A 110,272-nucleotide genomic window follows, 5' to 3' on the forward strand; every position below is an offset into this window, starting at 1 on the left:
CCGGGTCGGCTCTGAACGCATCTAGCTCTTTGTCGGTCCAACGATCCTTTTCGTAGATAGCGGATGCCGGGTTCTCTATGCCGTTGCGACGGATGCCCGGCTTCGAGCAGATGATCTGAATTTTCGACATGTCAGGTTCCTAGTTTTCGACGGGTTTCAGGAAAGCGGCGACCGCGCCGTTTTCCGAAAACCCGCCAGCAGCCGTTAGGAGAGAAGCTGCTGGCGGCATCAGTGGAGCGATGTGGAACGCTCGACCGATCAGGTTATGCCAGGTGCGGGATGACGACGACGGTTGCGGTCTTTGCCCAGACGTTGGTGTCACCGCCATTGATCAGGGCTGCTTCCACGATCTTGCGAGCGGTTGCCTCCAGTGCGGGCGGCACGAGCAGTTTCGTTGGACGGATCGCGTTGATCTGGCCGTCGCGCTTGCGGATCGACTGCATGGTGGTGCGGGCCGCGTCGTAGTTTGCCTGTGTCAGCTCCAGCTTGGACTTGAATGCCAGCTGCCAGAGACCAAAACCGGCGTTGCCGCGTGTGTCGGCACCCCAGACATACTCATCCCGCCAGAACACGTTCGGGTCGGTTTCCGCAAACATCTGAGTAAGCTTGATCGCTTTGCGGCTCTGCCAGATCATCGGCTTGATGACCTGCGTGTCATCGATCAGGTACCAGGCTGGCTGTGCACCGGCTGCATAGTTCGAAACCGAGATCTGGTTGCCCTGCTCGTTATAGCCGGGGTGATCGGTGTCAAAATAATACTGACCGTCATAGCAGATCGTTGTTTCGCCCTTCTTGAACAGCGGCCACACCAGCGTGTCTGGGAACGACGCGCCGTCCTGACCATACTGCGCTGCAATCGGCGTGAAGATGCCGATCTGATCATCCTCGATCTGACGTTTCTTGATGGCGATGGTCTTTTCGAACGCACGGTTCGTGATCGAATAAAGCGATGCGCCAACGTCATGAGCAACGCGATCGCCGATCCATTCACGGAAGCCGGGCAGATCGTCCAGGCGCGGGTACTCGTTGGCAAAGGTCGTGGAACCAACCGTCATGGCGATGGTGTTGTAGAAGGTCGGCGTGGCGGCAAGAGACTGATTGAACAGGGTCGAAAGACCCGTGTAGATGCCGCGCAGGTTAGCAATATTGATGTCCATTTCGGCCCCTTAAAGCGTCTTGAGCCAGACGCCGTCCGCGTCGATGGCATCGATGGTGCCAGCCTTGAGCAAAGAGCCCGCAGTCAGCGTGAATGTGTCGTCGGCCGAGGCATAGACAATCGCGCCGATATTGGCGGGCGTTGCACCGGCAAGCGGAATGTTGGTGACACCCTTGCGGGCGTTGATGAGGCGGTCGCCTGTTGCGCCGTCACGGTTATCGACGGCCTCTTCGGCGAAACCGATCAGCGCCACGCAGTTGGGGTGAGCGGCAGGCACAGCGGCAAGGGCTGCGGTGACGCCGATCATGGTGCCGCCGAAGATGCGGACACCGCCAAGAACCGGATACCCGTAGGCATCGCCCTTGCGCCACTTGCGGCGAATATCAGAGGTTGCCGTCATCTTACGCTCCCTTTGCGAACAGCGATTTGTGCTGCGTCTTGAATGCCTCGGGATCCACGCCCATCATGGACGCGATTTTGAGTTCTTCTTCGGTTGCGGTTTCGCCGGTCACTGGCGGCTGGCGATTACCAAGTCCACCGGCGTTGATCGATGGCATCAGCTTGATCTCTGCATCCACCTCGGCCGGGTTCTTGGAATGGCGGCTGATCATGTGGTCACGAAGGGCGGGTACGATCTTGCCAGCTGCAATTGCCGCATCGACGGTAGATACGGCACGTTCCTGGGCGTTCGTCGTGATGAACGTTTCGAGGCGGGAGTTGAGAGACGTGACCTGTGCCTTCAACTCGGAATTCTCGGCCTCGACCGTAGTGACGGGCTTCAGCTTTGCATTCAGCGCCGTGACGAGGGCTTCGCCTTCGACCGTGGCATCGACGCCAATCGCCTGGGCAACGCGGCTCATAAGCGCTGCCTGACTTGTGCTGGCGGAGTGAGATGCAGTGATGGCCGCAAGGATCGCGGCCTCATCTGCGGTTTCCGGCAGGCCGAAAGCCTTCCGGAGCGCTTCGAGGTCCATTGAATTCTCCATGGAGGTTGAATGAAGGGAAGTGAGAGTGAGGTTCGGATCGTTGGTCAGAGCCACACGCAAAAGCCGGGCAATGTTGTACGGCGGCTTTGGAGGGTGCTGCAAAACCGGCGAAACGTAGCCGTAGGCTTTGCCCTGCATCAGAGACAAACCTTCTGGCGTCCACTCGACCTTCGCCCAGATACCGTCTTCGCGAGATTGCAGCTCAACGATCCAGCCGCGAGCGGGAGCCGAAAAGCCCTTCTTGCCTGCCAGATCGGTCGAGTGATTTTCGTCGATTGGAAGCTTACGGCCTTCAGTCGTGAAAGCCGCGATGACCGAGGCGGCATCGTTCAGGAAGTAGGGGCCGCGTCCATCGACTCCGGTGAAGCGACCGGCAGGGATGACGTGCATCCATTCCGGCGCGCCAGCGGTTGCCGACTGAAGAGCAATAATGAGGGTCGAAATCGTGTTGTGCATGACCGGGATATGCCACGGTCGCAAAATGCAAATCATGCCTGCCGATGCGGGCGGCAATGATTAGGGGGGGCTTCTAACCGCGAGAGTAGCGTTCCACGAAACCAAAGACGGTTTCGGCAATCATCGCTTCGTCGTCGGATGATATACCGAGGAAGGGGCGTGCGGGCAAGGTAACACTGTCAGCTTTAATTAGGTTCCCGCCCATGCGAAAGCGAAGATAGGGAGCAGACACCGGCTTGATGACAGCGCCGAACTGGTGAGGTGCCGCATAGATCAGGTTGGAGCCGACCAGAACCTCGTCATTGCTCGCCCTGGCATTGATGCTGTTTCGCAGACGGCCGCTTTCGGTCAGGATGCGGGCGTTGCGTTTATCCTGGGCGTAAAGCGGGTTCAGTGCTGCCCAGGCATTACCTTCCGGGTCCATCTGGGTGACGAAGCGCATATGGGTCGATCCAACAAGGCCAACGCCGATCGCTCGCATCACCGGCGTCGTGTCGCGCATCACGCCTTCGAGCTGGCGAAAGCCGCGACTGACTTCCGAATCGAGAACCTGCATGGTGATGGAAAGGCCCGCGCCACTCATATTTGCTTTCCTCGCTGTTCGGGGTTATGTTTAAGGCTGACGCGCCGAGCAGAACGCGGGCTCCTATCGAGAGCTTCGGGATCAGCATATTCGGCCCCCCGGCGCGTCATTCATTCCCTAAAATCTTCGCGAGTTGTTTTGGATTGGTCCGGCGCAAAGACGTCAGATAGATTTCCTGATGGCCGTCTGCCTTTCTCACAATCTTGATGGCAGCGTAATATGGCTGGCCATCGTAGTCGCCTGCCATCCCCCACCTGCCTTTGCTATCGCGCACCAGCTGTCCTTTTTTCACCAGCAATCCCGGCAAAACGCCATAAGCGTCTGGTGTTGCAACCTCATGCTTGACATGGCTGCGGACGGTATCAGCTGACAGACGGATCTCGGTTCCTACCTTCACCTCAAGCGTTGCAGCAAGATCCTTTCGGGCCGTCGCGACCGGTGTCCAGCTTCCGTCCGGCCATTTGCCGTTGAGTGCGGACCGAACAAAAGCCGCGACCTGCGCTTCACTCGCGCTTACGGCCTGTGGACCAGGTGCTGTCTGTGTCAGCCATGCCGCACCGGGATTATAGGCGAAGGATGGATCGACACCACGGGGCTGGTCGGTCCCGAGCTGGTCAAGGTTTGGCGCTTCGTCGGGCTTGGACTTGCCCAGGCGGCGAAGACCTGGTCGTGACACCGGCGTTACGAAGCAGCCGCAGCGGTACCCGTTCGGTGGGTAGTTGGTGTTCCAGAACGGATCGTCAGCGGCAAAGACCATACCGTCCCAAGCCTTGTGGTTGACGCGCGGGTGCAGCGCGCCGGAATGATTGTATTGCCAGAACGGGAATGCTTCGAGCGTATCAGGTTCGCTCATCTGGGCGTAGCGACCTGCGGCATAGGCCGATGCAAGGTTGGTTTCGAAGATCAGACTGGAGCGCCAGCCCCGCGTCCCATTGTACTGCCAGCCGTGGCGCTTCACGATATCATCGAAGTCGGCTCTGAAATCTTCAAGCGTCAGGCCCTGTTCCGCTGCCTTGACGACAGCGGCCTTGAAATCATCGACAAGCGCCTGAGAGTTCGCGCCTGCCACCATGAACATCTTCGAATGGGCAGCGTCCCAGACGTCGCGGTAGCTTTTGGTTGGGATGGCGGTTTTCTGGCGAAGGAATGCCACCGCCTCGTCAAATGGCAGACTGAGTGCGTCCAGCGTCCCTGCCATCAGAGCAATGACGGACGCCTTCAAATTTGAGGATATTTGAAAGGCCGTAGAAGCGGTTTTAGAGCTTGGTGCGGGGATTGCCGCAAATAACCCCTTGAAGCGCGCCAGCGGGCTTCCTGTCATGCCCGTCCCGCAATGTCATCAATGAGGGCCGCTTGCCCGGCCAGGTGCGCGAGCGTCATGCCACGCGCCATCGCTTCTGCAAGATCATCGGCCGACAAGTTGAGTTCCGCCATTCGCTTCGCAGCGTCTGCCAGATCGGTTGCCTGCATCAGAACTTTGCGGACTTCCTCGATCATTCCGTCCATCGCATCGGCCGCTTCCTGCTCTAGCCGGTCGCTCAATGTCTGGATGATATCGCCATTCCCGGCAGCGTGGGCAGAAGCAAACAGGCGATCAAGGCTCTGCTTCGCTGTCTGTGGTTTTTCAGGAAAGATCGGCGCTGCGGTTGGCGCACGTCCGCCGACGATTTCCGAATCCTTGTCAGGCTTTGGAATGCCCAGGCGATCACGCATCCATCCGGCATCCGCCGTCAGACCAAGAGGGCCGAGCTTCTCGAATGCCGACGAGAATATCTCGATCGGAACTTCATCCGGTCGACCGATGGCGATTGTCGGGTAGTGATCCTGCGGCCCGAAATTGAATGCCACCATGTTCGGGATGAGTTGAGCATTCAGGCTACCCGATGTTTCGAGCGCGTCGGAGCGTTCAATATCTTCCTGGACAAGTCTGTGTTCCTTGGCGACTGCATGGCCACCTGAGACGGCGTCGGTGGTTGTCGTCTGACCAAGCACCAGCTTGGAGACTTCGCGGTTATGCCAGTCTGTGCGGCGCTCATACATGTCCGTTGAGCTGCTCTTCGATCCGACCTCGTGAAACTCGACAAGCATCTCGCGTGGCATGATGGCCGCGCAGTCACCTGCGATGCCCGACACGGCCCGCCACAGAACATCCTTCTCGGCCTCTGTTGCACCTCGGCCATACTTGCCGATGCGGATCGGCTGGCCGTAGTTCTGGCAGAAGATAGCCCAGTCCTTCACGGTGAAGCTTTTGAACATCCAGTACCAGACGGCGACACGGGCAATGCCGGAACGGATGGTCAGGCCAGATTTTACCTTGGAGCGATGGACGATGAACTTGTGTGGCGCATAGGGCTTGTCACCGCCCACGTCGCGCAGCAGTGGCGTGTCGCCGTCCATCCTGTCGAAGGTAAACCAACGCTGCGTTTGCCATGTCAGCTTCGCAGGGCACAGATGACCATGGCGGACCTGCCAGTCGATTTCCATGAAAGAAATGGCCTTGCCGATCGCATCGAGCATGTCGAACAGACTGGAGCGCAAAATGCCCTGGTCAACCCACGCTCTGACGAAAGCCGCGTGCTGTTCATGCTCGGCGCTGTCACTGGCGGCTTTGACCGTGATCGGCAATTGCGAGACGGACCTTTTGCGGGTGGCAAGCTGCGCGACATAGTGCGGGTCAAGCTCCTCGATCTGCTCGGCCAGTTCGAAGAAGGCTTCCGGGTCGCCATTGTCGGCTGCACGCAGAATCGAGGCGAGCTTGACCGGCGTCATTCCGATGGTCTGCTGATTTGAGGTATGCTGCCTGACGCCACCGATCTGTGCGCCCGCCTGTTCGTCGCTCAGATCGCGGCCAGCAATGATGTTGCCGAGCCAGTCGCGAAAACTACCCATTACAATGATCCTCTCAGGTAAACGTCCACCGTGCGGCCGCGCCGGTCATCCTCGATTGGCGGCCCGCCGTTGTGGCCGCGCATGGATGTGCCGGCACTCTTGCGTCCGGTCTCATATTCGTAGGCAATGGCCTCCTGAAGGGAGGCGAAGAATGCAAGGGCACCGGCAATCGACGTGTCGCCGTGGCGGTCGTAGCCATCGACACCCTTGGTCGAATGGCCATCGGGCACCTTGATGATGCCATTGACATAGGCCAGCCCCTGATGATCGGCGATGACATCGATGTCGTAGGGAAACAGCACCGACTTCTCGCCAAAGGCTTCGATGTAGCCGGGCATGTTCGCAGCGTACCATTTGGGCGACAGCATGATTTCGTGGATGCACTCGCCCCAGCGCTGGCGGGCTTTTTCGGCAAGATACTGGCCGTTGCCTCGCGCATCGAGCGCGCCGCCGACCATGCGGGGCAAACCGTCTCCGATGTAAAACAGGATATCGCGTTGCTGGTCGAACGGAATGTTCTTCAGTTCAACGACCAGGCGTGCGCGACGGACAGCGTCGGGCGAGATCTCAAAGACGACGATGGCGGTTTTGTCGCCGGAACGCGCAAAGTCTTCACCGAAGCAATGTTCCCGCTCTTTGTCGAGCTGGTCTAAAAGCGGCTTTAAGACACCTTCACAGAACTCATCTGCCTGTTCTTCGCGCTCATAGTCGTCAAGGTTCTTGAAGTCGTCAGGGCGGTCCCAGCGCGCAACGGCGGGCAGATCGCGGCTCATACAGCGTTCGATAATGACGCGTGTCAGCGCCGAGCCCTCGGCCTCGGCTGGTATCGCGTCCAGCTCCTGTTTCATCTTGGCGGTACGCGTGCCGTAGGCCGAGCGGATCTTCGCTTCCCACTCTTCCTCTTTCTCCGGCGTCCACTCGTCACCTTTGATCAAGCAAACGCGCTTGAACAGGCCGTTCTTGACCGCGTCGCCGAAGGTGAATGTGTGGAAGTTAAAGCCGTTCTTACCGGCCTCGGCTTCCTTGATCAGTTCGTTGAACGGGTTGCTGACGCCGTTGTGCGACGAAATGATACGGACCTTGCCGCCCCAGATGAGGAGGGCGGCAACCGAATCGATGACCTCGCGGACATCACGGTGGAAGGCCGCTTCGTCGATGCAGACCGTGCCCTGCAAACCGCGAATGTTTTCGGGGCGGGATGACAGCGCTTCAATACGGAAACCCGACTTAAAACGGATGATGTAGCTGGAGATCGCATTGGTGGTGCCGTCCGCACGCTGATCGAAGAATATGCCGTCCTCGATCGTCAGCAGCTCTTTTGCTACGGACTTGGCAAAGTGCGCGGCATAGCCGATGAACTCCCGGCCTTTCGGCTTGGTGTCAGGAATATAGAAATAGTTTTGACCACCAGCGGATCGTTGCGCAGCTGCGATCAGCGTGGCATCCAGCGCCTCGGCAAAGGTAATGCCTGTTCGGCGTCCCTTGGCGCAGCCTTTCAACAGACTGTCATCTGCGAGCCATTCGGCCTGGTGCTCCATAAGAACGCCATCGGCCAACGGATCGAAGTCGTCGGGAATATCACCGCCACGAGGCAATTCGACCGGCAACTGTGCCGGATCGGTCGGTAGTACCGGCGGGTCAATCCACTTGCCTTGTGGCAAGCCGGGCAGCGGTTCAGCCACGGCTCACCTCCATGCAGGCAAGGCCAGTCCCTTTGCACGGTCGGCAGTCGCTTTTGAGGTCATAGACGATGCTGGATGTGCTGCCGTCACGACGCCGGTTGATGCGCTTTACGGCTTGTCCGATGCCACCGCACCGGCTGCACGGTTCGCTCCGGACAGCTTCGGTCATTTGCCTGCATCCTCAGTTTTGGGTTTTGGTCGAACGCCAAGGAATTCGCGACGGGCGCGGGCAATGGCTTCCTTGGTAATGCCGGGTTCGTTCGACAGTATGTCGAAAGCCTTTTCCGCTTTATCGTTCATGTCTGCGATGGCCTTGCGGGCTTTCTCTTCAGCTTCGAGCTTCATGCGTCGGTTTGATGATGTCACCTGAGCAGATGATGCAGCGCGCAGCGCGTTCGCCAGTTCCATCGCACCCTTTGGCGACAGGCCCGCATCGCCGGACGATTGCAGGATTTCAAAGATCAGGGTCTTGATCGCCTCGGCCGCGATCAATGTGAGGTCATCGGAACCGGCCGCGTCCATTCGCTCGGATATCGTCGCGGCGATTTCGCGGGTCTGTTCGAGACGGCGGGTCATCTGCGACAGACGGATGGCATGGCGATTAAAAGCTGAGAATGATGGAATATCAAAACCAAGGCCGGTCTCGCCCTGGAGAGCGATCAGCTTGGTTTTCCACTCGCCGTATATTTCGACCTGTGTCCGGTCGCGGTTCGCCAGTTCCTGCGAAGCCCACGAAATAATGTCGGAGCATTCCTCAGGAAGCCGGTCGATAGCTGAGAGATGACCGCGTGCTTTGGCCATATCACGCGCTCACGCGTGATGGACGTTTCACGCCCTCGATGGCGGTATGTCGATCGACATGGCGACGACCCAAATCAGTCAGCGAGGCGATCTTTACGCTGCTAGCATCGAGCACAAGAACAGCGCCCATGACTTGCAGATAGTCGATCTGCTGGTGGACCCAGGCCCGCTCCTGATGAATGCCGAAATTGGCAAGAACGGGTTCGAGCATGGAGCTGCTCAAACTCTCATTTACCTGCTCTGCCAAGGCGCGCAGAATGATCAACCGCGCTTCTTCACGCATGATCCTCATGTAATCAAAGCCGATGCTCATTTGTTACCTGCCGTTTCAACCAGAAGCTGGTTCATTCTTTCATTGGTGGCCATGATGGGCTTGAGCGTCTCGTTAAGGGTGTCGAGACGGCCATTGACCTTTTCAAGCGCAAGCTCCAATCGGTGCTGGCTTTCTCTGTCAGGCAGATGGCGCAGCTCGCCTTCGATCGCTTGGATGCGCCGATCGTGCTCAATGAGCTTGCGCTTGTGCTCCTCGGCCTCGGCCTTACGCGCTGCAACATCGGCAGCATGATCCGTCTTGATCCCTGCAACCTCTTTGGTCAGTTCTTTTTCACCAGAGTTCATCCAACCTTTGATGTGGCCAAAGATTGCGATGGCTGACAGTGCGAGGCCGCAGTAGACGGCCACTTCAGAAACCTGCATCAGCGCAGCCTCCGTTCAAGACGGGTCTGGCAAATGATGCAGCGAGTTGCCGAGGGCAGGGCGAGGCGACGTTCGCGGGGAATGTCGTTCGGACAATCTTCGCAAACAGTGGTGCCTGGGCCGCGCAACGCGGCCGACGCGGCGGCAATCTTCGCCTCGCGTTCCTGCTCTGCACGTTCCGCCGCAAGGTCTAGAGCGGCATTGCCACCGAAGTTCATTGTATCGTCTCCTGTGCCGGTATGGTGTCGATCGAGGCAACCGCAGCGGCACGCCGGGCATCGCAGACAAGTATGGCAGCGCGATCCGCGCCCCAGTTGGTTGTGACTTCCTGGGCAGAAAGTGCGCGGTCAGGCAAAGGTGTGACGGGGCAAGGAATGCGCGAGGACGGCGGCACTTCGGGCCCCACGTATTTGACGACGACTGGCGGGGCTGGTTTGTCGTCAGTGTGGGAGCAGGCGGACGCGATCACGGCCGAGGCCGCAAGCATCACCATTCGGCAGGGCCGCATTCACTTTCTCCAGATTAGCTTGCTGTTGGGTGACGGCGGCCAGTCGATCGGTCGCCTCTTTTTCAATGCGAAGGACTTCGCGGACTTGGCTCGCGTCAGCCGCAGCGGCCAGCCCGTTTGCCTTTTCGATGCGGCCAGTCCAGTAGGCATCGCGTTCTGCCGCTGTTTCTTTCCTGCCGGTTTCAACCATGGAATTGACGGTTGAGAGTGTCAGCCAGCCGAGAAAGGCCGCGGCGGTCAGCATGGCGGCAGCGATGATCAGGGGCGTGAGCGCCTTCGAAGCCCAGGCCGCGATCATCGTTGCGCCTCCGGGATTGGAGGATCATCCTGCGCATTGTAGGACGAGGTCGAAGGCGGAGTAGTTTCGGCGCTGGCTGTGGCTTCAAAGTCCTTGCTGCCATAGTGGCGATGAACGCCGAGCATGGTGGCGATCAGAGTTAGCAAGGAGGGAACGGCTAAAGTCGCCATGCCTACAGCTTCGGTGGAGCCAGCAAGAGCGCCGATGATGAGAAGATAAACTCCGCCCCACGACGCCCAGAAAGAGCCCCATAAGTATCGCTTGGAGGTTCCGTAAGATGGCTTCAAGGATCAGGCCTCACTCTTTGAGATAGGCGCGCCGTTGGTCGAGAGTTGAACCGCGCCACCGATCGGAGCTTCACCAGTCTTTGGCCACCGCTTGGCGACACAGCGTTTTTTCTCGATGCGGGTGATGGAGACAGAGTTGTTCTGGTTGGCGCCCAAGACATGATAGTGGGTGCGGTCTTCACCGACATAAAGCCCCACATGCCCGCCACCAGTCCGCTCGAAAACAAGGATTGCGCCGCGAGCAGCGACACCTTCAACGCCGAACTTCTTCCAGTTCAAAGCAGCAAGCGGATTTGCCAAAAGTGGTTCTCTGGGCAACGTATTGGCGATGATGTTGCCGATAAACAGCCCGCACCAGGGAACGTCGTCGTTGGTGTACCAGGACGCGATCCAGCCACCGAGGTTCTTTGCCCAAGACATGATTGTCGGGTTGGATTTTGGTCCGGGGATCTCCGTCAAGCCAATAAAGCGACGTGCGTCGCGCATCCATACGGGCTCGATCAACGCGGGGATGGCATCGAACTTCACGAGATTGCTGGCAGGGTTTTTGCTAATAACGCCACGAAGTGCGGTAACGGTCAGCGCATCTGCTTTACCGGTAACTGGAATATTGAAGGCACCCTGAAAACGTTCCAGGGCGGCAATCACTTCGCGACCATGAGTGCCATCGAGCTTGCCGCCATACGCGCCAGTTATGCGCAACCGGTCAATCAACCATTCATCAAAGGTCTGGGTTGTCATTCATTGCCCCGTCAAGTGGCAACGAAGGGTTGCCGGATAGGGGCAAAATAGATCGCGGGCTCAAACGAAATCAGGCCCGCCGTTGCGGGCGGGCCTTCAAAACATTTCGATCTGGCGGGGATCTATCTTTCGCCTGGACTTGAGCGGCTCCCGTTTTCGGGCGCGCTTCAATAGTCTTTCAACACCGCTCTCTGTCAAGCCCAACCGTTTTGCAATATCGCGGTTGCTCATCTCAGCATCGACATAGCGGCGGGCTCGAAACTCGCGAGCCAGAGGCACCCTTATATATCCGCCCGGATAGGCTTTGGCTAGACGGTATGCAGCATCAACGCCGATCATCGAAGGAAGTTCGCTTCTATCAGGATCGGCCGGAATATAAAGCCGCACGCCAGCGTGGGCTTCGACCAGCGAGAAGAAGCCGTCTTCACCAAGCGTCGATATCAGATCAAGGGTTAGATCTTCGGCCACGGGATATCCTGTTCGAATGGAAGAGGTGCTCTTCGCTCATCAGATTGATGTCTTTTTCTCGGCGGCCTTCTCGCGACGGATATGGGTGCCGAAATAGTTCATGACGGTGATCCACTCCGCGTCGCTGAAATTCCGATGGGTGGCATCCTCGTTGACAAGGTCGGTGACAACAGCCCAAAAATCACGCGATGCTTTTGGTGAGAGGATTGCCCATTGTGCGCGGGCGATCCTGTAACCGTTGCTTTTCTCATAATCTGGTCGTTGGCTGGCATCCGCCCAAATGACGCCGAACCGCGACAGCATTCCCTTCAAGGCCTCAATCACGCTGGCAGCATCTTCCGACCTGTGGACGAAGCGCATATCCGAGATGGCGGGCAACTGGCGACCCATGGCGAAGGCTTCAAGCGCGCTGTCGCGGCGATCGTCGATGATGCTGAGATTGTAGCAGGCAATCCACAAGGCGCGCATCTTCGGCAGGTACTTCCCGGAAAGCTTGTGCTTGCCATCGCGGCCGTCTTGGCGAAGCGGCGCAAGTTTTGGCCGGTTATCCCGCAGGCTGACGAGAACCTTCTGACGCTCGGCCTCGGTCATTTGCGTCGTTGATGTTTTGCCGGTCAGGTTCATCAGCTTGGCGCGGTACGTGTCGTCGTCTAGGCCAGCCTTCTTCTGTTCGATCTTGATGGCTGCAATCGTCTTGCTCATAGCGAAAGCCTCTGTGCGATTTTGGCGGCAAGGCTGGTCAGGCAGATATCGACTGCGCTTGCGGTTGGGAGATCACCGTCTTGTTTTTCGGCGGTGATCAGTCTGTCAAACGTCCTCGACATCATGAACCTCGCTGATTTCTGTGGTGGAATAGGTTGTCTTGAAAACCGGGATAAAGACGCGGACATAAACGAATTGGACGCTCCAACCCTTCGCCTGCGCCTTCTGCCAGGCGGCCTCTCGGGTCTTTTTCACGCGGTGCTTCGCCGCGATCGCATCGTCTCTGGTGCTGCGCAATGTTGACGGGACAAGTCTTCCTGCCGGATTGCACAGCACATGACCTCTGGTGAAGGCGGCGGGAATCTGACGCTTGCTGGTCATTAACAGCCCACCATCAGTTCTTGCCATCATCCAGAATTGCGCCGACCAGGTCGTCGGTCACCGCGTTCTCGATGATCATCTGCACGAGGTTATCGACCGACATGTCCCGCCGCGCCGCATATGGCCTCAGACGGCGATAAGCTTCGTTGCTCAATTGAACGGCGCGATGACCTTCGATCCCGAAGCTTTCGGCTCTGCGGGTTTCTTTACGGGTGTTGGAAGCCTCCAACGCCGACACGGCTGACGAGGTGATGGAGAGCCTTTCGGCAATGTTGGAGATCGAAAGGCCTTTGCCCCGCATGTCGATGACGGCTGCGGTGCGCGACGGATAGCCAAGGATAGGTTTTCTCGCACCCATCAGGCACCTGCCTTTCTGGTGCTTCCAGACTCGGTAGAAAAGTGAGACACGTTGATAAGCAGTGGGCGGGGGAATCTATGTCGGAAAGACAACAACGGGTTTTGATGGGGCTTCTCATCTTTGTGATTTTGGCTGCATTTATTCCGGCCGTAATCCTTGGTGCGCCTAGAATAGCTCACGGTCAGACGGACGGAGATTGGTGGAGAAAAATCATCTTCGATTTCCAGACGCTGATTTCTGGAATCGCGGCTGTGCTTGCAGCTGCTTTCACCGTTCGTCAGATGAGGCTTTCCGACGATAACAGCGAGAGGCGCCACCGTGACCTTGTGCGCGAAAGCAAAGCGACCGAGGGCGCCCAAGAAACTAGGCACCAGCAGCTTTTCGAGCTTTCTCTTCGGAAAGACCGACTGCTCGTTGAGAGGGCGACCTCTCCACATCTTGAGAGGTTGAGGGAGGCCCAGAAAGAGATGCAAGCCGTTCAGGCTAGTCTCGATGACTTCAAAAATCATATTGACCAAATCGACTACATGGAGCGGAACATCGGAACTATCTCTTGGCCGTGGCAGCGTATAAATCGCGTTTTGAATAATTTGCAGTTCGTTAACGCGCAGCAGTTGTTCGGCGGGAAGCTCTCGGCTGATGTGACGCGCCTGGAGGAAATGGATGATCATGTTCAGTCGGTGATTAATCGGGTAAAACTTCAGAATACGCCTCAAGGTATGAGCGTCGCTTACGAGAGCTGGATCATAGAAAACAGCGGCAGGTTTGTAGCGTATCAAAAGGAAGCAATTGTCTGCTTGGATAGAATCTGCAACGAATTGACTGCGCTCTCCGCGCAATATGTCTTCGATTGGGATTCCATCACTTTCGTTAAGCAATCGGAAGAGGTCGCCAAATAACGATTTCATGGTGCCCTCACGCTCTAGCTAGGTCGATGGTCACGGCATGCCAACTGTCAGTAACTGCCGCCCGCTTATAAAATCGCACATACTCCTTGCTGCCTGTAATCCGCATCGCTTCGCGGATCGCCCGCATAGCCTCCTGCCAACGCTCGTCCTGGATATCGAGACGAAGCAGCATGAAGATTTCTGAACGGTTCACCGTGCCTTCTTTTTCGGTGTTGAAAGCTTTCGTGATGACGGCGCGGATTTCCGGACGGCTGTCAGCCGACCATTCGTTGAGGCAATCATCGAGCAACTTTTTTGCGATTTGTAGCTGCGGACCAAAGTCGATGAAATCAGATACAGCGACCTGCACTTTCATCAGGCCGTCGAACGTCTGATAGGTGCGGTTGCCCTTCTGACCTCCTTTTTTGGCATTGTATTCTTGCTCTAGCAGGGCATCGAATTCGCCAAGGTTAGTCATGGTGTGCCCGCGAAAGCGGCTGATCTGCGCGTTAAGCTCATCGGCGAAGGCCATGATCTTGCGCACGGTTTCGTCTTCGAGTTTGTCGGCTGGCTTCACCAGTTCGAGCGGTACCAGCGAACCCTTGGCATCGAGCATGTAATCCTTGCCGTTAACAGGGACGATACCGGGCTTGTTGGTTTCTTCTATAATTACGGACTGCATTTTCAGAACCTCAGAATTTTATGTGAATGGGGGAGTTAAGCAGCGTCGCCACCAGGCGGCACGGATGGACCGTGCGCGTGTCTCGGCTTGGGGCGGAACTGGACGATCTTGTCGTCGTCCCGATCGTCCCGCATCAGCTCAAGGACTTTGGCTGTGGTGGCGGTCATGTTTGCGATGAGCTGCTCGCGATCTGCGAAGGCGCGACGGTTCAACTCGGTCAGCGACAAGTGACTTTCGAGATTGCGGGCGTGGTCAGCCAGCTTGCCCATGGTAGTAACAAGCGTTGCGGATCTCGCACCGTCGAGGCGGATACAGCCTTCATCGACCAGGACGGAGTTCAACTTGCGCTGCAAGTCCGAAATCAGATCGGACAGATACAATGGCTTATTGGTCATCTTTCTTTCCTCCAAAATCGTAACGGATTACGTTGCTGTCGGCTGCATCGAGCATGCCTGCCAGTTCGCCGGTGGCCAGTTGTTCGGCGGTGTCGGCAACCAGCTTGCCCGCCTCACTGTCTCGAAGGATGGACACCTCTAGCTCAAGATGTCCGGCCTGCTGTGTGAGAACCTTCAGCGTCTTCAAGACCGTCCTGGCTGAAACAGCGTCGAGGATCAGCGTCTCGTCGGGCCTCAAGGTTTCGGCGCGCTTGAACACGTTTGTGAGCTTCTCAAGGTGGACTTTGAGGGGGGAGGTTTCCGTGTTCATCGGACATCCTCCATGTTGCGGGACTTCCACGCAGCCTGGAGGTGGGCGACCGTCACATTCTCTTCGCCATCGATCAAAGCCGTCATGCTGGCCGCTTTCATAGTGCGGTCGATCAGACGCAAATGGCCGGGCTTGCTAGCAAGGCCGAGCAGGAACCGCTCGCAATCGGGATCACTGACGCCCCAGGCCGAAATGAGAAGCTTGGCATCGCCGACGGGATCGCGTTCACGGCGTAGCAGCTTGTCGAAGCGAGACAGCACCTGTGCACGGCTGGCGACAGATCGGCCCTGATCTTTGACGAAAGCCGTCGCAGTCTCTTCGTTGCCGATCAGGGCAACGCCGCAACCGTACATGTCAACGAAGTGGCGCAACTGGTTGATGGCGTCCGGTACCGCGTTCTGGGCTTCGTCGATGATGAGGATCGTACCTTCACCAACGCGCTGGAGCTTGGAGCCAATGGCGCGGACGAACCGGGCAGGATTGTGCTCCTGCACGTCAAGCGCCGTGCACAACTCGACCAGCATACCGTGGACGGTCTTTGTGTTTGGGCTCAGCGTCGCCATGAAGGAATGAGGGCGGGTTGCGCAGAAGTATTTTGCCGCAGCCGACTTGCCCGAGCCAGAGGCAAGCGTAATCGCGGTGAAGCCTGCCGTTACCTGTGTAAACAGCAAGGTGTTATAGACATCCATGCCCACGGCTGTGCGCTGGAAGGGTGGAGATACAGGCACAGCTGATGCGATGTTCTGGCTTTCCTCAATCGCATTCAGCCAGTTGGCAACCTGTTGATTGACGTTGGCCAGGACACCGGCGTACTTGCCAGCGAACCATGGCGACATGGTGCCTTCAGGCACACCGGAACGGCGCGACACTTCAGCCTTGCTCCATGTGCTGGCCATGGCGATCTCGACCACGCGGGCCGTCAGTTTACGCCACACATCAACTTCGGCGGGCGGGTGCTTGGCAAGAAACTCGGGCGTGGGATTTGTCTGGTCCCAGACCGTGTTTGTGCTGGTTGTCTTTTTCATCTAAGGTTCCTTTTGTTCAAGTATTGGGCGGGCTCTTTGGCTCGCTCTTTTTTTTCGCCCTGTTTTTGGACTGGAACCGTACGCACTACTTTTCGGCTCTGCTTTTACGGGCTGGTCTTTTGCCAGCCTCGTTGTTCCCCGAGGGGAATTGGAGGATCGCGCTCTCCCCACCCGGAATCCGGGAGAGGGCACGCGCAAAACTGTTTTCGAACTGATCTTCGCTGATGGCCTCGACCGAAACCGCACGGGCGAGATTGCCCGTGACCAAGCGTGTGACCACCGGGCGAACCGGCTGGCTGGTTGGCTGGCGCGAAGCGGCCTTGCGGCCCTTATCCATGATCTCGCCAAGCTGCATCGGTGTCAGCGCTGCATTGCTCTTGGCGACCGCTGCCAGATTTTTCTGGTGTGTCTTGCGGGCCTTCTCATGGGTGCGGGCGGCATCTGTGTCGTTAAAGCCAGTCATGCCCAGGCACTCGGCTTCACACAGGAACCGGCCCTGTGGATCGTAGATCATGATCGGCTTGTGCAGATCGGCGGGATCGAAGCGCACTGTGAGCTTCTTGCCAATCCACTGATTGAGGGCCGCATTCCAGTAGCGGTTGCCGTGCATGTGGATTGCGCCGTCCGGCTTGCGGGCAGTGATAGCGACGGCAGAGAGCATCCAAAGCGACCGCTGCGACGAACTGGCGTAGCGAACAATGGTCGAAGGATCAGCAAGACTTGCGTCGAAAGTCTGTGCGAAGCTGCGACCTTTCGCCGTTTCGGTCTTGCGGCCGAGGCGCGCGTTATGTTCGTCGATGCAAGAAGCGACATGCCGTTGCAGGACATCGAGCGGCACGGCGCTGTTGCCGTAGTTTTCCGGCTTCGCGTCTGGCTTGTTGCCGGTGTAGCAACCGGACATCAAAGGATGCTTGGCGATCTCTTCCGCCAGATCGCGCCATGCGCGTTCGATCGGCTTTGACTGACCGGAGTAGGGCTTCACGAAATGCGGCTCGATGTCGAGCGTCTTCAGAAGGCCAGCAACTTCGTCTTCAGTGATCTTGAAGCGGTTACGGCTCTTTGCGCCACCGGAAATCATCTTCCCGGCAAAGGCGCGGCCGTTGTCCATGTAAATGTGATAGGGGATCGCGTTGTCGTGGTTCTCGATCATCGCGCCGATGCAGCTGCGCACGGCTTCCCACGTTTCCGACTCGGAAATCGTCCAGGACAGCACCTTGCGTGAATACACATCCTGAATGCCGATGAGGGTCACGCGAACCGGCGTTGCCGACCACGGAACGCGCACAAAAAGATCGAGCTTGTGACCATCGGTGTTGACGATCTGCATGGCATGTAGGCCAGCGACCGAGCGCTGCTGTGCCGGGAAAAGCTGCTTTGCCTTGTCCTTGCCGTCGCGGGCCATTACCTGGGCGGCCCTTGGCACTTCGACCTCAAGGCGACGACGCAGGGAACGTTCGGAAGGGATTGGCTCTAGTTTTTGCTCATGGGCGACCATCATCATGCGGCGGAAGCACGAGCTGAAGGACGGACGCTCCGGGCGCAGGTAATCGGATTTCAGAATGTCCCAGGCGTGCGGGTGGCAAAGCTTAGTTTCTGCGACTTCACCGGTGCCGCTGAAAGCGAATGATGGTGCCAAAGCCGCAAGCCAATCCTGACGCGACTGGCCCTCGACGCATTCCATCCAATTATAGATGGTTCTCGCGGAGATATCTGCTTTGCGGGCGCAGTGATCGATGGCCTTTACAGCTGGTAGGCCTGCCGCTTTCAGATCCTCGACTTCGACGAGAACGTCCAGGCGGGCTTTGCAGGTCGCTTTATGAACGTCCGAGAGCGCCTCAAACCGCTGCCAAAGTAGCTTTGAGGATTTTGAACGGCGGGTATCGACAGGCACTTCCGTATTGAGAAACACGAGCTTTGCCTGGGCGACCTTCGGTAAAAACGAATAATGGTACTCATACCCGCCACCAAGGCCGACACGCTGGCGAGTTTTCGTCGTCGAGCGGACGCCCGACTGTGCGATGAAATACTCAATACCTTTGCGCGACTTTGCGAGGCCGGGGAGGTTGGCGTCTGCCAGCTCAGCGGATGTGAACCATTCTTTTTTCATTTGCGGCCCCGACGAATGTGAACCGGTGTCGCCTGAAGCAGCTTCAGTTCTTCGGCGAGCTTGCGTTGCTCTTGGCGAACACGGGCGATCTCTGCGAGGCGGGCTTCGTCGCCTTCGAGCAGCAACAGGCCATCGTCCGCCACAACGATGTCCCAAAGCCAGTTGGCATCGGTAGCGCGCACGAAGGCCTTAAACCTCGGCATGCTGATATCGTGGGTTGTCTTGCTCTCGGCGGTATAGGCATCCAGTGCCGCCTTCGACACCTTCTCCAAGCCGAGGAAATAGGCCATTTTTGCTGCAATGGTTTCGCGGTCGTGCTTGCACTCGCGGATAGCGCGGGCCATCTCGCGCTTCAGGGTGGACCGGAAGCGCTCGATGTCGAGCTTCTCCGATGCGATGCGGGTTGGAAATACCGCCTCCCTGAAGAAGTCCATTTGTTTGGGGTCGCGTTTCATGCTGCCTCCTCGCGGATCGCAGCCATAAGCGCATCGGGCGTGCCTGACATGCCGATATGCTCAAGGAAGCTGTCGCGTGTTTCCTCGCTGGCCTCGTCCCAGGCTGCGATAAGTTTGGTGAGAATGGATGATTGCGACGGTGCCGTTACCAAAGCCGGGGGCTTAGTGAATGACAGCGCCATTTTGACATCTGGGTGAGCTCTGAGCGCTCCGGCTACCTTGATCTGCTCATCACGGCTCAGCTTCGCCAGCTTCAAGAGCTGTGACTGATCGTTCTCGGCGGTGGTGCCACGCACAGCCAGACGCAATACCGGATCAATGTTCCGGCCGATGCTGAGAGCCCGCTTATAGGTATCGTGCCCTATACCAAGCCGCTCTTGAACTTGCTCTGAAAGCGCTCTGCCTTTGGAAAACAGCAAAGGTGCATCGTGCGCCTTTGCACTGTGGTCACCGCCGCGAGTGATTTTACCGTGTTTCTCTTCCCACAATTCGCGGTACTTCATGACAAAGATGGCGCGATCGAGCGGGTTGAGCTCGTTGCGATAAAGGTTTTCGGAGATTTCGAGCAACTGCGCCTCAACACCATCAGCCTTGACGATGATGGCGTCGATCTCGGCCCAACCGAGCAGATTGGCGGCGGTGGTGCGGTAGCCACCGGCGACCAGTGTGTAAGGTGTGCCCTTCTTGGCTGGAGTGCGTCGGATCATGATCGGGCTGATCTGCCCGTGCTCCGACATCGAGGCGGCAATTGCCTCAGCATAATCCAAGTCTATCGGGCGCAAGCGCTCGCCAACGTGAATTTCAGAAATAGTGGCGCGAACGAACTCAGCCATAGGACGCGTCCTGTCCTACAGCTTGGTGCAACGCGGTCGTGAAGTTGTCTTTTGCACGGGCAGAAATGCGCTCATACGCCCGGTCGAACAGCGCTTCAAACCGACGCTGTTCAACGGTGCGAACCGCCTGCATAACGGTCCAGCGAGCGACACCAAGCACAGACACAAGACGACGGCGCGGCACGTCGAAATCGATATGCAGGACGTAGATTGCCATCTGTCTGGCAAGCTTCGCATCGAACATATCGACAGGCGGATTGATGATGTGGCGCAGGGGCAGGTGATTGAAGTGAGAGCGGCTAGCGGTATAGCAAGCCGAAATCATGGCCTGTAGGCGTTCTTCTTCGGAATACGGATTGATCATGAAAATCTCTGCAAGCTGCTAAGGGCAAAGTTCGATGCCGGGGCGGTGGGACAGGGGGAGTTGGCCGCCCCGGCATCTGGCATCGCTCCCTGGGGGAACGGTGCGATGATCTGAAATCAGCGAGGCTGCGGGGGAGGACGCTTGACCAGTTCTCGGCAAAGTTCCTGCTGCATATCCATGGTCAGGAGATCGAGCAGCTTATCCTGCTGTTCATCTGTGCCGCGCTGAAGGAAGGATAGAGCGCTGTCGAGAGCGTTGGACGTAGCGTCGGCAAAAAGACCTTCGCCGTCTGCCTGCAGCAGCTCGCGCAATGCCTCAGCAACGATCGTGTCTTCGATCGAAACCGATAATGGGCTGTGACCGGCAGCAATTTTTGCCTCAAACAGATGGTGAGCAGCTTCTACGATGCCTCGGGCCTGTTTCAGGCTATCATAATCGGCAGCCTGGCTGGCAGCATGGCAAGCGATCACAAGCGGCTGCTTTACAATCTCGCGCTCGATGACGGTTTTGATCGTTGGATGGTATGGCGTGATTGCGACTATCGCCTCAGACGGATGAGGTCGCTCGATTAGGCCGTTCTTGACCCGCGCATACCAGTCCTCGAATTCGGGCCAGGTAGGACCCACGATCCCTCTGCCGCGCAAAGTACTGTTGAAGAACGTATAGGCTTCTTTGAGTGTCCAGGACCGCTCAACTATGTGGTCAAAAACGGAGATTACAGCTTCTTTGCCGCGAGAAGGAACGCGATCAAAGAACGGAATAGCTGTGTGGTTGAGAACTGCATTCATTGTTAGGCTCCAATGTGCTTGACGATGAGGAAGAGGGCGGCCGAAACGCCTGCGAACGCAGGTACAAAAATCAGCAGGGTTTCGGCCCACCGGCACAGCTGGCACTGCGCCGGAATGAAAATCTTGGTGTCGAAATTGGCATGTGGTTTCGTCATTGTGGGATGCCCGCTGATCAGGGATTGTCTGGGTGTGGCGCGGATCGGAGATTGGGTCTGACAGCCGGGGCGATCGAACAGCCTTGCACTCAGGTGCGGCAGGCTAGAGCAGCGATCACGAACCGCGCCACGCATCAGGCAGCCACACGAGAGGCTTCGGGCTCACTACGGCGACCGTTGCGATAATTTGCTGATGGCTGCGGAGAAAGGCGCTCACCATTTGAGTGGTAGCGAGAAAACCAAAGGAGATGAGGACGGGTGTTAAGGGCTGCTGCAATTGCACGCTCGCCAGCCACATGCGGCTCATAAACTGCGTTCCCAGCCGTGCCAGCTGGCAGGCTGTATTTCTTGTCGATCTCGGCAAGCTTGAGCCGGGCAACAATTAGCTTGCCCTTAATACGGGCAATTTCTTCCAGCCGCTTGCGATCGGCACGGCTTTGCTTGCCGCCGTCAGAGACACGGTGCATAAAGGTTTCCTTCGAGAATGGAGGCCCTGACCGGCCTCTTTTTTTAGGGTGATGAATTCTGCGAACACAGAAAGGAATAACTATAAAACTGGTTATTAGCAACCAGAAAAATGGTTATTTGTGAAAAATCGATATGAGCGATCTAAATACGCTTGGGGGTCGAGCCCTCGCTGTGCGCAAAGAGGTCAAGAAGACCCAGATAGAGATGGCGAAATTTCTCGGCGTAGCGACTGCTACTTGGCAGAAGATTGAGCGCGACGAGGGTATTCCGAGCGGTGAAACGCTATTGAATTTTGGAAAGCTCGGTATCAACCCCGGTTGGGTACTCACCGGGATCGGTCCCAAATATTCGGAACAAAGCGATGATGAAAGAGAAGGCTCAGAGCAACTTCTCAAGCGCGCCGTCGAAGAGATGAAATCTGTGGCATCGAGCGCTGCAGAGTTGGTCCGTGAAACCTTCGAATCACCCGTAGCGCCGACGATTAAATTCGTCCCGCTAAAAGTCTCCGCTGGCGGCGGGGCGGCGGTCTTGTACGAATCGCAGGGCATTGATCTTGATATGGATGGGCTGGCCGATACCATTTTGAGAAGCAGGCGAAAAAACATCAGCCTCTTCGAGATTAAAGGCGACAGCATGCTTCCCACGTTGGCGCATGGCGATTTCGTTGTGGTTGATAAGAGCCAGCCACGACAAGGTGACGAGCCTGAAGATGACAAAATCTACCTGATCTCGATCGACAACGATCTTTACGCCAAAAGATCGCGCTGGATGGACAATGGAGAGCAACAATGGCGATCAGACAACGACTTGCCTGAATACGCTCCGATCCCTGTGCGTGGTGAAGACTTCAACCGCGTGAAAGTGATCGGCCGGGTGATCTGGGCGTGGAAGCCTGTGTAAAACGATCTGAGTTTCAATGACTGGTTGACTCGTGACAGACAAAGAGAACAAAAGAGGAACGCATGCCGCTAAGAAAAGGAGAATGTTCTCATGCCTGTCATTAAGAAATTCATTGTCACGCCCTATCGCCGGGGCAACCGCAACAAGTTGGTCGCCGCTGAAGTTCGAGAGGCACGATCGTCTGAGGCTGCGATGCGTCTTGCTGAAAATATGTCAGCTCGGTTCGTTGGAACGATTGCGCATGAAATGGAAATCGACGACGAAACCGGTGAGATTTGCCAAGCCGCGATGATAGCCCGGCACGGAGAGGTCATCAATTTCCTTGATGACGTTCATTAATGATTGCATGCAAGTGCTGATCGAAGATCGCGCGTTGAATATGCTACGATGTGTTCACAACCAAGCCAGTTGCTGGCGCTTCCGAAGGGGTACAAAATGGATCTTAAAGAATTTGTAAGCTCCGCCCTGGTCGATATTATCGAAGGGGTGAAAGACGCCCGGGAGAAGGGCGGAAAGGATGCGGAGGGGATTGCCAGTAATCTGCGCGTAAAAATAGACAAACTACCGCAAGGCTTAATGCAAGACGGCAACGGAGCTGTGTACTCTGTGATAGACTTCGATGTCGCGGTTACAGCCTCCAGCAAAACTGACGGAAGCGTCGGCATCAAGGTCGCGGTTTTTAGCCTTGGGGGTTCCGCTGGAGGTGAAGACGTAACATCATCCCGGATAAAATTCACCGTTCCTATGCGGTTCAACGTCTACTGACGTCATCCTGCGGGGTGGCGATCGGCAGAGTCGAAATAAAAAAGCAAAAAGCCGCCTGCCAAGTTGAAGCAGGTGGCTTTTTTGCCGATATCATTGATTTATATGTATTTTTAGCCATTTCTCTTCGAGATGGCAGCTTGTTCCATCTTCAAATTAGCTTTTGGTCCGCCGTGCTTTCCCTACAGGGCTTCGTCTGTCCGTCCTAGCAGTTTCAGGAGTCCATGTATTACGGGCTTTGAGCGGTCCTTAAGGGCCAAGTAGGTGTTTCTTGAACGCTCTTTGAAGGCTGGCCGGTTTTTGCTAGGAATTTGACACGATGGCTCGAAATCTCGAATTTTGCTCTGTCAAAAACGGTTTGGCTGGTTCTCGCTGCTTCCCACCGATGCCCTTGATTTATAAGGCCTTCGCATCAAATCCCGGCTTTTCTCAGATATTCCCATAATTTGCAGTAACTGGTGTCAGACTACACTTGTAGCGCCGCTTTGCACCAAGTTTTGTCGAACTCTCTTCAAGCCCTTCTTAACGTCTCTTCGAAGTACGCATCCTTCTCAAGCGATCTGTAGAACTATTTTCACAGGATTGGACGTTGATGCCAATATTCCAAATGAACTCCAGGTGGGGCGCCGAAATCGAAGGCGACGCTGACGATGTTGAAAATTTGGCGTACAAGATCAACCGGTCGATCAAGTCCGAGAGTGACATCTTCTGTGATACAAGTTGGGGCGCATGCGTGCTTCGGAGCAGCGGATGGGACGATTTGGATGACCCGGCAATAGTAGAAGAGTATACAACCCAAGCCATTGGTGTGCTTGTTGGCGCGATGAGTATCCTCGATGTTTGCGCCGACCTCACTGTCGGGACGATCTACGAGTTCAAAGATGGGTTCAGCCCGACTATGACCCGCAGAACGACGTTCAAGGTCGTTACACGACAAACACCAGAAGGACGAGCTTCCCCTGCCGATTTTGAACGGCTGAAGCGAGCAGCGGACCACAACATATTTATTTCAAACTGCTTTTCTCTTCTCAAGCCGGGCTACACATGGTTCTCGGTGTATATGGCAATCGAAGAACTTGAGAACTTCTTTGGCGGCGAGGCAAAGTTTCGCGAACAGCAGCTCCTTCCGTCAACGCGGCTAAGAAATATCAAGCGGATGGCGAACTCTTTCCGCCATGCTGGCAAAGTACACCAACCTCCAAGCCCACCGATCCCGTTAGGAGTATGCCATAAAGAGGTCTCGGCAGTTTTGAGAGAAACTGTTCGCCGGCACTTTTAATGGCGTACAACGAATGGCTCATATGAATCCTTCTGCGTCCTGAGACGCTGCTTATGCGGTAGGTCCGTTGACAGTGGAGATAGTCATCGGCCCAGCGATCGAGGTGAATTGGGGGGGCGAAAAGGGGAAGATGAAGTGTTTTGTTGGCAGTGCGCCACACGCCTTCATCAGCAACCAAATATTCGTTCAGAGACTTGCCGCGCTTCCCGAAGCCAGTTGGATGTCCTCTTGGATTGGATCATCTTCATCACAAATCGATCGTTGGCCAATTGCAATTCGATCTTGTTGCAACAGACAGACTTTGTCGGCGCGGGTCACAGTGAAGAGGCGGCGCTGCACGACACGCTCCAACGGCACGCACCCCTCAATTCGTCCCTCCCTCAGTCCTCCCGCTCCAAGGACTGTGCCAGTGCACGGGACGGCTGCATGCCGAAGCGGCGGAGGTAGAGCTGGGAGAAGTGGCTGGGGTTGCTGTAGCCCACGGCGCTGGCTGCCTGGGTGATGTTCATCTTGCCTTGCTGAAGCAGGTCGCGCGCTTTCAAGAGCCGCTGTTCTTTTAGGAAGGCATAGACTGGAAAGCCGTGCATGGTCTTGAAGCCGGATTTGAGCCGCTTCTGGGAAAGGCCGATTTCGCGGGCGAGGTCGTCGAGCGTCCAGGGGTGGGAAAGGTCTTCGAGGAGCAGATCGCGGGCGCGCTGGAGGGGGCGGCGGTCGCGTGGCGGGGTGTTTGAGGTGGGCTGTGTGCGGCGCATGGCAGTGATAGAGGCGTTGATGATATCCAGCGCGCGTGCCTCGATGGCAAGGTCGTCGCTCTCCACCATCGCGCTATCGAAAAGCGCGCGGGCGACAGCGACCATATCCGGTGGCACCGGTAGCACACCGACCCATATGTCGCTGCTCGACGCCATGTGCAGGGCGTGATGTTCATCAAGGTTCGCCACGACATCGCCAGCGCCGAGCTTTTGCCACAGAGCGGTATCGACGCGGATATCCATGCCCTTGAACCGGCTGCCGACCGGCACGTCATATATGCCGATGGCACCTGCTGGCGCGACCATGATGTAAATGCGTCCCGGCCGGTAGGGGATAGACGACAGCTTCTGATCCGCATCTCTGTCCAGTAGCCAACCCTGGCCGGATGCCTCGAACAGAAAATCGATGGCCACGCAGGGCTCGGTTGCAAACCGGCCAACGAAATCAGGCCCAACAATCATGTCGAAGACCGAAATGGTCAGGCCCGGTCTGACGCCGAGGATCTTGTAGGCACCCTCTGTCGACCTATCGGAAAAGGTCGGATCTGCCGGGGTTGGGCCCAGCACAACGATATTTTCCTGATCCGACTGCGCAAGCGCGCGCTGTTCCACGCGAAGATTCATATCTGCACCAAAATAATGGACCCGATCGCAATATCCATGAACCTGACTACAGTAGTCAAGTTATATGCGAAAGCCTACTGAGGTCACAAATCTCGGTGCGAGGGGCAATGTCGACTGTTTTTACACATATGGCCAGACGGTCCACGTCATGGACCGTGCTGGGCCTGTTGGCTGGCCTTTACGCCGCCCAGTCGGTTACGGGCAGCATGGTGCAGACGGCGCTTCCCGTTGTGCTGCGCGATGCAGGCATGCCGCTTGACCAGATCGGCTATCTGGCCGTCTTATTCTTCCCCTGGGCGCTGAAATTCCTCTGGGCACCGCTCATAGACCGGTTTCTGACCGAGCGAAGCTGGATTCTTCTTTGCCAGCTCGGCATCATCCTGTGCTTTCTGGCCGCAATGGCGCTGCCGCCGCAGACCCATATGGGTTGGCTTGCCGGTGTTCTTCTCGTGATGGGCATCTTTGCCGCGACACAGGATGTGGCAACGGATTCGCTTGCCGTCCGGGCCTCCGATGCAGGCAGCCGCGGGCTTGCCAGCGGCGCATCGACAGCTGGTGCCTATCTCGGTTTTCTGATCGGCGGCGGGCTTTGGCTCGTGGTCTACCAGCATGCGGGCTGGGCGGTTTCCATGGCGTCCATGGCAGGCTTCGTCGCCATGCTCACCATCCCCGCCTTTCTGTCCGGCGGGCTTGCGGCACCGCGTGCGAAAAAGCCTGTTGGCTCGCATGGCATCGGCCTCAAGGCCACCTTCGCTAACCGGGCGCTGACACACGGTTTGATCTTTCTCGTGGTCTATCAGGTGGGGCTTCGCATGGGTTCCTCGCTGACCGGACCTTACCTGGTGGACAAGGGCGTGCCACTGGACATGATTGGTCTTCTGCGCGGTGCAGGCGGGGCCGTCATCGGCTTCATCACTGCCTCGCTCGGCGCATTCGTCGTGCAAACGGCTGGCATCATGCGCTCTGTCATCATTGCTGCTTTCCTCAATGCCGCGCTGCTTTTCGCTCTCTTCGTCGTTGAATTGTTCGGCTCATTCTCGGTGGTGTTTGCCGTCGGCATTCTTCTGTTGCAGGTGGGGGCGATCGCCTTTTCCTTCGTTGCGCTCTACGCGGCGCTCATGAACTGGTGCAACCCGGACCAGACGGCAACGGATTTCGCCACTCTCCAGAGCATCGACGCGATCATCGCCATCGCCGCCTCCTCGGTTGCGGGCCTGCTTGCCAAGTCCTTCGGCTATGGCTGGCTGTTTGCCGCCTCGGCGGTTTTCATTCTCATCGCCACTCTTCTCGCGCCTCGTGCCTTTGCCGCTACAATGCGGCTGGGCGGGCGCCTTTCAGTCCCAGAAAAGGTATCGGAACCATGATGCGTCACCGTTTGTCCGGCGTTTCCCTTCTTGCCCTCGCTGTCAGCCTCTCGCCGCAGAGCGTGTTTGCGCAGGACAGCGATGAAGCAACGGTGCTCAAACCGATCATCATTACCGCGACCAAGCGCAGCCAGGACTATTTCCTGCTGCCATCAGCCACGGATATTGCCAGGGCCGAGGAGTTGAAGACGCGCGACATCGATACGGTGGCCGATCTCGACCGCATTTTTCCTGACGTCAACATCCGCTCGCGCTCCAGCCGCGCCTATGCCAACTTCACGATCCGTGGTCAGGCCTCGCTCGACTTCTATAATCCAAGCACGCAGGTCTATGTTGACGGTATGCCGCAGGACAGCTTCAACCTGACGCGCTCGCTGCCCGGCGGGGTCGAGAGTGTTGAGCTTCTTTACGGTCCGCAGGGCACGCTTTACGGTCGCGGTGCGATTGGCGGCGTCATCAACATCGTGACCCGCAAGCCGGACAACGAGGCGCGCGCCGGCTTTGACGCCAATGTCAGCAATCAGGGCGCAGGCGGCACCTTCCATGCCAGCGCGCCGATCATCAACGACGTTCTCTACGGCGACGCCAACTTTTCCTTCCTTGATGGCAATGACACCCTGACGACCATGACCGGCGAAGACGTGGGCGGGACGAGAGACATTAACGGCCAGATGCGGTTGCGCTATGCCCCATCGGACAGCCCTCTGGATGTGATGGTGAGCGCGGGCCACGGCAGGGTGACCTCCAAAGAAGAATATTTTACGCTGGAATCGATGCTGGAGGACCGCATCGTTTTTCCTGCACCGTCGAAATACGAACTCGACACCTGGAATTTTGGCGTGACGACGGCCTATGACCTCGGTGCCGCCACCATCACCGCGCTGACTGGCTACCAGAAGAGCGATCTCGACCGCACGATCTTCGGCAGCTATACGCCTGAAAAACAATGGACGCTGAGCCAGGAACTGCGCATCGCTTCCAACCCGGACCAGGGCAACGCGATCGATTACGTGGCCGGGATGTACTATCAGCATCTCGATTTCACCAGAAACGTGCCGGCTTCCGCGCAGATTTCGAACCAGAAGATCGATTCCTACGCGCTCTTCGGTGATGTGACATGGCATGTGACGGACCGGCTCGACATTTCGCCCGGCCTGCGGCTGGACTACGAGCGTGCAGCAGCGGAAGCGACGGGCGGTATCACGCTGAACGATAGTGATTCATCCACGGCGCTATCGCCGAAGCTCGGCGCAAGTTATGGGCTCAGCGACGAGTGGCGGGTCTATGGCTTGTTCAGCACGGGCTTCAAGGCTGGTGGCTTTACCCGTAACGTGGCGCCCGCCAACATTGCCTTCACCTATGATCCGCAGAACACCTATAATGGTGAAACCGGGCTCAAGTACCGCAACGAGACGGGCACGCTGGAAGCGCAGCTTTCGGCCTATTACAACATCACCAAGGACTACCAGATGTTCGTCGGCACGCAGCCGTTCCAGTATCTGCAGAATGTCGGTGAGGTGACTGCCAAGGGTATCGACCTCAAGGTCCGTGCAAAACCGACAGATGAAATCGGCGTCACGGCGGGGCTTGCCTACAACCATACGCGATTTACCGACTACAAAAATCCTGTCACACCCGGCGCTGACCTGACGGGCAACACGGTGCCCTATGCGCCGGAATTTACCGCCAACCTCATGGTGGATTATCGCTTTGAACTGGAAAGCGGGCGCGGAGCGCTCATTCCCTATGCAGGCGTCACCTATGTCGGCGAGCATTATTTCGACGAGACCAACACAATCGGCCAGGAGGGTTATGCACTTGTCGATCTCGGCGTCAAATGGGAGCTTGAGGAGACGATAACGGCTGAAGCCTTCGTGACGAATGTGTTCGACAAGACCTACACGACCTATGGCTTCCAGTATCCCGGCCTTGGCAACCTCTACCAGCTTGGTCAGGACCGCACCATTGGCGGCCGTATCAGCATGACGTTCTGAGGAGGTTTTGATGCGTATCCTCATCGTTGGTGGCGGGCCTGCGGGCCTGACGTTTGCCGCCTGCCTGCTACAGCGGGGCATGCAGCCGGTTGTGGTGGAACGGGCTGCCCGTGGCCGCACCGGCGGCTATTCCATCGGCCTGCATATCAATGGCTGGCAGGTCGCGGAGAAGTTGGGGCTGGTGGAAGCGTTCCAGGCGAAGGCCATGCCGCTCGGCCTTTCTCATCATCTCGACCGGCGCGGACGAAAGCTTTTTTCCTATGACTACCGCGTTCTGGCAAAGGCTGCCGAGGGACGGCTTCTGGCCCTCATGCGAAGCGATTTCCAGGACATTCTGACCGATGCCGTGGAGGGAAAGTGCCCGATCCGATACGAGACGACCGTCGTGGCGCTCGAGGACGATGGATCCGGCGTGGACGTCACCTTCTCCGATGGCAGCCGCGACCGTTTCGACCTCGTCGTGGGTGCTGATGGTTACCGTAGCAGTGTGCGGGCGCTGGCTTTTGGCCCGCACGAAGACTATCTGCGGCCGCTTGGCTACCGCGCCAGCGCCTGGCGCGTGCCGCTGAAACAACCGCTTGATGCGAGTTTCGTCGGGATGATGGATGTGGATCATCAGGGCGGCCTCTACGCCGTGGGCGATGGTACGGCGGCGACCCTTTTCTGCTGGCGCGATGAGCGTACGGACCGGCTCAATCCCGATGAGCGCCGTGCAGTGCTGCAACAGACGTTTGGCCACTGGCCGGAGCCTGTCGCATCCGCCCTCAAGAGTGCAATCGACTGGGACCGGTCTTTTTTCGACACCGTGTCCCAGATCGAAATGCCGAAATGGTCTGAGGGCCGCATCGCACTTCTGGGCGATTCCGCCTGGTGTCTCACCTTTCTGGCGGGGCAGGGTACGTCCACCGCCATGGCTGGAGCCTACATTCTTGCTGCGGAACTTGCCGAGAAGGGGCATGTTGATGCACTCAATAGCTATGAAGCCCGAATGAGGCCGCTGGTAACGCGGATGCAGGCGGTGTCGCGCAAGATCGGCGGCCACTATGTGCCTCGCAGCCGTTTCGGCATTTTCATGCAGTCATTGCTTCTGCCGATCATGCTATCGCGGCCGTTCATCAGGTTTACCTCCAAGCGGCTCGCAGCGCCCGCATTGGCGATAGACTGACACGTCCGGCTGGCATTCGAGCCCGAAACCCGGAGAGGGCTGCGTCAATACGACAAGTTGTTGAAGCAGCCACTTTGATGTAACGCTGCGCATGACAGATCATGTCGTGTAATGTTTTGAAAGTATTCAGATGTCGGATTCGAGTTGGGTTGATTGGTTCCCCATAGTCCTTTTGCCTCTTAAGCTTCTCGTCCTTGGTATAGGCATGTTCTATGCCATCAAGTGGCACCATGATCAGGCAAAAAAAGACAAGGAAAACAGCGGTCAGTAAGCTGCTGGCATTCAGCATTATCCTCCCCGCAAAACGATAGAACCGTCCTCATCCGCTCTGGATACGCCGGCCACCCCTATGAGGCAGCTTTTTCGCAGCGTCCTTCGCCAGAGACACCCACTTCATCGATCTCTCTGGCCTCACTGGGAAACCACCCTCGCGTAAATCCGTGGCCCATGGCGGCGGCGGCGAGGGCGAGTTGGTGGCGCAGATGCTTGATATCATCCAGCAGCGTCTTGATCGCTTCGCGCTCATCCCCGTCGTGCCATGCTATGACGTGTTCGACCGGGTCAGCTTCCGGTGTTTCAAATTGTGGGCGCATGTTCTCGATCTCCATGTTTCAGAGCCTTCTTGCCGCAATGTCTTTTCGGAAAGCACGCGCCCCCGTGCCAGCTGTGTTCTTATTATGTTCTCATTGCTAATGGAGTCAAGGCGCAGTTGAGATGATTTTTGTGGAGCAGGATTGAGCGGTCGTGTCACTCAGGGTGTGACACGACCAAAGGTGGGGCTGGAGCCTTGAATACTTATTCCGCAGCACTGCGTGATAGTGGTGCAAGATATTGCAGCGCCTTTGCCAAAGGTGCGTGGGCAGTGCGCTTCCCATTCTCAAAGCTGGTTTCCAGCAGGCCGTTCTCGCAAGGACGGTCATCATCCCAGCCGGGGTGGTTGAGGATGGGATAGAGACATATTCCCTCAACGGGCACGCCTTTTTCCATGGCGGCGGTCACTTCCTGGTGGATGTAGGTGATCCAGCTTGCACGCCTGTTACCCTCAATGCCGGTTTCCGCGACGAAGATGGGTTTGCCGTAGCGGGCGTAGGTATCCACCAGAATGGTTCTGAAGGGCTTGTAAAGTGGATGGTCCATATCGATGGGTGGGCCGCCGTGGATCCATTGGTTGTTGTGGTAATAGTTGACGCCGACAATATCGAGATACTTGTCCGCACCGCCGATCTGCGGCCACATGCGCCCGGAGAGAAGATCCCAGCCCTGGAATTGCGATTGACGATGGCCTTCGGCCACGCCCCGCTCCCACGGTCGGGAGGGATCGGTGATGACATTGATGACGGGGTCACAATGCACGAAGCGCGCTCTTGGCTCCACGGCCAGAATCGCATCCATGGCGGCAATGGAAGCTCTGGCCAGTTGCACTTTCAACTCGAAGCCACGGCCACGGGCAAAGGGGTTGAGATAGGCCGCATCGCCTCCGCCCCATGAGAAGAACGAGATTTCATTGACGGGTGAGTAAAAGGGGATCGCGTCTGTCTGTTCCTTCACCACCCTTGCTGCGGCTGCGGCAAATTGCGCGAAGCGGCTGACGAATTCCGGCGACCAGATGTCTATGTCGTCAGGCCAGCCATAATGCAGCAGGTCCCAGATGACCTGCGTGCGGGTTTCCGAGGCTGCTTTCAGCATTGGGGTGAAGCTCGACCAATCGTAATGTCCTGATGTTTTTTCGATCAGGTGCCACCGCAAGCCATCCCGCACCGTTGAGATTGCGTAGGAGGCCAGTTGCCGATAATCGGCTGCTGCGTGAAGGTCATGTCCGGTGGCGGCGATCACATCAAGACGCTTGCCGGTGGTTTTCCCGTCGTGCGGGCGAAGGCGGTGGGTGGAGCATTCGAAGCCGCCTTGCAGGAAGGATTGAAACAAGCCCGTAGGCCCTGCGGCGTGGCGCTCCCTCATGACGTCGTTGATTAGCCGCTGCCACTGCGGCACGACGGTCTCGGCGCTATAGGTGGTTTCCACCTTTTGACGCAGTGCTTGACCCAGTGTTGCTCGCAAGTTGCCGGATGCGGCAAGCTTCAGCATTTCGCCTGCGACCGTTAAAGGGTCATTGTAAGGCACGAAGATGCCGGAAACGCCGTCTTCGATCTGCTGCATAGCGCCATTATCAGGCGTTGCGATGACAGGTAGACCCGCTGCACCGGCTTCTGCGATGACATGGGGCATGCCTTCGCCCTTTGAGAGCCAGACGAAGATATCGAGTGCGGACAGCAGCGCCGGAATATCCTTATGGTCACCCAGAAAGCTGAGAATGCCAGTGAGGTGTCGCTCTTGGGCGAGCATTTTCATGTGCTCGGCATAGTCGGGCATGAAAGCATCCGGCCCGCCGATGACGACAAACCGCAAAGCTGGATTGCTGGCATAGGCCAGAGCTGCCGCCTCTATGAAATCCTCGACGTTCTTCTTCGGATCAAGCCTTCCGACCCAGCCAACCAAAACCGTTTGGTCATTGACGCCGAGCGAGGCGCGTACGGCGGCGCGCTGGCTGTTATCGAATTCTGTGAGGTCCACCATGGACGGTATCTCAACAACATCTGTCTCGCGCCCCGGCATCACGGATTTCGCCGCATCACAGATGGATCGGCAGACGCCAACATAGTGGCTGGTGAAATGCTTCGGGCCTGCCAGTGCTTCGGAGACGAGGCCGCCATGCTCGATGAGCGGCGGCCGCCAGTGCATCCGCTCCAGTGTTGGATAGATATCGGCAACATTCTGGCAGGAGACAACCACGTCATAGCCGACGATCTTGGCTGCTAGATATCCGACCGTGTCCTCGAAGGACATATCATAGGGCGTGGTGTCCACATCAACGCCGAGAGCACGCAGTTGCTCGTGCGTCTGGCCCGGCATGTTGGGCTTGTGGAAACAGGCAACGACATCAAGCCGGTAACGGCTGCGGTCGAGGGTGCGGGCAAGCAGCCGCACCTCGGTTTCCTCGCCACCAACGACCAGCCACGCAAAGACGAAGAGAATGCGGATAGGGGGTTGTTGCTGCGCTATCATTCGTTGACCTTGAATACGATCTGCAGGAATTCGGGACGGGTGTTGACGAGGTCTGCCAAGAAGGCTGGGCCATCCTGAAGGGGCACGATGTGGGTGATCATCTGTTCGCGGATGATTGCGCCGTGGCTTTCCAGCAGATTGACGGTTTCATGGGCCAAACGGCGTCTGTTCCATTGGTCAGAAAGCCCGCGTGGAACGCGGTTGATCTGTGCGCAGCGGATGTTGAGGCCATTGTGGTGGAACTCCTCTCCCAGCCGCAGGCGGTCTGCTCCGCCCTGATAGAAGGCGAGATCAATGACCGTACCCTGCGGCCGCAAGGCTTTCAGCGCGAAATGGAGGCTTTGGGCATGGGCGCGGGTTTGGAACACCAGATCGGCACCGCGATCGCCGCCGCCATTGTGCCAGCGCGCTTTGGCGTGTTGCCAGGCCTCGTCCTCCGTCATGGCCATCAGCCCCATAGCTTCAGCCTTTTCGCGGCGGAACGGCGATGGATCGGCAATGATGACGCCGAGCGCGCCTGCCTTTTGCGCAAACAGCGCCGTCATCAGGCCAACGGTGCCTGCACCGATGATGATGACATGACGCCCGGCAATGCCAGCGCCGAAGGACGGCACGTTGTTTCCAAGCATGTCCGCATCGGCATGAAGAATGCCGTTGGCGGCAATGGGGCCCATTTGCGCGGCGAACACGCCAAGGATGGGGTCGATATGGGCAGGTAGCGGAATCATCACGTCATGGAATGGATCGGCGGTGTGGCCGCTTTTATGGCCGTAGGTTCCGGCAATGACATCGCCTGGCTGGAAACCGCCGGTACGTGCTTCGGACACACGCGCCACCTCCATGTAGCCAAGGAACGGCACGGGGTAACGGAGGTCAGCCTCGTTTTCGATGAAGACGCCCCGGCCGGCATCAAACCGCGAGTGAAAATAGGGATTGGTGTTTTTCATGAAGGTGAGTTCGGTGCCCGCCGAAAAGCCGGTATAGAGCGTGTCGAGGCGGATCTGACCATCGCCGGGCGGGCCTTCTTCATAGTCGAACAGGTAGGCCCTGCCGGGTGCTTCAATGCCCAATGAGGTAATCATGCGGTGGCCCGGGCGAAGGCCCTGCGGCTCCTCGACCCGAGGCGGATTATAGAGCGGTGCAAGCGGATTGCGGGTGACTGGCGAAGGCTCGAGGGTAACCGCTTCGCCGCTGCGGGCCGATGTTGCAACCGCAAGCGCGACGCGGTGGGTGACCAGCGCATCCTGATAGGTGCACCTGATGTGGTTTTCCTTACCGCTGATGGCATCGATGAAATCGCGATCTTCGCGCCATACGGGATCACCCTCCGCATGGCGGACCGGGCGCCCGGCACCTACATCGACCATGATATCGTGATCCGTCAGCTCGATGGCGAGGCGGTCTGCGAAGATATTCAGGCCGACCTTGTGGTTCCATCCCAAAAGGCATGTAGAGGCTATGTTGCCGATGACGCCGGATTGGAATGTCAGGCTGGCAGTTGTCACCGCAGGCACATCAAGGCCCGGGAAATCCGGTCGGTCTTTGAAGCCAGCGCGGCCATAGACATCGGTCACTTCGCCCACGAGATAGCGGGCAAGGTCGATGATGTGCGTTGCCTGCTCCACCATCTGGCCGCCGGAGCCTTCGGTCTTCCACCACCATTGGGGGGGTGGGGTTTGGTCCAGCCAGTAGCCGGATAGAAGCTGTGCGGGGTTTTCGGCGAGACGATTGCGCGCCTCTTCGACAGTATCGAGATAACGCCAGTGGTAACCGACGCCGGTGATGAGATTTGCGGCTTCGACAGCTGCGCTCAACTTTTCGGCAAGCGCGAGATCCAGCGTGATCGGCTTCTCCACGAAGAAGGGTATGCCACGGCTGATCAGGTCCCGTTCCGCTTCGCCATGGGCAAAGGGTGGAATGCAGATGTAGACAGCGTCCAGCTTTTCCGCATCCAGCATGGCGCGGTGGTTATCGAAAGCGCGGGCGCCGAAGCGGGATGCGGCCTGGCTTGCGCGGTCAAAATCCGGATCGGCGAAGGCGACCAGCGCCACGTCCTCAAAGCCAGCCAGAATATCCAGATGGCGGTTTGCAATGCCTCCGACGCCTATAAAGCCGATGCGTGCCTTGTTCATGGAAATATGTCCTTGTGTCTGATGTGTGTGGCGGGAAAGAACGTGGCGGTAGACTTCCGCCGTTTCGCTCGCCATGCGTTGTGCTGAAAATTCGGCTTTGAATCTCTCGGAGCCCGCTTGCCCCACGGCCTTTGCCTTGTCGGTATCGCCCAGCGCGTCGATGAGTACAGCCGCCAGCGCTGCGGGATTTGCAGGCTCTGCTAGATAGGGATGTTTTGGCCCCAGGGCTTCGATGTTGCCGCCAATATTGGTCGCGACCACAGGAAGTCCTGTCGACATTGCCTCCAACACGGCCAGCGGCAAGCCTTCGAATTTGGAGGGCAGAACGAAAAGATCTGCCTGAGACATGAGATTTGCGATATCGGTGCGGTGGCCCGCAAAAAGAACATGCTGGTCGAGATGGAGAGCATCGACCAGCATCTCGATTGCCGCCATCTCCTCGCCACGGCCAACCAGAACGAGCAGAGTGGATGGGAAGGCGGCAATGACTGAAGGTAAGGCCTTGATCAGGGTTGCGTGGTCTTTCTGCGCGGAAAAACGGGCAACCGTGATCAGGACTTTTCTTCCGTGGAGCTTGTCTGCCAGATCTGGCACGCTGTCGGCTGTGGGCTCCAGCGCGAAAACGCCGTTGCGCACGACCGTCAAGTGATCGGGAGATACACCATTGGCTTCGAAGCTGAGCTTTGATGCCTGCGAAACAACGATGCGATGGGCAAGTGCTTCGCAGGCACCGGCATATTCGGTTTTCTGCTGCTCATCGGTGAGGAGATAGGGCAGGTGTTCGGTGCGGATCACGGGAATATCCTGCGATATTCCCGCCTTGGCGATGCCATGGCCTTCCCAGCCGATGCCCGCATGGACGTGAAGAAGGCTGACGCCTGATGTTGCGAGCCATTGCGAGAATTCGTCATTATCGTCAAATGTCTTGACGCCGAGGCCATAACGAGCAGCCCTGGCGGTCAAGCTATCTGCCGCATTGGATGGGGCAACGATCGTCACATCCCAGCGATCGTCCAGCGCACGGCCGAGGGCCAGCATATGCTCGCCCATGCCGGATGGGTCGAGACTGTCTGTTGCCAGAACGACCCGACAGCGATCTTTCCTCATCATCTATTGAGTGCCATGGCGCCGGTGCGCGAGACAGTGGAAGGATGGCTGGCGATGCGTGGGGCAGCCGGTGTTGCTGTATAAGTGTGGCTGAGCAGGGCCTTACCCACCAGTGCCCTCATATCGTGAAATGTTCGGTCCCATGATGAGCCTTCCAGCATGGCATCAACCGGCCCGAGCCATTCATCGCCCGTCTTCTTCAGCGCAATGGCGAAATCGCAGGCTCTGGCGAAGGCAGCTGCGTCAGCGGCGATAAAAACGCCATCGACGCTGCCATAGTGCCTGATGACATCGGTAATCGCCGTGCTGACAACAGGGCGGCCTGCTGCCAGATATTCCGGTGTCTTGGTGGGGCTGATGAATTGCGTAGAGCTGTTCAGCGCAAAGGGCATAAGCGCTGCGTCCCACCCCGCGAGATAGGCGGGAAGTTCGCGGTAATCCTTCTGGCCAAGATAGTGGATATTGGCAGCGCGTGGCAGGTCATCAGGCGCAATCTTGGCGACGGGACCGATGATGACGAATGAGAGTTGCGGTCTAGCTTTTGCCACTGCCTCGATCAGTTCCAGATCGAGACGCTCATCGATCACGCCGTAATAGCCGACCTTTGGACCGGGAATGGAGAGCTGGTCTGCTGGCTCCTGACGATCCTTGCGGGCAGAATGGAAGTGCGCAACCTCCACGCCTGAGGGGAAGGGGTGAATATTGGCGTGCTGGTGGCGCTTTGCTTCGTAAAGGCTGTATCCGCCGGTAAAGACCACATCGGCACGGGCAATCAGCGCGGCTTCCATTTCCTTCATGCGGTGGGGGGCGAACTTAAAATTCGCCAGCTCGTCCATGCAATCATAGATCACCGCGGAAGCATCGACGTGGCGAGCGAAACCAAACATGGCGGGGGTATAAAACCACAGGATCGGGCGAGCGGCGCCATACATTGCCAGGAGATCATCCAGAAGCTTTGAGAGGGCGCGCTCACGATCTGCCTCGTTCCACCAATGGGGAATGCGCGGGCGCACGGATTTGACCGTCGTTCCTTCAAAGGGGTGGATTTCCAGATAGGCGAGATGGTGGTCTGTTGGTATAAATTCCTCGAAGAAGAACACAGCTCTCTCATTGGCAAACCGCCCCATGAGATGCTGCGGCCGCTGCAGTACAAAATCCCACCGTAAATGCGAAAAACAGATGAGCGGCGTATTGCGCTCCGTCACTGCATGGATGGGTGAGGAAATCGGACTGGAGAGGTTCATTGGCGCATCCGCGTTTGAGTGACGTACTCAAACCGGGATGAATGACCTTTGTTCCTGACTATTTAAAACTTTCGAATGTTCTGAAATGCCTATGAGTTTCCGGAGTTTTTCGACCGAATGCTGCCATGTCCAGTTGTCTATGACGACTTGCCGAGGGTCTAAATCTGGCGCCATTTCCAGCATGGTGCGGATGCCCTCATGAAACTGCTCGGCAGAGGCGACCCTGCCGGTTTGCGGCGTGATATATTGCAGGCCACAGCGTAGTTCGCTGTTAGCAAGCACGGGTGAACCGGCCAGCATATATTCCGTCAAAATGGCTGGTGCGCCGTCATCGACGCCGCAGACCACACCGATTTTCGCGAGATTCATCAATCTATTGACCTCGGAAAAGGCGACGCCGGGCGGGCCGATGAAATCGACATTGATCTGCAAATCATTGGCATAGCGACGGAGGTCTTCGCTGAGTTCGCCATAGCCGAAAACACACAGTGCTTTGATGGATTTTGGTAGTTTTGCCAAAGCCTCGAAGAGAATATCATGGCGCTTGTAGCTCTGAGCGGCTGCGACGTAGATGACATCGTAAGGCTTGGGTCCGGCTATCGGGTGAAAGAGATTTGGTGAGGCAAATTCCGGCCCGATGGGCAGGATGGCGGTTTTGACATCTGGGTGGAGAGCGTTGATCTCACGCGATTGCCATTCGGCGCCGGTTAGAATGAGATCGAAATGCCTGCTGACGGCTGGTGGGACGCGCAGGGCCGGGGCATCAATAGAATTATATATTTTATAGCTTGATCGGCAGGCATCAAGAATCTCCTCGGAAACTCCCAGTCCCCAGACGCAGAGAATGTCCGGCGGGCCGAAAGTATTTATATGTGCGAGCATGTCGTTGGAGCTGAAGGGCGCTTGTGGGCCATTCATCTGGAATGCGCGACGGATGAGGAGAGGCGCTTGCGATTCGTCCGGCTCCGGCGGGCAATCGTTGCGCCAATGCGTCCAGACCTCCACGACATCCACCAGCCCGGCTTTGACGCAGGCGAGTGGCAGGCGTTCAATATAGCCGCCTTCAACCCTGAAATCGGGGATGACTTCGGATCGGGATACGGGTTCTCCGCGCTCTCCGCTGCGCCATTGCTTCTCGAAATATTCAATAGATGGGATGGTGTTGGGGAAGGGGCCGCCGGCCTGATAGTCGCTAATCACGACGAGGCGTCTGGGCGTCGGTTTCTGTATCATTGCAATTATCCGGCTCAGGCACTGATGGTTTAAAAGCGCGGCACCGGAATGCCGCGCTTCTCAGAGATTATTTCTTAGGCGGTGGCGAAGCTTTGCCAAGCTTCACGGATGGCTCGCGGCCCCAGACACGCAGATCGCCGAGCTTTGAAATGAAGTCAGCAGGGTCTTCATCATCCGGGAAGGCGATCACGCCTTCATCGATTGCATCCGCGATGCCAGCTTTTTTCAGCAATGGTGTTGCAGAGCTAACATAGCCGATGAACTTGCAATGCTGGAAAGCATCGGCCACGAAGTCACGGGCTGTTGCCTCATCCACAAGATCTTCGATGCCTTCGGGTGATGTCAGAAGTGCCACGGCGTCAAACAGCACCGATGGGCCACCATCGATCATGTGATGGGCCTTGATCCAGCTGCCATCGGAAGCCTTCACGCCGCCAACCTTCGGGGCAATCAGCTCGAAGACGGCCTTCGCGTCCGTAACCGCCTTGGTCAGCGCTGTCAGCATCCCAGCATCGACGCCATCGGTCACCAGAATGCCAAGCTTGCGGCCTTCGAAACGCTTCGGGCCATTCTCAACGATGCTGAGCGCAGGCGATGGCTCAAGGTCCTGTCGGGTTGGCATTGCGGCATCGGCAGGCTCCGGCATCGTCTCGAAGCCGAGCTTTTGCGCAACCGTTGTTGCCAGCGTCTCATCGATGTTGAGCAAATGCGACACCATGCGTTCGCGAATGGCCGGTATTTCCACTTTGCTTAGTTCGAATGTCAGCGCGGACGCGATATGGCGCTGTTCGGCACCCGTCTGGCTGATGTAGAACTGGCGGGCCTGGCTGTAATGATCGGCAAAGCTTTCAGGGCGAAGCCGCGCCTTGGTGCCCTGTTCTTCTGCCGGGAAGTGGCGGTATCCCGAGGTGGGCGATTCCCGTGGGCCTTCGCCATGGGAGTTAGGCTGATAATTCGCACGCCCAACCGGATTGCGCATGGCCATGTGGCCATCCTGCTGGAAGTGCGCGAAGGGACATTTCGGCGCATTGATCGGCAAATGCGTGAAGTTGGGGCCGCCGAGACGCTTCAGCTGCGTATCGAGGTAGGAGAAGTTACGGCCCTGCAGAAGTGGGTCATTGCTGAAATCGATGCCTGGCGGCACGTTCTGCGTCATGAATGCGACCTGCTCGGTTTCCGCAAAGAAATTGTCCGGCATGCGGTCCAGCACCATACGGCCGATGGCCTGTGGTGGAAGAATTTCCTCCGGGATGAGCTTGGTCGGATCCAGCACGTCGAAATCAAAGCTATCGGCAAATTCCTGATCAAACAGCTGAACCTGCAATTCCCATTCGGGGAAATCACCTGATTGAATGGAGTTCCAGAGGTCGCGGCGGTGGAAATCCGGGTCGGCACCGTTGATCTTGACCGCTTCGTTCCATGCGACGGATTGAAGACCGAGTTTCGGCTTCCAGTGGAACTTCACGAAGGTAGAGACACCCTCGGCATTGACGAGGCGGAAGGTGTGAACGCCGAAACCTTCCATGAAGCGCAGCGAGCGCGGAATAGTGCGGTCTGACATGGTCCACATGATCATGTTCATGCTTTCAGGCGTCAGGCTGATGAAATCCCAGAAGTTGTCATGGGCGGTCTGCGCCTGCGGGAAGGCGCGGTCTGGCTCCTGCTTGGCGGCGTGAATGAGGTCCGGAAACTTGATGGCATCCTGAATGAAGAAGACCGGAATGTTGTTTCCGACCAGATCCCAATTGCCTTCTTTTGTGTAAAGCTTGACGGCGAAGCCGCGCACGTCACGCGCCAGATCGGCTGAGCCCTTGTTGCCAGCGACGGTGGAAAAGCGAACGAAGACCGGTGTCTTTTCGCCCTTGCGCTGGAAAATGTCCGCCTTGGTATATTTTGCGAGGGATTCGTAGGTTTCGAAGTAGCCATGGGCACCATAACCGCGCGCATGCACGACGCGTTCTGGAATGCGCTCATGGTCGAAATGGAACATTTTTTCGCGATAGTGGAAGTCATCCATCACCAGAGGGCCGCGCGCGCCGATGCGCAGCGAGTTCTGATCGTCTGAGACAGGGCCGCCCTGGGCGGTTGTCAGCACGGGCGTGTCGCCCTCGGCAAACTGGTGGAGTTCTCCACCCTGTCCACGGTGCATTTTCTGGTCATGAATGGTGACGACGTCTGTTTCGGGATGCGCGTTCGGAGCAGCGGGCTTTTTCGCCATGATGGAATTCCTCATGATTGTAGGTTGAATTGCGGCACCGCAACCCAGACGTAGAAAAGGCCGCCCAAGCGGGGCGGCCTCTCGCATTTCCAGAGACGCTTACATACCAGGACGGTTGTAGCGCATGCGCTCTTTTTCGATCTGGTCGGCATCATATGGGTCAAGCGTATCGTCGAATTTCTGCCAACCCTGCTCGTTGTAGGCTGTGCGACGGTCTGCTGGATCAACCCAGTTGGAGCGCTTCAGAACGGCTTCAGCTTCTGGCGCCATGGCGTCATCTACCTTGGCGGTGACGATGGTGCCGCCACGACGTACGCCTTCAGCGTAGACATGCGCATCATCTTCAGAAACGCCGGAGTCCGTCAGCGCGCCGACGATGCCGCCAGTTGCGCCACCTGCAACAGCGCCTGCAACCGCACCCGCTGCTGTGGCAGCAAGCCAACCAGCCGCGACGACAGGGCCAACGCCTGGGATAGCCATGATGCCAAGGCCAGTCAGAAGACCGCCAGCGCCGCCCACGACGGCACCAATGCCAGCACCTGTGCCAGCGCCTTCGGCAGCATTCGACTCGTCGGTGTCGTGGCGGTTATTCGCATTGTTGGAAACGATGCTGATATCATCAGAAGGAACGCCAGCGGCTTCCAGTTCGGTTACTGCTGCGCGGGCATCGGCGTGATCATCGAATAGTCCGGTAATTGTTTTCATGATTTGGTCCTCATAATTTGATTGGCGGCGCTAAAGTCTCGGAGGTTTCTGGAACCTCGAACGTTACTTGGCGACGACGTTGCCCTGGTAATCCATGGAGATCATGACGGCCTTGCCATCCTTCATTCCGCCTGCCATCCAGATGCCCTTGTCGTCCTTCTTCAGGTCCTTGACATCGGTGTAGCCAGCTTCCTGAATGCGGGTCTTGGCTTGCTCTTCAGTGAAGCTGTTCGCGCCTTCAACAGGGGCGGTCGGATTTGCAGTTTCCGGTGTTGCGACAGCTGGCGTGTTGCCATCTGTGCTAGGCGCTGGAGCCGTTGTGGTTGGCGCAGGCGTTGCAGGTGCCGTTGTGGCAGGTGCAGATGTCTGGGCAGCAGCCGACAGGGCAGTGGCGCTCAGCAGCGCCGCTGCAAGAATGAACTTTTTCATGGTGGTTTCCTCTCATTCGGGCGGTTTGTACAGCTCCGTGGTGAGGTAACCGACGGTGGGATCATTCGTTCCATATTAGTAAAATAAAATGGAGCAGATGGGCTCCTTAAGCCGACATCATCGTCAGCGTCTGGACGAAATGGACGGCTATTCCATGAGGGCTCGCGGCAACGATGTTGGGCTTTCCTAGTTATGCTATGGCGCTTGAAAAACGGGAGTTTGAAATCCATGCCACAACACGCTTTTTGGAAAGGACACCTCAGGCTTTCGCTGGTCACGGCAGCCGTTTCGCTCACACCTGCGACGACCGAGAGCGGTAAGGTGCGGTTTCACATTCTCAACCGCAAAACCGGCAACCGGGTGGAAAGCCATTATGCAGATAGCACCACCCATAAGAAGGTGACGGACAAGAACCAGGTCAAGGGTTTTCCGAAGGAAGATGGCAGCTTCGTTCTGCTGGAAGATGACGAGATTGACGCGGTGGGGCTGGAAAGCACCAAGACCATCGATATCCAGACATTCGTGCCAGCGGGTTCCATTGACTGGGTCTGGTGCGATCGCCCGCATTTTCTCAAACCCGAAGACAAGATTGGCGCCGAGGCTTTCGGCGTTATTCGCGATGCTATGAAGGCCAACAACGTCGCGGGCATAGCGCGGCTGGTCATCTATCGTCGCGAGCATGCGGTTCTGCTGGAGCCATCGGGGAAGGGCATCATTTTATGGACGCTGCATTATGTTGATGAGGTGCGCGAAACCATGGACACTCTTGATCCGAAGATGAAACTCGATCCAGAACTTGTCTCAATTCTGGAGAAGAAGATTGAGAAAAACACTGTGGCGTGGAAGCCATCCATTGCTCAGGATACCGTGCAGAAGAAGATCAAGACGCTGCTGAAGTCCAAGGAAAAGACATCCGGTGCACGCCAGGCAAAGTCCGCGCCAGCCAAGAAGACTGGCGGCAATGTCATCAACATTATGGATGCGCTGAAAAAGAGCCTCGCTAAGGAAAAGCGAGGCTGAAGTCTTTTGAGATAGAAGCGGGCGGCGGTTTGGTCAGCCTGCCTTTTTGGCTCTTGTCTTCGCGGCGGGCTTGTCGTCCTTGCCTCCAGCTGCGCTGCGGCGCAACGCTTCCTTCAGGTCCACAACATTGTCGCGCTTTTCCTCGACAGGCTTCTTGATTGCCCGCCCTTCGATCTTGGCTTTCACCAGTTCGGCAAGCGCATCATTATATCGGTCGGAATAGGCCGAGGGGTCGAATTTCCCCGCGCGTTTCTTGATGATGTGGCCAGCCAGTTCCAGCATTTCCTCGTCAAACTCCTGATCCGGCACGGATTTGAACGTCGCCGTATGGGAGCGGACCTCATAATCGAAATTGAGGGTGGTCGCGATCAAGGCCTTGCCATGGGGCCGGATGATGAGGTTTCGGTTGCGGCGAAAAAGAACCGCCTCGCCAACCGCTGCCACGTTTTGGCGCTGCATCGCTTGAGCCAGAAGGCTAAGCGCATCTTCGCCATCTTCATCCGATGCGGTCAGAAAATAGGGTCGGTCGAAGTAGAGCTTGTCGATCTCGTCGATTGCGATGAATTTCTGGATAGCAATCGCCTTGTTGCTATCCGGCATGATCTGCGCGATCTCATCGCCCTCGACAATGATGTAGTCGCCATTGTCGAGTTCGAAGCCACGCACCTGATCTTCTTTTTCGACTGGCTCCCCGCTGTCGCTATCGACATATTGGCGCTCGACGCGGTTGCCTGTCTTGCGGTTGACGATGTTGAACGAGATTTTTTCCGTCGAGGTAATCGCCGAGTACAATCCAACTTCGCAGGTGAAATCGTCAAACTTGATCTGACCGCGCCAGCTTGCCCGCCTTGTCATGACGCCGAACCTTCCGCGCTGAGCCTCATATGTGTCACGGTCCGGTTGGCGGCGCGCATGTCATCGGCTGTAACGACCGGAATGGGGTCGGACGCCATGGCTTCCAGCACCTCTGGCGAAAGTGCACCGTTGCGCATCACCCATTCCATCGCCTCGCGGGTCTCTCTTTCGGCGCGCAACTGTGCGTGCAGCGCCAGTATCAGGCGGTCTTTCGGATCAAAGCGTTGCTGGTGTGGCTTTTGCTGAACTCTGGACATGAGCCGTTCCTCGCAAATTATTTACTGCGTTCCTAGCTTCTCTAACGTCAGCATCTGTTGGTCGTTCCATGCTACGGCTCGACCTATGGTTTTTCTGGCGGTTCGTGATAGGTTGTCGGAGCTGATCGGATCTGCCCGTTTGCCCGGTCTGCAATTCATCATGGAACCAAATCGAACGAAATTTGTTATCGCCTACGGCGATATCGATACATGCGGGGTTAGCTTGAATTTTGTAGGGGGTGGCGAATGCGGAGACCTGTTCCGTAGCTTCGATTGGGAAAAATGCGCTCTGGGCGTTCCTGATGCGTGGCCGGTAGAGTTGCAGACGCTTGTCAACGTCATGCTGGGTTCGCTTCAGCCCATGCTGATCGTTTGGGGACCGCAGCAGATTACCATCTACAACGACGGTTACGCGGCCATGTGTGGCAACCGCCATCCTGCGGGATTTGGGCATCCGTTTCGCGACCTCTGGTTTGACATATGGGATGCCGTTGACCCCATCATATCCGCCGCCTATGCCGGGCAGGGCACCTCGATGGATGACATCGAATTCGTGATGCATCGAAAAGGCTACCCGGAAGAAACGCATTTTTCCTTCTCCTACACGCCGGTGCGAGACCAGGCGGGTGTGGTGCTTGGAATGTTTTGCGCCTGTGCGGAAATCACCAACGAAATCATCGTTCGCCGCGAACAGAAGAGCATGCAGGAGAAGCTTCTTCAGATTTTCGAGATGTCTCCTGCTGGTATCGCGACATTGAGCGGGCCAAACCATATCTTCGAATTTGCCAATGAAGAATATTATTCGATGATCGGCGTCGGGCGCGACATTATTGGACGCTCGGTTGCGGATGCCGTTTCGGAAGTGGTCGACCAGGGCTTCATCGATTTGCTGGATACCGTCTACAAAACCGGTGAACCCTTTGCTGCGCGTGCCAGACCCATAGAGCTTAATCGCGGGCCCGATGGTGAGAAGCAGAGCCGGATGATCGATTTTGTGTATCAGGCGATGCGATCTTCATCCGGAGAGATCACCGGCATTCTAGTGCAGGCGCAGGATGTGACGGAAAAACTGGCGGAGCAGAAGCACAGGGAACTGATTTCCCATGAGCTTGGCCACCGCCTCAAGAACCAGCTTGCCATGGTTCAAGCCATTGCATCACAGACACTTCGTTCTGCCGGTGATCTGAATGTTGCTCGTAAAACGTTGTCGGCACGAATTGGTGTTTTGAGCGCCGCCCATGACACGGTCATACAGGGTGGCCTCGGCACGTCCCAGGTTCATAAACTCGTCAACCAGTTGCTTGAGGTCCATGATGATCCGGCGATGACGCGCTTTACGGTCTCCGGGCCAGTTCTGCGTGTCGGCTCACGTCCATCGCTTTCACTGTCGCTCATAATGCATGAGCTTGCGACCAATGCTATCAAATACGGCGCTCTCTCGGTGCCGGAAGGCAGGGTGGATATTCGATGGGGGATTGCGGGAGAGGCCAAGGACCGGTTTGAACTGTCCTGGACGGAAAGCGGCGGTCCGCCGGTTGACGTGCCGCAGCGTGTCGGTTCCGGGTCGCGCCTCATCAAGGCGGGCATTGCTGGCGCTGCCGATACTCTTGTGGACATTGTCTATGATCCGGCAGGCGTACGCTGCGTTATCTCTGCGGAGCTTGCCAGTTTTCAACAGGAGCATTGAGCAGTGACATCATGCCTCCTCGTAGTTGAAGATGACGGGCTGATCCGCCTTGATCTCGTGGATATGGTCACCGATCTCGGATTCGCTACCCTCGAAGCACCAACGGCGGATCGGGCGCTTCAGATGCTCGAAGCCAGTACCTCAATCCATGCCATCTTGACCGACATCGACATGCCCGGCTCTATCAACGGGCTTGGGCTGGCAAATGTGGCGCACCGTCGCTGGCCCGAAATCAAGGTGATCGTCATCTCGGGACGGTATAATCCTGCTGAAGGTGTGTTGCCGCCCGGTGCCGTGTTCCTGACCAAGCCGGTATCGCCCGAGCACCTCGAAAAAGCCTTGTCGGATATCGGCCTTTTACCTCTGTAACCTGCGGCGAGTGCAACATCGTTACAGGCAAGCAACGCGCATAGTGGAGCTTCAGGTCCAAGGAAATAATCGTTGATATTTCGTTAATATCTGATTCGACAGGCGATGCGATCAGGTGTAAAAGATAGGCGTTCCTGCAGTATAAAGCCGATAAAATGCATCTTTGGGAGGATGGGCCTTGTCGTACCTTGCATTTCAACGGGTAGGCACGCAACTATCGCCTCAGCAGGTTAGTGATCTGCAAACTATATTTGATGGCGTATGTTTCGAATGCCTGGAAGACAGAAGCAGTCATGTTGCCAATGAATGTGCAGCAGTTCTGATCAGAAGCGCCCAACGCGGCATTCTGGACCATGAGATGTTGCGCGATATTGGCAAAGCGGTTTTGCGCCGCCACTGAAGGATTATCTAGCTTATATTGAAAGCGCCCGGTGGGTTCCGGGCGCTTTTCTGTTGCGTCAGCTATAACGGATCAGGCTTTTTCCTGAACGTGTGCTTCCAGGAACCAGAGTGCCTTGTCGAGATCACGCGATGCGGCAGTGAAGATATCCGCAGTGTTGGCATCTCCAGCATCATCCGCCTCATCGATCGACTTGCGAATGAGATTTGCCACGTCGCCGTAACGCTCGATGAGTTCATCGAGGTGGTCCTGAATCTTGTAGATATCGGTCGGATAGGACTTCAGCTTGGACGTGGACGTTACGGCCTGAACACTGCCAAGCGCTGTGCCGCCAAGCTGAACGGCACGTTCGGCGATCGTGTCGCTGTGCTTGTCGAGCTGCGCACGGAATGTATCCAGCAACTCGTGGACGCCGATGAATTGCGGACCTTTGAGGTTCCAATGCGCCTGCTTGGTGACAAGAGACAGATCAATAACGGATGCCAGCGACTCGTTCAGCAGGCCGATGACAGTGGCCTTGGCATTGGACGGTAAATCGTTTCTTGTCTTATGGGTTCTCATTTTTCTCTCCTGAAACATCAATCAAGGGTGTTTTTGAAACATGCAGGAAAGCAACGAGTTAGCCCGATAGTCGTTCCATCTGTCTTTATGATGTTTGACCGGAACCAATGATGATAACGGTCTATCTGTCCGAGGGCAGATCGCTCATGATCTCGCGGTTCAGAAGAATGAGAGATCGATCTGATGCGATGCGGTAGGTCTCGTAAGCGCGGCGTCCATCCGACATCATGAAGTCATGGTTCACGGTGCTGCCAATGGGTGATTTTGTAAGCTTCGTGGCTGGCTGTCCACCATAGGTGATGCTGCCGGGAATAGGCTCAACGCCTGATGTAGCGGTGGTGCATGAGGTGAGTGCGGCGACGCACAGGAGCGCAAGTCTGTTCATAGGAGTTCCTCGTCTCGGGATCATTGCTTCTGTCCTAACACAGATGCGGCTTTTGCGTTCCGGGCATAAAAAAGCCCCGCATCCTTTCGAATGCGGGGCAGGGACCTTGGGAGGGTCGCTTTATCAGTCTTCGTTGGCCGCCAGCTGCGACAGCACCTCACCCCGACCGCGCATGCGCATGATGAGCGGGATCAGGAACGCAGCCGCCGCCACGATAAACAGGCCAACGGCAATCCACGATGTGAAGAGGACCGAAGGATCGCCCTGGCCGATGGCCAGCGCGCGGCGCAACTGCTGCTCGGCCAATGGTCCGAGGATGAGGCCGACGACCGCAGGTGCAATCGGATAGCCGAAAATGCGCATCACATATCCGAGGATACCAAAGGCCAGCAACATGCCGAGTTCGAACACGGAAGGGTTTGCGCCGATCGTGCCGAGCGTCGCAAACAGCAGGATGCCAGCATAGAGCCATGGCTTCGGAATAGTCAGCAGCCTTACCCACAGGCCAATCAGCGGCAGGTTGAGAACCAGCAGCATGACGTTGGCGATGAACAGGCTGGCAATCAGTCCCCAGACGAGCTGCGGATTGGTTGCAAAGAGCAGCGGACCAGGCTGAAGGCCGAATTGCTGGAAACCGGCCAGCATGATGGCAGCCGTTGCCGTTGTCGGCAGGCCGAGCGTCAGCAATGGCACGAGCGTACCAGCCGCCGATGCGTTGTTGGCCGCTTCTGGACCGGCAACGCCTTCAATGGCGCCATGGCCGAATTCTTCCGGGTGCTTGGAAAGCTTCTTTTCCGTCGCATAGGACAGGAAGGTTCCGATTTCAGCACCGCCCGCTGGCATTGCGCCAATCGGGAAGCCGATCAGCGTGCCGCGCAGCCATGCTTTCCAGGAGCGCGACCAGTCCTGCGCCGTCATCCAGACGGAACCCTTCACGGCTTCAACCTTGTCAGGTCCGCCCTGACCCTGAGCGACGATATAGAGCGTTTCGCCGATGGCGAACATGGCCACGGCAAGCGTCGTGACTTCGATGCCATCCAGCAAATCAGGAACGCCGAAGCTCATGCGCGTCTGGCCGGTGAGCTGGTCGATGCCGACAATGGCCAGTGCAAAGCCGATGAACAGGGATGTGAGACCGCGCAGAGCCGAATCACCAAAGGCAGATGACACGGTGACGAAGGCCAGCACCATCAGCGCAAAATACTCGCGTGGCCCGAACACCAGCGCCAGTTTGACGATGTAAGGTGCAACGAATGCCAGTGCGACGGTTGCGATGAGACCCGCCACGAAGGAGCCAATGGCCGCTGTCGCGAGAGCCGGTCCGCCGCGACCCGCCCGCGCCATCTTGTTACCTTCCAGCGCGGTGACGATGGAGGCACTTTCGCCGGGTGTGTTGAGCAGGATCGAGGTTGTCGAGCCGCCATACATGCCGCCGTAGTAAATACCGGCAAACATGATCAGCGATCCGGCGGGATCCAGCTGGTAAGTGACAGGCAGAAGCAGCGCTACAGTCAAGGCAGGGCCAATGCCGGGCAGAACGCCGACCGCCGTACCCAGCGTAACGCCGATCAGCGCATAGACGAGGTTCATCGGTTGCGCTGCAATCGCAAGGCCTTGCAGCAAGAAATCAAAAGTACTCATGGACAGTTGTCCCCCTGTCGGGTGAAGCCGCGGCTCACGTATAAGACGCGCTCGCGGGGCTTCATGTCTTGTTGTGATCGGTTGGGCTGGCTGTTAGAAAAACAGCCGTTCCAGAGGTCCAGCAGGCAGCGACAGTTGCAGCAACTGGGCAAAAATGACCCAAATCACGAAGCTGAACACGATGCCGATTGGGATTGAAAACCACAGCTTGCGTTTGCCGAAGGCGCGCGCCGTGAAGGCAAACAGCAGGCCCGTTGCAATGGAGAAACCGGCAACATTCAGCAGCAGCATCTGCGCGGCAAGACCGGCAATCACCCAGAAAACGGGTCCCATTTCCTGTTTGTCACGGGCTGGAAAGTCGTTGCGCCAGGCTTCGATTGCCGTCCAGATTGCCAGTCCGATAAGACAGAAGGCAATGGCGTAGGGAACGGTAGCCGGGCCGACGGGCGAATAACCGGTGACGCTGGCAAGGCGCGCTGAATCCCAGAAGATGACAGCGGCGACGATGACCAGAAACACTGCTATCGCGAACGCCGCCCAATCAGGGCGGCGCTTTGAAGGATGTGAAGGGGTTGAACCCTGGCTCATTTTACCAGTCCAATGTCTTTGAGAATGGTTTCAGTCGCGGCAGTGTCTTTTGCAAGCTGTGCCTTGAACTCGTCACCGGCAAGATAGGTGTCCATCCAGCCCTTGGTCTTGAGTGTTTCCTGCCACTTGGCAGACTTCACCAGCTTTTCGACATCTGCGCTCACAGCCTTCTGCTGCTCAGCTGTCAGGCCGGGAGGGGCTGCAACCATGCGCCAGTTCTGAACCACGACGTCGAGGCCGCTTTCCTTCAGCGTCGGCGCGTCGATGCCAGGGATCTTGGCGTCGCTGGAGATTGCCAGAATGCGAACGGTGCCGGACTTAACCTGGCTTTCGAATTCGCCATAGCTGGAAATGCCGGCTGTGACCTGTGCGCCGAGGATGGAAGCAAGAGCTTCACCGCCGCCGGAGTAAGCAATGTAGTTGATCTTGGTTGGATCAACGCCTGCAGCCTTGGCAATCAGGCCCGCTGTGATGTGGTCCGTGCCGCCAGCAGAACCGCCACCCCAGGATACGCTGCCCGGGTCTTTCTTCAGCTGCTCGATAAGCTGGCCGATGTTCTGGATCGGTGAGGATGCAGGAACAACGATGGCTTCGTATTCACCGGTCAGACGCGCGATAGGCGTAACGTCCTTCAGCGTAACAGGTGCCTTGTTGGTGAGGATCGCGCCCACCATGACGTAGCCGCCAACGATGAGGGAATTCGCGTTGCCCTTCTGCTGGCTTGCAAACTGTGCAAGACCAATGGTGCCGCCAGCGCCGGGAACGTTTTGAACCTGAACGCGCTTGGAAATGCCTTCTTCCTGCAACACGCTCTGCATGGAGCGCGCAGTCTGGTCCCAGCCGCCGCCAGGATTTGCCGGTGCGATGATGGTGTAATCGGCTGCTGCCGCGGGAAGTGCCATAGCGCCTGCGAGAAGCGAAGCGATGAGGAAATGCTTCAAAGTGAACCCTCCTTGATATGCCGTTTCGGCATTGTTTTGATCATAGCGGAAGGGCCGGCACGGACGACCTCAAGGGCGGCAAATTGCGCCCCGAATTGTCTGTCGCGTGAAACATTCCTCCCGCTTCTTCAGTCCGCCTCCACGGATGAACGAAGAATTGCACAGCACCATAGAAAGCTGTCATTTAACTGACGCCGTGCAACCCTCAAGCGTCTTTACTGTCTATTAATTTTTGAAATTCGTCTACTGGGCGCGTAACGCTTCATTCCAACGTTCGATGATGCGCGCGCGCTTGACCTGATCGAGATAGACCATCAAGCCCGGGCTGACGGGAACCGGGCGCAATTGTGCGCCGTGAATGGCCTGCATCATGTTGGCGGTGTTTTCTCCCGCGACATCGGGACTGACGGCGGGAATCTGCAACTGCCGCGCCATGATGGTCTGGCCTTCCTTGGACATGAAATATTCCAGATAGCGGCGGCCAAGCTCTGCATTTCTGGCAGCGTGCGGCACAAGGCCGATCCGCGACATGACCACGGTGTAATCCTTCGGCAGTACAATGCCGACATCGGGATGGCGTGATGCCCAATCTGCCGCATAGGAGCCGAGAATATTATAGCCCATGACGAAGCGGCCGTCTGATATGCGCTCCAGAATGGCGCCGCTGGTGGAGTAAACCTTCACCCCCGCCGTGCCCATGCTCTTGATGACGTTCCAGATATCGCCGAACTGCTCCTGATCGCGAGACATGAACAGAAATCCGACGCCGGAGCGTTCAATGTCATAAGTGGCGATGCGCCCGTGGATTTCCTTGGCGTTGCGTTCCAGATACTCCACGAATTCGGCGCGGCTGGCGGGCGGACTGGCGTTGGCGAAACTCGGCTTGTGGTAAACGAAGACGGCGGGCTCGAATGTCAGCGCGTAAGCGGTGTTGCGCCAGTTGGCCCAGGCGGGCCAGCGGTCACTCATGGGCAGATCGGATCGCTGCGCATAGCCGTCATTGCTGAGCTTGACCTGCAGGTCCATGGCAGATGAGAAGGCGAAATCGGCGGTTTTCTCGCCTGCGTCGGTTTCCCTAACGATGCGATCATAGATCTCGCTTGTCAGCATATCCTCATATGACACCGCCACATCCGGGTTGGCTTTTTGAAAACCCGCGATCATCGGCATCGCCAAGGGCTCATCAAGGGAAGAGTAAACGACGAGCGTCGGCGCATCGGTTTTGCCTGAGGGAGCCGGAAACACCATTGGCTGCGCCTGTGTGCCGCCTGCAACGGTGATGAAAAGACAGAGAAACAGAAGAATACGCATGGAAAAGATCATGCCGCACCCACTTGCCATTCACAAGACAGGAACGCTCCGATAAATTTCGGCCAAATGGAGGGCGTGGCTTGCGAATTCTGCTGGTGGAGGACAATCCGGTTCTGTCCGAGGGGCTTTCGGCGCTGTTGCGCGGAAGCGGCTATGCCGTGGATGTGGTGTCGGATGGCGCATCTGCCGATGCTGCAATTGCAGCGGAGAGCTTCGATCTCGTCATTCTCGATCTCAACCTGCCTGAAATGGATGGCATCGACGTGTTGCGTTCTATGCGCGCGCGACAGGACAAGGCGGCGGTGCTGATCCTGACCGCACGCGGTACGCCGGAAGAGCGGGTGAAAGGGCTCGATCTCGGCGCTGACGATTACATGATCAAGCCTTTCGACATTACGGAATTCGAGGCGCGGGTACGGGTGCTTCTGCGCCGCAATGCCGGGCTGCGCTCGTCTTCTGTCCAGTTCGGCAAAGTGTCGTTCGATCTGACATCGCGGACCTTCTCAGCCGATGGCCATCCGATTGATATTCCGGCACGGGAGGTGGCGCTGTTAGAAGTTCTGTTCATGCGGGCTGGAAAGGTGGTGGCCAAGGAGGCCATCGTTCAATCGCTGACCGGCTTTGACGATGAGCTTTCCGGCAATGCCATCGAGCAATATGTCAGCCGGTTGCGCAAGCGGCTCGGGCCGCATGGTCTCACGGTGAAGACGGCGCGGGGCATAGGATATTACCTCGAAAAGCTGCCGGAGATGGCTTGATGAGGCAGGTGGCCTATTCGCTGCGTCGGCGTCTTCTTGGCTGGCTGCTGATATCGACGGCGATCATTGGCTGCATCGCGCTGGCAGATACCTACCGGGAAGCCATCAATACTGCCAATATCGTCTCTGATCGTGTTCTGTCAGGCTCTGCATTGGCCATTGCCGAGCGGGTGGTGGTTTCCGAAGACGGGTCGCTGGAAGTCGATATTCCCTATGTCGCGCTCGAAATGCTCACCTCTGCGGCGCAAGACCGCGTGTTCTACCGCGTCAACGGGCCGAATGGACAGTTTCTCACCGGCTATCAGAACCTGCCGTCCGTGAGCGGCTTGCGCAGCGATGCTCCGGTGTTTGTGGATGCCGAGTTTCGCGGCGAGCCGATCCGGGTGGCGGCGATCCAGCGTTTCGCATCGACCGGGGTGAATTCGGTCCCGTTTTCGGTGACGGTGGCCGAAACGACGATTGCGCGCAGCCGTCTGGCGCAGGCCATCATCCTGCGTTCGGCGCTGCGGCTGCTGTTCATGATTGTCGGTGCGGCCATCATTGTGTGGATTGCGGTAACGATTTCGCTGCGTCCGCTCTACCGACTTAGCGAAGCCATTGCTGAACGCAGCCCCAATGATCTGCATCCAATCCGCCAGTCGGTGCCGGTCGAGGTCGAGAACCTCGTGGAAACCGTCAATTCTTTCATGGTGCGGCTGCAATCGGCGCTGGATGCGCTGCGGCACTTCACCGGCAATGCCAGTCACCAGCTGAGAACGCCGCTGGCCATTATTCGCACGCAGCTTGCCCTTTCGGCCCGCGCATCCACGCTTGAGGATGCACAGGCCGCAGCCCGCAAGGGCGATGCTTCTGTGGCGCATGCCGAGCATATTCTGGCGCAACTTCTACGCATGGCCAATATCGATGCGGCAGGATCAGGTGAGAAGCAGAGCCTTGTGAAGGTGGACCTTGCATCGCTGGCGCAATCCATTACCGCCGACTATATCCCCGTTGCCGCTGAGGCCGGGATCGATCTTGGCTTTGAGCAGATTGATGAGGCTAGCATCATGGCAGAACCTCTGCTGTTGGGTGAATTGCTGGGCAATCTCATCAGCAACGCCATTGCCTATGCCGGACGAGGGACGGAAGTGACTGTGCGGGTGCTGCGCGATGGCGCGGCCGCATGTATTGAGGTTGAGGATAATGGCCCTGGACTATCCGCAGAAAAACGGGCCGTGGTGCGGCAGCGTTTTGCAAGGGGAGAGGGCAATGCAGCGCCGGGTGCGGGGCTTGGGCTTGCGATTGTCGAGGAGATTGCCGCTTTCTTCAATGGCAGGCTGGCACTGGAAGATGGCGCCGGCGGGCGTGGATTGAAGGCGACTGTGCGGTTTGCATGAAGCGGCGCAAGCGCGCCGCTTCTATTTCGCCTTGGATCAATCGTTGATCTTGTCGATGAGCTGCATCAGCAGATCGCCGCAGGCCTTCATGGGCTCGTCATCGGCGCATTTGATGTCGATTTTTGTTTCGCCCTGTTCGATGCGGAAATGCGCACCCTTTGAAGGCGGTGGAGGCGGAGGCATCATCATGCGGTCGCGCATGCCGTCTCGCGGGCCACCATGTCTTGGGCCGTCATCTTTAGGGCCGCCTGGCATGGGCTTTGGTGGTGGAGGCGGCGGTGGTGCGTCTGCCATGGGCTCGGTTTGCGCAGGGGCTGGCGGCGGCGGTGGCGGGGCTGGCTGTTGGGCAAGCGTTGACCCCGCCGCGAGAAGAAACGCGGTACCGGAAATGATAAGCTTTTTCATGAGGGAGACCTCTGTGTTTGACAACACAGGAGCAACGGCTGCACGCGGCAGTCAGTTGCTCCCGTTCGCAAATAAAGTCTCAGGTCCCCCAAATCTTCGTCGCTATTTTAGCCCATGCGCTCCGAAGCGTAGGAGCCGGGGCTTGGCGGGAAGACCACCGTGCGGTTGCCATTGATGAAGGTGCGGTGGTGGATGTGGGCGTGGATGGCGCGGGCCAGAACCTGGCTTTCCACATCGCGGCCAAGCGACACATAGTCTTCTGCCGACTGGGCGTGGGTGACGCGCACCGTATCCTGCTCGATGATCGGACCTTCATCCAGATCGGCGGTCACGTAATGGGCCGTCGCGCCAATCAGCTTCACGCCGCGCTCATAGGCCTGCTTGTAGGGGTTCGCACCCTTGAAGCTTGGCAGGAAGGAGTGGTGAATGTTGATGATCTTACCAGACATTTTCTGGCACATCTCGTTGGAGAGAACCTGCATGTAACGGGCGAGGACGATCAGTTCGGTGCCGGTCTGGTCAACGATGTCCATGATCCGGGCTTCAGCCTCGGGCTTATTTTCCTTCGTCACCTTGATGTGGTGGAAGGGAATGTCGTGATTGACGACGACCTTCTGGTACTCGAAATGGTTGGAAACCACGCCGACGATATCGATTGGTAGAGCGCCGATCTTCCAGCGATAAAGCAGGTCATTCAGACAGTGGCCGAAGCGCGAGACCATCAGAAGCGTCTTGGTGCGCTCACCTTCGCTGAAGATTTTGGCCTCCATGCCGAATTCCGTGGCGATGGGCGCGAAGCCTGTCTGCAGCGCCTCCATGCTCTGGCCTTCCTCGGAAATGAAGGAAACGCGCATGAAGAATTTGCCGGTTTCGAGGTCGTCGAACTGGGAACTGTCAACGATGTTGCAACCCTTGCCCGCCAGATAGCCCGATATGGCGGCGACGATTCCGCGCTTGGATGTGCAGGCTACGGTCAAAACATAGGTTGTCATAGGTTTCCCCTCATCGATGTGTTGCAACGCCTATAGCGCAGGTCGAGCATGGCGCAAAGCCTTACCCTTTCAACGTCTTATCAAGGCCTTGGATTCATAGGACATCACGGGCAGGGCAAGCCATGCCGGAAGCGACATAGGATGTTCAAAGCAAAGCCGCCATGGCGATGGCCGTGGCGGCATTCGCTATCATGATGTGCGGTAACTGTCGCGCAAGGCTTCGAATTTCGCCACCTGCTCGCCGATCAATTCCTTGCTTTCATCCCGCCTTACGAAAAGCTTGAACATGGCGCTTCCGCTCGCATTCATGAACCACACGGAGAGTGACCGGCGTCCATGGAACTGGCGATCGACAAAGGTAACCGACGCGCAATTGTCCTTCTTGATGTGGCCGCCGATGGGGCTATCGCCGTGAATGTTGAACCAGCCATGGCCTTCGGTGCCTTGAGGCAGGTGGCCCGGCACCTCGAAAACAATATCCGGTGTCTGCACAATCATCAGGACTTCGCCCCAGCATCGCAATTCATTCCAGAGATTCAAGAAGTCTTGCGCAGGCGCGGAGACGGCAGCGCCATCAGGCAGAATGGAAAGAACCTCTGCCGCCGTTACATTGGCCGTGGCCGCGATGGCTTCGACCACGCCATCAGGTTTTTCTGCCAGAGCGGCTCTCGCTCTCTCTAGCCGGGCAGTGTCGGTTTCAGAACTTGCGTTCGCCGTCATGTTTCAAGCCGCAACGGGGTGGTCTTGCCCGTCCTTGCCTTCGTGAATGATGACGTCGAAGCCTTCGAAATGCGGGCCTGACAGATATTCGACCTTGCCACGATTGTTTCCGGCATTGGCATGGGCGGCACGGAACTGCTCGGATTTCGTCCAGGCGGTGAAATCGTCCTTGGTGGCCCAGACTGTGTGGGAGGCGTAGAGCGTGTGATCCTCAGCCTTCGGACCCTTCAGCATATGGAATTCCAGATAGCCCGGCATTTCGGCGAGATGACGCTTGCGCTCGCGCCAGATGGTCTCAAATGCTTCTTCAAAACCCGGCAGGACGCGAAAGCGGTTCATGGCAATAAACATCGATAGTCTCCTTCGAATTTGCGGTGCCGGATTTGCCCCCGGGACCCTTATGCTCCGAAATATAAAAGATAACGAAAATAGTCAACTTATCGGATTGTCTGGCATTTAAAGATGTGTAATTAACTCAACTTATATGGCGTGCAGGCTGTAGCGCGCCGCATTTTTCAGGATGACGACATGCCGCTTTTTCGACGCTCATTTGCTTTCGGTGCCCTCCTGGCGCTGGTCCCGATCATGGTTCATGCATCCGATACAGGCAACCCGCAGGCGAAACGCATTGTGGCGCTGGGTGGCACTGTAACGGAAATTCTCTATGCACTGGGTGCCGGAGATCGCATTGTGGCGCGGGATTCGACCAGCAGCTATCCGGCGGATGCGCTGTTAAAGCCAGATGTCGGTTACATGCGGGCACTCTCTTCTGAAGGCATTCTGTCACAAAAGCCTGATCTCATTCTGTCCGAGGATGGTGCCGGTCCTGCGGATGTGATCGGCATCCTCAAAGCGAGTGAAGTGCCGATGGTGACCATCGACACGCCACCGGAGGGACGAGCCATCGCGCCGAAAATCGAGGCCGTCGGTGCAGCCGTTGGCCTGGAGGAGAAGGCGAAGGCACTGGCAGCGCAGGTTGATGCGGACCTTGCTGTTCTGGCGAAGGACGTCTCTGATGTTGGAGACAAGAAGAAGCGGGTGCTGTTTGTTCTGTCCACCGCTGGCGGTCGCATCATGGCGGCGGGCAAGGACACGGAAGCAGCAGCCATTATCGAGATGGCGGGCGGCGTCAATGCCGCCCAGGATATCACCGGCTACAAGCCCCTGACCGATGAGGCCGTGATTGCGGCTGCCCCTGATGTGGTTCTGACCCTGCAGCGGGGAAGCCATGCGGCCAACCCCGACGAAGTTTTCGGCTTTCCGGCCTTCCAGTCCACACCCGCTGCCGCGTCCAAATCGCTGATCAGCATGGATGGACTTTATCTGATCGGCTTTGGTCCGCGCACCCCCGCCGCTGGCCGTGAGCTGGCCGCAAAGCTTTACCCCGGCGTTGTTAAGCCGTGAGCATTCTGGCTATGAGCGAAGTCGCAGGTCCTGTTGCAGGCGACCGGTCGCGCAAGGGTGCCATCACCCTTGTCGCGCTGTGTGTGTTTCTGGTTTTTGCCTGTTTCGTGTCGCTGGCCAGCGGGCCGACAGGCGTGGGGCTGCACGAACTTGTTTTGTATCTCACCGGCCATGCGCAGACCATGGAGCCGCGTGACCGCGTGATCCTTGAAGCCGTTCGCTTGCCACGCACCGGCCTCGGCCTGATGATCGGGGCGTCCCTTGCCGTTTCCGGCGCCATGATGCAGGGACTTTTTCGAAATCCGCTGGCAGATCCCGGTCTCGTTGGCATCACATCGGGTGCCGCACTTTTTGCAGTCGCCGCTCTGGCGTTGGGTGGCAGTCTGCTCGCGCCACTTTCTGTTGTGTTCGGCGTTCACTTCCTGCCACTCATGGCCTTCATGGGCGGATTGCTGAACACGATGCTGCTCTACATGATTGCGACCCGTAACGGGACGACATCGACCAGTGTTCTGATCCTGGCAGGCATCGCGCTGGCCGCGCTGAGTGCGGCCTTGATGGGCCTGATGATTTTCATGGCCGATGACCGCGCCCTGCGCGACATTACCTTCTGGAGCCTGGGTTCGCTGGGTGGCGCTACGCCGCTCAAGATCTGGACGACGCTGCCGTTCTTCCTCGTCATCATTGTCAGCATGCCCTTCGTTTCTAGAGGGCTTGATGCTTTGATTTTGGGCGATGCCGCCGCCTTTCATATGGGCATTCCCGTGCAGCGCCTGAAACGCCTCGTCATCGTGGCCGTTGCCGCCGCTTGTGGCGCAAGCGTTGCTGCGGCTGGTTCCATTGGTTTTGTTGGCATTGTGGTGCCGCATCTTTTGCGGCTGGTCATCGGCTCATCGCACCGCTTTCTGTTGCCGGCTTCCGCCATTGGCGGGGCAGGGCTGCTGCTGCTGGCGGATAGTTTTGCGCGCACAGTGGCGGCACCCGCCGAATTGCCAATCGGTGTGGTGACGGCGCTGATCGGCGCGCCGGTGTTTCTGTTTCTGCTGTTGGGCCGTGGCAACGGTCTCGGTTTGAGGAATACGTCATGATTTCAACGCGCAATGTGAGCGTGACCCGGTCCGGGCGTCGATTGCTGGACGAGGTCTCGATAGAGCTTCAGCCCGGCACGTTCAGCGTCATTATCGGTCCCAATGGTGCTGGCAAATCCACCTTGATGAAGGTGCTGTCGGGCGAAATGCGCGCAGATGCGGGCGTCGTTTCCTATAATGCCGTGGATATAAAGCTGTTTTCGCCTTTGCAGCTGGCGCGGGTTCGGGCGGTGTTGCCGCAAAGCACCGTTCTGTCATTCCCTTTTACGGTGCTGGAAGTCGTGCGCATGGGGGCGGTGGCGCAAGGTGCGCTGAAGCCTGAAGAACAGGCGCGGGGTGCTCTGGCAAAGGTGGGGTTATCAGGCTTTGAAGGTCGGTCCTACACGCTGCTGTCAGGTGGGGAGCAGCAGCGGGTGCAGTTTGCCCGAACGCTGGCGCAGGTTCCAAACCCTGTCGAAGAGGGCCAGCCGAGGGCGCTTCTTCTGGATGAGCCGACTTCGAGCCTTGATCTCGGCCATCAGATTTCCGTGCTGGAAACCGCCCGCAATTTCGCCAAGGGTGGCGGCGCGGTGCTGGTGGTGCTGCATGATCTCAATCTCGCGGCCGAATTTGCCGATCAACTTATCGTCATGCACGAGGGCAAGGTGACGGCCTGCGGGCCAGCGCTGCAAACCATCAATGACGAGACCATTGCTCGCGTCTATGGCATAGGCGGCACTGTCGGGCGCGTTCCCGCTTCCCATATTCCTTATGTGCTGCCGCAATCGCGGCATCGTTGATGATGAGGGTCACGGGTCAGGCCGGGTGGTGACGAAAAGGGCAGCACCCAGCATGACGGCTGCCACGATGGATGCCCGCAGTGCCGTCGGCTCTGTTCCGAACCAGAAAATCGCGTAACTCATTGTCATCAGAGAGACAGCGGCGATTTTGGCCTTGCGTGGAATGGCGCCTTTTTCCCGCCAGTTGCGTAAGGACGGCCCGAATTTTGGGTGCGACAGGAGCCATGATTCCAGCTTTGGAGACGACTTTGAAAAGCACCAGAGCGCAACGAGGAGAAACGGCGTCGTTGGCAAAACAGGCAGAAACGCACCGACAATGCCGGTGGCAACCATGAGCCAGCCAAGACAGAGATAAAGGATGCGCATGACTGCCGGTATCATGAGTTCAGGGCTCATGATAGTGCGAAAAGACCGGCGGTTGGCATATATGCTGTTATCTGCCATCCGCCTCAAAAGGGCCTCAAGGGTTGAAACCGGCGCGTTCTGCCTTTATCAGCCTTGCCTAATGCCTGCGAGGATTAGCAGGCCACCAATAAACAAGAAGAAGGTATCACCATGGCCAAACTTATTCACTCTATGGTCCGGGTGCTGGACGAAAAGCGTTCGGTGAGTTTTTACAGCCAAGCTTTTGGCCTCGACGTGGCTGCGCGTTACGAGTTCGAAACCTTTACGCTTGTGTATCTGAGCAATGCCGAAGGTGACTTCGAGCTTGAGTTGACGGTCAACAAGGGCCGTGAAGTGCCCTATGCACTGGGCGATGGCTACGGCCACATTGCCGTCAGTGTTGAAGATGTGGATGCCGAGCATGCGCGCCTGACAGAGTCCGGCCTCACCGTTGGAAAGATCGTCAACGCGGAATATAAGGGCGCGCCATTCGCCAAATATTTCTTCATTTGCGATCCCGATGGGTACAAGATCGAAGTGCTACAGCGCGGCGAACGGTTCAAGTAAGCAGCGACAAATCGAGTGCAGGGCGAGGGCAGGGCCATGGTAGACGCAGGCGTGAAACTCGATGAGAGCTGGAAGCAGGCTCTCACAGCCGAATTTTCCAGCCCTTACATGCAAAAGCTCAAGGATTTTCTGCTTGCCGAGAAAAATGCCGGCAAGCAGATTTTTCCCAAGGGCGCGGAATATTTTCGGGCGCTTGATCTGGCACCGCTTCCTGCGGTCAAGGTCGTTATTTTAGGGCAGGATCCCTATCATGGCGCGGGACAGGCGCACGGCCTGTGTTTTTCCGTTCAGCCGGGCGTGCGCACGCCGCCATCGCTGGTGAATATCTACAAGGAACTGCAGAGCGATCTTGGCATTGCACCTGTCCAGCATGGCTTTCTGGAAAGCTGGGCGCGCCAGGGCGTATTGCTGCTCAACAGCGTTCTGACGGTCGAGGAAGCGCGTGCCGCCTCTCATCAGGGACAAGGGTGGGAGAAGTTTACCGACGCGATCATCCGCAGGGTCAATGACGAGTGCGAAGGCGTGGTGTTTCTGCTTTGGGGCACCTATGCCCAGAAGAAAGCGGCCTTCGTTGACCAGACGAAACATCTGGTACTCAAATCCCCACACCCTTCGCCGCTGTCTGCCCATAATGGCTTTTTCGGCAATCACCATTTTTCCAAGGCCAACGAATTTCTGAGTTCCCGTGGCAGACAGCCGATTGATTGGCAACTGCCGCAAAAAGTGTGACCCGCATCACAAAATCTGCTTTGCGCTTTCACGCATGCTGCTCTAAAGATAACCGGACTGTAATCTGAAGGATTTACGCGGTGTCTTTTTTGTCTGCGCAAACATCTGTCGCTCTTCCCGATCCGGCAGCCATCGTCGATGCTTTTCACGAACATTTTGCCGAACACCTGACCATGACCCGGACCGGTTCCGCCCTGCATTTCGAGGCGGATTACGGCAATGGTACGTTTGAAGCGGCAGACGGGCGCTTTGCGGCGCGCATCAATTGCGTGTCGGAAAATGTTCTTCTGTCTGTCAAGGCGATGGTGGCTGAGCATATCGTGGAGTTCAGCGGCGATACGTCTCTCGATTTCCGCTGGGAAGGGCACGGCGCCGATCTGCGGGAGATGCCTAATCTGTTCAGTGGCCGCGTGGTGCGCGGCTATAATCTGACACCGAAAATGCGGCGTGTCGTGATTGCCATCGACGACGGCATCGAGCGGTTGCTGACGGGCGGCCTGCATGTCCGCATTCTCATTGTGCCGGATCAGAAGCGCGAGCCGGTTTGGCCACATCTCTCAAAAACGGGAGCCATTGTCTGGCCGCAGGGTGAAGATGAGCTGACGCGACGGGTCTATACGATCAGGTCAGGCGATAGGTCCCGCGGCGAGATCCATCTTGATTTCGTCATGCATGAGGGAGACGCCATGCCGGGCGCGCATTTTGGCGCAACGGCGGCACCCGGTGATATTGTTGGCATCGTTGGCCCCGGTGGCGAATTGCCGGATGCCGCGACGTATGTCTTCGCAGGCGACGAAACCGCGCTGCCCGTGATGTTGCGCATGGTTGGTGAAATGCCGGCGGGCAAGACAGTGACGGTTTACTCCGAAATTGATGATGAGAACGAGCAGCAGCCTGTCACCTCGCAGGCGCAGGTGACCTGGAACTGGCTGCACCGCAAGGGCCAGGCCGCTGGCGGTGCAGGCCTGCTGGAAAAGGCGCTGCGTGATCATCCGTGGGGCGATCATCAGGGTCTCCATGTTTTCGTCGGCTGCGAAAAAGCTGAAGCGCGCACCATCAAGAAAATGCTGATGGATGAGGCTGGACTGCCGAAAACTGCGCTTCACACGGCGGGTTACTGGGTCAAAGGTGCCAATGACGACCACTGATCGGTCGCGCTAAAGCTGTTTGTTTTACGCATTGCGGACGCAAAACCGGTTCCCACTTTTGCTGCAATTGCTCCAGTTGCTGAACGACGCTGCGGCGTCGTTCACAGATTCAGCACAATCCGTTCTGAACGTTCGATCTATACGAACGGCATGATCTGCACCATCTTGAGCCCATGAACGAAGGGTGACGCTGTTCCGCGCACCCATCTAGATTTGAGGGATCAAAATGTTGAACCAGATCAAGGGCCTGCACCACGTCACATCCATGGCTGCGAGTGCACGTGGCAACAACCACTTCTTCACCGATACGCTGGGTTTGCGCCGCGTAAAGAAGACAGTCAATTTCGATGCGCCAGACGTCTACCACCTCTACTATGGTGACGAGGTCGGTACGCCCGGCTCTGTCATGACCTATTTCCCGTTTCCGCATATTGCACGGGGCCGTCCCGGTACCGGCGAAGTGGGCACGACGCTGTTTTCCGTTCCGGAAGGTTCGCTTAGCTACTGGCAGGATCGTTTGGCCAAGGCCAATGTCGATGGTCTGAAAGCCGATGAGGCTTTCGGCAACAAGCGTCTGCATTTTGCCGGGCCTGATGGTGATGGTTTCGCCATGGTCGAGGTGAAGGACGATGCGCGCGCGCAATGGACCGCCAATGGCGTCGGGGAAGATCAGGCGATCCGTGGCTTTCAGGGTGCGTCGCTGCGGCTTCAGGATGAAGGTGCAACGGCAGAACTGTTGAAGTTCATGGGCTATCAAGAAGTTGACCGGAAGGACGGTGTTCTGCGGTTCGGCATGCCCGGCGGCAATGGTGCCGATTTCATCGACATCGAAACCATGCCGAATATCTCAGGTGCGCGCCTTGGTGCAGGCTCTGTCCACCACCTCGCATTTGCGGTCGATAACCGCCAGACGCAGCTGGAAGTTCGCAAGGCGCTGATGGATACGGGCTATCAGGTCACGCCTGTGATCGACCGTGATTACTTCTGGGCGATCTATTTCCGCACGCCCGGTGGCGTTCTCTTCGAAATCGCCACCAACGAGCCCGGCTTTGACCGTGACGAAGATACGGCCCATCTGGGCGAAGCCTTGAAGCTGCCAAGCCAGCACGCGCATCTGCGCGCCACGCTGGAGCAGCATCTGGAGCCGCTGGAAAATTGATAGTTCGAAACAGCAGAAACGCTTGCGGCCTCAGTGCCGCAGGCTGTTTTGAGGAGTTTTTATGAGCAAGGATAGCTATTTCCACAAGGTGCGGCCCGGTGCACCGGGGCAGCCCGCGTTTTTCGTGTTTCACGGCACGGGTGGTGATGAGAACCAGTTCTTCGACTTCGGTTCGCGATTGTTGCCCAATGCGACGGTTGTTTCGCCACAGGGTGATGTGTCCGAATACGGCGCGGCCCGCTTCTTCCGCCGCACGGCAGAAGGCGTTTATGACTTGGCCGACCTGGATCGCGCCACGAAGAAAATGGCGGAGTTCGTCACAGCCAACCGCGATGCCCACGAGGCGGGGCTGGTGGTTGGTCTGGGCTTTTCCAACGGGGCGAATATTCTGGCCAATGTGCTGATCGAGTTTCCCGATCTGTTTGATGCGGCCGTGTTGATGCATCCGCTCATTCCATTTACGCCGAAGCCGGCACCTGCATCACCGTCACGCCGCCTGCTGATAACGGCGGGAGAGCGCGACCCGATCTGCCCAATTCCTTTGACCAACAAGCTGCATGACTATTTCAAGGCGCAGGGCGGCGATGTGGGCATGGAGTGGCATTCGGGCGGCCACGAAATACGATCCACCGAGATCGAGGCTGTCAGGGCATTTATGACGCCCTATGCGTGAATGGCCCCTTCGCTTCGCGTGGGCTTAGCTTTGCTTAGGCTGGGGGTGACGGGTTCTACCGATACCCGCAGTCCTGCAACTGCTTTTCATAGCGGATGGCCATGTTGGCGGAGCGGCGGGCGGCCTTTTGAATGGCGATGTTGTCGCGCCACACGCCCTTGGAATATCCGGCATGGCCGGAATAATAGGCGAGGTAGAGATTGTAGGGATCGTTCAGCGCAATGCCGTTCTGGCGGTTGCTCTTGGCGTGATACCAGCCAACGAAGTGGATTGCGTCGGTGAAATCGGTGCGGCTGGCATTCCAGCGTCCTGTTTCGCGCTGATAGACTTTCCACGTGCCATCGAGCGCCTGCGCATAGCCATAGGCAGTGGATTTGCGGCCCCACGGAATGAGGCCGAACAGCTCGTTGCGGGGCGGGCGGGCATAGGGCTGGAAGCTGGATTCGGTGTAGATGGTTGCCATCATCACCGGAACCGGCACGCCGAACTCCCGCTCGGCGGCGCGCGCATCTTTTTTCCAGTTGTTGAATACGCCGTCTCGCTGGTCAAAAATCGCACAGGCATTGGTAATCTGCGACGGGGCAGTCGCGCAACCAGCCAAGGCTACCAAAAGAAAAACAGCGACAAATACGCTACGCATCGCGAAACCTTTCGTTCCGCCTATTACTAAATTGTAAATCTTAACGGTCGGTTTTGAGACAAGGTTAATGCAAATGCGCGCTATTAACGTTTTGGCAAAATTTGGGCCTTGCCTCAGACGCGACCCATGGCACCGGCCATCTGGTACAGCGCAAGGGCCGCAGCCGTTGCCGCATTGAGACTATCAAGCTGTGGGGACTGAGAAATGCGTGCCGTGTGAAACCGCGAGAGAACATCCGGCGGCAAGCCATCGCCCTCGGTGCCGATGACCAATGCCATCCTGTTCGATGCCTTGATCTGGCGGATTTCGGTGATGCCCGCTGGAGACAGGCTCCAGATATCAAAACCTTCTGCGGCCAGGGTTTCCAGCATTTGCAGTGCTGCACCACCCCGGTGATAGGGCACCGAAAGCACGGAGCCTACGGAGACACGTAGCGATTTTCGATAGAGCGGATCGCAGCAGGTGGAATCCAGGAAGACGGCATCTGCATAAAAGGCTGCAGCATTGCGAAACATCGCGCCGAGATTATCGTGATTGGAAATGCCACAACCGGCCAGCACGAGCGAGGATTGCGGCAATTGACCAAGGGTCACGCCCATGTCCCGGTCGCTCTTTCGCTTCCCCAGCGCCAGAATTCCCCGGTGCAGATGAAAACCAACAATGGCATCCAGCACCGATGCCTTGGCGACATAGATCGGGACATCGGATGGGAAGTCGCAAAGAATATCGGCGACGCCTGCCAGGCGGTTTTCGAGAATGAGAATGCTTTCCGCCTCGAAGTCACGACCAGCTATGTGGGCTGCGGCCAACATGCGCAGCACGACGGTGCCCTCAACGATGAAGCGTCCCTGTCTGCCCGTCAGATCACGCTCACGGATATCTTTGAAATCCGCGATGCGAGGGTCGTCAGCGTCCGATATTGGCGTTAGCGCGAGATCACCTTGCATCGATGGTAATATCAGCCACGAAACGACCTGCCTGCACGTTGAAGACCAGCGCCTTGCGTGTGCCATTGGCCAGACGTCCATAAAACAGCATGTCACCGCTGGCAAAGGAGACGTTCTCGATGGTGAAGCCCTGTGGCAGGCTGGCGGTGGCGGCAACCGGCGCATCCGAGGGGACGGTGGTCATCGCAGTTGTTGCCGTGGTCTTGGACGGGCCTACGGCCTTATAGACAACTGCGCCGAAGACAGCCATAAGGCTGATAAACATCACGGAGCCCGACACGATCTGCAACCGGATCATCTTGCGGCGAACTTTTTCCATGGCCGGGTCTAGCGGCTGGTCGTCCTGTTCGGCTTGCTCGATCTGCGTCATCGGGATCCTTGGATATTGTTGAGTGATCGGAAAATAAGAATGAACGACCCCTTTAAACAAGGCGGAGACGCAAGGAAAGTCCTGATTGCCGGCGAAGATGCCGAAGGCCGTATCGACGCGTGGTTGGCAGCCGAGGTTGGTGGCGATCTCTCACGCAGCCGCATCAAGGCGCTCATCGAGCAGGGGGCGGTTTTTCTCAATGAAAAAGCCGTGACCGAGCCGAAGAAGAAGGTGCAGCCGGGCGACCGCATCGAGATTACCATGCCGGAGCCGGAAGATCCCGAACCCAAGGGTGAAGATATTCCGCTTGAGGTGGAATATGAGGACGAGGATCTGATCGTTCTGCTGAAGCCTGCGGGCCTTGTTGTGCATCCCGGTGCTGGCAACTGGACGGGCACGCTGGTCAACGCGCTCATCCACCATTGTGGTGACAGCCTGTCCGGCATTGGCGGCGTCAAGCGCCCCGGCATTGTTCACCGGTTGGACAAAGAAACCAGCGGCGTCATGGTCGTTGCCAAGAACGACAATGCGCATCGCAAGCTTGCAGCACAATTTGCCGATCACGGCCGCACCGGACCGCTGGAGCGCGCCTACAAGGCCATCGTCTGGGGTCGTCCCAAGACCCTGCGCGGTACGATTGATGCAGCACTTGGGCGCGGGGCGGATCGCACCAAGCGGGCCGTCAAGCGCGAGGATACCGATGATGCGCGCGAAGCAATCACCCATTATGAGGTGATCGAGCGTTATCACGAGAAGCCGGACGCGACCTGCCTTGCCTCGCTGGTGGAGTGCCGCCTTGAAACCGGGCGCACGCACCAGATCCGCGTTCACATGGCGCATATCGGGCATCCGCTGATCGGTGATCCAGAATATGGAGCCGCCTTCCGCACCAAATCCAACCTGTTGCCTGATGAGGCGAAGGAAGTGGTCAACCGGTTCTCAAGGCAAGCTCTGCATGCCTATCTTCTCGCTTTCGAGCATCCACGGACCGGCGAGGTCATGGAGTTCGAAACCGATATGCCTGACGATATGGAAGAACTGGCACAGGCGCTTCGCGGCTGAGAAAAACGACGTTTCAGCTTTATAGAGGTGCGCAACTCCCGGGGCGGGAGCAGCGCGCCTGCTTTTGTGTGGGCGCAGAGTTGCCGCTGGGCGAAAAATGCGGAACGAATTCATGTCTGCGCCGTTTGCATGGCAACGGATCAGGTAATTTTATAACGCTGCTGTGATCCGCGACGGCTTGAAACGCGTATTTTCAATACATATTTGGTACATGGGTTCGTGCGGGGTCGAAGTTCGACACGCAAAATTGGTTTGCCTGAAAAGGGAGCCAGCCCGGAACAACGATAAGGGGGTGCTTTATGGCCCGCAACAGTTTGCCATCGATTACAGCCGGCGAAGCCGGTCTGAACCGCTATCTTGATGAGATCCGCAAGTTTCCAATGCTGGAGCCGCAAGAGGAATATATGCTCGGCAAGCGCTACGCCGAACATGGTGACCGCGATGCAGCTCATCGACTGGTAACCAGCCACCTCCGTCTCGTTGCCAAAATCGCAATGGGCTACCGTGGCTATGGCCTTCCGATCGGCGAGGTTGTTTCCGAGGGCAATGTGGGCTTGATGCAGGCGGTCAAGAAATTCGACCCGGAGCGCGGCTTCCGCCTTGCGACCTATGCGATGTGGTGGATCAAGGCGTCCATTCAGGAATATATCCTTCGTTCGTGGTCGCTCGTGAAAATGGGCACCACGGCGAACCAGAAGCGCCTGTTCTTCAATCTGCGTCGCCTGAAGGGTAAAATTCAGGCTATCGATGAAGGCGATCTGAAGCCAGAGCACGTTACCGAGATTGCGACCAAGCTTCAGGTGTCTGAGGAAGAAGTCATCTCCATGAACCGTCGCCTGCACGGCGATGCGTCACTCAACGCGCCAATTCGGGCTGCGGAAGGTGAAGCAGGCCAGTGGCAGGATTGGCTGGTGGATGACCACGAGAGCCAGGAAACCGTGCTGATCCAACAGGATGAGCTGGAGACGCGCCGTCGCATGCTGGCGAAGGCCATGGGCGTTTTGAATGAACGTGAGCGCCGCATCTTTGAAGCACGCCGTCTTTCCGAAGAGCCAGTGACGTTGGAAGATTTGTCCACAGAGTTCGACATCAGCCGCGAGCGCGTTCGCCAGATCGAAGTTCGTGCGTTTGAGAAGGTGCAGGAAGCCGTTCAGAAAGAAGCGCTTGAAGCCGCAAAGGCGTTGCGCGTGGTCGACGCGTAACCCACTCTTCCTATTTATTTCCATCAATCAAAAGGCCCCGGATGTTTCCATTCGGGGCCTTTTTGTATTGTGTGACGATGATCGCGCGTTACTGGTTGGTCGCGGGAACTGCCGCGCTCCATTCACGCAACGCCGTGTCGAATGCGGCCTTGCCATCTGCACCCTTTTGAAGGGTCAGCAAAGCGCGGCGACCATTGCGGTATGATACCGGAATGTCGATCCAGTCACGGGTGCGCATCAGCTCCAGATTGGTCTTCAACGCGTCTGGGAAATCGTTCAGCGCAATCATGTGGAAATCGTCGGTGATCTTGGCGGGAACCGCAATCAGCGCGTTTCCGCGATCCTGCTCCGTGCTCTTCATAGCGATGCGCTGGACGCTGTCGATTGCGCCGCCTTCAAAGCCTGCACCCACCGAGAAGACGATCTCGACCAGATGGCTGGCGGGCAGCGACGGGTCTGTGTTGCGCTTGAACGTGATCAATGCGCTCAGGCCACGTCCTGGAATGGTGATCTGACCCTGCACAGTGGCCGAAGGCTTGCCATTCGCATCGGCTTCATTTTGCAGGCCCCATGAGACGGTGCCTTCAATGGCTGTCGGCACGGTCTGGCCCAGCACTTCCTCATAGAGGAACATGCGATGGCCAGAGGCAGCAGCCGCTGTCTGTTGGGCAGGCGCCTGTCCGGCTGGAGCTGTTGTTGCGCCCGTTGTCGCTGGTGGCGTCTGGGCGGAGGCGTCAGGCGCCGCTTCGGTCTGCTGGTAGACAGACTGGCCTTCGGCGGTCACTGGCTGGCCGTTGGCTCCAGGGCCTGCGCCATCATCCTTTTCGGTGCCATCAGCAAGAAGACGCTGTGTGTATTTCGTGCCCGTAACAGAGCCATCATCAGCTGCCTGCGGTGCGGTGGATGACGCTGGCTGCTGGCCGGTCGTACCGGTCTGCGCCGCCGGTGTGCTTGTTGCAGGCGTGCTGGCTGGCGCGGAGGCCGTTTCTGTCGGCGTTTGCGTTGCCGTGCCTGTGCCGTTCTGAGCCGACTGTACAAGGCCGCCGACCATGTCGTTCAGCGCATCGCGATTGGTCCAAAGAGCATAGGCGCCGCCTGCCAAAAGCACGACGCCGCACAGGCCAAGAACCATGCCCGAATAGTTGCGCTTGCGTTTTTTCTGCGTTCTGTAAGCAGACGCCGGGATGCCATCGGCCGCGATGCCTGAGCTGAAATCATCGTTTCTGGCGTTGTTCGATACGTTGCCCGACGTTCCGTCATAGCCGATCAGCTCTTCCAGATCGTCCCATGGGGTACGCTCCGCATCGTCCTTCTTAGGCGTCTGTGGTGCGAAAGGATCTTCATCGGCGCGCGGCAGGCCTGGGGTGGATTTTGCCGTCAGGTCAAGCGATGTGTCCTGGAAATAGGTGGAGTAATCTTCGACGACAGCAGGGGGCTGCTTTGGTGCACTCGTCTGCTGGTCTTGATGCCGCTGATCTTCATCGGCAAAGGTCGGAGCCTCGCCAAAGTGGATCTCGTCATGGCGCGTCTCAACCCGCTGATCCTCTGCGACGGCATCCTGATAATAGGGTGACGGGGAGGAGTAGCTAGCATCATAGGGCTGCGCAATATTGGCGTGGAAGACATCGCTGTCATCCGAAGGGCGGGCCGGTTCCCGGTGAAGGTCTTCGTCCGCCTGATGAAGTGTGTCTTCATGCGGATAGGTTTCACGATCGTCGGCAGGCGTATCCTGTCCAACCCAGTTCTGGTGGGCGTGATCTTCCGCTTCGGCAGCAACAGGCTCAACCTCAACTTGAGGCGGGGTGAAGCGTGTTACTTCCGTGGCCGTCGTGAAATAGGTCGGCGCTTCCGGTTCACGGCTCGCATAGTCATCGACCGGCTCGGCATAGCGCTCTTGGGCTTCCGGTTCGTCGTGATATGTTTCGGGCTCAACGGGAGCGGGCTCTACCGGTGCGTAAACCGGCTGCTCTTCTGGAGCTGCGGGCTCCTCATAGGCACGCTGCTCCTCGGCGACGGTTTCCTCATAATAGGGTGAGGAGACATCAGGCGTTGGCGGGGCAGCAACGGGTGCTGCCACCGCTTCGGCGTAATCTTCATCGTCCTCAACGGCGGGAAGCGCCTCGGCGTAGTCACCTTCAACCTCGGCAATGGCCGTGTCCAGCTTCAGAATCTGCCGCTTTAGCAGTTCTTCGGGTGGACGCGGCTTCATGTTCTCAAGCTGGCGCACGACAGCGCTCCGCGCTTTGTCGTACACCTTTGCCCGGTTTTCAGGAGTATTGTTCGCCAAGCCATCCACGGCCTTGCGAATGACTGCTACAAAATCCGCCATAAGCACTTTCTCGTCGAGGCCAATGACGTTCTGGCCTGATATGGTTTATCAAACATGATCGTTGAGGACATTAGTCCTCAAACGGATCAGTCACAAGTATGGTGTCATCCCGCTCGGGGCTGGTGGATAGAAGCGCAACAGGCGCTCCGATCAACTCTTCGACCTGGCGGACATATTTGATAGCTTGAGCAGGCAAATCCGCCCATTTACGGGCACCGACCGTAGATTCTTTCCAACCTTCAAGTGTGATGTAGATGGGCTCGACGCGTGCCTGCGCGCCCTGACTTGCCGGAAGATGCTCGATCTCCTGACCGTCCAGCTTGTAGCCGACGCAGATCTTCAATTCTTCGAGACCGTCGAGAACATCTAGCTTCGTCAGCGCAATGCCGGTGATGCCATTGGTAGCAACAGACTGGCGAACCAGTGCAGCGTCAAACCAGCCGCAACGGCGCTTGCGGCCTGTTACGGTGCCGAACTCGTGGCCTTTTTCGCCGAGGAACTGGCCGATTTCATCGTGCAGTTCAGTGGGGAAGGGGCCTTCGCCAACGCGTGTCGTATAGGCTTTGGTGATACCGAGAATGTAGCCGAGCGAGCCCGGACCCATGCCCGAACCTGCAGAGGCTTGACCAGCCACCGTGTTGGACGAGGTGACATAGGGATATGTGCCGTGGTCGATATCGAGCAGCGAGCCCTGCGCACCTTCAAACAGGATGCGTTCGCCAGCGCGGCGCTTCTTGTCGAGCAGAAGCCATACGGTTTCGCTGAACGGCAGGATCTTGTCTGCGACCGATGTCAGCTCTTCCATGATGGTTTCATGAGAGACTTCCGCTGCGCCGAAGCCACGACGAAGCGCATTGTGGTGGGTCAGAATACGGTCGACCTTGGCGGAAAGAGCGTCCTTGTCTTCCAGATCCATGACGCGGATGGCGCGGCGGCCAACCTTGTCTTCGTAAGCCGGGCCGATACCGCGACGGGTCGTGCCAATCTTGGTGCCGCTGTTGGAGGCGGCGTCTTCGCGCATGCCATCCAGCTCGCGGTGCAGCGAGAGGATAAGGGTTGCGTTGTCGGCAATCCGCAGGTTCTGCGGCGTGACCTTCACACCCTGAGCGTCCAGACGTCCGATTTCTGCGATCAGCGCGTGCGGGTCAACGACGACGCCGTTGCCGATAACGGCGAGCTTGCCGGGGCGCACCACGCCAGAGGGCAAAAGCGACAACTTATAGCTGACGCCATCAATGACGAGCGTATGACCTGCGTTATGACCACCCTGGTAGCGCACGACGACGTCTGCGCGCTCCGAAAGCCAATCAACGATCTTACCCTTGCCTTCATCGCCCCACTGCGAGCCGACCACCACGACATTCGTCATTTCTTGCTTTCCTGCTCCTGGCGCTGAAACGCCCCTTACTAAAACCCGCGAATGTATACTGCGTTGTTTTGCGGAAAGCGACCCTGTTTATGGGGAGAATCCTTGTTTTTCCGGCACAATTCGGTTTCGGGGCGCTATCCTTGTCCCGATCCCTCCTTGCGGAACGCGAATCGGCGGTGCAGAACAGCGGCGGTTGTTGATCTGAAAGTCGAAATTCCGTGTCATCCAGAGCCTATCTCGTTTTGATCATTGCCACACTGTGCTGGGGCGGTAACGCCGTGGCGGGAAAGCTGGCGGTTGGACATGTCAGCCCTATGGTTCTGACATTTCTGCGGTGGGCCATAGCTGTCGCCGTGATAACTGCAATATCCCTGCCGCACCTGCGCCGCGACTGGCCGGTTGTAAAAACGCGGCTGCCCTATTTTTTCGCTTTGGGTGCAGTGGGCTACACATGTTTTAACGCCACGCTCTACACCGCGCTGAAACATACATCGGCCATCAATGTTGCCGTCATTCAGGCTGGCATTCCCATGGTCATATTTGCGCTGAACTTCGCGCTATTCCGCACGCGGATTTTCGCGGGCCAGATCATCGGTTTCATTTTGACCATTACGGGTGTGTCGCTTCTTGCCTCCCACGGTGACCTCTTGTCACTGTTGCACCTCGACATGAACATTGGCGACGCCATCATGCTTCTCGCGGTTCTGTCCTATGCCATCTATACCGTGATGTTGCGCTGGAAGCCTGTTGTTAACTGGCGCACGCTGATGGCTATTCCGGCCATGGCCGCCTTGGTGTCGTCGGTTCCGCTGCTGTTGTGGGAAGTTTCGCAGGAGGCGGCCCAGTGGCCGGACGCAAAAGGCTGGGTGATAACGGTTTACACCGCGCTGTTTGCGTCTCTCGTCGCGCAGATCTTCTTCATCATGGGTGTTGAGCGTATCGGGCCCAACCGTGCGGGGCTTTTCATCAATCTCATCCCGGTATTTGGCACGTTTTTGTCTGTGCTCATCCTTGGAGAGATACTGCACCCCTACCAGCTGATTGCCTTGCTGCTGACGCTGACAGGCATAGCCGTTGCAGAAAGAAAAAAACCGCCGGTTCCATGAGGAAACGGCGGCAAGTTGGTCATGTTTTCAAAAATGCGTGGTCAGTTGGCCGCTAGCGACTGATCGAACCCAGCGAAATAATCATCCAGTGCTGATCTCATCTGAGAGGCCGCCAGATCGAGCGTGCAGGCGCTGCCAACAGGCGCGACAGCTGCAACGACGTTTCGTTCGATAGACATAAATCCGCGGGCAAATCCGCCGGGGCCTGCCGCTTCAGCGTGGCTTGCAACAGACGCGATAACGATGCCACAGATGGCGGCAGCAAAGAGTTTCTTCAGCATTGTCATACCCCGTTTTTGCGTCGGCCAGCTTGGTGCCGGTCTTGTCCACTTTGTTCTGTCGGCGCCAGAGGCTTTGCGTCTGGGCCAGTGATGACGACATTACAGGGCGGGCTTTTCAGGGGCTTTAAACAGATAGCTACAATTTTATCCGTTGTTATTTTTAATGCGAACAATCTCGATTTTTCTTCGAGAGGTCAAAGCGGTCAGCTGTTTTGTTGAGCCACAAGGTCGCTGGCGCGGCTTGCCAGGTTCTTACGACCCGTTTGGCTGGATGCCGCAGCGATCATGGATGGGATGGGAGAGGCGCTGCCTTCCTGAGCCATGGTCAGCGCGATCATGCGTGCGGCGATCTGCGAGATTTCCCGGCGAATCGCTTCGTCATTGCCGCTGCCTCGGCTGTTGAGCAATCGCTCGGTCAAAGCCGTGCCCTGGTTGCGAATATCCTCGATTTCGCGGGCGATCTTCTCCGGTGAGGCTGCTTTGGTGCTTGGTGCCACAACGGCTGCGGCTGCGGCAACCACAGTTGGTTCCGGGGCTGCAGGCTTTGAGGTGTTTTCCATGAGCGCCTTCAGCCTTGCAGCTTCCTGTGTGCGGCGCTCTAGCAGCAGCTCCTTGTCGGCGTGGCGCGCGGCTTCCTGGGCGAGCTGCTCTTCCAGCCGCGCGACCTTGCGGCTTTCGCGGTTAACATTGCTGGACAGTTCGCGGTTTCTGGAGGTTACTTCATCAAGTTCCTTCGTCAGCGCTTCCCGCTCATTACGCCACGAGGCGGCTTTATGCCTCGCTTGTTCAACTTCGAGATCCCTGGCAGACAGGGCGATCTTCAGATCGTCAAATTCGCGGGAAATGGCGCTGATGCGCTTGGTGAGGCCTGAGATTTCCTGCGTGCGGGAAATGGCGGTTTCCTCGGCGTCGCTCAAAGCTGATTTCAGCCGGGCTGCCGTATCTTCATGCCGACGCGCTTTGGCGCGCAGATCGCTGGCTTCCAGCCGCATCTGTTCCAGCTCGGATGTCAGCTCACGGGTTTCGTTCAGCAGCTTGCCGGCTTCATCCAAGGCCCCTGCATTGCGGAATTTGAGGGAAAGAGCCTTTTCGCGCTCGGCATCCAGTTCCTGGCGGGTGCGGGCATTTTCTGCCGCGTATAAAGCGCGGGCCATGTCCTTTTGCGCACGCACTTCCTGCGGGCTGATCGGCATCGTGGCGCGCAGGCGCTTTTCCGTATAAACGACGATGCGGCGATGGATCGCGGGTGCCATCAGCGACACTAGGAGAATGGCGGTGAGAAAACCCAGGCCGAAAAGAAGTGAGTACTCGATCACGCAGCGTGTCTCCATACGAAATACAGTGCCGGAAACCGTCTAGGTCGTTCATATCCCGGTCTATTCCATCGGCGCTATGTCTTGCACGCCAATCTTGCGTCAGGCCTTATACCAGGTGCGGCGACATTGATGCCAGTCGCACAGACATGCCACTCAGAACGGGTTCCACGTCGGCTGTGGGGTCAGTTTCAGGTAGCCGACATTGATGCCAAGACGGGCGCCGATACCGGTTCTGATTGGCGCAATGGTCACATCGCTGTTTTTCAACACGGTCATGCCCACGCCAGCAACGATGAAAGCGGAACCGCTGACGCCACCATAACGGCGGTACAGAGAGTTCACCGCAGGCAGGTTATAGACAAGCATCATGGCGCGTGTGCCTTGGCCACCATAGTCCAGACCGAGCGAGGGGCCCTGCCAGAACACGGGGTGCTGACCGGCATTCTTGGTGTAGAGCTGGCCTTCGCCATAGGTCAGGCCTGCGACGAACGCGCCTGAGCCTTCCTGACCCAGAATATAACCATTGGGCAGGCCATATTGCTGGAATGCACGTTCAACGACCTTGGCTAGTCCGCCCGTCGTTTCGCCAAAGAACCCATGTCCGGCGTCAACAATTTCCTGTAGGGAATATTGGTCGCTGCTTTGGGCAGAGGCTTGCGCGGCACACACGAAAAGGCTCGTGAACGCCAAGAAAATTCTGAAGAGTCCGAGGCGTGCGATGGTGCGGAGTTCAGTCAGTCGCATCTTCAATTCCGTCCGTCTGTTTCGTTCGTTTTGCCCTGTTAAGACATTTGGCATTTTGAAACCATGATATTAACAATCGGTTTACCAAATATGGTGTCATTATGGCTTAATAATTTCCACACCGTCCGCGCAGCCTTGCGCAGGAGAAAATTTTATGACGAGCAAACCGAATCTGACGCTGTCCGGCCCCGATCTTGCGGCGCTGCTGTGCAGTCGCGTCTGCCATGATGTGATTTCGCCTGTTGGTGCAATCAACAACGGGCTGGAGCTGCTGGATGAGGGCGGTTCGGACGAAGACGCGCTGGACCTGATCCGTACCTCGGCGCTCAATGCCTCGGTCCGCCTCAAATTCGCCCGTCTGGCATTCGGTGCATCCGGTTCAGCCGGAGCGTCCATCGATACGGGCGAGGCCGAAAAGGCTGCCAAGGACTTCGCCGCCGCTGAAAAGAAGGCCGAGGTAAGCTGGACAGGCCCACGCGCCATCATTCCGAAGAACCGCGTGAAGATGCTGCTCAATCTCTTCCTCGTGGCCTATAGCGCCATTCCACGTGGGGGCAATGTCGATATCGTTCTGGAAAACCCTGAAACCGATGCGCGATTCGAAATCACCGTCAAAGGCCGCATGATGCGCGTTCCGGCCAAGTTTGCCGCGATTTCGCAGGGTACAGAAGAAGAGGCGATCGATGCACATTCCGTGCAGCCTTACTACACGCTGCTGATGGCTGAAGAAGCCGGCATGAAAATTGGCTATGAAGCGCATGAAGACCGTATCGTCTTCACTGCATCCATGCTGGAAGCCGCTTAAATACCTTGCGCATGTGATAATTCGAACCGGGCGGCCCTGCGCTGCCCGGTTGTTCTGTTTCACATTATCTAGTCCGGCACTCCATCACCGCGTTCAGGTAGGCCTGATTGTCGATGCGAAAGTGCGTTTGGCCAGTCATCACAAATCCGTTGGCCCTGTAAAATTCCAGCGCGGCGCTATTTTCGGAATTGACCGACAACCACACGGTTTCGATCTCTTTGGCAGCACATATTGCCAGGGCTGCTTGCATAAGGCGCTTGCCTATGCCCTTGCCATGGTGCCTCGGCTGGACATAAAGCGTCTTGATCTCAGTCTGTGTCTTGCTTGCGGACGGCGCGCGGCTCTTAAAGGAAACCCTTATAAAGCCGTCGATGCCATCCTCGTTTTCGGAAACGATGAGATGGTCGTTAACGCTGCCAAGGATTGCTTCGAATTTTTCCGAGGTGAATTCGCTGAGCGCGTAATCGGCAAAGAATGCGTTCACGCCACGGCGCAGATAGGTGCCAATCCAGACTTCCAGTGAAATCGCGGCAAGGCTTGAAGCGTCGGACGGCAGGGCGTCTCTGATTCTCAAAGTCATCGTTCCACTCACCGAAGGTAATTGCGCTGAATGCTTACTCCAAAAACGAGAAAAACCGCCTCTGAGGGCGGTTTTCAGGGATCATGCCTGCGGGCGTAATCAAGCGGTTTCGAGATATTCCGTCGCGCCATCCGGCTCGCGCAGAACGTATCCACGGCCCCAGACGGTTTCGATGTAGTTCGCGCCGCCTGCAGCGTTTGCCAGCTTCTTGCGCAGCTTGCAGATGAAAACGTCGATGATTTTCAGTTCAGGCTCATCCATGCCGCCATAGAGATGGTTGAGGAACATTTCCTTGGTAAGCGTCGTACCCTTGCGAAGCGAAAGAAGCTCCAGCATCTGGTATTCCTTGCCCGTCAGGTGAACGCGCTGGCCGCCGACTTCCACAGTCTTGGCATCCAGATTGACGATCAGCTCGCCCGTGGAGATGACCGACTGGGCATGTCCCTTGGAGCGACGAACGATAGCGTGAATGCGAGCGACGAGCTCATCCTTGTGGAAAGGCTTCGTCATATAGTCGTCGGCGCCAAAGCCAAGGCCGCGAACCTTGTCTTCAATACCCGCCATGCCTGAGAGAATCAGGATCGGGGTCTTTACCTTGGACAGGCGAAGCGTTCTCAGAACCTCGTAGCCAGACATGTCGGGCAGGTTGAGGTCGAGCAGAATGATGTCGTAATCGTAGAGTTTTCCAAGATCTACACCTTCCTCTCCAAGATCGGTCGTATAGACATTGAAACTTTCCGACTTCAGCATCAGCTCAATGCTCTGAGCTGTTGCGCTGTCGTCTTCGATTAGTAGAACCCGCATAATTATCCCCTTTGCCGCCGCGGAAGGTAAATGATTGCCTTTTGCGCGATACGGATCCAGTCGTTGCCTGATTTGCAGGCTGCCACCAAATGGTTAACAAATTCTAATTACCTTTGGCAAGGTGCGAAGAATTTATTAAAATCTGGTTCCAGACTACTGTTTTTCAACGCGAATCCGCATCACCAAAATTGAATCATAACGTGAACAGATCCCGTTAAGTGACTCAATCGACTCCTACATTGTCGTTCCCGTGTTTTTTCGGGCTTGGCGTTTACCGACCTTTAAATGATCTGCCTTATCATTAACGATGCCCGTAAACGAAAGGTTAACAGCGTCGATTTTTTATTAACGTTGGGTAACTTTTAAGAATCATTCCGGCACATGCCTGGGTGAAGGGTCGGTTCCAGTTTTTACCGGGGTCTCGCTATCCACGGAGTATTGCGTATGAAGTCGCGTGACAGCCTAGTTCGCCTGAAGGAATTTCAGGTCAACGAAAAACGTCGTCAGTTGCAGCAGTTGCAGATGATGATGTCCGAATTCGAACGAATGGCCAAGGAATTGGTCCATCAGATTTCTCTGGAGGAGAGCAAATCAGGAATCACCGATCCGACACATTTCGCCTATCCGACCTTTGCCAAGGCTGCACGCCAGCGCGCAGATAATCTTCAGGTTTCCATCCGCGAACTGAAGATGCAGGAAGAAGCCGCCGAAGCCGTTCTGGAAGAAGTCCAGGCTGAATTCGAGCGGGCGACCGCGCTTGAAACACGAGACGTTGCTATTCGCGCTCGCGCGTGAGGAGGCTTCGAAATTAACGTCTTCATTGACGGTGGCCAGTGGATCAGGAGGCTGCTTTCAATGGCTGACGTTTGCCTATGTCGTCGGAACGTCATTGGATGTCCGGCGCTAATTGTCTTGAACGACACGAAAAATCACCGCTCCCTCGGGGGCGGTTTTTTTATGCGCCGTGATTTGGCGGCAGGGATCGGTTACAAACTGTAACAAAGGGAGGTCCGGCCAATGAAAGACTTAGCAGGAGTGGTGAAGGCGCAAAAAATAACGCGCGGATCATGTCTGTGCGGGCGGGTGAATTGGGAATTTCGCGGCGAGATTCCAGATGCAACGATCTGCAACTGTACCGCCTGTCGCCGTTACGGCGTTCTGTGGGCTTATGACTATGACGGTCACGGAATTTCAATAGAAGATCCGCATGAACAGCTCGTCGGCTATCAGCGCGAATCGAATGTTCTGTCGTTCAGATACTGCAAAACCTGCGGCAATCTGGTCTCATGGCGCAGAACGAAAGCGGAGGAGGATGGGCGCGTCAGGGTTGCCGTGAATTTGCGGCTGGCTGAGCCTGCCGACGTCGCTGATATTCCGCTCGTCCGGTATGAGGGTTTGCAAAGCCACAAGGATTTGCCGTCTGATGGGCGAACCGTGACGGACGTCTGGTTCTGAGCCAGGTCTAAGTCCGACATCGCCAAGAGCGGGAAATTGCTCTCGGCTAACCTGTGCTTCCAAAACAAATCAGCGCCACGCATTCCCCTTCATTTCAGGGAATGGTGACGCTTGATCCTGTCGATGACGCCCTCTAAAAGAAGACGGCGCAAACTAGTGGCGGTATTGCTGGATACGCGTGGTGCGCAGACCTGCAAGGCCGTGGTCGCTGATGGATGACTGCCAGGAGAGGAATTCCTCTACTGTCAGCGTATATCGTTCGCAGGCTTCCTCGAGGCTTAACAGTCCTCCTCGTACCGCGGCGACAACCTCTGCTTTTCGCCTGATGACCCAGCGGCGCGTGTCCGCGGGGGGCAAGTCGGCAATCGTCAAAGGGCTGCCATCGGGGCCGATGACATATTTAACTCGTGGGCGTATCATTTCGGTCATTGGACACTCTACACAAACTCAAGACCATATTTGATGCACTTTAGGACCGTACCTTTAAAAATTACCTAAGCTGCTTGAGAGAATTTGTTAAGAATTTGAATGGTTTCGCCTGATTTGTTCGAGCTTTGCTGGATTCTTGCGCCCAAAAGAAAAATTCATTTTGTCGCTTTTTCTGCCATTTTTTATGAATCTCATTTCGTGAGGAATTTATAATATAAGTATTTTGGCGTGAATCCCGTGATGTCGCGTCTTGGAAGGCCGGGTCCAGACGCTCATGGGCAGGTTCACCTGCCCCCGACCTTGAGCCGGCGGCAGGTGTTGGGAAATGCGTCAGAGCATAGCCAAGCTCATTTCAGTCTTTCCCACCCCATAGGCCAGTTGGCATGTGCCGCTGTGAGCGAGCGACAAGCGGTCATTTACGGTGAGTGAAACGAGGAAGGTGGCCGATTGCAGGCTTTCTGCGGCGGAGGTCGTCCCGTTCAGCGCAAAAGAACTTGCCGTACCGTTGATCCTGACGGTGACTGTGTGGCCAGAGGATGAGACGACGGCGAGTGACAGTGTCAGCGCGTAGATGCCGGTGACGGGAACCCGAACTTCTTTCAGCGTATCAACCACGACATTGCCAAGCGCAAAGCCTCCCTGCTGGATGCCAAGGGTTGTGAAGCCCGAGACTGAGCCTGCCGCATGGGAAATATTGCCGCTTGCTCGCCCGGCGCGCACCAGCGGTCTTGCGGGCATGGAAACGTGGCCAGCGCCAGAAACGGAAAGCGCGGTTGTCCATGTTGCGCCATCTGCGGAGGTTTTGATGGTGAAACTGTCATTGCCAGCCAGTCCCATTTCGGCCCTGCCGCTCCAGTTGGACTGAAACAGCAATGAAGCCGTGTCAGCCGCCGTCGCCTTGTTGACCTTTATCTGGTGCCCACCGCCCGATGCTGCATTGGTGAAGAGTGTGGCTGCTGCCGCCACGGCCAGCCGGTTTGTGTCGTCAGCGGTGGCATTCACGCCCAATTGCTCAAAGCTGGCAACGCCCGGCATCGCAATCGCCTGCCATGCACCGTTTTGCAAAGCCTTGAGGCCCATGCTTTCCAGAAACCATGCGCGCCAACCGTCTTGCGGGGTGACATAGATCCACGCACCATCTTGCCGGAAAGCCAGCTTCCCGGCTTTGCCGGTCCATTCGCCTGTGGGAGAGGGGGATATGAGAAAGCAGTCGCCTTCCGCAGGCGTTGGCGGCGGTTCTGCCGCTTCTGTGCGGATGACCAGTTGGGTGATGGCATCGAGCCTTTGCAGGGCCTCGTTGTGGGTGATGTGCTTCTGCGCCTGGGAAGGCAGAATATAAGGCAGTTCAAGTCTCGTTGTCTGTTCTGTCATGGCTCAATCTCCGTTGCGCGAGAGATTGTGCGGCCGTGGAAGGTGCCATTGAGAAAAAACCGAAAATATTTTTGATGAAGGCCGACCGCGCCCGAGCCCTCAGGGCATTGCACCCCAGGCAATGAAATCCGGGTTGGCAAGCGCGTCTTCGGTTCCGTCGGTGATCTCATAGCGCAAGGGATGACCGGCCATATCCAGCGTGATGCCACCGGCAGCCCGTAATACGGCATCGCCAGCGGCTGTATCCCACATCATGGTGCGGCTGAAGCGCGGATACACATCGGCCGCACCCTCGGCCAGCATGCAGAATTTCAGCGAGGAGCCAATGGATATGCTGTCGATCAAGCCATGCTCTGCCACAAAGGCTTCGGTTTTCGGCGTGCAGTGCGAACGGCTGATGACGGCAATGGGGATTGTCGGCTTGGCGCGGCAGCGAACCCTGCGCACATCCATCTCTTCAAACGCATCCGAGACATGGACCTTGCAGGCCGTCTCACCGTCTCCTGTCCAAAGGACCTTGAGGGCCGGTGCATAGACGACGCCCAGAACCGGTGTGCCGTCACGCACCAGCGCGATGTTGACGGTAAAATCCTGCTTGCCGGAAATGAACTCCTTGGTGCCATCCAGCGGATCGACAAGGAAAAACTCGTTTCGTGTCTGCGGGACAATGCCGTGGGCCGCCGCCTCTTCTGCAATCACGGGAATATCGGGAAAGTGCTGTGCCAGTGCATCAAGGATAATGTCTTCTGCCCGTTGATCGGCTTCGGTCACGGGGGAACAGTCGTTCTTGTAGGTGACGTGCGGACCGGCGGCATGGACCGCCATGATCTCTCTGCCAGCCATCAAGGTGGCTGCGGTTAAAATATCGAGCATTGAAGTCCCCTAGACATCGTAGACGCTGTCCCTAGCAGAGACGACATAAGCTTTTCGAGCCCGGTTTACAACGCAAGGAACGTGCCGTTCATTTCTGGAAATGATGATGCTTTGCGTGGAATTGACGGGCGTCAGCTGTTTTTTGCGGCATCTCATGCTGAAATTCTGACCGTTGTGGAGCTTCGTCAGGCATTCACTGGGGAAATTCCAAATAATAAGCTGTTTTACAGATTTTTGACTTCACATTTTTTTCGAACGCGATATGGGTTTTAGACAAGGGGGACAAAAAATGCAGCCCCCGGAAGCAACATAACGAGACCTGTTTCGCAGAGAATAGGTCCGGGGGAAAGATATGGAGTACTTCGTCCAGCAGCTCATAAACGGGCTGACTCTTGGCTCGATCTATGGCCTCATCGCTATCGGCTATACGATGGTTTACGGCATTATCGGCATGATCAACTTCGCCCATGGCGATATCTTCATGCTTGGCGGCTTCGCTGCATTGATCGTCTTCCTTATTCTCACATCGTTTTTTGCCGGTATTCCGGTCGCGATCCTTCTTCTGGTCATGATGGTCGTCGCGATGCTGATGACCGGCCTGTGGAACTGGGCGATTGAACGTGTGGCCTATCGCCCGCTGCGCGGCTCATTCCGCCTTGCGCCGCTGATTACCGCCATCGGCATGTCGATTGCACTGTCCAACTTCATTCAGGTCACGCAGGGCCCGCGCAACAAGCCGATCCCGACGCTGGTGACGGATGTCTACCATTTCGGCGCCATCACGATTTCGCTGAAGCAGTTGCTGATCGTTGTGATCACGTCCGTCCTGCTGCTTGCCTTCTGGTATATCGTCAACAAGACGCCTCTTGGCCGTGCGCAGCGCGCAACCGAGCAGGACCGCAAGATGGCTGCACTTCTGGGCGTTGACGTCGACCGGACGATCTCCATCACCTTCGTCATGGGTGCCGCACTCGCCGCAGTCGCAGGCTCCATGTATCTGATGTATTACGGTGTTGCATCCTTCAACGATGGCTTCATTCCAGGTGTGAAGGCGTTTACCGCCGCTGTTCTCGGTGGCATTGGTTCGCTGCCCGGTGCGGTGCTCGGTGGGTTGCTGATCGGACTTATTGAGAGCCTATGGTCGGCGTATTTCTCCATCGCCTACAAGGATGTTGCGGCGTTCGCCATCCTCGCATTCGTGCTGATTTTCAAGCCGACCGGTATTCTGGGCCGTCCGGAAGTCGAGAAGGTTTAAGATCATGGCAAATATCGCTTCTGAAAAAGAAACGCCTGGTCCAAGCGTCATGGCTCAGGCCGTGAAAGAAGGCTTCTTCGCGGGTCTCGTCTCGCTGGGAATGTTCATTCTCTATGTCGGTATCGTGACCTATCAGGATATCAACAACCAGTTGATCTGGGGCACGCGCTGGGGCCTTCTGGCCATCTTCGTCGGCGTCGCAGCGGTCGGTCGCTTCCTCGTCGTCGGTTTCCTGCGTCCGCATTTCGATCGTCGGAAGATGGCGAAGGCGAAGACCGGAATTCTGGAAATTTCCGAGGATAAAGGCTTCTTCCACAAGCACTTCCTGAAGATCGCCCTGGTCTTCCTGCTGATCTACCCGGCCATCGCCGTGGGTCTGTTCGGCTTTCAGGGATCGTTGAAGCTTGTTGATAACTTCGGCATCCAGATCCTCATCTATGTGATGCTGGCCTGGGGTTTGAACATCGTTGTCGGTCTCGCCGGTCTGCTCGATCTGGGTTATGTTGCCTTCTATGCGGTCGGCGCTTATTCCTACGCGCTTCTTTCCAGCTATTTCGGTCTGTCCTTCTGGGTTCTGCTTCCGATGGCCGGTATTCTGGCTGCGTTCTGGGGCATCATCCTCGGCTTCCCGGTTTTGAGACTGCGCGGCGACTATCTCGCCATCGTGACGCTCGCTTTCGGTGAAATCATCCGGCTTGTGCTTTTGAACTGGACCGAGGTCACCAAGGGAACCTTCGGTATTTCCGGCATCGCGAAAGCATCGATTTTCGGTATCTGGTCTTTCGATGTTGGCGCACCAAATAACTTCGCCAAGGTCTTCGGCCTGCCGATGTCCTCGTCCTACTACAAGATCTTCCTGTTCTACGTGATCCTGCTTTTGTGCATGCTCACCGCCTACGTCACGATCAAGTTGCGCCGCATGCCGATCGGTCGTGCGTGGGAAGCTCTGCGTGAAGACGAAATTGCCTGCCGCTCGCTCGGTATCGATACCGTCAAGACGAAGCTCACGGCTTTCGCCACGGGCGCCATGTTCGGTGGTTTCGCGGGTTCATTCTTCGCGGCTCGTCAGGGTTTCGTATCGCCTGAAAGCTTCGTGTTCCTGGAATCCGCTGTCATTCTCGCCATCGTCGTTCTTGGCGGCATGGGGTCGCTGACAGGTATCGCCATCGCGGCGGTCGTCATGGTCGGTGGCACAGAGTTGCTGCGTGAAATGGAATTCCTCAAGCACGTCTTCGGTCCTGATTTCACGCCGGAACTTTACCGTATGCTGCTGTTCGGTCTGGCGATGGTTATCGTCATGCTGTTCAAACCACGCGGCTTTGTTGGTTCTCGCGAACCCACGGCCTTCCTGAAGGAGCGCAAGTCCATCTCCGGCAGCTTCACCAAGGAAGGTCACGGCTGATGGCTTCCGGGAACATTGACATGACACAAGACACGATTCTCAAAGTCGAACATCTATCCATGCGCTTCGGCGGTCTGATGGCCATCAACGACTTCTCCTTCGAGGCGAAGCGTGGCGAGATCACTGCTCTGATCGGTCCAAACGGTGCAGGCAAGACAACCGTCTTCAACTGCATCACCGGCTTCTACAAGCCGACGATGGGCATGATAACGATGTGCCGGAAAACCGGTGAGGAGCATCTTCTCGAGCGGTTGCCGGATTTCGAAATCACCAAGAAGGCCAAGGTTGCGCGTACCTTCCAGAACATCAGGCTGTTTTCCGGCCTGACGGTTCTCGAAAACCTGCTGGTCGCGCAGCACAACGCCTTGATGAAGGCGTCGGGCTACACCTTCCTCGGTCTGCTCGGCATGCCGGTTTACAAGAAGGCAGCCGCAGGGGCGATCGAGAAGGCCAAATATTGGCTCGATAAGGCAGAGCTGACCGACCGGGCCGATGATCCTGCTGGCGATCTTCCCTATGGCGCACAGCGCCGTCTGGAAATTGCCCGCGCCATGTGCACCGAACCTGAGCTTCTTTGCCTCGACGAGCCGGCTGCTGGCCTCAACCCGAAGGAATCGCTTGCGCTCAATAACCTGTTGCGTGGCATCCGGGCTGAAGGCACGTCCCTGCTTCTGATCGAGCATGACATGTCTGTGGTCATGGAGATTTCCGACCATGTCGTGGTTCTCGAATATGGCCGCAAGATTTCCGATGGCACGCCTGATCATGTGAAGAACGACCCGAAGGTCATCGCCGCCTATCTGGGTGTCGAGGATGATGAAGTGGAAGAAGTGATTGCAGAAGAACTTGATGGGGGAACGGTTTGATGTCCGGTGAAGCCCTTCTCAAAGTCCAGAACGTCGAAACCTATTACGGCAATATCCGCGCCCTTGCCGGTGTGGATGTGCACGTCAACAAGGGCGAGATCGTCAGCCTCATCGGTGCCAACGGCGCAGGCAAGTCGACGTTGATGATGACGATCTGCGGCAGCCCGCAGGCGAGTTCAGGCTCTGTCATTTTCGATGGTGAAGACATTACCAACGTGCCGACCCATATGATTGCGCGTCGTCGTATCGCGCAATCGCCAGAGGGCCGTCGCATATTTCCACGCATGACCGTTCTGGAAAATCTCCAGATGGGTGCCAATCTGGACAATCTGAAGTACTTCAAGGAAGACGTGGAAAAGATCTTCACGATGTTCCCGCGCTTGAAGGAACGTCAGGCCCAGCGTGGTGGCACCTTGTCGGGTGGCGAGCAGCAGATGCTCTCCATCGGTCGTGCATTGATGTCTCGTCCGAAGCTTCTTCTTCTGGATGAGCCATCGCTTGGCCTCGCTCCGTTGATCGTCAAGAGCATCTTCGAAGCGATCAAGACGCTGAACAAGGAAGAGGGCCTGACCGTCTTTCTTGTGGAACAGAACGCCTTTGCCGCCTTGAAGCTGTCCGACCGGGCCTATGTCATGGTCAATGGCAAGGTGACGATGAGCGGTTCTGGCCGGGAGTTGCTGGCCAATCCGGAAGTCCGGGCTGCCTATCTCGAAGGCGGTCGTCACTGATCGCTGGTTGCCTGGTCTGGTCCCGCAGGGGCCAACGGGCAGATCACAGATAACGATAAAGTCTGCCGGCAAACGGCGGGCGCCACAAAAAGACAGGCCCTGTCATGGTGATGCAGGGTTACTGATGGGGAAAAAGATGCAGGGACTTTTTTTCGAGAGTGACAGCGGTGTTCGTTATATCTTGCGAGGGCTGGTGGTGCTTCTGGGGTTCTGGACGGCATGGCGCACCGGAAAGTCCGTTGCAGAAAGCTGGGAGAGCTACCCGCGTGTTGTTCTTTACACGCTTCTTCTGGGCGTCGTCATGCGTTTCATGCACTATGCGCTGTTTGCAGGTCCGATGCTGAATGGCTTCTATTACCTGATAGATGTCGCAGTATTGCTGGCTTTTGCAACGGTTGGATTTCGCATGCGCCGCACCAGCCAGATGGTCAATAACTACTACTGGCTGTATGATCGAACTTCATCCTTTTCTTATAAGAAGAAAGATTGACAGCGGCGTTGTTCTGAATTCAGAATACTCGCGAGAGTGGAACAGCTTGCGCAGTTAAGGTGGGTGCTGAGCAGGCAGGGATAATCAACCCAACCATGGAACTGGGAGTAATATAATGAAGAAGTCTCTTCTTTCCGCAGTTGCGCTGACCGCAATGGTCGCCTTCAGTGGTTCTGCCTATGCTGACATTCTCGTCGGCGTTGGCGGCCCTCTGACAGGCCCGAATGCGGCTTTTGGTGCACAGCTCCAGAAGGGTGCTGAGCAGGCTGCGGCAGACATCAATGCTGCTGGCGGAATTAACGGCGAAAAGATCAAGATTGTACTTGGCGACGACGTTTCCGACCCTAAGCAGGGCATCTCGGTTGCCAACAAGTTTGTTGCTGATGGCGTAAAGTTCGTTGTCGGTCACTTCAACTCCGGCGTTTCCATTCCGGCGTCTGAAGTTTACGCAGAGAACGGCATCCTCGAAATCACGCCTGCTGCGACCAACCCGGTCTTTACAGAACGCGGCCTCTGGAACACATTCCGCACCTGCGGACGTGACGACCAGCAGGGCAGCGTGGCGGGCAAGTACCTTGCTGAAAAGTTCAAGGGTGCCAAGGTCGCGATCGTTCACGACAAGACCCCTTACGGTCAGGGCCTCGCCGATGAAACACGCAAGACGCTCAACGCTTCTGGCGCGAAAGAAGCCATCTACGAAGGCGTGAACGTTGGCGACAAGGACTTCTCCGCGCTGATAGCGAAGATGAAGGAAGCTGGCGTTTCGATCATCTACTGGGGTGGTCTCCACACAGAAGCCGGTCTCATCATCCGTCAGGCGGCTGACCAGGGTCTGAAGGCCAAGCTCGTTTCTGGCGACGGCATTGTTTCCAACGAACTGGCCTCCATTGCTGGTGATGCTGTTGAAGGCACGCTGAACACGTTCGGCCCTGATCCAACCATCAACCCTGCCAACAAGGACCTGGTTGCCAAGTTCAAGGCCGCAGGCTTCAACCCTGAAGCTTACACGCTCTACTCCTACGCTGCGCTGCAGACGATTGCTGCTGCTGCAAAGGATGCAGGCTCACTCGATGCAGAAGCTGTTGCTGCTGCTATGAAGAAGGGCAAGTTCTCCACCGTTCTCGGCGAACTCTCCTTCGACGAAAAGGGCGACCCGAAGGCGCCTGGCTACGTCATGTACGAGTGGAAGAAGGGCCCAGACGGCAAGTACAGCTACTTCCAGCAGATGTAAGCCTTACTGAACCAATCCAGAAGCCCGGCAGCGATGCCGGGCTTTTTCGTTTTGCGGCGCACTTTCGCGGCAAACGCCACAATACCGTCACCAAAGATCGCAACACCATGTCCGTCACGGTTGTGCAATCAAGGGTGGTGTAGAGATTCATGCGATATGCTGCTGGGCTGATTGTTCTTGCTGTCATCTCTGCCGGTCTGCTGGGCATCCATCTCTACAGCAAATCGCGCAGCTCGCAGCTGTTCGGCGACATCATTGCGCGGGTTGAAACCGACAAGCCGGTTGTTGCCCTGACGCTGGATGATGGGCCATCGGCCCGCTTCACGCATGACGTTCTCGCTATTCTCAAGGCGCGAAATGCCAAGGCGACCTTTTTCCTGACGGGCAAGGAGATTGGCGAAAACCCGGCTCAGACGAAAATGATCATCGACGCGGGCCATCAGATCGGCAACCATTCCTACATGCATGCCAACATGGCATTCATGGGTGCAGCTCGCGTCAAGGACGAGGTGGAGCGCACCGATGCTGCCATCCGTGCCGCAGGCTATGAGGGTGACATTCTGTTTCGTCCGCCGTTCGGCAAGAAGCTTGTGATCCTGCCCTGGTATCTTTCCCGGCAAGACCGGAAAACAATCATGTGGGATGTGGAGCCAGAATCCTACCCCGATGTGTCTGAGAGCCCGGAGGCTCTGGCGCAATATGTCATCGATCACGCGAAGAATGGGTCCATCATCCTTTTGCACGTGATGTATCGCAGCCGTGCAGTATCCCGTCAGGCTATACCGCTGATCATAGACGGATTGCGCCAGAAGGGGTTTGAGCTTGTGACCCTGTCACGCTTGCTGGAAGAGCGCTGATGCCGCCTCAGCCCAGCATGTCCAGAACGAGATCGGCGCGCTCGATGACGCTGACTTTTGGGAGCACAGTGGTTTCGTAGTTCAGGGCACGATAGTCGCGGAGGAGTCGGTCGTATTCGGAGACAGCTGCCGCAAAATCATGTTGCCGCTCGCCATCGGACACGTAGATTTCAGGCCATGGTGGCGTGAGGAAGACGCGGCGATTGTAGCGATGGTCGCTTTTCAGGTCATGAAGCAGCCCGTCTGCGCACACTGCGTAAAGGGCGGAGGCTGCGTCTATCAAACCCCGGTCAAAAAACACCCAGCCCGTTTCAGGGGCTTGATCGCGATCCCCAACGGACATGGCCACGGCGCGACGGGCGAATGCTTCCATGTCCACCCATGGAAGGGCCGATCCCCGGGCGCTCGTTTCCTGTCTGACGATACGGCGACCGGGTTCTTCAATCACGGTGTAACCGCGCCGCGCCAGTTCCGACAACAGGGTAGATTTGCCGCCGCCGGAGCAGCCGGAAATGATGATAAACCTATCGGAATTACTTCTCATATCTCCATCGTCCTGCTTCTGCTGCCCCATGATGGTGCGGGCGCGGACGCCATGCGCCGTAATAAAAGAGAAAGGGGAACCGAACGGGTCATCCAGCGTTCATAGGCACCAACAACAAGGTCATATCATGAAAACCCTTATCATCTCGTCTTTGATCGCTGTTTCTTCCATCTTCACGTTCGTCACGCCGTCCTACGCGGAAACCGTCACGGTAACGACGACCGAGCGCGTTATTCGCAAGCCAGTGCGTGAAGAATATCGTCCGCGCCATCACCAGCGCGCCTCGCGTGATTGCTTCGTCAAAAAGGTTCGCACGAATTACCACGGTCGTGTCGTAGTGAAGAAGACTCGCATCTGCCGCTAAGCGAGCCTTCACCTTCTTCAAAAAACGGGCGCATGATCTGCGCCCGTTTTGCTATGTATCGTGCAGGATGTGAGCCGCCTTGACGGCGGCAGATGCGCGGTTTTCGACGCCGAGCTTAACGTAAATCTGTTCCAGATGCTTGTTCACGGTGCGGGCCGAGAGGCCAAGAATATCACCGATATCGCGGTTGGATTTGCCTTTGGCAATCCAGAGCAGCACCTCCGATTCCCTCACGGTCAGGGAGAAATGCTGCCGCAGCATTTCATCGGCGGATTTGTCGCTGGCAGCGGTTAGCCGGAACAGATGCTCATCCGGCCCCATCGCCCCTAGAAACGTCAGTTGCAACGTGGCGCGATCGGCTTGCTGTATCGTGAGGGGTGCGTCCCGCAGGGCATCCGTCGCGCGGTTGGCCAGCCATTCTGCAATATGTTGAGACACAATCTCCAACCCGTCATCGCGACCCGTCGCAGCATTGATCAGCCGTGTTGCTTGAGGAGTAGACCAGTGAATGGCGCCAGTGGCGCGCACCGCCAGAAGGTGGCGGCCTGCGGCATCCAGAGCAACGCGCGCGCTTTGCGCGGAGCGGGCATTGGAAAGGTGAACGCGGATGCGGGCGCGCAGCTCATCGATATTGATCGGTTTGGTTAGATAATCGACTCCACCTGCCTCAAGGGCGCGCACGACATGCTCCGTATCGGTCAGTCCGGTCATGAAAATAACCGGTACCTGCGTGACAGCCGCGTTGGCCTTCAGGCGCGTGCAGGTCTCGAAACCGTCCATAGATGGCATGACAGCGTCCAGCAGGATGATATCGGGCGTGATGCGTTCGGCAATGTTGAGCGCGGCTTGTCCCGAGGTTGCGATCAGCACGGAAAAGCCGGATTGTTCCAGTGCGTCGGTGAGAAAGCCCAGCGCATCCGGGCTGTCATCCACCAGAAGCACGATATCCTTTGCAAGCGCGGCAGACGATACGCTCATGGCTGACGCTCCTGTGGTGTGGGATTTTCGAAACGGCCTAAGAATGCGGCGTAGCCTGCCATATCAAAACTTTGGACATAGGTCGCCAACTCTTGCGTAAAAGCGACATTGATCTCGGTCCGGGCCAGATCGGCAAGCTTTGCCTCGATGCCTCTGATATAGCCGATTTCGCCTAGCTGGCGCAAATCCCTGACATGCTCAGCTCCGGGGGAGATGATTTCGGCCTTGGCAGGTTTTGGCAACGCTGGGCTATCCGCTTCATAAAGCCAGGTGAGGCCCAGATGCACGGCGAGCTTGTCACAGAGCCGCCGGATATCGACGGGTTTGACAATCGTGTCGTTGTGGTTGTCTTCACCGGCGCCTGCAATGGAGCCATCGCCAATATTGGCCGAGAGCATAATGAGTGGCGCTGTCTGGCCTGCTTCGCGCAGTTTGGAGACGAGCTGCCAGCCGCTCATGCCGGGCATAGAAATATCGATCAGGAAAAGATCGGGCTGCACGCCTTCTATGAGCGTCAGGCAATCCGGGCCGCTTTGCGCCGTCAGCACCACGAAATCTAGCGGGCCAAGCACTTGCCGCATCAATTCGCGATGATCCTCATTGTCATCAACAACGACGATGGTCCGGCGCGGTCCTGAATAGGAGGTGATCGTCTTCTCGAGCGCCGGGGCGGTGTTGGGGCGGTGGACAGCCGAAAGCATGAGCCGGACCTTGAACGTCGACCCCTTGTCCTTCTCGCTGACGACGGAAATCTCACCGCCCAGTGTGTTGGTCAAAAGCTGGGTAATCGTCAGCCCGAGGCCAAGGCCCGGCATGGGACGAATGCTTTCAGCTTCGCCACGCTGGAACGGTTCGTAGATCCGGCTCAAATCCTTCTCGGCAATGCCGCGTCCGGTATCGCGGATCGTAAAGGTTGCGACCTGGCTGCGATAGGAAACGTCGAATTCCACCGTGCCCGCATCCGTGAACTTGATGGCGTTGGATAGAAGGTTGACGAGGATCTGGCGCAGTCGTTTTTCGTCAGTGCGCACATATTGAGGCAATGCCTTGGTGCGTTCATGTTTCAGCTCCAGCCCTTTTGCCTGTGCCTGCGGCCGGAAGAGATCGATGATCTGGTCGAGAAAATCCTGAATGTTGATTTCGTTGGAATAGACCTGCAACCGTCCGGCTTCGATCTTGGAAATATCGAGGAGGCCGTCGATCAGGCCGGACAGGTGGTCTGCGGAGCGCCTGATGACCTTGATGGCGGATTGGCGCGGTTGGGGAATGGTCTCGTCGCGCTCGAGAATCTGCGCGTAGCCGAGCACGGCGTTTAGCGGCGTGCGCAGTTCGTGGCTGAGGCCAACGACATAGCGGCTTTTTGCGCGGTTGGCAGCTTCAGCCGTGTCTTTCGCATTTTGTAAAGCGGCATCCGTCTTTTTATGCGCGGCAATTTCTTTCAGCAGAAGCGTGTTCTGGCGTGTGGATTCTTCCTCTGCCACCACACGGCTGTCATGGGCCAGCACCAGAAACCAGCAGACGATCCCGGCAATGACTGCGAACACGAAAAAGACTGCCAGAATGGTGCGATTGACGACATCAACCGTCGCGGGCGAGGCTGTGCCCACCTGATGAGCGATCAGCGCCAGCGTTGCACCCAATAGGGCAATGGCAAGTGCCGCCGACATGGCATAGCGGCCCAACCGGCTGGAGAGCCGGGCAACCAGATCATGGGGCAGGAAGGTGCGTGCGACGCTGGCAACCTGATAATTCAGCTTGGCCTTTGGCTTGCACATGTCGTGGCAGCGGCTGTCGAGAGAACAGCATAGCGAACAGATGGGCGCGGCATAGGCCGGGCACCAGGCCATGTCTTCGGGCTCGAATGGGTGTTCGCAGATCGAGCAGGTAATGCTGCTGGCTTCTGCCCAGCTTTGTCGCGGTTTGCGGGCCAGATAGAATTTGCCCTTGGTGCCCCAGGCAATCAAAGGGGACACGGTGAAGGCAACGACGAGGGTCAGGTAGGGTGCAAGGGAGGCTGCAATACCGCCGAACAGGCCGAAATGCGCGGTGAGCGCAATCGTGGCCGCCAGCGCCATGGTGCCCACACCAACCGGGTTGATATCGTAAAGATGGGCGCGCTTGAATTCGATGCCGGGTGGTGCAAGGCCCAGCGGCTTGTTGATGAAGAGATCAGCGGAGATGGTGCAAAGCCACGCCATGGCGATGATGGAAAAAATGCCCAGCGTTTCTTCCAGCAGGCGGTAAATCCCAAGCTCCATGAGCAGAAGTGCGATCAGAACGTTGAAGACCAGCCAGACCACACGGCCCGGGTGGCTGTGGGTGAGGCGGGAGAAGAAATTGGACCAGGCCAGCGAGCCTGCATAGGCGTTCATGACGTTGATCTTGAGCTGCGAGACCACCACAAACGCCACCATCAGCAACATGGCCGCGTTCTCGTTGGGGATCATGTAGCCAAAGGCCGTGAGGTACATTTGTGATGGATCGGCTGCGCGATCTACAGGTACGCCGGAGCTGAAGGTGAGCACGACGAGGAAAGACCCTGCCAGCAGTTTCGGCACGCCGACCAGAACCCAGCCCGCACCGGCGAGAAACACGGCGAAGCGGTGGCGCAGCTTGAGTTTGCCTTCCGCTGGCAGGAAGCGCAGGAAATCCACCTGTTCGCCGATCTGTGACATCAGCGCCAGAATGACGGCGGAGGCGGCACCAAACTCGATCAGGTTGAAGTCGGCTGTGGTGCCGGGTGGACCCGACGCGTGATGGATGCCTGCAAAAGCCCGCCATAGATCGAATTTCTCCCAGTCCAGAAACGCAATGAAGATGAAGGGTAGGACGTTGAGGACGATCCAGAAAGGCTGCGTGATGATCTGGAACCGGCTGATGAGCCGCACACCGTGCGTGACCAGCGGAATGACCATGACGGCGGAGATGATGTAGCCAATCCACAAGGGTATGCCGAGCGCCAGATCCAGCGCGCCCGACATGATGGATGCCTCGATGGCAAACAGCATGAAGGTGAAGGCGGCGTAGATGAGCGATGTGATGGTGGAGCCGATATAGCCGAAGCTTGCGCCGCGGGTCAAAAGGTCGATATCGACGCCGTGGCGGATCGCGTACCGGCTGATCGGCACACCCACGACAAGCATGACTGTTGCGGCGACGAGAATGGCGAAGAAGGCATTCGTTGTGCCATAGGAGAGGGTAATGGCTCCGCCGATGGCTTCGAGCGCAAGGAAAGAGATGGCGCCGATGGCGGTATGGGAAATGCGGCTGGATGAAAATTGCCGGGCGCTTTTTGCGGTAAAGCGGAGCGCATAGTCTTCCAGCGTCTGGTTGGCTACCCAGCGATTATATTCGCGCCTGATGGGGATGATACGTTGCCGTGCGGCCATGCCGGATTTCCATCGCCTGTTTGGGAGACATTTCACTCATCCAGACCCATGGTCCTGAAGATGGTGCGGGGTCTTGTGGCGGAATGGAAAAATGGCGCCGCCCCGGGAGAGCGACGCCATGTTCAATTTATCAGGCAGCAGCGGACTGTGCGAGAGGCACTTCAGCAATCGTCTTCAGAACGACGGAAGCGATCTGGTAAGGGCAGCCCTGGCTGTTCGGACGACGGTCTTCAAGGTAACCCTTGTAGCCGTTGTTGACGAAGGAGTGTGGAACGCGGATAGACGCGCCACGGTCAGCAATGCCGTAGGAGAACTTGTTCCAAGGCGCTGTTTCGTGCTTGCCGGTCAGACGCAGATGGTTGTCTGGGCCGTAAACGTCGATGTGCTCTTTCCAGTTCTTTTCGAAGGCAGCCATGAGCGCCTCGAAATATTCCTTGCCGCCAACTTCACGCATGAATTTGGTGGAGAAGTTGCAGTGCATGCCAGAGCCGTTCCAATCGGTATCGCCGAGTGGCTTGCAATGGAATTCTACGTCGATGCCATACTTTTCGCAGAGGCGAAGAAGCAGGTAGCGAGCGATCCAGATCTGGTCAGCAGCGCTCTTGGAGCCCTTGCCGAAAACCTGGAATTCCCACTGACCCTTGGCCACTTCGGCGTTGATGCCTTCGTGGTTGATGCCTGCTTCGAGGCAGAGGTCGAGGTGCTCTTCAACGATTTCACGTGCGATGGAGCCGACATTCTTGTAGCCGACGCCTGTGTAGTAAGGGCCCTGCGGAGCTGGGTAGCCCTGCTCAGGGAAGCCGAGCGGACGACCGTCTTCGTAGAAGAAGTATTCCTGCTCGAAGCCGAACCAGGCGTTTTCGTCTTCCAGAATGGTTGCGCGGCTGTTGGATGCGTGTGGCGTAACGCCATCCGGCATCATGACTTCACACATAACGAGCGCGCCGTTTGTGCGGGCTGGATCAGGATAGATAGCGACAGGCTTCAAAACGCAGTCCGAGCTGTGGCCTTCGGCCTGCTGGGTGGAGGAGCCATCGAAGCCCCAGAGCGGAAGCTGCTCGAGTGTCGGGAATTCGTCGAATTCCTTGATCTGCGTCTTGCCACGCAGGTTTGCTACCGGCTTGTAACCATCGAGCCAGATGTACTCGAGTTTAAACTTAGTCATTGCGAACCTCTCATAGGTTAAGATGCGAAGCCTTGATATTCTCGTCGCGAGCAAACCGCCTATCAGACGGCCCTCGCTTTCAAGTGCTGTCCCTATAGAAGCATTCCCCGTGCCAGTTTGATGGGTGCGCGATCGGGCGTCGTCTTTTTTTCGTGCGAATGGGTGATTTCGAGTCAGAAACCTTAGAAACGGCGCAGTGCGCTTTTTTGAAAAACACAGTGATTCCCGATGCTTTTGGCAGGGCAGAGCCCATTTTTGGTCAAAAATGATGCCGTTTCTTTAGCGAACTGGATTTTTCGTCCGAAAATTTCGAAATTTCGCTCGATATCTGCATAAAGACTGTTCTTTGCGCCGTGGAGATCATGAGCCGCCTAAAAAATAGGCTTTGTGATATTTTTTTAATCAGGAGGGGTGTTTTTCGGCGTATTTGCGCGTATATTTGAGATGAGGCAACAATGCTGGCTGTTCAACGAAAGAGTGGATGTCATGAGAAGTGAACCGCATCTGGAAAGCGCCACGATCTATCAGTTCCCTGTCGGTGGCCGTGCAGGCTTCAAGGGCATGCGCAACGCAGTCGTCAAGACGGTTCCGTCCATGACCTCACCAAAGACGCATATTGATTTCGACAGCTGGTATCATCAGCAAGCCATTACGGATGGTGACAAGGATAAGCCGCATAACTGATTGCGGCACCGTGGGCGCTTAGCCGGTTGGCTGAAGTCTATAACGAATGGTCTGGCGTTCCTGTTTCGCCACCCCACCTACGTCAATTGACGTATACGGTTTTGCGAATGCGAGACCGATAGTCCCCTCCAGCAGCGGTAACATAACCGCTGAGCCCATAGAGGCTGAACAGGAGAGGGGTCCTTCCGATGACTTTCAAGAAAATGCTTTCCGGCGCTTTGCTCGGTGCCATCTTGTCTACCACTGCATTCCATGGCGCGTTTGCCGCTGACGATACGATCAAGGTCGGCGTTCTGCATTCCTTGTCTGGCACCATGGCTATTTCCGAGACAACTCTGAAAGACGCCATGTTGATGCTGATCGAGGAGCAGAACAAGAAGGGCGGCGTGCTGGGCAAGAAGCTCGAAGCCGTTGTTGTCGATCCGGCCTCCGACTGGCCGCTCTTTGCGGAAAAGGCTCGTCAGCTGATTTCGCAGGATAAGGTCGCGGCGGTTTTTGGTTGCTGGACATCGTCTTCCCGCAAGTCCGTTCTGCCTGTCTTTGAAGAGCTGAATTCCATCCTCTTCTATCCCGTTCAGTATGAAGGCGAAGAATCCTCCCGCAACATCTTCTACACCGGTGCAGCCCCCAACCAGCAGGCCATTCCCGCTGTTGACTATCTGGCGAGCACAGAAGGCGTCGAGCGCTGGGTTCTGGCGGGCACGGACTATGTCTATCCGCAGACAACCAACAAGATCCTGAAAGCCTACCTGATGTCGAAGGGCGTCAAGGAAGAGGACATCATGATCAACTACACGCCATTCGGCCATTCCGACTGGCAGACCATTGTTTCCGACATCAAGAAATTCGGTTCTGCCGGTAAGAAGACAGCCGTTGTTTCCACCATCAATGGTGATGCCAACGTGCCGTTTTACAAGGAGCTGGCAAACCAGGGCGTGAAGGCCGAAGATATCCCCGTCGTTGCCTTCTCTGTGGGTGAAGAAGAGCTGGCTGGTCTCGATACAGGCCCGCTGGTTGGCCATCTTGCCGCATGGAACTACTTCCAGTCCGTCGATGCGCCCGTCAATGCGGAGTTCATCAAGGAATGGCATGCGTTCACCAAGAACGACAAGCGTGTGACCAATGACCCGATGGAAGCCGCCTATATTGGCTTCAACGCATGGGTCAAGGCCGTGGAAGCCGCAGGTACGACCGAAACCGACAAGGTTCTCGACAGCATTATCGGCGTCTCCGTGCCAAACCTGTCTGGCGGATACGCCACCGTTATGCCGAACCACCACATCACCAAGCCAGTTCTGATTGGCGAAATCCAGTCCGATGGCCAGTTCGAAATCGTACAGCAGACCGCGCAGGTCGTGGGCGATGAGTGGTCGGATTACCTGCCGGATAGCAAGGACCTGATCTCTGATTGGCGCAAGCCGATGGAGTGCGGCAACTTCAACGTAACCGCGGGCAAATGCGGCGGCAAGGGCATGTAACCTTGGCCCATCAACCCCTCTCCGTAACGGGGAGGGATTCCATACTGACTGACATGACCTCCTCACTCACCGTCATCCTCGGGCTTGTCCCGAGGATCTACCAACGGCAACCGCGTTCTCTCGGAGACGATGGAACGCGCCGCAGCGGCAGCAGATCCTCGGGTCAAGCCCGAGGATGACGATGGAGAGGGCAGAGGGGCTGTCCACTCTAGCGTAACCACACGGACTGATGCATCGCCGTCTCGTATATTGGGGAACTGACATGACGATCCGATTACTTCTTCAAGCCATGTTTCTGTGGCTGGCGCTCGGCATCGCGGCTCCATCCTTCGCCCAGCAGAGCGATCCCAAAGCGTTGATCGATGCGCTTGGCACGGCGGACTTCAAGCAAGCCGAGACGTTGACGGGCCAGATCGCAGCATCCGGCGATCCGCGTGTGGTGCCGGCGCTCGAAGCCTTTGCGGAAGGCGATCTCTATGTTCGTAAATCCGACAATCGCGTTTTCATGACAAAGGCAGCCGGTGCCAATTTCACGCTCGTCGATCCATTGACAGGAGAGAGCGCGGGCGAGGCTCCGAAAGCCGCCGTGACCAAGATTCGCGTCAACAACAACCTTCGCCGTGTCATCCGCGCCGCTCTGGGTGGCCTAACGTTGCTCAGCCCCGATAAATCCGTTCGCCTCGCTGCTGCAGACGCCGTCTTGAAAGCGCCGAGCGCCGAGAACCTGCAATTGCTGGAGGCGGCAATTGCCAAGGAAACCGACGCCCAAGTGCGCACACGGATGGAAGAAGCGCGGGCCGTTTCCGTGCTGGCCTCAGATCGATCCGTTGATGAAAAGCGCGCTGCTATTGACACCATCAAAAGCCTTGGTGGGCGTGGTGGGGTGAGCATTCTGATGGCTGCTGCGAATGTGACCGATGCCAGTCTGAAGCCTGATATCGATGCGGCAATCGCGCACATTGAAGGCACGCTTGCACTCTGGGATGCGGGCCAGAATATCTGGTACGGCCTGTCTCTCGGTTCAGTGCTGCTCCTGGCGGCGATTGGCCTTGCCATTACCTTCGGCGTGATGGGTATCATCAACATGGCCCATGGCGAAATGGTTATGATCGGTGCCTATTCCACCTTCATGGTGCAGGAGGTGATCCGCAGCCATTATCCCGGCCTGTTCGATTGGTCGCTGGCCATTGCGCTGCCCGTGGCATTTCTGGTCACAGGTGCTGTCGGTCTGGTGATGGAGCGCGGCGTCATTCGTTTTCTCTATGGTCGGCCGCTGGAAACCCTTCTGGCCACATGGGGCATTTCGCTGATGTTGCAGCAAGGTGTTCGCTCCATTTTCGGCCCAACGAACCGGGAAGTGGGCAACCCCAGCTGGATGTCCGGCTCGTTCAGCGTCGGCTATCTCAATTTCACCTGGAACCGCGTCTGGATCGTCTGTTTCTCGCTCTCGGTATTCTTTGCCCTTCTGCTTCTGCTGAAGCGTTCGGCCTTCGGTCTGCAGATGCGGGCGGTGACGCAGAACCGGCGCATGGCCTCATCCATGGGTATTCGCACGCCTTGGGTGGATGCTTTCACCTTCGCGCTGGGTTCCGGCGTTGCCGGGTTGGCGGGTGTGGCGCTTTCGCAGATCGATAACGTCTCGCCCAACCTTGGTCAGTCCTACATCATCGACAGTTTCATGGTGGTGGTGTTCGGCGGTGTCGGCAATCTCTGGGGAACCTTCGTCGGCGCGCTGACGCTGGGCGTCCTCAACAAGTTTCTCGAGCCAACCGTCGGTGCGGTGCTCGGAAAAATTCTCGTCCTCGTCCTCATCATCCTGTTCATCCAGAAGCGACCGCGTGGTCTCTTCGCACTCAAGGGAAGGGCGATTGAAGCATGATTACCGGCTTCCTTCTTCGCGCACTCGACCGCCGTATTTCGATTGCCATCGGCATCATTCTGGCCATTGCGCTCCTCGTTCCTGCATCGAACCTGCTTTTGCCTGTCGATAGCGCGTTCCGCATTCCGACCTACATCATGTCGATGCTGGGCAAGTATTTGTCCTATGCCATTCTGGCCTTGGCGCTTGATCTTGTCTGGGGTTATTGCGGCATTCTCTCGCTTGGCCACGCCGCGTTCTTTGCGCTCGGCGGTTATGCCATGGGCATGTATCTGATGCGGCAGATTGGTACGCGGGGCACCTATGGCCACCCAATTCTGCCGGATTTCATGGTGTTTCTGAACTGGAAAGAGCTGCCATGGTTCTGGCATGGCTTCGACATGTTCTGGTTTGCCATGCTGATGGTGCTGGTCGCGCCCGGTGTGCTGGCCTTTGTGTTCGGCTGGCTCGCCTTCCGCTCCCGCGTGAATGGTGTCTATCTGTCCATCATCACTCAGGCCATGACCTATGCGCTGCTGCTGGCTTTCTTCCGCAACGATATGGGCTTTGGCGGCAATAATGGTCTGACGGACTTCAAGGACATAATCGGCTTTTCTGTTCAGTCCGATGGTACGCGCGCTGTGCTGTTTGCCATGACGGCCATCATGCTGGCGCTGTGCCTGCTGATTGCATCCGGCATCGTCAACTCCAAATTCGGCAAGGTGCTGGTGGGTGTGCGCGATTCCGAAAGTCGCGTCCGGTTCCTCGGTTTTCGCGTGGAAAACATCAAGCTGTTTACCTTCGTCGTATCCGCCATGATGGCAGGCATTGCCGGTGCATTGTTCGTGCCGCAGGTGGGCATCATCAATCCGGGTGAGTTTTCGCCTGCCAACTCCATTGAAGTCGTGGTCTGGACGGCGGTGGGAGGGCGCGGAACGCTGATCGGCCCGATCATCGGTGCCATCATGGTCAATGGCGGCAAAAGCTACTTCACCGGCGCGTTTCCTGAATTCTGGCTGTTTGCGCTGGGTGGTCTCTTCATTGCCGTCACCCTGTTTTTCCCGAGAGGCATTGTCGGCAGCGTGCAGCATTATCTGGCGGGACGCCGCGAAAAGCAGCAGGTGGCGGCGAAGAATGCCGATGACGCGGCACAAGCGATACAACAGGCTGCGGAGTAGGCACCATGAACACGATTTCTGAAAAGAGAACAAAAAGCCTGCTTTATCTGGATGGCGTGTCTGTGTCCTTCGATGGTTTCAAGGCGCTGAACTCCCTGTCGTTTGTGGTGGAGCCGGGCGAGTTGCGCGCCATTATTGGCCCCAATGGCGCTGGCAAGACCACGATGATGGATATCATCACCGGTAAAACAAGACCCAATAGCGGCACGGTGCTGTTTGAAGACAGCATCGACCTGACCAAGAAGGACGAAGCCGATATCGCCCAGCTGGGAATTGGCCGCAAATTCCAGAAGCCGACGGTGTTTGAGAGCCATACGGTGTGGGACAATCTGGAACTGGCGCTGAACCGCAAGCGCGGCGTGTTCGCGACGCTGTTCTACACACTGACGAAAGACGACAAGGTTCGGATCGAGGAGATTCTCGCCACGGTTCGCCTCGGCCATCGTCGCAACGATCTCGCCGCCAATCTTTCGCATGGGCAAAAGCAATGGTTGGAGATCGGCATGCTGCTCGCGCAGGAACCAAAACTGCTCCTGGTGGACGAGCCTGTTGCTGGAATGACCGACGCCGAAACGGCCGAGACAGCGGTTCTGCTGAAGGAAATTGCCAAGACCCGATCAGTGGTGGTTGTGGAACACGACATGGGTTTCATTCGCGAACTCGGCGTCAAGGTCACGTGCTTGGCCGAAGGCTCTGTGCTGGCCGAAGGGTCGATTGATTTTGTCTCGAACGACCCGAAGGTGATCGAGAATTACCTGGGGCGATGATGCAGGGCAGCCGGTGGCACCAAAAACTGAAATGGGAGCGAATTGATGCTAAGCGTCGATAAGATCAATCTTCACTATGGCGCGGCACACGCTCTGCGGGGCATTTCGCTGAATGCAGAAATGGGCAAGATTACCTGCGTGCTGGGTCGCAATGGTGTGGGCAAAAGCTCGCTGTTGCGCGCGGTCACGGGTCAGCACGCGTTGAGCGGCGGCAACATCACATTCGCAGGTGAAAGCCTCAATGGTCTCGCACCCTATCAGCGCGCCAAGCGTGGCGTGGGTTATGTACCGCAGGGCCGGGAAATCTTTCCGCTTTTGACCGTGCAGGAAAACCTGCAATCGGGCTATGCGCCTCTGCCGCGCAAGGATCGGTTTATTCCAGACGATATTTTCAGCCTGTTTCCGGTGCTGCAACCCATGCTGTCGCGGCGTGGCGGCGATCTCTCCGGCGGGCAGCAGCAGCAACTGGCCATTGGTCGTGCGCTGGTGACGCGTCCTAAAATTCTGGTGCTGGATGAACCGACTGAGGGCATTCAGCCATCGATCATCAAGGATATTGGCAGAGCCATCAAATATCTGCGAGATTCAACCGGTATGGCCATTTTGCTGGTGGAGCAGTATCTGGATTTCTGCCGCGAGTTGGCTGATTACGTCTATATTATGGATCGCGGAGAGATCGTTCACGAGGGCAAAGCCGAGACGCTGGATACGGTAGAAGCCCGGCGCCACTTGACCGTCTGACGCTGATTTTCCACTCACGCAATGGGTGCGCGTCGTTAAATAAAATGAAGTCCTATGCGCCAATGCATAGCATTCATGCGTAATTTTAGCTTTTCATTAAATAAGCACGTGTGTTATTGGCATCGAAACTGCTGCATGCAAGACACAATGGCGAGGCCATTTGCGTGCCGCCCCCGTCGATCCCTTACATTCCACGTATTTTCCGGCATACTGCCGGGGAACTGTGCCAATAAAGGCGTGCCGATGAATTTTACCACTGCTGCTGGCCGGATGCTCCGGTTGGCCCGACCTGCGCTCACAGGCTTTGCCGTCCTCGTTGCTACGGGTTCGGCTGCATTTGCATCGACGTGCGGGGAGACCGCACAAGCTGGACGTCATGCTTTTTCGCTGATGTCCGATGGCTCTAAACGCGTTGGTGTCTATTTCGTTCCATCCTCTTATGATGGTCGCAAGAAAATGCCTGTGGTGTTTGATTTTCACGGCAGCAACAGCAATCCAAACGGACAGCTTGACCGCAGCGGTTGGGACAAAGTCGGCGAGCGCGAAGGCATCATTGTCGTTGCGCTGCAGGGTAGCCTTGGCGGGGAACTGCCCGGTACCAACGCATGGAATGTTCCCGGTGTGACCAAGCGTGAGGGCGGCTTGAATGAGCCGGGCTTCATTCGTGATGCTGTCACCATGATCAAATCCAAGTTGTGTGTGGATGAGGCCCGTTTTTACGGTTCGGGTTATTCCGGTGGTGGTCGCATGCTGTCGCAATATCTTTGCAGCGGCAGCAGCGATTTTGCCGCCGCTGGCTTTGTCGCTTCGCTTCGCGCCGGATATCCGATGGAAGACAGGGGCAGATGGTCGCCGGATGCATCAAGCTGCACGCCTGCGAAGCCATTGTCGATCATCGCGTTTGCTGGCCTCAAAGACCCTGCCAACCCTTATCAGGGCGGTGGCAAGCCCTATTGGCAGTATAGCGGTGAGGTCGCATTGAAGCGCTGGGCGGACATGGATGGCTGCAAGGGCGCTGTCAAAAGCAAGTCCACAGACAGCTTTACTCTGAATTCCTATGACGTATGCAAGAGCGGTGCGCGCATCCATTCCTATGTCATTGATGCCTGGGACCATGCCTGGCCGCGTGCAACAATGAAGGCTGAGATGGTCGCATCCGCCGCCGCCATTATCCGCAAGCCTTCCAGTGAGCCAGCGGGTAAGGTGCAGCAGGCTGTAGACCGGAAAATGCCAACGGAAATCGTTCGGCAGGTTGATGCGGCTGAAAGAATGTGGGACTTCTTCCAGAACACGGAAGGGCAGATGGTTGTCGACGCAACTGCGAAGACGGATTGCTCGGTAAAAGCGGTTCCCGCTTCTGCATCCGCAAAAGCTTCGGAGACGACGTGCAGCCAGACGAGCAAATCACCCCTCAACCCCGCCCGCAGCGCGCCCGAGGTAGAGGGCGCATTGTAACAAAGGCGCTCAATGGGCGCAGCCGTCTGGACGAATTGTTTCAGGAAGGCTGCGCCAAGATCAGGCTGCCCGATACATTCTCCAATGAAATGGAAGCCATTCTGATCAACTCTTCCGGCGGATTGACCGGGGGAGATGAAATAGAGTGGCAAGCGGTTGCTGGCGCAGGCACATCACTCGTCGTAACAACGCAGGCATGCGAAAAGGTCTACAAGGCCGCATCGGGCACGACCACAGTCACGGCCCGCGTTTCTGCCGGGCCTGACGCTAAGCTCCATTGGCTGCCCCAGGAAACCATTCTTTTTAATCATTCTTCGCTAACCCGCAGGCTGGAAGCTGACCTTGATGCTTCCGCGGAATTCATCGCCGTGGAGGCCGTTCTTCTGGGCCGTCAGGCCATGGGCGAGGCGATGACGGAGGGGCTTTTCCGCGACAGATGGCGCATTCGCCACGGCGGCAAGCTTGTTCATGCGGAAGAGCTTCTTCTGGACGGACGTGTGGGCGAATTGACCCAAGCAGCCCCGGTTCTTGGCGGGCAGGTCGCCTTTGCAACCCTTCTTTATATCGGGCCTCTGGCAGAGGCGCTTTTGCCTAAAATCCGGGCTATTGCCGGGTTTTCCGGCGGTGCCAGTGAATGGCAGGGAAAGCTCGTCGTGCGGCTCTCCGCATCTGATGGTTTCACCCTAAGAAAAATGCTGTTTCCGATCATTTCGCTCTTGCGAAACGGCGCGCCAGTGCCGAAAGTCTGGAATCTCTGACGCATGAATTGAACACATGTTCGAGCGTCGTCCATGCGTTCTTGAAAGCGCATGGCGCTCTAGAAACGGAACGATAATGAACCTCACTCCCAGAGAAAAAGACAAGCTTCTGATTTCCATGGCAGCCATGGTTGCACGTCGGCGTCTGGAGCGCGGCGTCAAGCTCAATTATCCTGAAGCCATTGCGTTGATTACCGATTTCGTCGTGGAAGGCGCGCGCGATGGCCGCGCCGTCTCCGAACTGATGGAAGCCGGTGCGCATGTCATTACACGCGATCAGGTGATGGATGGCATTGCCGAGATGATCCATGACGTGCAGGTAGAAGCGACATTTCCCGATGGTACCAAGCTGGTCACCGTCCATGAACCTATACGCTGAGGGACGACGCCATGAGCCTGGAGCTTCGCCCCAATTGTGAATGCTGCGACAAGGATTTGCCGCCCGATAGTCTTGATGCGATGATGTGCTCGTTCGAATGCACGTTTTGCAGCGACTGTGCGACGTCGGTCCTCAGTGGAAAATGCCCCAATTGCGGGGGAGAGCTGGTGCGGCGTCCGATCCGCCCTGCGGAAAAGCTGGTGAACAACCCGGCCTCGACCAAGCGGATATTGAAGGCTGAGGGATGCGCCGCCGCGGAAGCGGCGTGACGACGAAGGACAAGATCATGATTCCAGGTGAAGTCATTGCAGCAGACGGCGAGATCGAACTTAATGCCGGACAGCCGACGATAACTATTGAGGTTTCCAACACTGGCGACAGGCCTGTTCAGGTCGGCAGCCATTATCACTTTGCTGAAACCAACGCCGCGTTGGATTTTATCCGCGAGAAGGCGCATGGCATGCGTCTGGATATTCCAGCCGGTACGGCTGTTCGCTTCGAGCCGGGCCAGAAGCGCGAAGTGACGCTGGTGCCGCTTTCGGGCAAGCGCGAAGTCTATGGCTTTCGCAAGCTCGTGATGGGTAAGCTGTGATGGCGACGCATGGCCTGATGATTAAGAATGCTCTTTGCGCAGGCATTCTGGTGCTGTCGGCGACTTTGTTGATCGGCGCAAACGTGGCGCGGGCGCAAGAAGAAGAGCCCAACTGCGCCGAGCCGGTGACGCAAAGAGATATGAACGCCTGTGCCGATATTGAGTACGACAAGGCCGACAAGGATCTGAATGCGGCCTACAAGCATCTTCGTACGAAAATGAGCGATTGGGACAAGTCCGCAGACGAAGAGAGCAAAGGTGCGGTCGATGCTCTCGTTGCCGCGCAACGCGCCTGGGTGGCCTTTCGTGATGCCAATTGCGAAGTGGCTGGCTTTCAGGCACGCGGCGGAACGATGGAGTCGATGCTTATTTCTTCCTGCCTTGCCGATATGAGCACGAAACGCGCCGCAGAGCTTCGCGAGCTTTCCGACGGTTACTGATCCAGATGCTGCCTTTATTTTCTCCGCTTCCCAAGGAGCCTGATTTCCATGCCTTACAAGATTTCCCGCGCCGCTTACGCCAGCATGTTCGGACCCACGGTGGGCGACAAGGTGCGGCTTGCCGATACGGAGCTGTTCATTGAGATCGAAAAGGACTTCACCGTCTATGGTGAAGAGGTGAAATTTGGCGGCGGCAAGGTTATTCGTGATGGCATGGGCCAAAGCCAGGCTACGCGGGCTGAAGGCGCTGTCGATACCGTCATTACCAATGTCGTCGTTGTCGATCACAGCGGCGTCTACAAGGCCGATATCGGGCTGAAAGATGGACGCATTCATGCGATCGGCAAGGCGGGGAACCCGGACACTCAGCCGGGTGTGACCATTATCGTCGGCCCCTCGACGGAAGCGATTGCCGGTGAGGGCAAGATACTAACGGCGGGCGGCATGGACGCCCATATCCATTTCATCTGCCCGCAGCAGATTGAAGAAGCCTTGATGAGTGGCGTGACCACCATGCTCGGCGGCGGCTCAGGCCCGGCCCACGGAACGCTCGCCACCACCTGCACGGGCGCATGGCACATTGAAAGAATGATTGAGAGCTTCGATGCTTTCCCGATGAACCTTGCCCTGGCCGGCAAGGGCAATGCCTCGCTGCCAGCACCGCTGGAAGAAATGATCCTTGCTGGGGCATCCTCGCTGAAGCTGCATGAGGACTGGGGCACGACACCGGCCGCCATCGACAATTGCCTGACCGTTGCCGATGCCTTTGACGTGCAGGTGATGATCCACACCGATACGCTGAACGAAAGTGGCTTTGTGGAAGACACGATCAACGCCATTAACGGGCGCACCATCCATGCCTTCCACACGGAAGGGGCAGGCGGTGGCCACGCGCCTGATATCATCAAGATTTGCGGCAATCCCAACGTCATTCCGTCTTCCACCAACCCCACGCGGCCCTATACGATCAACACGCTGGCGGAGCATCTTGATATGCTGATGGTCTGCCACCATCTCTCGCCATCCATCCCGGAAGACATCGCCTTTGCGGAAAGCCGTATTCGCAAGGAAACTATTGCTGCGGAAGACATTCTGCATGATATCGGTGCCTTCTCGATCATTTCATCCGACAGCCAGGCCATGGGGCGCGTGGGCGAGGTTGCCATCCGCACATGGCAGACAGCCGACAAGATGAAGCGCCAGCGCGGCCGCTTGAAGGAAGAGGTTGGCGAGAACGACAATTTCCGTGTTCGTCGCTACATCGCCAAATACACCATCAACCCCGCTATTGCGCACGGCATTTCTCATGAAATTGGCTCTGTCGAGGTTGGCAAGCGAGCCGATCTGGTACTGTGGAGCCCGGCCTTTTTTGGTGTGAAGCCGGAAATGGTTCTGCTGGGCGGCTCCATCGCTGCCGCACCGATGGGTGATCCGAACGCCTCAATCCCCACACCGCAGCCGATGCACTACCGTCCCATGTTTGCCGCTTACGGTAAGCTGCGCACCAATTCGTCGGTAACATTCGTGTCTCAAGCGTCGCTGGATGGCGGAATTGTTCAGCGTCTTGGCGTGGCGAAGAAGCTTCTTGCGGTACGCAACGTGCGCGGTGGCATCTCCAAGGCATCCATGATCCACAACTCACTGACGCCGCATATCGAGGTGAACCCTGAAACCTATGAGGTCCGCGCCGATGGCGAGTTGCTGACCTGTGAGCCAGCGACAGTGTTGCCGATGGCGCAACGCTATTTCCTATTTTGATAAAAAGACGACTTTTTTTGTGTCTTTCTATTTCTGATTGACACTGCCTCATCACAAGAGCTGCGAATCGTATGACGATCGCAGCTCTTTTGTTTTTAGTCTCTTGCCGATTCGCACCTCGATCCGGGACGAAAGCGGCCCGCCTCCCTTCAAACAGGCAAAGCTAAATCGTTAATGATTGCTGCGGGTTGCAAGCTCGCATCACGTTATTTTTATCCTTAGAAATGGCGCCGGCTATCATTTGTTTCTGCGCCGCCGCAACATTGCCTTGCCAGCCTTTTAAAGGGGATGCGGGTTTTTGAGGCGATGCGATGTGTCAGAGATTCACTCTTTGCAATAATCCACAAATATACCTTAAGTAGCTAAAAATTTAGACATTCGATTTACTGACAGCCAACCTATGAGGGTTATCGGTAAAGTCATGCAGGGTGAGGTGTGATGACTAAGCGTTTAAAGAAATTTATTTCGCTGGAAATGAGTTTGAATGATGCTGGTGAAAAGCAAAATACGCGTAGCTTTGCAGCCAAGATGGTCTTTGTCTCCATCATTCTGTCAGTCCTGGTGAGTTGTGCGGCCATTGCAGTCGGCGACTATTTCAATCTTCTGCCGCTACCGCTGTATGAGGCACTTGCCTATAGCGTCGTAATGGCCTGGATCGTGGGCGGTCTCGTGACCGGCATGTTGTGCAGTATTCTGTCCAAAGCCCTTCGCAAGCTCCATGATTCCCATGCCGAGTTTGAGCGGTTGAGCAAGACCGATACGCTATCAGGTCTTGCCAACAGGCGGGCGTTCAACCAGTGCTTTGAAGAAGTGCTGGATGATGCCTCGCTGGCGATCTTCGATCTGGATCGCTTCAAGGGGATCAATGACAGCTATGGCCACGCTGCGGGCGATGTCGTCATCAAGAAAGCAGCCGCGGCAATTGCTGATGTGTTCGGCGAGTTTCATTGCGTGGCCAGACTGGGTGGCGAAGAGTTTGCCGTGATCGTTCGCGGTGGGCTGCTGAAAGACCGGCTGATCATGATAGAACTCGCGCGGATTCGTGTTTCGTGCCTGACGATCACGTTCGACGCGCATCGGGTTCAGACGACAGTGTCCGTGGGCGTTGCCGATATTGATCCGTCACGCTCCAAACATGATACATTTGCGGCGGCTGACAAGGCGCTCTATCTGGCCAAGGCATCTGGACGAAATTGCGTGCGCCATGAGACTGATCTAGCACTCGCGCAAGCGGTCGGCGATCTCAAAGCAACATTGCTTGCCGCTTCATAGAGCCTTTCCGGCGAATGCTGGTTCACCTTCAAAGCTCTATCTGTTTGTTATACGCAATTCCGGACGCAAGACCGATTTCCACTTTTGCTGGAATTGCTCTAGTTTGTTGATTGCAGACGATTATTTGTCTTTATCCTACCGTCTTTCCATCACAAGCGGCTTGCATTCACGGGCGGCATCCTTCAGGTTTCAACGCTGATTGAAACCAAATTCTGGATAGCCCGATGCTGCGCGTACAATCCTATCTCCCTGCTGGCACACCCGGTGACGAACCCTCGGGTTACGTCACTCTCGCCCACGATCAGAGGCATCTGCGCCGCAAGCTTCTGCACCTGCAGAATGATGAGATGGTGATGCTGGACCTCAAGGAAGCTGTGCTGTTTGCCCATGGGGATTTGCTGGTTGTGGAAAATGGTGACCTTGTGGAGGTTCGGGCAGCGGATGAGAAGCTGTTTGAAATAAAGGCCAGAAACACGCTCCACCTCATCGAACTCGCATGGCATCTGGGTAACCGCCACCTTGCGGCGCAGATCGAGGAAGGCCGTATTCTGATCCTTCGCGACCACGTGATTCGCGCCATGCTTGAGGGCCTGGGTGCAACGGTGCGCGATGTGGAGGAGCCGTTCCAGCCAGCGCGTGGTGCCTACCATGCCCATGGTGGCCATAGCCATGGACACGACCACCATTCCCACAGCCACGATTGATGTCGGTGAGCCGTAACGTCGATGCATTGCTGAAGCTGCTGGCGTGGATGTCGCCAGCATTTCCCGTCGGGGCCTTTTCCTATTCCGGCGGGCTGGAAAGTGTAGTCAATGACCGACGCCTTTCCCGCGCCAGTGAGCTGCACGACTGGATTTCACTGCTGTTGCGGCGCGGGGCGCTTTGGAACGACGCCGTGCTCCTGGCGCAAGCGTGGCGATGCCATGCGGATGGTGAGGAACTGGCGGAACTTTGCGAACTCGGGCGAGCCCTCGCGGGTTCTGCGGAACGCTATCGTGAAACGGTGTTGCTCGGTGACGCCTTCTTAGCCGCTGCGACGGCCTGGCCGCAGGAGGTGTTGAGCCGCCTGTCGAAGGAAACGCCCTATCCGGTTGCGGTGGGTGCCGTTGCCTCAGCACATGGGGTCGGGATTGAGGACACACTTGCTGCCTATCTGCATTCCGGTGTTTCGCAATTCGTGTCCGCGGGCATACGTCTTGGTATCAGTGGGCAGAAGGATGGCGTGACGATCCTTGCCCATCTGGAAGCTGAAATTGCTGTTGTTGCCGCGCGTGCAGCGGCGTCGACGTTGGATGATCTGGGGTCGGCAACGATTCTCGCCGATACGGCCTCCA

The 110,272-nt window shown here is 57.0% G+C and carries 120 protein-coding genes and 1 pseudogene (2 of these 121 cut by a window edge); 51 read left to right on the plus strand and 70 right to left on the minus strand.

From position 1 onward, the window contains the following. From IFT53_RS06160 to IFT53_RS06255, 20 genes are all read right to left on the minus strand, one after another. Positions 1-130: the start of a hypothetical protein gene (locus IFT53_RS06160; protein ID WP_192064394.1), read on the minus strand. 305 nt of this gene lie to the left of the window's left edge; 130 of the gene's 435 nt are visible here — the first part of the coding sequence; its start codon is at positions 128-130; the stop codon falls past the left edge of the window. A gap of 133 nt (positions 131-263) precedes the next feature. Continuing rightward, complete coding sequence (locus IFT53_RS06165) at positions 264-1,157, minus strand: Mu-like prophage major head subunit gpT family protein (protein ID WP_192064393.1); 894 nt, start codon at positions 1,155-1,157, stop codon at positions 264-266. Between the two features lie 9 nt (positions 1,158-1,166). After that, positions 1,167-1,556, minus strand: coding sequence for a hypothetical protein (locus tag IFT53_RS06170; protein WP_192064392.1), 390 nt, complete (start codon positions 1,554-1,556; stop codon positions 1,167-1,169). A 1-nt stretch (position 1,557) separates the two neighbouring features. After that, on the minus strand, positions 1,558-2,598 hold the full coding sequence (locus IFT53_RS06175; protein ID WP_192064391.1) for a phage protease: 1,041 nt from the start codon (positions 2,596-2,598) through the stop codon (positions 1,558-1,560). Positions 2,599-2,671: 73 nt separating this feature from the next. Continuing rightward, a complete protein-coding gene (locus IFT53_RS06180) occupies positions 2,672-3,181 on the minus strand; it encodes a phage virion morphogenesis protein (protein ID WP_192064390.1) in 510 nt (169 codons plus the stop codon). 106 nt (positions 3,182-3,287) lie between these two features. After that, positions 3,288-4,502, minus strand: a complete 1,215-nt coding sequence (locus tag IFT53_RS06185) for a phage head morphogenesis protein (protein ID WP_244656254.1) — start codon at positions 4,500-4,502, stop codon at positions 3,288-3,290. Beyond that, entirely contained in the window at positions 4,499-6,070 is a 1,572-nt protein-coding gene (locus IFT53_RS06190) for a DUF935 domain-containing protein (RefSeq protein WP_192064389.1), read from the minus strand. Before IFT53_RS06190 ends, IFT53_RS06185 begins: the two co-directional genes overlap by 4 nt. Then, on the minus strand, positions 6,070-7,752 hold the full coding sequence (locus IFT53_RS06195) for a hypothetical protein (protein ID WP_192064388.1): 1,683 nt from the start codon (positions 7,750-7,752) through the stop codon (positions 6,070-6,072). The genes IFT53_RS06190 and IFT53_RS06195 overlap by 1 nt, the downstream gene beginning before the upstream one ends. Before the next feature lie 165 nt (positions 7,753-7,917). Further along, positions 7,918-8,553, minus strand: a complete 636-nt coding sequence (locus IFT53_RS06200) for a DUF3486 family protein (protein WP_192064387.1) — start codon at positions 8,551-8,553, stop codon at positions 7,918-7,920. Position 8,554: 1 nt separating this feature from the next. Then, positions 8,555-8,866, minus strand: coding sequence for a VpaChn25_0724 family phage protein (locus tag IFT53_RS06205; protein ID WP_192064386.1), 312 nt, complete (start codon positions 8,864-8,866; stop codon positions 8,555-8,557). After that, a complete protein-coding gene (locus IFT53_RS06210; protein ID WP_192064385.1) occupies positions 8,863-9,249 on the minus strand; it encodes a DUF2730 family protein in 387 nt (128 codons plus the stop codon). Before IFT53_RS06210 ends, IFT53_RS06205 begins: the two co-directional genes overlap by 4 nt. Further along, on the minus strand, positions 9,249-9,467 hold the full coding sequence (locus IFT53_RS06215; RefSeq protein WP_192064384.1) for a TraR/DksA C4-type zinc finger protein: 219 nt from the start codon (positions 9,465-9,467) through the stop codon (positions 9,249-9,251). The genes IFT53_RS06210 and IFT53_RS06215 overlap by 1 nt, the downstream gene beginning before the upstream one ends. Then, entirely contained in the window at positions 9,464-9,757 is a 294-nt protein-coding gene (locus IFT53_RS06220; protein ID WP_244656542.1) for a hypothetical protein, read from the minus strand. The genes IFT53_RS06215 and IFT53_RS06220 overlap by 4 nt, the downstream gene beginning before the upstream one ends. Beyond that, positions 9,690-10,055: a hypothetical protein gene (locus tag IFT53_RS06225; protein ID WP_192064383.1), complete on the minus strand. Its 366-nt coding sequence runs from the start codon at positions 10,053-10,055 to the stop codon at positions 9,690-9,692. Before IFT53_RS06225 ends, IFT53_RS06220 begins: the two co-directional genes overlap by 68 nt. Next, positions 10,052-10,342, minus strand: coding sequence for an NAD(P)+ transhydrogenase beta chain (locus tag IFT53_RS06230; protein WP_244656253.1), 291 nt, complete (start codon positions 10,340-10,342; stop codon positions 10,052-10,054). The genes IFT53_RS06225 and IFT53_RS06230 overlap by 4 nt, the downstream gene beginning before the upstream one ends. Before the next feature lie 3 nt (positions 10,343-10,345). Continuing rightward, positions 10,346-11,083, minus strand: coding sequence for a TIGR02594 family protein (locus IFT53_RS06235; RefSeq protein ID WP_192064382.1), 738 nt, complete (start codon positions 11,081-11,083; stop codon positions 10,346-10,348). Positions 11,084-11,179: 96 nt separating this feature from the next. Beyond that, a complete protein-coding gene (locus IFT53_RS06240) occupies positions 11,180-11,551 on the minus strand; it encodes a sigma factor-like helix-turn-helix DNA-binding protein (protein WP_192064381.1) in 372 nt (123 codons plus the stop codon). Positions 11,552-11,590: 39 nt separating this feature from the next. Next, entirely contained in the window at positions 11,591-12,253 is a 663-nt protein-coding gene (locus IFT53_RS06245; protein WP_192064380.1) for a regulatory protein GemA, read from the minus strand. A 105-nt stretch (positions 12,254-12,358) separates the two neighbouring features. Further along, positions 12,359-12,634 (minus strand): hypothetical protein, encoded by a 276-nt coding sequence (locus IFT53_RS06250; RefSeq protein ID WP_192064379.1) that lies wholly within the window; start codon positions 12,632-12,634, stop codon positions 12,359-12,361. 13 nt (positions 12,635-12,647) lie between these two features. Then, on the minus strand, positions 12,648-12,992 hold the full coding sequence (locus IFT53_RS06255) for a hypothetical protein (protein ID WP_192064378.1): 345 nt from the start codon (positions 12,990-12,992) through the stop codon (positions 12,648-12,650). 77 nt (positions 12,993-13,069) lie between these two features. On the opposite strand from IFT53_RS06255, the gene IFT53_RS06260 reads away from it, so the two are divergent. Continuing rightward, positions 13,070-13,891, plus strand: a complete 822-nt coding sequence (locus IFT53_RS06260; protein WP_192064377.1) for a hypothetical protein — start codon at positions 13,070-13,072, stop codon at positions 13,889-13,891. 16 nt (positions 13,892-13,907) lie between these two features. On the opposite strand, the gene IFT53_RS06265 is transcribed toward IFT53_RS06260, so the two are convergent. From IFT53_RS06265 to IFT53_RS06315, 11 genes are all read right to left on the minus strand, one after another. Continuing rightward, on the minus strand, positions 13,908-14,561 hold the full coding sequence (locus tag IFT53_RS06265) for a DUF3164 family protein (protein ID WP_192064376.1): 654 nt from the start codon (positions 14,559-14,561) through the stop codon (positions 13,908-13,910). Between the two features lie 35 nt (positions 14,562-14,596). After that, positions 14,597-14,956 carry a hypothetical protein gene (locus IFT53_RS06270; RefSeq protein WP_192064375.1) on the minus strand — a complete coding sequence of 120 codons (360 nt, stop codon included), beginning with the start codon at positions 14,954-14,956 and terminating at the stop codon, positions 14,597-14,599. After that, positions 14,946-15,266 (minus strand): hypothetical protein, encoded by a 321-nt coding sequence (locus IFT53_RS06275; RefSeq protein ID WP_192064374.1) that lies wholly within the window; start codon positions 15,264-15,266, stop codon positions 14,946-14,948. Before IFT53_RS06275 ends, IFT53_RS06270 begins: the two co-directional genes overlap by 11 nt. Further along, on the minus strand, positions 15,263-16,291 hold the full coding sequence (locus IFT53_RS06280; RefSeq protein WP_192064373.1) for an AAA family ATPase: 1,029 nt from the start codon (positions 16,289-16,291) through the stop codon (positions 15,263-15,265). The genes IFT53_RS06275 and IFT53_RS06280 overlap by 4 nt, the downstream gene beginning before the upstream one ends. A gap of 85 nt (positions 16,292-16,376) precedes the next feature. Further along, the gene (locus IFT53_RS06285) at positions 16,377-18,398 is read right to left on the minus strand and encodes a transposase domain-containing protein (protein WP_192064372.1); all 2,022 of its coding nucleotides are present in this window, start codon (positions 18,396-18,398) and stop codon (positions 16,377-16,379) included. Then, positions 18,395-18,853 (minus strand): hypothetical protein, encoded by a 459-nt coding sequence (locus IFT53_RS06290; protein ID WP_192064371.1) that lies wholly within the window; start codon positions 18,851-18,853, stop codon positions 18,395-18,397. Before IFT53_RS06290 ends, IFT53_RS06285 begins: the two co-directional genes overlap by 4 nt. Further along, positions 18,850-19,686, minus strand: coding sequence for a ParB/RepB/Spo0J family partition protein (locus IFT53_RS06295; RefSeq protein ID WP_192064370.1), 837 nt, complete (start codon positions 19,684-19,686; stop codon positions 18,850-18,852). Before IFT53_RS06295 ends, IFT53_RS06290 begins: the two co-directional genes overlap by 4 nt. Continuing rightward, positions 19,679-20,050 carry a hypothetical protein gene (locus IFT53_RS06300; protein ID WP_192064369.1) on the minus strand — a complete coding sequence of 124 codons (372 nt, stop codon included), beginning with the start codon at positions 20,048-20,050 and terminating at the stop codon, positions 19,679-19,681. Before IFT53_RS06300 ends, IFT53_RS06295 begins: the two co-directional genes overlap by 8 nt. A 116-nt stretch (positions 20,051-20,166) precedes the next feature. Beyond that, positions 20,167-20,838: a hypothetical protein gene (locus tag IFT53_RS06305; RefSeq protein WP_192064368.1), complete on the minus strand. Its 672-nt coding sequence runs from the start codon at positions 20,836-20,838 to the stop codon at positions 20,167-20,169. A 2-nt stretch (positions 20,839-20,840) separates the two neighbouring features. Beyond that, the gene (locus IFT53_RS06310; protein WP_192064367.1) at positions 20,841-20,993 is read right to left on the minus strand and encodes a hypothetical protein; all 153 of its coding nucleotides are present in this window, start codon (positions 20,991-20,993) and stop codon (positions 20,841-20,843) included. 134 nt (positions 20,994-21,127) lie between these two features. Further along, positions 21,128-21,460, minus strand: a complete 333-nt coding sequence (locus tag IFT53_RS06315) for a helix-turn-helix domain-containing protein (protein ID WP_192064366.1) — start codon at positions 21,458-21,460, stop codon at positions 21,128-21,130. Positions 21,461-21,593: 133 nt separating this feature from the next. On the opposite strand from IFT53_RS06315, the gene IFT53_RS06320 reads away from it, so the two are divergent. The 4 genes from IFT53_RS06320 to IFT53_RS06335 all read left to right on the plus strand — a co-directional run bounded on the left by IFT53_RS06320 (position 21,594) and on the right by IFT53_RS06335 (position 24,402). Continuing rightward, on the plus strand, positions 21,594-22,361 hold the full coding sequence (locus IFT53_RS06320) for an XRE family transcriptional regulator (protein ID WP_192064365.1): 768 nt from the start codon (positions 21,594-21,596) through the stop codon (positions 22,359-22,361). Positions 22,362-22,451: 90 nt separating this feature from the next. Continuing rightward, positions 22,452-22,700, plus strand: coding sequence for a hypothetical protein (locus IFT53_RS06325; RefSeq protein ID WP_192064364.1), 249 nt, complete (start codon positions 22,452-22,454; stop codon positions 22,698-22,700). A gap of 96 nt (positions 22,701-22,796) precedes the next feature. Further along, on the plus strand, positions 22,797-23,126 hold the full coding sequence (locus IFT53_RS06330; RefSeq protein WP_192064363.1) for a hypothetical protein: 330 nt from the start codon (positions 22,797-22,799) through the stop codon (positions 23,124-23,126). A 589-nt stretch (positions 23,127-23,715) separates the two neighbouring features. Continuing rightward, on the plus strand, positions 23,716-24,402 hold the full coding sequence (locus IFT53_RS06335) for a hypothetical protein (protein ID WP_192064362.1): 687 nt from the start codon (positions 23,716-23,718) through the stop codon (positions 24,400-24,402). 380 nt (positions 24,403-24,782) lie between these two features. On the opposite strand, the gene IFT53_RS06340 is transcribed toward IFT53_RS06335, so the two are convergent. Continuing rightward, positions 24,783-25,778: a helix-turn-helix transcriptional regulator gene (locus tag IFT53_RS06340; RefSeq protein WP_192064361.1), complete on the minus strand. Its 996-nt coding sequence runs from the start codon at positions 25,776-25,778 to the stop codon at positions 24,783-24,785. Between the two features lie 107 nt (positions 25,779-25,885). Between IFT53_RS06340 and IFT53_RS06345 the strand changes: the two genes are divergently transcribed. Genes IFT53_RS06345 through IFT53_RS06355 form a run of 3 tightly spaced genes read left to right on the plus strand, consistent with a single transcriptional unit; the run spans position 25,886 to position 30,301 of the window. Further along, the gene (locus tag IFT53_RS06345) at positions 25,886-27,142 is read left to right on the plus strand and encodes an MFS transporter (RefSeq protein ID WP_192064360.1); all 1,257 of its coding nucleotides are present in this window, start codon (positions 25,886-25,888) and stop codon (positions 27,140-27,142) included. After that, a complete protein-coding gene (locus IFT53_RS06350) occupies positions 27,139-29,136 on the plus strand; it encodes a TonB-dependent receptor (protein ID WP_192064359.1) in 1,998 nt (665 codons plus the stop codon). Before IFT53_RS06345 ends, IFT53_RS06350 begins: the two co-directional genes overlap by 4 nt. A 10-nt stretch (positions 29,137-29,146) precedes the next feature. Next, a complete protein-coding gene (locus IFT53_RS06355) occupies positions 29,147-30,301 on the plus strand; it encodes an FAD-dependent monooxygenase (protein ID WP_192064358.1) in 1,155 nt (384 codons plus the stop codon). A gap of 347 nt (positions 30,302-30,648) precedes the next feature. On the opposite strand, the gene IFT53_RS06360 is transcribed toward IFT53_RS06355, so the two are convergent. From IFT53_RS06360 to IFT53_RS06395, 8 genes and pseudogenes are all read right to left on the minus strand, one after another. Next, a complete protein-coding gene (locus IFT53_RS06360) occupies positions 30,649-30,894 on the minus strand; it encodes a dehydrogenase (RefSeq protein ID WP_192064357.1) in 246 nt (81 codons plus the stop codon). 202 nt (positions 30,895-31,096) lie between these two features. Then, positions 31,097-33,361 carry a glycosyltransferase family 4 protein gene (locus IFT53_RS06365; protein ID WP_197980159.1) on the minus strand — a complete coding sequence of 755 codons (2,265 nt, stop codon included), beginning with the start codon at positions 33,359-33,361 and terminating at the stop codon, positions 31,097-31,099. Further along, positions 33,358-36,603 carry a glycosyltransferase gene (locus tag IFT53_RS06370; protein ID WP_446737658.1) on the minus strand — a complete coding sequence of 1,082 codons (3,246 nt, stop codon included), beginning with the start codon at positions 36,601-36,603 and terminating at the stop codon, positions 33,358-33,360. Before IFT53_RS06370 ends, IFT53_RS06365 begins: the two co-directional genes overlap by 4 nt. Positions 36,604-36,617: 14 nt before the next feature. Then, positions 36,618-37,844: pseudogene (locus tag IFT53_RS06375) on the minus strand (glycosyltransferase family 1 protein); the annotation flags it as partial. A 27-nt stretch (positions 37,845-37,871) separates the two neighbouring features. Beyond that, positions 37,872-39,077 carry a glycosyltransferase gene (locus tag IFT53_RS06380; protein WP_192064356.1) on the minus strand — a complete coding sequence of 402 codons (1,206 nt, stop codon included), beginning with the start codon at positions 39,075-39,077 and terminating at the stop codon, positions 37,872-37,874. A gap of 67 nt (positions 39,078-39,144) precedes the next feature. Next, positions 39,145-41,295 (minus strand): catalase, encoded by a 2,151-nt coding sequence (gene katE, locus IFT53_RS06385; RefSeq protein WP_192064355.1) that lies wholly within the window; start codon positions 41,293-41,295, stop codon positions 39,145-39,147. 99 nt (positions 41,296-41,394) lie between these two features. Continuing rightward, entirely contained in the window at positions 41,395-42,000 is a 606-nt protein-coding gene (locus IFT53_RS06390; protein ID WP_042617494.1) for a general stress protein, read from the minus strand. Positions 42,001-42,063: 63 nt separating this feature from the next. Then, positions 42,064-42,429 (minus strand): PepSY domain-containing protein, encoded by a 366-nt coding sequence (locus tag IFT53_RS06395; RefSeq protein WP_192064354.1) that lies wholly within the window; start codon positions 42,427-42,429, stop codon positions 42,064-42,066. Positions 42,430-42,657: 228 nt separating this feature from the next. Between IFT53_RS06395 and ku (IFT53_RS06400) the strand changes: the two genes are divergently transcribed. Then, positions 42,658-43,449 (plus strand): non-homologous end joining protein Ku, encoded by a 792-nt coding sequence (gene ku, locus IFT53_RS06400; protein ID WP_192064353.1) that lies wholly within the window; start codon positions 42,658-42,660, stop codon positions 43,447-43,449. Between the two features lie 33 nt (positions 43,450-43,482). Here the strand turns inward: ku (IFT53_RS06400) and ku (IFT53_RS06405) are convergent, their stop codons facing one another. Together ku (IFT53_RS06405) and IFT53_RS06410 are read right to left on the minus strand one after the other, a co-directional pair. Next, the gene (gene ku, locus IFT53_RS06405) at positions 43,483-44,304 is read right to left on the minus strand and encodes a non-homologous end joining protein Ku (RefSeq protein WP_192064352.1); all 822 of its coding nucleotides are present in this window, start codon (positions 44,302-44,304) and stop codon (positions 43,483-43,485) included. Next, the gene (locus IFT53_RS06410; RefSeq protein WP_192064351.1) at positions 44,301-44,561 is read right to left on the minus strand and encodes a hypothetical protein; all 261 of its coding nucleotides are present in this window, start codon (positions 44,559-44,561) and stop codon (positions 44,301-44,303) included. Before IFT53_RS06410 ends, ku (IFT53_RS06405) begins: the two co-directional genes overlap by 4 nt. 223 nt (positions 44,562-44,784) lie before the next feature. On the opposite strand from IFT53_RS06410, the gene IFT53_RS06415 reads away from it, so the two are divergent. Together IFT53_RS06415 and IFT53_RS06420 are read left to right on the plus strand one after the other, a co-directional pair. Then, positions 44,785-46,248 carry a sensor histidine kinase gene (locus IFT53_RS06415; RefSeq protein ID WP_192064350.1) on the plus strand — a complete coding sequence of 488 codons (1,464 nt, stop codon included), beginning with the start codon at positions 44,785-44,787 and terminating at the stop codon, positions 46,246-46,248. Positions 46,249-46,251: 3 nt separating this feature from the next. Continuing rightward, positions 46,252-46,617, plus strand: coding sequence for a response regulator (locus tag IFT53_RS06420; RefSeq protein WP_192064349.1), 366 nt, complete (start codon positions 46,252-46,254; stop codon positions 46,615-46,617). Positions 46,618-47,089: 472 nt separating this feature from the next. Here IFT53_RS06420 and dps read toward each other — a convergent pair whose 3' ends face one another. From dps to IFT53_RS06450, 6 genes are all read right to left on the minus strand, one after another. Further along, the gene (dps, locus tag IFT53_RS06425; protein ID WP_409233670.1) at positions 47,090-47,596 is read right to left on the minus strand and encodes a DNA starvation/stationary phase protection protein Dps; all 507 of its coding nucleotides are present in this window, start codon (positions 47,594-47,596) and stop codon (positions 47,090-47,092) included. 103 nt (positions 47,597-47,699) lie between these two features. Next, on the minus strand, positions 47,700-47,963 hold the full coding sequence (locus IFT53_RS06430) for a hypothetical protein (protein WP_192064348.1): 264 nt from the start codon (positions 47,961-47,963) through the stop codon (positions 47,700-47,702). 123 nt (positions 47,964-48,086) lie between these two features. After that, positions 48,087-49,604, minus strand: a complete 1,518-nt coding sequence (locus IFT53_RS06435) for a tripartite tricarboxylate transporter permease (protein ID WP_192064347.1) — start codon at positions 49,602-49,604, stop codon at positions 48,087-48,089. Between the two features lie 93 nt (positions 49,605-49,697). Further along, positions 49,698-50,192 (minus strand): tripartite tricarboxylate transporter TctB family protein, encoded by a 495-nt coding sequence (locus tag IFT53_RS06440; RefSeq protein WP_042617484.1) that lies wholly within the window; start codon positions 50,190-50,192, stop codon positions 49,698-49,700. Further along, positions 50,189-51,133, minus strand: coding sequence for a Bug family tripartite tricarboxylate transporter substrate binding protein (locus IFT53_RS06445; protein ID WP_192064346.1), 945 nt, complete (start codon positions 51,131-51,133; stop codon positions 50,189-50,191). The genes IFT53_RS06440 and IFT53_RS06445 overlap by 4 nt, the downstream gene beginning before the upstream one ends. A 243-nt stretch (positions 51,134-51,376) precedes the next feature. Further along, a complete protein-coding gene (locus IFT53_RS06450; RefSeq protein ID WP_192064345.1) occupies positions 51,377-52,444 on the minus strand; it encodes an ABC transporter substrate-binding protein in 1,068 nt (355 codons plus the stop codon). Positions 52,445-52,524: 80 nt separating this feature from the next. On the opposite strand from IFT53_RS06450, the gene IFT53_RS06455 reads away from it, so the two are divergent. Both IFT53_RS06455 and IFT53_RS06460 read left to right on the plus strand, forming a co-directional pair. Further along, complete coding sequence (locus tag IFT53_RS06455; protein ID WP_042617780.1) at positions 52,525-53,202, plus strand: response regulator; 678 nt, start codon at positions 52,525-52,527, stop codon at positions 53,200-53,202. Then, complete coding sequence (locus IFT53_RS06460) at positions 53,202-54,578, plus strand: sensor histidine kinase (protein ID WP_192064344.1); 1,377 nt, start codon at positions 53,202-53,204, stop codon at positions 54,576-54,578. Before IFT53_RS06455 ends, IFT53_RS06460 begins: the two co-directional genes overlap by 1 nt. A gap of 36 nt (positions 54,579-54,614) precedes the next feature. Here the strand turns inward: IFT53_RS06460 and IFT53_RS06465 are convergent, their stop codons facing one another. The 4 genes from IFT53_RS06465 to IFT53_RS06480 all read right to left on the minus strand — a co-directional run bounded on the left by IFT53_RS06465 (position 54,615) and on the right by IFT53_RS06480 (position 57,046). After that, the gene (locus tag IFT53_RS06465; RefSeq protein ID WP_192064343.1) at positions 54,615-54,983 is read right to left on the minus strand and encodes a hypothetical protein; all 369 of its coding nucleotides are present in this window, start codon (positions 54,981-54,983) and stop codon (positions 54,615-54,617) included. Positions 54,984-55,090: 107 nt separating this feature from the next. Further along, the gene (gene purU / locus IFT53_RS06470) at positions 55,091-55,975 is read right to left on the minus strand and encodes a formyltetrahydrofolate deformylase (protein WP_192064342.1); all 885 of its coding nucleotides are present in this window, start codon (positions 55,973-55,975) and stop codon (positions 55,091-55,093) included. Positions 55,976-56,164: 189 nt separating this feature from the next. After that, positions 56,165-56,695: a heme utilization cystosolic carrier protein HutX gene (gene hutX, locus IFT53_RS06475; protein ID WP_192064341.1), complete on the minus strand. Its 531-nt coding sequence runs from the start codon at positions 56,693-56,695 to the stop codon at positions 56,165-56,167. 3 nt (positions 56,696-56,698) lie between these two features. Continuing rightward, positions 56,699-57,046 carry an antibiotic biosynthesis monooxygenase family protein gene (locus tag IFT53_RS06480; RefSeq protein ID WP_192064340.1) on the minus strand — a complete coding sequence of 116 codons (348 nt, stop codon included), beginning with the start codon at positions 57,044-57,046 and terminating at the stop codon, positions 56,699-56,701. 177 nt (positions 57,047-57,223) lie between these two features. On the opposite strand from IFT53_RS06480, the gene IFT53_RS06485 reads away from it, so the two are divergent. Genes IFT53_RS06485 through IFT53_RS06495 form a run of 3 tightly spaced genes read left to right on the plus strand, consistent with a single transcriptional unit; the run spans position 57,224 to position 59,966 of the window. Continuing rightward, on the plus strand, positions 57,224-58,099 hold the full coding sequence (locus tag IFT53_RS06485) for a heme/hemin ABC transporter substrate-binding protein (protein ID WP_192064339.1): 876 nt from the start codon (positions 57,224-57,226) through the stop codon (positions 58,097-58,099). Further along, positions 58,096-59,187, plus strand: coding sequence for an iron chelate uptake ABC transporter family permease subunit (locus IFT53_RS06490; RefSeq protein ID WP_192064338.1), 1,092 nt, complete (start codon positions 58,096-58,098; stop codon positions 59,185-59,187). Before IFT53_RS06485 ends, IFT53_RS06490 begins: the two co-directional genes overlap by 4 nt. Beyond that, a complete protein-coding gene (locus tag IFT53_RS06495) occupies positions 59,184-59,966 on the plus strand; it encodes a heme ABC transporter ATP-binding protein (RefSeq protein WP_192064337.1) in 783 nt (260 codons plus the stop codon). Before IFT53_RS06490 ends, IFT53_RS06495 begins: the two co-directional genes overlap by 4 nt. Before the next feature lie 9 nt (positions 59,967-59,975). Here the strand turns inward: IFT53_RS06495 and IFT53_RS06500 are convergent, their stop codons facing one another. Further along, positions 59,976-60,332 carry a YbaN family protein gene (locus tag IFT53_RS06500; RefSeq protein ID WP_192064485.1) on the minus strand — a complete coding sequence of 119 codons (357 nt, stop codon included), beginning with the start codon at positions 60,330-60,332 and terminating at the stop codon, positions 59,976-59,978. 189 nt (positions 60,333-60,521) lie between these two features. Here IFT53_RS06500 and IFT53_RS06505 point away from each other — a divergent pair, with 189 nt between their 5' ends. The 5 genes from IFT53_RS06505 to IFT53_RS06525 all read left to right on the plus strand — a co-directional run bounded on the left by IFT53_RS06505 (position 60,522) and on the right by IFT53_RS06525 (position 64,626). Further along, positions 60,522-60,917 (plus strand): VOC family protein, encoded by a 396-nt coding sequence (locus IFT53_RS06505; RefSeq protein WP_192064336.1) that lies wholly within the window; start codon positions 60,522-60,524, stop codon positions 60,915-60,917. 36 nt (positions 60,918-60,953) lie between these two features. Beyond that, positions 60,954-61,646 (plus strand): uracil-DNA glycosylase, encoded by a 693-nt coding sequence (ung, locus tag IFT53_RS06510; RefSeq protein WP_192064335.1) that lies wholly within the window; start codon positions 60,954-60,956, stop codon positions 61,644-61,646. An 80-nt stretch (positions 61,647-61,726) separates the two neighbouring features. Next, a complete protein-coding gene (locus tag IFT53_RS06515) occupies positions 61,727-62,794 on the plus strand; it encodes a DUF2218 domain-containing protein (protein WP_192064334.1) in 1,068 nt (355 codons plus the stop codon). A 226-nt stretch (positions 62,795-63,020) separates the two neighbouring features. Beyond that, positions 63,021-63,953 carry a VOC family protein gene (locus IFT53_RS06520; RefSeq protein WP_192064333.1) on the plus strand — a complete coding sequence of 311 codons (933 nt, stop codon included), beginning with the start codon at positions 63,021-63,023 and terminating at the stop codon, positions 63,951-63,953. Between the two features lie 61 nt (positions 63,954-64,014). After that, positions 64,015-64,626: an alpha/beta hydrolase gene (locus IFT53_RS06525; protein ID WP_192064332.1), complete on the plus strand. Its 612-nt coding sequence runs from the start codon at positions 64,015-64,017 to the stop codon at positions 64,624-64,626. 55 nt (positions 64,627-64,681) lie between these two features. Here the strand turns inward: IFT53_RS06525 and IFT53_RS06530 are convergent, their stop codons facing one another. The 3 genes from IFT53_RS06530 to IFT53_RS06540 all read right to left on the minus strand — a co-directional run bounded on the left by IFT53_RS06530 (position 64,682) and on the right by IFT53_RS06540 (position 66,583). Further along, complete coding sequence (locus tag IFT53_RS06530; protein WP_192064331.1) at positions 64,682-65,266, minus strand: transglycosylase SLT domain-containing protein; 585 nt, start codon at positions 65,264-65,266, stop codon at positions 64,682-64,684. Between the two features lie 113 nt (positions 65,267-65,379). Next, positions 65,380-66,213 carry a TrmH family RNA methyltransferase gene (locus IFT53_RS06535; RefSeq protein WP_192064330.1) on the minus strand — a complete coding sequence of 278 codons (834 nt, stop codon included), beginning with the start codon at positions 66,211-66,213 and terminating at the stop codon, positions 65,380-65,382. Beyond that, complete coding sequence (locus IFT53_RS06540) at positions 66,203-66,583, minus strand: hypothetical protein (protein ID WP_192064329.1); 381 nt, start codon at positions 66,581-66,583, stop codon at positions 66,203-66,205. Before IFT53_RS06540 ends, IFT53_RS06535 begins: the two co-directional genes overlap by 11 nt. Before the next feature lie 39 nt (positions 66,584-66,622). Here IFT53_RS06540 and IFT53_RS06545 point away from each other — a divergent pair, with 39 nt between their 5' ends. After that, positions 66,623-67,645, plus strand: a complete 1,023-nt coding sequence (locus tag IFT53_RS06545; RefSeq protein WP_192064328.1) for an RluA family pseudouridine synthase — start codon at positions 66,623-66,625, stop codon at positions 67,643-67,645. A 299-nt stretch (positions 67,646-67,944) separates the two neighbouring features. Continuing rightward, the gene (rpoH, locus tag IFT53_RS06550; protein ID WP_042617466.1) at positions 67,945-68,847 is read left to right on the plus strand and encodes an RNA polymerase sigma factor RpoH; all 903 of its coding nucleotides are present in this window, start codon (positions 67,945-67,947) and stop codon (positions 68,845-68,847) included. An 88-nt stretch (positions 68,848-68,935) separates the two neighbouring features. Here rpoH and IFT53_RS06555 read toward each other — a convergent pair whose 3' ends face one another. Together IFT53_RS06555 and IFT53_RS06560 are read right to left on the minus strand one after the other, a co-directional pair. Further along, positions 68,936-71,176: a hypothetical protein gene (locus tag IFT53_RS06555; protein ID WP_192064327.1), complete on the minus strand. Its 2,241-nt coding sequence runs from the start codon at positions 71,174-71,176 to the stop codon at positions 68,936-68,938. 70 nt (positions 71,177-71,246) lie between these two features. Continuing rightward, positions 71,247-72,545 carry an adenylosuccinate synthase gene (locus IFT53_RS06560; protein WP_042617464.1) on the minus strand — a complete coding sequence of 433 codons (1,299 nt, stop codon included), beginning with the start codon at positions 72,543-72,545 and terminating at the stop codon, positions 71,247-71,249. Positions 72,546-72,763: 218 nt separating this feature from the next. Here IFT53_RS06560 and IFT53_RS06565 point away from each other — a divergent pair, with 218 nt between their 5' ends. Further along, a complete protein-coding gene (locus IFT53_RS06565) occupies positions 72,764-73,651 on the plus strand; it encodes a DMT family transporter (RefSeq protein ID WP_192064326.1) in 888 nt (295 codons plus the stop codon). 41 nt (positions 73,652-73,692) lie between these two features. On the opposite strand, the gene IFT53_RS06570 is transcribed toward IFT53_RS06565, so the two are convergent. The 3 genes from IFT53_RS06570 to IFT53_RS06580 form a co-directional block, all read right to left on the minus strand. Then, complete coding sequence (locus IFT53_RS06570; RefSeq protein WP_192064325.1) at positions 73,693-73,932, minus strand: hypothetical protein; 240 nt, start codon at positions 73,930-73,932, stop codon at positions 73,693-73,695. 203 nt (positions 73,933-74,135) lie between these two features. Next, positions 74,136-75,248, minus strand: coding sequence for a hypothetical protein (locus IFT53_RS06575; RefSeq protein WP_192064324.1), 1,113 nt, complete (start codon positions 75,246-75,248; stop codon positions 74,136-74,138). Positions 75,249-75,401: 153 nt separating this feature from the next. Further along, positions 75,402-75,998 (minus strand): DUF1134 domain-containing protein, encoded by a 597-nt coding sequence (locus tag IFT53_RS06580; protein WP_042617461.1) that lies wholly within the window; start codon positions 75,996-75,998, stop codon positions 75,402-75,404. Positions 75,999-76,146: 148 nt separating this feature from the next. On the opposite strand from IFT53_RS06580, the gene chpT reads away from it, so the two are divergent. Next, a complete protein-coding gene (chpT, locus tag IFT53_RS06585) occupies positions 76,147-76,797 on the plus strand; it encodes a histidine phosphotransferase ChpT (protein WP_192064323.1) in 651 nt (216 codons plus the stop codon). A 64-nt stretch (positions 76,798-76,861) separates the two neighbouring features. Here the strand turns inward: chpT and IFT53_RS06590 are convergent, their stop codons facing one another. Together IFT53_RS06590 and ctrA are read right to left on the minus strand one after the other, a co-directional pair. Next, complete coding sequence (locus tag IFT53_RS06590) at positions 76,862-77,377, minus strand: GNAT family N-acetyltransferase (RefSeq protein ID WP_192064322.1); 516 nt, start codon at positions 77,375-77,377, stop codon at positions 76,862-76,864. Positions 77,378-77,476: 99 nt separating this feature from the next. Further along, entirely contained in the window at positions 77,477-78,181 is a 705-nt protein-coding gene (ctrA, locus tag IFT53_RS06595) for a response regulator transcription factor CtrA (RefSeq protein ID WP_042617459.1), read from the minus strand. Between the two features lie 444 nt (positions 78,182-78,625). Between ctrA and IFT53_RS06600 the strand changes: the two genes are divergently transcribed. Further along, on the plus strand, positions 78,626-78,976 hold the full coding sequence (locus IFT53_RS06600) for a hypothetical protein (protein ID WP_042617458.1): 351 nt from the start codon (positions 78,626-78,628) through the stop codon (positions 78,974-78,976). A 222-nt stretch (positions 78,977-79,198) separates the two neighbouring features. Then, a complete protein-coding gene (locus IFT53_RS06605; RefSeq protein ID WP_192064321.1) occupies positions 79,199-79,636 on the plus strand; it encodes a GFA family protein in 438 nt (145 codons plus the stop codon). A gap of 153 nt (positions 79,637-79,789) precedes the next feature. Here IFT53_RS06605 and sciP read toward each other — a convergent pair whose 3' ends face one another. The 3 genes from sciP to cysQ all read right to left on the minus strand — a co-directional run bounded on the left by sciP (position 79,790) and on the right by cysQ (position 82,309). After that, positions 79,790-80,065: a CtrA inhibitor SciP gene (gene sciP / locus IFT53_RS06610; protein ID WP_027675777.1), complete on the minus strand. Its 276-nt coding sequence runs from the start codon at positions 80,063-80,065 to the stop codon at positions 79,790-79,792. Positions 80,066-80,395: 330 nt separating this feature from the next. Next, positions 80,396-81,436 carry a DUF2793 domain-containing protein gene (locus IFT53_RS06615; protein ID WP_192064320.1) on the minus strand — a complete coding sequence of 347 codons (1,041 nt, stop codon included), beginning with the start codon at positions 81,434-81,436 and terminating at the stop codon, positions 80,396-80,398. Positions 81,437-81,535: 99 nt separating this feature from the next. Continuing rightward, entirely contained in the window at positions 81,536-82,309 is a 774-nt protein-coding gene (cysQ, locus tag IFT53_RS06620) for a 3'(2'),5'-bisphosphate nucleotidase CysQ (protein WP_192064319.1), read from the minus strand. 352 nt (positions 82,310-82,661) lie between these two features. Here cysQ and IFT53_RS06625 point away from each other — a divergent pair, with 352 nt between their 5' ends. The 7 genes from IFT53_RS06625 to IFT53_RS06655 all read left to right on the plus strand — a co-directional run bounded on the left by IFT53_RS06625 (position 82,662) and on the right by IFT53_RS06655 (position 89,138). Next, positions 82,662-83,564, plus strand: coding sequence for a branched-chain amino acid ABC transporter permease (locus IFT53_RS06625; protein ID WP_042617454.1), 903 nt, complete (start codon positions 82,662-82,664; stop codon positions 83,562-83,564). Positions 83,565-83,613: 49 nt separating this feature from the next. Continuing rightward, on the plus strand, positions 83,614-84,966 hold the full coding sequence (gene livM, locus IFT53_RS06630; protein ID WP_409233693.1) for a high-affinity branched-chain amino acid ABC transporter permease LivM: 1,353 nt from the start codon (positions 83,614-83,616) through the stop codon (positions 84,964-84,966). Further along, on the plus strand, positions 84,966-85,832 hold the full coding sequence (locus IFT53_RS06635) for an ABC transporter ATP-binding protein (protein WP_274604072.1): 867 nt from the start codon (positions 84,966-84,968) through the stop codon (positions 85,830-85,832). Before livM ends, IFT53_RS06635 begins: the two co-directional genes overlap by 1 nt. Then, on the plus strand, positions 85,832-86,560 hold the full coding sequence (locus IFT53_RS06640; RefSeq protein ID WP_192064317.1) for an ABC transporter ATP-binding protein: 729 nt from the start codon (positions 85,832-85,834) through the stop codon (positions 86,558-86,560). Before IFT53_RS06635 ends, IFT53_RS06640 begins: the two co-directional genes overlap by 1 nt. 136 nt (positions 86,561-86,696) lie before the next feature. After that, positions 86,697-87,050 (plus strand): DUF6867 family protein, encoded by a 354-nt coding sequence (locus IFT53_RS06645; protein ID WP_042617450.1) that lies wholly within the window; start codon positions 86,697-86,699, stop codon positions 87,048-87,050. Positions 87,051-87,165: 115 nt separating this feature from the next. Continuing rightward, positions 87,166-88,281, plus strand: coding sequence for a branched-chain amino acid ABC transporter substrate-binding protein (locus IFT53_RS06650; RefSeq protein ID WP_042617449.1), 1,116 nt, complete (start codon positions 87,166-87,168; stop codon positions 88,279-88,281). A 149-nt stretch (positions 88,282-88,430) separates the two neighbouring features. Beyond that, entirely contained in the window at positions 88,431-89,138 is a 708-nt protein-coding gene (locus tag IFT53_RS06655; RefSeq protein WP_192064316.1) for a polysaccharide deacetylase family protein, read from the plus strand. A 7-nt stretch (positions 89,139-89,145) separates the two neighbouring features. On the opposite strand, the gene IFT53_RS06660 is transcribed toward IFT53_RS06655, so the two are convergent. Continuing rightward, positions 89,146-89,682 carry an AAA family ATPase gene (locus IFT53_RS06660; RefSeq protein ID WP_192064315.1) on the minus strand — a complete coding sequence of 179 codons (537 nt, stop codon included), beginning with the start codon at positions 89,680-89,682 and terminating at the stop codon, positions 89,146-89,148. 127 nt (positions 89,683-89,809) lie between these two features. Here IFT53_RS06660 and IFT53_RS06665 point away from each other — a divergent pair, with 127 nt between their 5' ends. After that, positions 89,810-90,046, plus strand: coding sequence for a hypothetical protein (locus tag IFT53_RS06665; RefSeq protein WP_192064314.1), 237 nt, complete (start codon positions 89,810-89,812; stop codon positions 90,044-90,046). A 51-nt stretch (positions 90,047-90,097) separates the two neighbouring features. On the opposite strand, the gene IFT53_RS06670 is transcribed toward IFT53_RS06665, so the two are convergent. The 3 genes from IFT53_RS06670 to IFT53_RS06680 all read right to left on the minus strand — a co-directional run bounded on the left by IFT53_RS06670 (position 90,098) and on the right by IFT53_RS06680 (position 95,578). Next, on the minus strand, positions 90,098-91,024 hold the full coding sequence (locus IFT53_RS06670) for a response regulator transcription factor (protein ID WP_192064313.1): 927 nt from the start codon (positions 91,022-91,024) through the stop codon (positions 90,098-90,100). Then, positions 91,021-94,413, minus strand: a complete 3,393-nt coding sequence (locus IFT53_RS06675; protein ID WP_192064312.1) for a hybrid sensor histidine kinase/response regulator — start codon at positions 94,411-94,413, stop codon at positions 91,021-91,023. Before IFT53_RS06675 ends, IFT53_RS06670 begins: the two co-directional genes overlap by 4 nt. A 130-nt stretch (positions 94,414-94,543) precedes the next feature. Further along, positions 94,544-95,578 carry a glutamine synthetase beta-grasp domain-containing protein gene (locus IFT53_RS06680; protein ID WP_042617444.1) on the minus strand — a complete coding sequence of 345 codons (1,035 nt, stop codon included), beginning with the start codon at positions 95,576-95,578 and terminating at the stop codon, positions 94,544-94,546. A 486-nt stretch (positions 95,579-96,064) separates the two neighbouring features. On the opposite strand from IFT53_RS06680, the gene IFT53_RS06685 reads away from it, so the two are divergent. The 16 genes from IFT53_RS06685 to IFT53_RS06760 form a co-directional block, all read left to right on the plus strand. Next, positions 96,065-96,262 carry a DUF2735 domain-containing protein gene (locus IFT53_RS06685; protein WP_192064311.1) on the plus strand — a complete coding sequence of 66 codons (198 nt, stop codon included), beginning with the start codon at positions 96,065-96,067 and terminating at the stop codon, positions 96,260-96,262. A gap of 188 nt (positions 96,263-96,450) precedes the next feature. Further along, complete coding sequence (gene urtA / locus IFT53_RS06690; protein WP_192064310.1) at positions 96,451-97,740, plus strand: urea ABC transporter substrate-binding protein; 1,290 nt, start codon at positions 96,451-96,453, stop codon at positions 97,738-97,740. A 262-nt stretch (positions 97,741-98,002) separates the two neighbouring features. Next, complete coding sequence (urtB, locus tag IFT53_RS06695) at positions 98,003-99,619, plus strand: urea ABC transporter permease subunit UrtB (protein WP_192064309.1); 1,617 nt, start codon at positions 98,003-98,005, stop codon at positions 99,617-99,619. Continuing rightward, positions 99,616-100,776, plus strand: coding sequence for an urea ABC transporter permease subunit UrtC (gene urtC, locus IFT53_RS06700; protein ID WP_192064308.1), 1,161 nt, complete (start codon positions 99,616-99,618; stop codon positions 100,774-100,776). The genes urtB and urtC overlap by 4 nt, the downstream gene beginning before the upstream one ends. 5 nt (positions 100,777-100,781) lie before the next feature. Then, positions 100,782-101,543 (plus strand): urea ABC transporter ATP-binding protein UrtD, encoded by a 762-nt coding sequence (gene urtD, locus IFT53_RS06705; protein ID WP_192064307.1) that lies wholly within the window; start codon positions 100,782-100,784, stop codon positions 101,541-101,543. A 45-nt stretch (positions 101,544-101,588) separates the two neighbouring features. Continuing rightward, entirely contained in the window at positions 101,589-102,284 is a 696-nt protein-coding gene (urtE, locus tag IFT53_RS06710) for an urea ABC transporter ATP-binding subunit UrtE (RefSeq protein WP_192064306.1), read from the plus strand. A 243-nt stretch (positions 102,285-102,527) separates the two neighbouring features. Then, a complete protein-coding gene (locus IFT53_RS06715) occupies positions 102,528-103,739 on the plus strand; it encodes an alpha/beta hydrolase family esterase (RefSeq protein ID WP_192064305.1) in 1,212 nt (403 codons plus the stop codon). Beyond that, positions 103,670-104,497: an urease accessory protein UreD gene (locus IFT53_RS06720; protein WP_342365794.1), complete on the plus strand. Its 828-nt coding sequence runs from the start codon at positions 103,670-103,672 to the stop codon at positions 104,495-104,497. The genes IFT53_RS06715 and IFT53_RS06720 overlap by 70 nt, the downstream gene beginning before the upstream one ends. Positions 104,498-104,573: 76 nt before the next feature. Then, positions 104,574-104,876 carry an urease subunit gamma gene (locus IFT53_RS06725; protein ID WP_042617436.1) on the plus strand — a complete coding sequence of 101 codons (303 nt, stop codon included), beginning with the start codon at positions 104,574-104,576 and terminating at the stop codon, positions 104,874-104,876. A gap of 11 nt (positions 104,877-104,887) precedes the next feature. Further along, entirely contained in the window at positions 104,888-105,145 is a 258-nt protein-coding gene (locus IFT53_RS06730; protein WP_192064304.1) for a DUF1272 domain-containing protein, read from the plus strand. Positions 105,146-105,162: 17 nt separating this feature from the next. Further along, positions 105,163-105,468 carry an urease subunit beta gene (locus IFT53_RS06735; protein WP_042617774.1) on the plus strand — a complete coding sequence of 102 codons (306 nt, stop codon included), beginning with the start codon at positions 105,163-105,165 and terminating at the stop codon, positions 105,466-105,468. Continuing rightward, a complete protein-coding gene (locus tag IFT53_RS06740) occupies positions 105,468-105,908 on the plus strand; it encodes a lysozyme inhibitor LprI family protein (protein ID WP_244656252.1) in 441 nt (146 codons plus the stop codon). Before IFT53_RS06735 ends, IFT53_RS06740 begins: the two co-directional genes overlap by 1 nt. A 48-nt stretch (positions 105,909-105,956) precedes the next feature. Then, the gene (gene ureC, locus IFT53_RS06745) at positions 105,957-107,666 is read left to right on the plus strand and encodes an urease subunit alpha (RefSeq protein WP_192064303.1); all 1,710 of its coding nucleotides are present in this window, start codon (positions 105,957-105,959) and stop codon (positions 107,664-107,666) included. 438 nt (positions 107,667-108,104) lie between these two features. Next, a complete protein-coding gene (locus tag IFT53_RS06750) occupies positions 108,105-108,938 on the plus strand; it encodes a GGDEF domain-containing protein (RefSeq protein WP_192064302.1) in 834 nt (277 codons plus the stop codon). A gap of 224 nt (positions 108,939-109,162) precedes the next feature. Then, positions 109,163-109,642: an urease accessory protein UreE gene (gene ureE / locus IFT53_RS06755; protein ID WP_042617432.1), complete on the plus strand. Its 480-nt coding sequence runs from the start codon at positions 109,163-109,165 to the stop codon at positions 109,640-109,642. Next, on the plus strand, positions 109,642-110,272 hold the 5' portion of the coding sequence (locus IFT53_RS06760) for an urease accessory protein UreF (protein WP_192064301.1). It continues 41 nt past the right edge of the window; the window shows 631 of its 672 coding nt (coding positions 1-631); the start codon lies at positions 109,642-109,644; its stop codon lies beyond the right edge, outside the window. The genes ureE and IFT53_RS06760 overlap by 1 nt, the downstream gene beginning before the upstream one ends.

This window comes from Rhizobium sp. CFBP 13644, from assembly GCF_014842165.1.
In the GTDB taxonomy this organism is placed as follows: domain Bacteria; phylum Pseudomonadota; class Alphaproteobacteria; order Rhizobiales; family Rhizobiaceae; genus Agrobacterium; species Agrobacterium tumefaciens_C.

Excerpts from the sequence above, each read along its gene's own strand:
- IFT53_RS06350 (WP_192064359.1), top strand. The coding sequence starts at position 27,139 with ATGATGCGTCACCGTTTGTCCGGCGTTTCCCTTCTTGCCCTCGCTGTC.
- IFT53_RS06285 (WP_192064372.1), bottom strand. The coding sequence starts at position 18,398 with ATGAAAAAAGAATGGTTCACATCCGCTGAGCTGGCAGACGCCAACCTC.
- rpoH (WP_042617466.1), top strand. The coding sequence starts at position 67,945 with ATGGCCCGCAACAGTTTGCCATCGATTACAGCCGGCGAAGCCGGTCTG.
- IFT53_RS06280 (WP_192064373.1), bottom strand. The coding sequence starts at position 16,291 with ATGAAAAAGACAACCAGCACAAACACGGTCTGGGACCAGACAAATCCC.
- IFT53_RS06635 (WP_274604072.1), top strand. The coding sequence starts at position 84,966 with ATGGCTTCCGGGAACATTGACATGACACAAGACACGATTCTCAAAGTC.
- IFT53_RS06270 (WP_192064375.1), bottom strand. The coding sequence starts at position 14,956 with ATGACCAATAAGCCATTGTATCTGTCCGATCTGATTTCGGACTTGCAG.
- IFT53_RS06180 (WP_192064390.1), bottom strand. The coding sequence starts at position 3,181 with ATGAGTGGCGCGGGCCTTTCCATCACCATGCAGGTTCTCGATTCGGAA.
- IFT53_RS06440 (WP_042617484.1), bottom strand. The coding sequence starts at position 50,192 with ATGAGCCAGGGTTCAACCCCTTCACATCCTTCAAAGCGCCGCCCTGAT.
- IFT53_RS06165 (WP_192064393.1), bottom strand. The coding sequence starts at position 1,157 with ATGGACATCAATATTGCTAACCTGCGCGGCATCTACACGGGTCTTTCG.
- IFT53_RS06505 (WP_192064336.1), top strand. The coding sequence starts at position 60,522 with ATGGCCAAACTTATTCACTCTATGGTCCGGGTGCTGGACGAAAAGCGT.
- IFT53_RS06300 (WP_192064369.1), bottom strand. The coding sequence starts at position 20,050 with ATGATCAATCCGTATTCCGAAGAAGAACGCCTACAGGCCATGATTTCG.
- IFT53_RS06260 (WP_192064377.1), top strand. The coding sequence starts at position 13,070 with ATGTCGGAAAGACAACAACGGGTTTTGATGGGGCTTCTCATCTTTGTG.
- IFT53_RS06190 (WP_192064389.1), bottom strand. The coding sequence starts at position 6,070 with ATGGGTAGTTTTCGCGACTGGCTCGGCAACATCATTGCTGGCCGCGAT.
- urtB (WP_192064309.1), top strand. The coding sequence starts at position 98,003 with ATGACGATCCGATTACTTCTTCAAGCCATGTTTCTGTGGCTGGCGCTC.
- IFT53_RS06395 (WP_192064354.1), bottom strand. The coding sequence starts at position 42,429 with ATGAAAAAGTTCATTCTTGCAGCGGCGCTGCTGAGCGCCACTGCCCTG.
- IFT53_RS06360 (WP_192064357.1), bottom strand. The coding sequence starts at position 30,894 with ATGCGCCCACAATTTGAAACACCGGAAGCTGACCCGGTCGAACACGTC.
- IFT53_RS06245 (WP_192064380.1), bottom strand. The coding sequence starts at position 12,253 with ATGAGCAAGACGATTGCAGCCATCAAGATCGAACAGAAGAAGGCTGGC.
- IFT53_RS06265 (WP_192064376.1), bottom strand. The coding sequence starts at position 14,561 with ATGCAGTCCGTAATTATAGAAGAAACCAACAAGCCCGGTATCGTCCCT.
- IFT53_RS06305 (WP_192064368.1), bottom strand. The coding sequence starts at position 20,838 with ATGAATGCAGTTCTCAACCACACAGCTATTCCGTTCTTTGATCGCGTT.
- IFT53_RS06480 (WP_192064340.1), bottom strand. The coding sequence starts at position 57,046 with ATGTTTATTGCCATGAACCGCTTTCGCGTCCTGCCGGGTTTTGAAGAA.
- livM (WP_409233693.1), top strand. The coding sequence starts at position 83,614 with ATGGCTCAGGCCGTGAAAGAAGGCTTCTTCGCGGGTCTCGTCTCGCTG.
- IFT53_RS06730 (WP_192064304.1), top strand. The coding sequence starts at position 104,888 with ATGAGCCTGGAGCTTCGCCCCAATTGTGAATGCTGCGACAAGGATTTG.
- urtE (WP_192064306.1), top strand. The coding sequence starts at position 101,589 with ATGCTAAGCGTCGATAAGATCAATCTTCACTATGGCGCGGCACACGCT.
- IFT53_RS06210 (WP_192064385.1), bottom strand. The coding sequence starts at position 9,249 with ATGCAGGTTTCTGAAGTGGCCGTCTACTGCGGCCTCGCACTGTCAGCC.
- hutX (WP_192064341.1), bottom strand. The coding sequence starts at position 56,695 with ATGACGGCGAACGCAAGTTCTGAAACCGACACTGCCCGGCTAGAGAGA.
- IFT53_RS06205 (WP_192064386.1), bottom strand. The coding sequence starts at position 8,866 with ATGAGCATCGGCTTTGATTACATGAGGATCATGCGTGAAGAAGCGCGG.
- IFT53_RS06320 (WP_192064365.1), top strand. The coding sequence starts at position 21,594 with ATGAGCGATCTAAATACGCTTGGGGGTCGAGCCCTCGCTGTGCGCAAA.
- IFT53_RS06590 (WP_192064322.1), bottom strand. The coding sequence starts at position 77,377 with ATGACTTTGAGAATCAGAGACGCCCTGCCGTCCGACGCTTCAAGCCTT.
- IFT53_RS06225 (WP_192064383.1), bottom strand. The coding sequence starts at position 10,055 with ATGATCGCGGCCTGGGCTTCGAAGGCGCTCACGCCCCTGATCATCGCT.
- chpT (WP_192064323.1), top strand. The coding sequence starts at position 76,147 with ATGACGAGCAAACCGAATCTGACGCTGTCCGGCCCCGATCTTGCGGCG.
- IFT53_RS06340 (WP_192064361.1), bottom strand. The coding sequence starts at position 25,778 with ATGAATCTTCGCGTGGAACAGCGCGCGCTTGCGCAGTCGGATCAGGAA.
- IFT53_RS06295 (WP_192064370.1), bottom strand. The coding sequence starts at position 19,686 with ATGGCTGAGTTCGTTCGCGCCACTATTTCTGAAATTCACGTTGGCGAG.
- IFT53_RS06750 (WP_192064302.1), top strand. The coding sequence starts at position 108,105 with ATGACTAAGCGTTTAAAGAAATTTATTTCGCTGGAAATGAGTTTGAAT.
- katE (WP_192064355.1), bottom strand. The coding sequence starts at position 41,295 with ATGGCGAAAAAGCCCGCTGCTCCGAACGCGCATCCCGAAACAGACGTC.
- IFT53_RS06215 (WP_192064384.1), bottom strand. The coding sequence starts at position 9,467 with ATGAACTTCGGTGGCAATGCCGCTCTAGACCTTGCGGCGGAACGTGCA.
- ku (WP_192064352.1), bottom strand. The coding sequence starts at position 44,304 with ATGACAAGGCGGGCAAGCTGGCGCGGTCAGATCAAGTTTGACGATTTC.
- urtD (WP_192064307.1), top strand. The coding sequence starts at position 100,782 with ATGAACACGATTTCTGAAAAGAGAACAAAAAGCCTGCTTTATCTGGAT.
- IFT53_RS06685 (WP_192064311.1), top strand. The coding sequence starts at position 96,065 with ATGAGAAGTGAACCGCATCTGGAAAGCGCCACGATCTATCAGTTCCCT.
- IFT53_RS06530 (WP_192064331.1), bottom strand. The coding sequence starts at position 65,266 with ATGCGTAGCGTATTTGTCGCTGTTTTTCTTTTGGTAGCCTTGGCTGGT.
- IFT53_RS06655 (WP_192064316.1), top strand. The coding sequence starts at position 88,431 with ATGCGATATGCTGCTGGGCTGATTGTTCTTGCTGTCATCTCTGCCGGT.
- IFT53_RS06625 (WP_042617454.1), top strand. The coding sequence starts at position 82,662 with ATGGAGTACTTCGTCCAGCAGCTCATAAACGGGCTGACTCTTGGCTCG.
- IFT53_RS06275 (WP_192064374.1), bottom strand. The coding sequence starts at position 15,266 with ATGAACACGGAAACCTCCCCCCTCAAAGTCCACCTTGAGAAGCTCACA.
- IFT53_RS06370 (WP_446737658.1), bottom strand. The coding sequence starts at position 36,603 with ATGATGAGGAAAGATCGCTGTCGGGTCGTTCTGGCAACAGACAGTCTC.
- IFT53_RS06310 (WP_192064367.1), bottom strand. The coding sequence starts at position 20,993 with ATGACGAAACCACATGCCAATTTCGACACCAAGATTTTCATTCCGGCG.
- IFT53_RS06675 (WP_192064312.1), bottom strand. The coding sequence starts at position 94,413 with ATGGCCGCACGGCAACGTATCATCCCCATCAGGCGCGAATATAATCGC.
- cysQ (WP_192064319.1), bottom strand. The coding sequence starts at position 82,309 with ATGCTCGATATTTTAACCGCAGCCACCTTGATGGCTGGCAGAGAGATC.
- IFT53_RS06345 (WP_192064360.1), top strand. The coding sequence starts at position 25,886 with ATGTCGACTGTTTTTACACATATGGCCAGACGGTCCACGTCATGGACC.
- IFT53_RS06555 (WP_192064327.1), bottom strand. The coding sequence starts at position 71,176 with ATGGCGGATTTTGTAGCAGTCATTCGCAAGGCCGTGGATGGCTTGGCG.
- IFT53_RS06355 (WP_192064358.1), top strand. The coding sequence starts at position 29,147 with ATGCGTATCCTCATCGTTGGTGGCGGGCCTGCGGGCCTGACGTTTGCC.
- IFT53_RS06220 (WP_244656542.1), bottom strand. The coding sequence starts at position 9,757 with ATGCGGCCCTGCCGAATGGTGATGCTTGCGGCCTCGGCCGTGATCGCG.
- IFT53_RS06335 (WP_192064362.1), top strand. The coding sequence starts at position 23,716 with ATGCCAATATTCCAAATGAACTCCAGGTGGGGCGCCGAAATCGAAGGC.
- IFT53_RS06545 (WP_192064328.1), top strand. The coding sequence starts at position 66,623 with ATGAACGACCCCTTTAAACAAGGCGGAGACGCAAGGAAAGTCCTGATT.
- IFT53_RS06665 (WP_192064314.1), top strand. The coding sequence starts at position 89,810 with ATGAAAACCCTTATCATCTCGTCTTTGATCGCTGTTTCTTCCATCTTC.
- IFT53_RS06380 (WP_192064356.1), bottom strand. The coding sequence starts at position 39,077 with ATGATACAGAAACCGACGCCCAGACGCCTCGTCGTGATTAGCGACTAT.
- IFT53_RS06365 (WP_197980159.1), bottom strand. The coding sequence starts at position 33,361 with ATGATAGCGCAGCAACAACCCCCTATCCGCATTCTCTTCGTCTTTGCG.
- IFT53_RS06175 (WP_192064391.1), bottom strand. The coding sequence starts at position 2,598 with ATGCACAACACGATTTCGACCCTCATTATTGCTCTTCAGTCGGCAACC.
- IFT53_RS06500 (WP_192064485.1), bottom strand. The coding sequence starts at position 60,332 with ATGCGCATCCTTTATCTCTGTCTTGGCTGGCTCATGGTTGCCACCGGC.
- IFT53_RS06645 (WP_042617450.1), top strand. The coding sequence starts at position 86,697 with ATGCAGGGACTTTTTTTCGAGAGTGACAGCGGTGTTCGTTATATCTTG.
- urtC (WP_192064308.1), top strand. The coding sequence starts at position 99,616 with ATGATTACCGGCTTCCTTCTTCGCGCACTCGACCGCCGTATTTCGATT.
- dps (WP_409233670.1), bottom strand. The coding sequence starts at position 47,596 with ATGTTTCAGGAGAGAAAAATGAGAACCCATAAGACAAGAAACGATTTA.
- IFT53_RS06570 (WP_192064325.1), bottom strand. The coding sequence starts at position 73,932 with ATGCTGAAGAAACTCTTTGCTGCCGCCATCTGTGGCATCGTTATCGCG.
- IFT53_RS06200 (WP_192064387.1), bottom strand. The coding sequence starts at position 8,553 with ATGGCCAAAGCACGCGGTCATCTCTCAGCTATCGACCGGCTTCCTGAG.
- IFT53_RS06660 (WP_192064315.1), bottom strand. The coding sequence starts at position 89,682 with ATGAGAAGTAATTCCGATAGGTTTATCATCATTTCCGGCTGCTCCGGC.
- IFT53_RS06725 (WP_042617436.1), top strand. The coding sequence starts at position 104,574 with ATGAACCTCACTCCCAGAGAAAAAGACAAGCTTCTGATTTCCATGGCA.
- IFT53_RS06250 (WP_192064379.1), bottom strand. The coding sequence starts at position 12,634 with ATGACCAGCAAGCGTCAGATTCCCGCCGCCTTCACCAGAGGTCATGTG.
- IFT53_RS06465 (WP_192064343.1), bottom strand. The coding sequence starts at position 54,983 with ATGAAAAAGCTTATCATTTCCGGTACCGCGTTTCTTCTCGCGGCGGGG.
- IFT53_RS06650 (WP_042617449.1), top strand. The coding sequence starts at position 87,166 with ATGAAGAAGTCTCTTCTTTCCGCAGTTGCGCTGACCGCAATGGTCGCC.
- IFT53_RS06290 (WP_192064371.1), bottom strand. The coding sequence starts at position 18,853 with ATGAAACGCGACCCCAAACAAATGGACTTCTTCAGGGAGGCGGTATTT.
- IFT53_RS06450 (WP_192064345.1), bottom strand. The coding sequence starts at position 52,444 with ATGCGTATTCTTCTGTTTCTCTGTCTTTTCATCACCGTTGCAGGCGGC.
- IFT53_RS06435 (WP_192064347.1), bottom strand. The coding sequence starts at position 49,604 with ATGAGTACTTTTGATTTCTTGCTGCAAGGCCTTGCGATTGCAGCGCAA.
- IFT53_RS06330 (WP_192064363.1), top strand. The coding sequence starts at position 22,797 with ATGGATCTTAAAGAATTTGTAAGCTCCGCCCTGGTCGATATTATCGAA.
- IFT53_RS06640 (WP_192064317.1), top strand. The coding sequence starts at position 85,832 with ATGTCCGGTGAAGCCCTTCTCAAAGTCCAGAACGTCGAAACCTATTAC.
- IFT53_RS06460 (WP_192064344.1), top strand. The coding sequence starts at position 53,202 with ATGAGGCAGGTGGCCTATTCGCTGCGTCGGCGTCTTCTTGGCTGGCTG.
- IFT53_RS06430 (WP_192064348.1), bottom strand. The coding sequence starts at position 47,963 with ATGAACAGACTTGCGCTCCTGTGCGTCGCCGCACTCACCTCATGCACC.
- sciP (WP_027675777.1), bottom strand. The coding sequence starts at position 80,065 with ATGACCGAAATGATACGCCCACGAGTTAAATATGTCATCGGCCCCGAT.
- IFT53_RS06520 (WP_192064333.1), top strand. The coding sequence starts at position 63,021 with ATGTTGAACCAGATCAAGGGCCTGCACCACGTCACATCCATGGCTGCG.
- IFT53_RS06540 (WP_192064329.1), bottom strand. The coding sequence starts at position 66,583 with ATGACGCAGATCGAGCAAGCCGAACAGGACGACCAGCCGCTAGACCCG.
- IFT53_RS06390 (WP_042617494.1), bottom strand. The coding sequence starts at position 42,000 with ATGAAAACAATTACCGGACTATTCGATGATCACGCCGATGCCCGCGCA.
- IFT53_RS06325 (WP_192064364.1), top strand. The coding sequence starts at position 22,452 with ATGCCTGTCATTAAGAAATTCATTGTCACGCCCTATCGCCGGGGCAAC.
- IFT53_RS06715 (WP_192064305.1), top strand. The coding sequence starts at position 102,528 with ATGAATTTTACCACTGCTGCTGGCCGGATGCTCCGGTTGGCCCGACCT.
- urtA (WP_192064310.1), top strand. The coding sequence starts at position 96,451 with ATGACTTTCAAGAAAATGCTTTCCGGCGCTTTGCTCGGTGCCATCTTG.
- IFT53_RS06185 (WP_244656254.1), bottom strand. The coding sequence starts at position 4,502 with ATGACAGGAAGCCCGCTGGCGCGCTTCAAGGGGTTATTTGCGGCAATC.
- IFT53_RS06605 (WP_192064321.1), top strand. The coding sequence starts at position 79,199 with ATGAAAGACTTAGCAGGAGTGGTGAAGGCGCAAAAAATAACGCGCGGA.
- IFT53_RS06735 (WP_042617774.1), top strand. The coding sequence starts at position 105,163 with ATGATTCCAGGTGAAGTCATTGCAGCAGACGGCGAGATCGAACTTAAT.
- ureC (WP_192064303.1), top strand. The coding sequence starts at position 105,957 with ATGCCTTACAAGATTTCCCGCGCCGCTTACGCCAGCATGTTCGGACCC.
- IFT53_RS06535 (WP_192064330.1), bottom strand. The coding sequence starts at position 66,213 with ATGCAAGGTGATCTCGCGCTAACGCCAATATCGGACGCTGACGACCCT.
- IFT53_RS06600 (WP_042617458.1), top strand. The coding sequence starts at position 78,626 with ATGAAGTCGCGTGACAGCCTAGTTCGCCTGAAGGAATTTCAGGTCAAC.
- IFT53_RS06170 (WP_192064392.1), bottom strand. The coding sequence starts at position 1,556 with ATGACGGCAACCTCTGATATTCGCCGCAAGTGGCGCAAGGGCGATGCC.
- IFT53_RS06560 (WP_042617464.1), bottom strand. The coding sequence starts at position 72,545 with ATGACGAATGTCGTGGTGGTCGGCTCGCAGTGGGGCGATGAAGGCAAG.
- IFT53_RS06235 (WP_192064382.1), bottom strand. The coding sequence starts at position 11,083 with ATGACAACCCAGACCTTTGATGAATGGTTGATTGACCGGTTGCGCATA.
- IFT53_RS06410 (WP_192064351.1), bottom strand. The coding sequence starts at position 44,561 with ATGTCCAGAGTTCAGCAAAAGCCACACCAGCAACGCTTTGATCCGAAA.
- purU (WP_192064342.1), bottom strand. The coding sequence starts at position 55,975 with ATGACAACCTATGTTTTGACCGTAGCCTGCACATCCAAGCGCGGAATC.
- IFT53_RS06255 (WP_192064378.1), bottom strand. The coding sequence starts at position 12,992 with ATGGGTGCGAGAAAACCTATCCTTGGCTATCCGTCGCGCACCGCAGCC.
- ureE (WP_042617432.1), top strand. The coding sequence starts at position 109,163 with ATGCTGCGCGTACAATCCTATCTCCCTGCTGGCACACCCGGTGACGAA.
- IFT53_RS06680 (WP_042617444.1), bottom strand. The coding sequence starts at position 95,578 with ATGACTAAGTTTAAACTCGAGTACATCTGGCTCGATGGTTACAAGCCG.
- IFT53_RS06615 (WP_192064320.1), bottom strand. The coding sequence starts at position 81,436 with ATGACAGAACAGACAACGAGACTTGAACTGCCTTATATTCTGCCTTCC.
- ctrA (WP_042617459.1), bottom strand. The coding sequence starts at position 78,181 with ATGCGGGTTCTACTAATCGAAGACGACAGCGCAACAGCTCAGAGCATT.
- ku (WP_192064353.1), top strand. The coding sequence starts at position 42,658 with ATGCCACAACACGCTTTTTGGAAAGGACACCTCAGGCTTTCGCTGGTC.
- IFT53_RS06525 (WP_192064332.1), top strand. The coding sequence starts at position 64,015 with ATGAGCAAGGATAGCTATTTCCACAAGGTGCGGCCCGGTGCACCGGGG.
- IFT53_RS06740 (WP_244656252.1), top strand. The coding sequence starts at position 105,468 with ATGGCGACGCATGGCCTGATGATTAAGAATGCTCTTTGCGCAGGCATT.
- ung (WP_192064335.1), top strand. The coding sequence starts at position 60,954 with ATGGTAGACGCAGGCGTGAAACTCGATGAGAGCTGGAAGCAGGCTCTC.
- IFT53_RS06495 (WP_192064337.1), top strand. The coding sequence starts at position 59,184 with ATGATTTCAACGCGCAATGTGAGCGTGACCCGGTCCGGGCGTCGATTG.
- IFT53_RS06485 (WP_192064339.1), top strand. The coding sequence starts at position 57,224 with ATGCCGCTTTTTCGACGCTCATTTGCTTTCGGTGCCCTCCTGGCGCTG.
- IFT53_RS06670 (WP_192064313.1), bottom strand. The coding sequence starts at position 91,024 with ATGAGCGTATCGTCTGCCGCGCTTGCAAAGGATATCGTGCTTCTGGTG.
- IFT53_RS06315 (WP_192064366.1), bottom strand. The coding sequence starts at position 21,460 with ATGCACCGTGTCTCTGACGGCGGCAAGCAAAGCCGTGCCGATCGCAAG.